Below are 115,343 nucleotides of genomic sequence, written 5' to 3' on the forward strand. Positions count from 1 at the left end.
AGCCGCGACCCGGCGACGGGGGAGGTGCACGCGCTGCGCGGGCCCCGGTTCGCCTCGATGCAGTTCCACGCGGAGTCCGTGCTCACCGTCGACGGCGTCCGCATCACCGCAGACCGGATCGGGGAGGCCCTGGGCCAGTGACGGGGCGCGCCGGCGCGAACGAGGGAGGGGGCCCACCGGCTGAGCGGCGGGCCCCCTCCCGTTCCCGGAGCGGCGCGGCGTCCTACGAACGACCCGCGCCCCGAACCCGCTCCTCCAGCGCCCGATCGACGAGGGCCCCGGCGGCGCCCGTGTAGTGGTCGGGGTCGCACAGGCCCGCCAACTCCTCGGGGGACAGGACGCCGGCCAGCTCCGGGGCCTCGGCGAGCACCGCGGAGAGCGGGCGTCCGGAGGACTCGGCGGCCGCCGCGGCCTCGGTCAGCAGGCGCCGCGCGGCGGCCTTGCCGAGCGTGCCGCCCAGGACGGCGGCGACGCGTTCCGAGACGATCCGGCCCCCGGTGAGGGCGAGGTTGCCGCGCATCCGGTCCGTCCGCACCCCCAGCCCCTCGGCCAGTTCCACCGCGGTGTGCGCCGCCCCGCCGGTCAGCCGCAGGCACTCGCGCAGCAACTGCCACTCCGCGTGCCAGCCTCCGGCCGACCGCTCGTCCTCGACGCTCACACACTGCGTCAGCCCCGCCGCCAGCACCGGCACCTGGAGCGCCGCGCTCCGAATGAGCGTGGCGAGCACCGGGTTGCGCTTGTGCGGCATGGCCGACGACCCGCCGCGCCCCGCCGGCCCCGGCTCGGCCAACTCCCCGATCTCGGTACGCGCGAGGGTCTGCACATCGACCGCGATCTTGCCGAGCGCGGCGGCGGTGAACGACAGCGCCGCGGCCAGGTCGGCGATCGGCGTGCGCAGCGCATGCCACGGCAGCCCCGGCCGCGCGAGCCCGGTCTCCGCGGCGAACGCGTCGACCAGGGCGTCGGCGTACGCCCCCGGGCCAATGGCCGTCCCGGCGGGGCTGACGCCCTCCGTGGTGCTGTGTGGGTCGGGGGACGGGCCCCCGTGCGCGTCACGGTACGGGCCGGGGCCAAGGGCCGCCCCGGCGGAGGTGGCGCCTTCCGCGCCGCCGCCCGCGCTGGCGTGCGCGTCGGGGTATGGGCCGGGGGCCGGCCCGGCGGGGGTGGCGCCTTCCGTGCCGCCGCCCGTGCTGGCGTGCGCTTCAGGACACGAGCCGAACCCGACGCCACTGTCCGTACCGGAGGCCGCGCCGACGGGCGTACCGCCGGGCGCGTAGGGGGCCACGCCGCTGCCCGTACCGCCCTCCTCGCCGTCCCCCGCGCGGGCGCGCGCGTCGGCGTGTACGAGATAGCCGGCGAGGGTGCCGGCGGCTCCGCCGAGGGACACCGGCAGGCCGTCCCGTACCAACCGGTCCACGCGGTCGGCGGCGTCGAGTACCAGGCTCCGCCAGCCCGCGGCCTTCAGGCCGAAGGTGGTGGGGACGGCGTGCAGGGCCAGGGTCCGGCCGGCCATCACGGTGTCCCGGTGCCGGCCGGCGAGGAGGGCGAGCGCGTCGGCCGTCCGCGTGAGGTCCGCCCGGACCAGGCGCAGCGCCCGCCCGGCGACCAGCATGGCGGCGGTGTCGAAGATGTCCTGGCTGGTGGAGCCCTGGTGCACATATCCGGCGGCGGCGGGGTCGGCCGCGGCGACGACGGCGGTCAGCGCCTCCACCAGCCCCACCACCGGGTTGGCCGTCTCCCGCGCCCGTACGGCGAGCCGCCGCAGGTCGATGCGGTCGGCGCGGGCGGCGGCGGTGATCGCGGCGGCCGCCGCACCCGGCACGGTGCCGAGCCGGGCCTGGGCCCGGGCCAGCGCCGCCTCGGCGTCCAGCATGGCCTGCAGCCACGCCCGGTCCCCGACGACCGCCTCGACGGGCGTCCCGGCCCGTACGGGCGAGAGCAGACCGGCATCGGGGTCGGCGTCGGCAGGGGGCGGCGGCAGCGTCATCTCGGGGCTCCTGTCGGGTCGGTGGGACGGTTCGCCGGGCCGGCTGCGGCCAGTTCTGGCACCGCCGAGGTGAGCACAAGTGGCGGCGGCAGCGTCATATCGGCACCCCTGTCAGGTCGGTGGGGTTGCTCATCGCGTCGGTCGTGGCCGGTTCGGGCGCCGCCCGGGTCAGGCGGGGCGGACACAGGTGGTGGCGGCAGCCTCAAATCGGCGCCCCTGCCGGGTCGGTGGAAGGCGGTTCACCGGCTCGGCTGCCGCCGGTTCGGGCGTCGCTGGGGGTGCGGCGGGGCGGGCGCGGGCGATGGCGTCGGCGTCGTATCGGCACCCCTGTTGGGTCGGAGGGGGTGTTCCCGGGCCGACTGCGGCCGGTTCTGGTGCCGCCACCGGCAAGGTGCGGCGGCACAAGTGGGGGCGGCAGCGTCAAATCGGCACCCCCGTCAGGTCGGTGGGGTCGCTGGCCGCGTCCGTCGCGGGCGGTTCGGGGGTTGCCGGGGGGACGGCGAGCATGGCGCGGGCTATGGCGTCGGCGTCGGAGAGGGTCACCGAGTCGACGCCGGGGCGGATGCCGGCGGCGGTGACCCAGTGCACCGCCTCGGTGGGGACGCCGTAGGCGAAGCGGCGCGGGTGGGCGAGTCCGCGCGCGTCGAGCAGCCGGTAGGGGCGCTCGGTGACGGCGAGCCCGCCGGTCTCGTACGTTCCGCCGCGGGCGTCGCGTATGCGGTAGGGGGCGCACTGCTCGGTGCGCAGCAGGTGGAGCAGGAGGGGGTCCGCGGTGCGGCGGAGGTCGGGGGCGGGCAGCCGGGCCTCGATGAGCACGTCGGAGCGGACGGCCGGGCCCGGGGCGAGGGGCGAGTTGGCGACGAAGCACGGGGCGGCGGTGTCGATGCGCACCTGGGTGCCGGGGCCGGTGAGTTCCAGGACGCCGGCCTCGATCAGGGCGATCATCTCCTCGATCCGGGACACCGGCGGGCCGATGGAGAGGAAGGCGTTGAGCGGGGTGTACCAGCCGTCGAGTTCGTCCCGGTACGAGCCGCCCTCCAGCCCGCCGTGGTCCACCGCCAGCCGGATCTCGTTGCGCAGGTCGCGGAGTACGTCCAGGGCGGCCTTCAGAGGGCCGCTGACGTTGCCGGCCTTCGCCTCCCGTACGTCCCGGGCGAGGTAGGCCAGCAGCCAGCTCCGGAACTCGGCGCGCCCGGCGAACTCCCGGCCGGCGCAGGGCCGGGCGATCCGCTCCCAGTCCCACCGGTCCGCCGGGGCGATGCCGTGCGCGTCCAGGAGCCGTTCCCGCGCGGCGGGTCTCGGCAGCGCCACGTACTGCTCCGCGAAGGCGTCCTGCTCGGCCCGCCGTCCTCGGGAGGCCAGCAGGGCGCCGTAGTAGACCGCTTCCACCTCTCGGGCGATCAGTGGCCACAGGTCGGTGCGGAAGCGGACGCAGCCGCCCGCGCGGGTGCGGCGGCGCAGCCCGTGGAGGAATTCGGGGGTCAGCAGCCGGGCCTGGTGCCGGCCGAAGGCGCCCTTCTCGTTCTCTCCGCGGGCGTGGTGGGGGACCCCACGCCGGGAGAAGGCGTACAGCCGGGGCTCGTGCCCGGAGGGGCGGTAGCGCAGCCGGTCGCCGTCGCGGACGAAGGCGCCGCCGCGGCCGAGGGTCAGCAGCGCCATGTAGTCGAAGAAGTTGAGTCCGAGGCCGCGCAGCAGGACCGGGCGGCCCGGCGCGACGGCGCCGAGGTCGGTCTCGGCGGGGTTGCCGGGCGGCAGGTAGCCGAGGTGGTGGATGCGGGCGAGGCTGGCCGTCCGTTCGCCCTGGGGGGAGAGCCGGGCCGGGAGGTGGCCCTGGGCCAGTACGACGGCGTCGAGGTGGTCGAGCCGGGTGCGGTTCTCCAGCCGGACCCCTTGCGCGCCGCCGGGCAGGCCGTGGGTGTCGGCGAGGGCCACGGCGCGGGACCGGTGCACTTGGACGCGTACCCGGTCGGGGGCGAGGGAGACGATCCGCCGGAAGGCGTCCTGGAGGTAGTGCCCGTACAGGGCCCTCGTGGGGTACGAGTCGGGGCCCAGCCGCCGTGCTTCCGCGAGGATGTCCGCGCCGTAGTCGGCCGGCGAGCCCAGCGCGGCCACGCTCCGGGCCCACATGTGGAGGCTGGGGCCGGGTTCGATGGGGCCGGCGGCGCGCACGCTGGCGTCGGTGTAGACGGTGATCTGCGAGGCCACGGTGTTGGCGAGCAGGTGCCGGGACTGCCCGGTCCGCCAGACGGCGCCCGCGCCGGGGGCCGCCGGGTCGACGATGTGCACGGTGACGGCAGGGCCGTCAGGGTCGTGCCGGGCGTTGGCGCACAGCCGTTCCAGGACGGACAGCCCGCGGGGCCCGGCCCCGATGATGCACAGTTCCAGGCGGCGGCCGGTCATCGGGCGGCCTCTTGGTGAGGGCGTCGGCGGGCGGTCGGCGCTTCGGCGGTGAAGTCCCGTGCGCCGTGCATCCACGCGAGGCGGTCGTGCAGGTCGGTCGCGGACATCCCGGCCAGCGCCGCGTTGCGGGCCTCGGCCGCCGCCCCGGCCGGGTGCCACAGCGCGATGCTCTCGCGGGAGATCCGCTGCACCGCGGCGGTGCGCTCGCGCCGCAGCCGGTTGTACTCCGCGAAGCGCGCGGCGAAGTCCGTGCCGCCGCCGTCCAGCAGGTCGCCCAGCACCACCGCGTCCTCCAGCGCCTGGCAGGCCCCTTGGGCGGCGTAGTGGAGCATGGGGTGGGCCGCGTCGCCGAGCAGGGCGACGGGGCCGTCGGTCCAGTCGTCGACCGGCGCCCGGTCGATCAGCACCCAGGACCGCCACCGCGCGCCGAGGGCGAGGAGCCGCCGCGGTTCCGCGTCGAGCACCGCGAACAGGTCGCGGACCACGTCCTCCGCTATGGGCTCGCCGGCGAGCGGCCGGGTGGCGCCGTCGTCGTAACTGGCGGCCAGGTTGAGGTAGTCGCCCCCGGCGATCGCGTAGTGCACGAAGTGGCACTTGGGGCCGGCCCACCACGTCACGGCGTTCCACCGCAGCCGCCGCGGCACCAGGTCCATGGGGATGATCGCGCGGTGGACGGTGATGCCCGAGACGCGCGGTGGACCGTCGCCGACCAGCCGCCTCCGGACGGCGGAGTGGATGCCGTCCGCCCCGATCAGCGCGTCGCCGGTGAGGCGGCGGCCGTCGTCGAGTACGGCCGTCGCGTGCGTACCGTCGTGTTCGTACCCGGCGACCGGGCTGCTCGGGCGCAGTTCGACGCGCGCCGCGTGGCGGCAGGCCGCGAGCAGCAGCCCGTGGAGTTCGCCGCGGTGCACGACCACGTACGGGTTGCCGAAGCGCCGCCGGTAGCCCTCGGTGAGGGGCACGCTGGTGACGTGCTCGCCGGTGACGCCGTCCATGAACCGCAGTTCGTCGACGTGCACCGCGCGGGACCGGACCTCGGCGCCCAGCCCGAGGCGGGCCAGGGCGTGCATCCCGTTGGGCGCCAGTTGGAGCCCGGCGCCGAGTTCGGCGAAGCGTTCGCCGCGTTCGAGGACCACCACGTCGTGGCCGCGGCGTGCGACGCTCAGCGCGGCGGCCAGCCCGCCGATGCCGCCGCCGGCGACGATGACCTTCGCCATCTCTACCGGCCCCGGCTCTCGTCGCCCAGCGCCTTCGCCAGCTCCAGCCGCTTGATCTTGATGGTGGCGGTCTGCGGCAGCTCCTCCAGGCGGCGCTGGACCGGCTCCGCCATCGGGGGCAGGCCGGCCGTGGCGCGGGCCCACGCGGCCGGGTCGAGCGGCTTGTCGTCCCGGGTGCACACCACCGGGACCGCGGTGCCGTCCGGGCCGGGCACGATGATGACCTCGACCAGTTCGTCCAGCGCGGAGAAGAGGGCGTCCTCGGCGGTCAGCGTGGAGCCGAAGCCGGGGATGACATCGACCTCCCGGTCGAGCAGGTGCAGACAGCCCCACCGGGTCCGGTAGCCCACGTCGCCCATCCGCCACCACGCGTCGTGCTCCTGCTCGGCGTACCGCTCGGCCTCGCCCAGATACGTCAGGACCCGGCCGTTGGTGCGGACCTCTATGTAGCCGGGGGAGGCCGCGGACACTGGCCGCCCGTCCCGGCTGACGACCCGGACCGTGGTCATGCCGGGGAACGCGTGGCCGACGCAGCGGCCGTCGGCGTCCTCGCCGCGCCGGCGGGTGAAGACCCGCCCGACCACCGGCCCGGCCTCGCTCTGGCCGTAGAGCTGGGCGAACAGCGGCATCCGCTGCCGGGAGGCCCCCAGCATCCGCCGCACGGTCCGGGGGTGGATGGCGTCGAAGGTGCTGCTGAAGTACTTCACCTGCGCCAGTGGCCGCCGCGGGTCGTCCGCCAGCCCCTCCCACCGCATGAACGTGTTGGGGTGGGCCTCGACCACACCCGGGCGCAGCCGGGCGAACAGGTCGGCCACCCGCCGCGGGTCGTCGTCGGCCAGCATGACCAGCGGGAAACCGCGCAGCACCGCGATGGCCATGGCGGTGAAGAGCCGGGAGTGCACGAACGACACGTGCACCGCCACCGGGCGCCGCTTGCGGACCAGGGCGGTCGCGGTGGCCTGCGGCCGGTACCGGGCCTGGAGCGTCCACCCCGTGTGCACGGCCAGCTTCGGGATGCCGGTGGTGCCGGACGTATGCGTGATCAGCGTCGGATGGTGGGGGGACACGGCGACCGGCGCCACCCGCGGCGCGCCGGCGAGGTCGCCGAGCCGCCGGGCGTCCGGGTGGTCGCCCGCGGCGAGCAGCACCCGGCGGGCGTGGCCGAAGACCGCGGCGGGCAGTTCGCCGTCCAGCTTCGCCTGATCCGTGACGAGGTACGGGCGGTCCACCCGGCGCACCAGCTCGGCGACGGTCGCGCCGTCCAGCTTCGGCGACAGCAGCGCCGGCACCGCGCCGATCCGGGCCGCCGCGCACGCCAGCAGGGTGATGTCGAAGCTGTTCGTCTTGTAGACCACCACCCGGTCCCCGGGGCGGACCCCGGCCGCCCACAGCCGGGACGCGAAGTCGTCGACCAGATCCGCGATTTCCGTGACGGTCAGCCGGCGCCCGAGATCGGGCGCCAGATCCAGATCGTGGTCGAGGACCACGACATTGGCCGGATGCCGGGCGGCCGCCCGGTCGAAGAGCGTGCCCAGCCGGATTCCGCGATTTCCCACCCGTTGCAGCAGCATGTCCCGCTTCTCCTCCCGGTCACGCCTTCTCGGCAATCGCCTTGATACGGCTGAGCGTGGCCTGGAGATCCCCGGCCAGTTTCGCGGTCCAGTCGGCGAGGAATCGCCTCTCGGCGGCCTCGTCCATGTCCGCGGTGATCCCCCGGATGCCCTCGGTCGCGGCGCCCATGCGCAGGCTGTGCGCGAGGACGCAGCCGTCGCCGTCCGGCGAGATCTCGTACGACCAGACGCTGTCCTGCGGCGTGCCGGCGCTGTCCCGCATCGCCCAGCGGAAGACCCGGCCGGGCTCGGCGGCGATCACCTGCGACTCGGTGTGCCAGACGCCGCGGACGACGGGCGCCCACGCGACGACGGACTCGGCGCGCAGGTTCTCGCCGCGGAAGACGGCGCCCACCGTCGCCGGCACGCCGGAGATCCAGGCGCCGCCCGTGCACTCCGGGCTCCATTCGGCGCTCCGCGGCAGATCGCTGACCACCGAGTACACCTCGGCCGGTGGCGCGGCGATCCGCGTCACCGCCCGGACATCGAACAACGGCGTGATCTGGTTATTCGTTGGGGTCATGACGACGAATTTCGCGACGGCCTCTCCGGTAGTCAAAGAAGGGGCACCGGGTGCGTCAAGTCGGCGCTTTTTATATGAGTTGACGAAGCCTCGGGCTGTTTTCGCGCATACGGAGTTCCGGTGCCAGAATCGGCAGGGTGCTTGCTGCCTATGTGGACCGACTCGGGTCGCCGGAAGAAATTCGTTACGGCGAACTCCCCGCACCGCGGCCGGGACCGGACGAGGTGCTGGTCGACGCCCTCGCCACCACGGTCAACCCGGTGGACACGTTCGTACGGTCCGGGCAGTTCCCGACCGCGCTGAGCTTCCCCTTCGTGATCGGCCGGGACCTGGTCGGCGTGGTCGCCGAGACCGGCGCCGAGGTGTCCGGCTTCGCGCCGGGCGACCGGGTGTGGTGCGGCAGCCTGGGCCACGACGGCCGGCAGGGGGCCGCGGCACAGCAGGCGGTGGTGGCGGCGGACCGCCTCTACCACCTGCCGGTGGGCGTGGAGCCGACCGCCGCGGTCGCCGTCGTGCACCCGGCGGCCACCGCCTGGCTCGCGCTGTTCCGGCACGGGGAGACGAGGCGGGGGGAGACCGTGCTCGTCGGCGGCGGCGCGGGCAACGTCGGCAGCGCGCTCGTCGTCCTGGCCGCCGAGGCGGGCGCCCGCGTCATCGCCACCGCCTCCGCCCGCGACCTGCCGTACTGCCGGGGGCTCGGGGCGGCCGAAGTCCTCGACTACGCCGACCCGCGCCTGACCGAACGGCTGGCGGCGCTCAGCCCGCGCGGCATCGACGTGCACGTGGACACCTCGGGCCGCAACGACCTCGCCACCGCGGTCCCCCTGCTCGCGCCGCGCGGCCGGATCGTGCTGCTGGCCGGCGCGCGGACCCGCTCCGTCCTGCCGGCCGGGGAGCTCTACCTGAAGGACGGTTCGGTCCGGGGCTTCGTCATCTCCCGCGCCACGACGGCCGAACTGGCCGAGGCCGCCGACGCGATCAATCGGCTCCTGCCCTCGGGACGGCTGAGGGCGCGGCGGACGGAGACGGTGCCGCTGCGCGATGCCGCGGGGGCGCACCGGCGCATGGAGGCCGGTGAGGTGCGTGGCGGGCGGCTGATTCTGGACATCGCCGGGGCCGCCGCGGCGTAGCCGCTGGGCTCCAGCTACGGCGCCTTGGCCGCTGTGCTCTACCGCAGTTACCGCAGTTACCGCAGTTTCCGCGACGACGAGGAGGCCGGCCCGTGGCACGACGATGGTGGACGCTGCTGGTGGTATGCGCGGCGATGTTCATGCTGCTGATCGACGTCAACGTGGTCGTCGTCGCCCTGCCGGACATCCAGCACGCGCTCGGCGCGAGCTTCGGCAGCCTCCAGTGGATGACGGACGCCTACGCCCTCACACTGGCCGCGCTGCTGCTCACCACCGGCTTCCTCGCCGACAAGTACGGCCGGCGGCGGGTGTTCGCCCTCGGCCTGGCGGTCTTCACCGGCGGCTCCCTGCTCTGCGGCCTCGCCCCGAACGCGTCGACGCTGGTCCTCTTCCGCGCGGTGCAGGGCGTCGGCGGCGCGATGGTGTCCGCCACGTCCCTCGCCCTCCTCGCCGGCTCCTTCCAGGGCCGGCAGCGGGGCGTGGCCTTCGGCGTCTGGGGCGCGGTCGCGGGCGTCGCGACCGGCCTGGGCCCGGTCCTCGGCGGCGTCCTCACCGGCGGCGTCGGCTGGCGGGCGATCTTCCTGGTGAACGTGCCGGTCGGCGTCGCCGCGCTGGTCATCGCCGTGCGCCGGGTGGAGGAGTCCCGCGCCCCGCGCGGCGGGCGGATCGACTGGCCGGGCATGGCGACGCTGACGGCCGGGCTGTTCAGCCTGGTCTACGGACTGATCTCGGCGAGCGGCAGCGGCAGCGGTGGCAGTGGCGGCGGCTTCGGGGAGCGCGGCGTGCTCCTCTGGCTCGGCCTGGCGGCGCTCTGCCTGGTGGCGTTCGCGGTGGTCGAATCGCGGGTGGCGGAGCCGATGTTCAGCCTGTCGCTGCTGCGCATCCCGACGTTCCTCGGCGGCTCGGTCGCGGCCTTCGCGATGAACGCCTCCCTGTACGGGGTCTTCTTCTACCTCGTCCTCTACCTCCAGAACGGCCTCGGCGCCGGCCCGCTGATCACCGGCGTCCGGCTGCTCGTCGGCTCCGCCTTCACCTTCGCCGCCGCCTTCGCCGCGGGCCGGCTGACCAGCCGGGTGCCGGTGCGGTGGCTGATCGGCCCGGGGCTGGGCCTGGTCGGCGTCGGCCTGCTGCTGATGCGGGGCCTGACCGCCGGGTCCGACTGGACCCACCTCATCCCCGGGCTCATCGTCTCCGGTATCGGCGCCGGCCTGGTCAACCCGCCGCTCGCCTCGACGGCGGTGGGCGTGGTGCCGCCACAGCGCTCCGCGATGGCCTCCGGGGTCAACCAGACCTTCCGCCAGGTCGGGGTCGCGGTCGGCGTCGCCTGCTACGGCACCATCTTCGCTTCCTCCCTGCACGCCACCCTCGAACGACGGCTGGCCGCCGACGCCCCAGCACTGCGCGACAAGGCCGGCGAAATCGCCGACGCCGTGCACCGAGGAGCCGCCGACCAGACCACGGCACTCGCCCCGCCCCAAACCCGCGACGCCCTCGCCACCGCCATCCACACCGCCTTCGCCACCTCCCTCAACGCCGTCCTCCTCACCGCCGGCCTCCTCGCCCTGACCGGCGCCGCCCTCGCCACCACCCTGATCCGCCCCCGCGACTTCACCCCCACCCACCCACCGACGCCCCGGCAGGCGACGGAGTCGGCGGGCAGGCCGGGCGCCGAGGCACCGGGCGGTCGCTAGCGGGTACGGCTCGCCGACGCGGGGCCGCAGCCCGGCCGGGCACCGGGCGTGAGGTGATCGCTGGCGGCGGCGTCTCGCCGACCTGCGGCCCAGCCCGGCGGGGCGCTGAGGCGGTCAGGTGATCGCTGGCCGGGCTGACTCGCCGGTATGGGGCTGCGTGCCGGGCCGTGAAGTGGTCGCTGGCACGGGCGGTCCGCCCACCTGCGGCCCAGCCTGCCCGGGTGCCGGGGCGGTGACGTGACCGCTGGCGGGGGCCGCTCGCTGACCCGCGTTCGCGGCGCGGCCCGGCGTCGGGCCTGGTCGCCGGCGGCGGCGCCTCGCCGGCCTGGGGCTCAGCCCGGCCGGCTGCGGAGGCGGTAGCGGGGCCGACGCCGGCCTGCGGCCGCAGCCCGGCCGGAGGCCGGTGCGTCAGGTGAGCGCAGGCGAGAACGGCTCGCTGGCTTGGGGGCCGTGCCCCGGCCGGGAGGCAATGGCGTCTGGTGGGCGCCGGCGAGAACGGCTCGCCGACTTTGGGGCCGTGCCCCCGCCGGGAGGCCCTGGTGTCAGGTGGTTGCCAGGAGGAAGGACTCGCCGACCTGGGGGCGTAGGCCGTCTGGGCGGTTGGCGAAGTAGCGGGTGGTGAGGTCGGCGGTGGAGAGGTGTCGGACGTCGCGGAAGCCGGAGTCGCGGGCCAACTGGAGCATGTCGTCGGGGGTGAAGTAGCTGCGGAAGCGGATCGGGTGGCGCGGCTCGTCGCCGCCGGCGGCGACGGTTTCGGGCGGCAGCAGGAAGGTCATGGCGAGGGTGGAGCCGGGGGCCGTCTTCGCGGCCTTGGCCAGGGTGTCGGCGACGGCGTCCTCGGTGAGGTACATGCTGACGCCGGTGCTGGCCAGCACCGCCGGGCGGTCCGGGTCGAAGCCGGCCTCGACCAGCCGCTCCCACCAGTCCTCGTCCGCCTCGAAGTCCACCGGCACCAGCCGCAGCCAGTCGGGCACGCCGTAGCCGACTTCGTGCAGCCGGCGCCGCTTCCACTCCTGCGGCCCGTACTGGTCGATCTCGAACACCCGCGTCTTCGCGGCGAGTTCCGGGCGCCGCTGGGCGAAGGTGTCCAGGCCGGCGCCGAGGATCACGTACTGCGCCACGCCGTCGGCGATCCGCTCGGTGACCAGGTCCTCGACGTACCGCGCCCGGGCGACGACGCCCGCGCGGAACCCGCTGGTGCCGTTCTTGCCCATGTCGGGCCGGCGGCGCCAGTTCTTGCCCGGCCCGACGAGCTCCAGGCCGACCTCGTCCTCGATGACGTGCGGGGGCTCGTCGACCTGGAGGTGTATGGCCCGCCACAGGGCCACTCGTACGGCTGTGGACTCCGGCGCGACGGTTCGCGGGCTGGGCATGACGTACTCGCTCTGGGGTCGTGTGTCTCGGTCACGGCGGGGGCGGCCGCCGCCTCTGAAGGGCTCATCCACCCTGCCTCGGCGCGGTGTTCCGGCCGCCCGCGCCATCCCGCGCGCTCACCCGATGGGATGTTCCTTGGACGGTGGCCGCGAGGCTCGGGGGTCAGTGCTTCTCGTCGCGGAGCAGGCGCCATACGGCCGTCCCGGCGGTGACGCCGAGGGCGACGGCGCCCAACCCCCAGGCGGGCCCGGTCCGTTCGCGGCCGAGCGCGCGGTCGACGGAGAGCGGTCCGGGGCCGTCCCAGGCCAGGCAGGCCGCGGCAGTGGCCAGGACCAGCGGGTACTCGTAGCCGCCGTTCTCCGCCCACAGGCCCTCGCGCCGGTGCACGGCCGCGGCGTTGACCATCTCCCCGATGAGAGCGGCGGCGGCCAGCGGGGTGGCCGTCCCGGTCACCAGGCCCACGCCCGCGGTGATTTCGGTGGCCCCGGCGAGGGTGGCCATCGCCCGGCCGTCGCGGTATCCGAACGACTCGAAGTTCTCCGCCGTCCGCTCGCGGCCCCCGCCGCCGAACCAGCCGAACAGCTTGCGGCCGCCGAAGCCGATGGTCAGCCCGCCGACGACGCCTCTGATGATCAATCGGCCCGTGCCCGCCATCGCCGTCCTTCCGACTGCCCGGCCGCGCCGGGGTGCTGGGTGCCCCGCCCGCCGACCGCCGGCGACCGGAGGTAATAATCTATGATGCTAGCACTCTAGTCCCCAGCTCCCCATTGATCCCGGTTGGTACGCGCGTGTCGCCGCGCCGCCGTGTCCCCGTGTCGCTGCGGCGCCGTGTCGCCGCCGGCCCGGAGCACCCGGGTGTGCGAGTGGGGAGATTCCCCACTCGCACACCACCGCGCCCGCGACGAGAAGGACGCCCCTACGACGACGGCTGGCTCTTCGCCGGGTACATCCCCGTGAGCGGCTTGGTCGGCGGGGGCGGCGGCGCCATGTCCAGCACCTCGGGCGAGAGCGGGATGTCCATGCTCCGCTCCGACCCGGCCAGCGCCCGTTCGACCGTCCGGTGGATCTCCGTCTTGTCCGCGCCCAGGTAGAGCCCGGCGGTCAGCCGCACCGGGTCGCCGCTGTAGTAGTTCACGTACTGCATGAGCCGCTGACCGAACCCGTCGCCCGCCACGTCCCAGGCGAGCTTGAACAGCCGGACCCGCTCCTCCGCCGAGACGCCCGGCCGGCCCCGTACGAACCGGTCGATGAACGGGCGCAGTTCCGCGTTGGCGAAGTCCCCGCCGGACGGCGCGTAGAAGAAGTTGCCGGCCGCCAGCGTCTGGATGACCTCGACCATCCGGCGGTGCGTCGGCGCGGTCTGCATGAGGAACGCCATCATCCCCGGCATGTACGGCACCCAGGTGCCGTCCGGCAGCGGCGCGGCCATGGCCTCGGCGCCGTAGAACAGCGTCCGCAGGGTGTCCAGCCGGGAGATCAGGTCGCCCAGCTTCTCCTGCACGTGCAGGAAGTTGTCGATCCCGGTCGCGTCGGCGATCTTCGTCGCGATGCCGCACAGCAGCTCCAGCGAGGCCAGGCTCCGGGCGCCGTTGACCACCAGGACGCTCGGGTCGTTGCCGAGCACCCGGTTGACCAGGTCCCGGCTGCCGGGCCGGCCGTCCACCACGACCCGGTCCCACGGCACCAGCACGTCGTCGAAGACGGCGATGCAGTCCATCTCCTCGAACCGGCTGCTGAGCGGGTGGTCGAACTCCGTCCGGCCGGCCGGCGCCACCGGCTCGCGGCAGATGAACTTCAGCCCCGGCGTGTCGATGGGGACCGCGAACACCACCGCGTAGTCGTCGTCGCCCGGGGCGATGCCCCCGAAGGGGACGACCATCAGCTCCTCCGCGAACGGCGCCATGGTGCTGAGCATCTTCGCGCCGCGGACCACGATTCCCTCGTCCGTCTCCCGCACCTTCCCGAGGTGCAGAAAGGGGGACTCCTGCTGGGAGGAGGGCTTCGACCGGTCGATCGCCGGGTTGATCAGCACATGCGTCAGGAACAGGTCGTTGTCGCGTACGTACTCGTAGTACCGGCGCGCGTTCTCGCCGAACCGCTCGTCCAGCTCCCCGAAGACCGGGGCGTTGGCGTGCCAGCCCAGGACGAACGCGTTCATGAAGTCGGGCGAGCGGCCCATCATCCCGAAGGTGTGGTCGGCGCGGAGCTTGAAGTGCCGCCGCTTGGCGACCAGGTCCTCCTTGCTCCGGCACGGCTGGAACGAGCGCGACAGCCGTTCGCCCGTCGTCGGGGACACATAGGTGCAGACGTCGGCGTACCGCGGATCGCACTGGAGGTCGTACTGCTCGGCGATGGTCCGCAGCGGCCCGGCGAAGACCGGCTCCTCGACGACGTGCGCGATGCGGCGGCCGTTGAGGTAGATCTCCGGGTTGAGCGACTTCAGATGGTCCAGGTACTGCTTCCCCGTGCGTGCGGGCACAGCGTCCTCCTTGTAGGGCGGTGGTCGGGGTCGCGGCTCAGTCGAGGAGGGCCCGCTCGCGCACGGTGAGAGCCTGTGTCATATCCCTGGTCGGAACAGCGCACGGCGTCTGGTGCGTGCGATCGCAAGGCGCCGGAAGGTCCTCGTAGCGGAGCTACTAGGGCAGCGCCGGATCGACCCCTACGAGCGTCAACTCCCGCTCCACGACGGTGAGGTCGAGCTCCCACACGTCGCCGAAGATCCGGCGCATCCAGCCGAGGGCGTGGTCCCAGCCGTCCCGCGGCGTCCCCGGCCCGTACGCGCCGCCCCGGGCGGTCAGCAGCACCGCCGGCCTGCCCGCCAGCGGCTTCTGGCCGCCCGGCGCCATCCGCGGATCGGTGAGGACGAGGTCCACCCAGGTCTTCAGGTGCTGGGAGACGCCGAAGTTGTAGAGCGGCGCCGCGAAGATCATGGCGTCCGCGGCGACCAGCTCGTCGGTCAGCGCCGCCGCCAGCGCCACGGCCTCCCGCTGCTCGGGCGTGTGCCGCTCCGGCGGTACGAACCGGGTCCCGACCGCGGCGGCCCAGGCGGTCGCCGGCAGCGGGGCCTCGCCGAGGTGGCGCCGGACCACCGGCGCGCCGGGGGCCGCCGCCCGCCACTCCTGCTCCGCGAGGTCGGCGAGCGCGCTGGTGCTGGACCGGGCGCCGAGGATGCTGATGTCCAGCCGGAAGAGAGACATGACGGGCTCCGGTGACGGGTCGGGTCGGGTGGCTGCGGGCGCGGAATTCAGCGATGCGGCGATGCGGCGATGCAGCGGTGCAGCTATGCGGCGATGCAGCTATGCAGCGATGCGGCGATTCATCGGGGGCGACCCCGCGTCCGAGATTCATCGGGAATCCGTTCCCTGTCAATGACGGCGGGAGGATTTCCCGGGGTCCCGGGTTCCCGCCTCGTTGTCCGACTGGGAATATCCCCAGTCGGACAACGAGGACGGACGCCTCTGAGATCGTTGACGATGAACTCAGGCGGTTGCCACAATCGTCGCGAATCTTGTGCGGGCAGGCCGGCGTTCGCGTGCCCTGATGGAGGTTTGATGGAGGTTGCAACATGAAGTCGAGCCCGGATTTGCGCACCGATCTCGCCACGGGGGTGGTGGACCGGGAAATCTATACCAGTGAGAAGATCTTCGCGCTGGAACAGGAAAGAATATTCACTCGGACTTGGCACTACGCCTGCACGACCCGCGATCTGAAAAAGCCCGGAGATTACTTCACCGTTTCCATCGCCGAACAGCCGGTCCTCGTGATCCGGGGCAATGACGGGGAGATCCGCGCGTTCCACAACGCCTGTACCCACCGCGGCGCGATCCTGACCGGCGAGCGGTGCGGCAACCAGGGCCAGACCCTCAAGTGCATGTACCACGCCTGGGCGTTCAACCTGAAGGGCGACCTCACCGGCGTCCCCCACGAGGAGGGCTACGGGCCCGGCTTCGACCGCCGCGCCTACGGCCTGCGCCCGGTGCACTGCGACACCTTCCATGACCTGGTCTTCGTCGCGATCCGGCCCACCGTGCCGTCGCTCACCGACTTCCTCGGCGAGATGGCCGACCACCTCGCGCCGTACGTCCAGGGCATCGAGCCCATCGGCCGCAACAGTTGGATCTACCAGGGCAACTGGAAGTTCTGGCACGAGAACTTCCGCGACGACTACCACGCCGAGTTCACCCACCGCAGCATCCGCGACCTGCTGGTCGGCACCACCGCGCGCGGCTGGAACTGGGGCGCGGCGCCGGGCCACTCCGTCCTCCAGTGGGCCTTCCCGCCCCTCGACCCGCCGAAGTACGCCCGCGCCCTCCAGCGCTTCAGCGGCGTGGACTTCTCCGACGGCACCATGCCCGTCGGCTGGAGCAGCATGCTCGCCCAGGGCCCGCCCGGCCCGCCCGAGGGCTTCGAGGGAGGCCCCGACGGCGGCTTCGGGGGCGGCTTCGAGGGAGGCGGGCCCCCGGAGATCCGGCAGGAAGTGCTCGCGCTCTTCCCCAACCTCGACATCCAGCCCGGCCCCAAGGACACCCCGCGCGGCATGAAGGCGGGCTTCCTCCAGACGGTCACCCCGCTCGGCGTCGACCGCACCCGCGTCGACATCACCGTCTACTCGGACATCGAGGACGACGCGGCGGCCCGGCAGGAGGCGCTGGAGAACCTCGCCGACACCCAGGGCTCGTGGGGCAAGCTGAGCTGCGACGACACCGAGGCCGCCACCCGCTGCCAGATCGGCGTGCGCGGCGAGGGCGGCCCGTACAGCCTCTTCACCCGCGGCGTCGCGCCCGGCCGGGGCGGCGAGGACGCGGACGTGCGCGACGAGTACTCGCAGCGCGAGTTCTTCCGGGTCTATCAGCAGTACCTCCAGGACGAGTCATGACCGCCCCGACGACGGAAGGAAGGCACGACGCCGGTATGCCGACAGCGGCCATGACCTCCCCCGGCCTGCGCGCCGAGGTCGAGGACCACTACATCTCCTACGCCCTGACCATGGACGACAAGCGGCCCAACGACTGGGTCGCGCTGTTCCTCGGCACCGGGCTCTACGCCGTCGGCACGCACAACAACGTCTCGACGACCGGCATGTGGTGGTACACCGACCGGGGCCCGGGCGCGCTGAAGGAGCGCGCCGCCTATACCAACGGCTACCTGCGCCACAACCCGACCCGGACCCTGCACACCATCACCAACGTGCGCGCGCGGGAGACCGAGGACGGCCGGATCAAGGCCGAGGCGTACGTCGTCCTGTACGTCACCGACCGGGTCGAACTCTCCCGCTTCCACGTCTGCGGCCGCTACGACGACCTCCTCGCGCGCACCGACGACGGGCTCCGCTTCGTCGAGCACCGCGTCGTCCTCGACGCCGAGACCCTGCCCGGCAACATGGGCGTGCTGCTCTGATGCCGTCCGACCGCGAACCCGCCGGGAAGGCCCGGGTCGTGCGCGTCGCCCGCGTCGCCCGCGTCGAGGTCGACCTGACCCGCTGCGCGGGCTACGGCTACTGCGTGGACGCCGCCCCCGAGGTCTTCCGGATGAGCGAGACCGCCGAGGTCGCCGAGGTGCTGCGGCCCGAGCCCGGCCCCGAACTGGCCGACTCCGTACGCGAGGCGGCGCGGGTCTGCCCGGCCAACGCGGTGTTCCTCTTCAAGGACCGGCCGGCGGAACCGAGCCCGGACTCGGAGCCGGACGGGGATGGGGGCGGGTCGGCCGGCTGAGGGAGCGGTTCGCCGCCGCCGTTACGGTCACGTCTTGCCCGATGCGCCCCTGACCGACCGGGGCCATCGGGCGCTCGTACGCCCGTACGCTCGGGGAGCCGGACGGCCGCCCGGCTCCCCGACGACGGCCGCTCGGCTTTCCGATGGCGGCCGTCAGCCGTGGCCGACGACGCGGTTCAGCCAGCACCTGGCCGCCGCCTGGTAGACGCCGGTGTTCGGCACCAGGTTCAGGCCGTGCCCGGCCTTCGGGAGCAGGAGTACGTCGAAGCTGGGCGCGGAGGTCCAGAACGGCGCCTCCTGGGCGCGCAGGGCCGCCGTCGACGTGCAGTCCTCGTAGCCGTCGCCGCACAGCAGCGGGTCGTGGTCGCCGAGGGCGAACATGACGGGGACGTCGATCGACTTGGTGACGGCGGGGTCGGTGATGAGCGGGTCGCCCGCCTCGGCGAAGACGTTGGCGTCCTTGGTGAGTTCGTCGGTGGCGAGCACGCCCGCGTCCATCGGCTGGTCGGCGAAGAAGATGGTCTTGCGGCTGCCCGGCTTGACGGTGGCGTAACCGGCGTCGTACTGGTGCCGCCCGCCGAGCACCGGGTCGGTGTTCGGGTCCTGCCCGTTCTCGATGATCGCCTGCGTACCCGCCGGGTTGTTGAAGTGGCCCAGGTTGGTGACCAGCAACGCGTCGACGTCGTGGTATTTCGATATCTCGATCTCCGACACCGCGGAGCCGAGGGAGTAACCGGCCAGCACCACCTTGCTGAAGCCGGTGCCGCCTATTCGGCCGGCCCGCAGGTCCTGCACGACCTTGTGGATGTGGTCGGCCTCGGTGGTCAGATTCAACTGGGAGCTGGGCGGGACGGTGCTCTTGCCGGTGCCGAGCCGGTCGACGACGAAGGTGGCGTACCCGGCCCGGTTCAGCATCCGGCTGAACGAGTAGGTGTCCGGCTGGTAGGGGAAATCCCAGTAATTGTGGTTGAAGGTCGCGCCGTGCACCATCGTCACCACGGTGCCCGGCGACGCCCCGGCCGGGCGGCACAGCTTGCCCCACATCTTCCCGGTGCCGGAGCCCAGGGGGACGTCGACGGTGGTGGCCCGGCAGTCCGGAGCGGCGGGGCCGGTGGTGTGTCCGGCGGCGGTGCCGGTGCCCGCGACGCCGACCGTAAGGAGCGCCGCCGCGGCGCACGCCGTCGCGACGCGCCGCAATCTGGCGGCGGCCCGCGTCCTTATTACATTCGTCATCCCGTTCGTCCTCACTTCCTCGACTCCTCCGTGACAAACGGCAGACGCCGACCGGCAGGCTGTCGTCGCCGATGCCGTCATCGCTGTTCCGTGTCCGGGGGAGTGGGCGCGCCTCGGAAATCCATTTCCGGCGTCGAGCCGCGGCGGCAGCACGAATTCCCCGCAGTGCTCAGCCGATCCGTTTGCGTACGGAAAGGACAAAGGGCCGCGCGTGCGCGTGAATTCCCCCGGTCCGGCCGCTGTCGGGCCGGTGATACCGCGCGAGCATAGCCCGCTCCGATGCCGCGCCGTCAGCCCCCGAATCCCATACGCCCGCCCCGGGCCTGCCGCGACTTATTGACGACGCTCGTTCCTCTTCCGCTCGGTACGCGGGCGGCGTACGTTGGTGGCCGGGTATGCCCACATCGGCTCGGCCGCTGTGTCGGCGCGGCCAGCCGTCCGGCACCACCGCTACGTGTATTCGTCGGGCCCGCCGCCGTGTTGGTCCTGTAGCCATGCGATCCGGCAGCGGAGGCAGGTGAACCGCCATTGGACTTCACCGGACCCGGGGTGCGGGACCTGGCACAGAATCACCTCGATGCCCCGGCACTTGACGCATTGCACGGGGGAGTTGGCTGTCGGCCCCTGCCGGTACGGATCGCTCCACACGCCGTCGTTCACACGGCCAGTGTGGCGGCGAAGCGCCCGCCCCCGCGGGGCCGACACCCCGGCCCGAGCCCTTCGGGGGCGGCCGCGGCGGGCGCGACGCTGGTACGTACAGGGGTGTAACAAGCCTTCCTGCGACGGTTTTTGGCCCGTTGCGGGCTCACACCGCCGCCCCCGTGGTCGCTACCTTCACCCGTTGACCGAACACACCATCAGGGGGAAAGGGCAACGATGCGCCCCATCAGACCCGTCAGCCGCATGGGCAGAACGCTCATGGCCTGTGCCGCCTCGGCCGCCGTGGCCACCGTAGGACTCGCCGTCTCACCGGCCGCCGCCGCACCCGCCGCTACGGCCGCTGCGGCCGCACACGCCAAGGCCGCCGCCACCGCGCAGGCCGAGTCCGGGGGCGCCTGCACCGCGGCCGACCTCGGCACCCGGCACCCGTACATCAAGTCCTCCGAAGTGACCCCGACGATCACCCACTTCAAGGGCTGGTACGTCACCAGCGGCTCGACCGGCAGCCAGACCGTCACCACCAGCGTCCAGACGACCATCACGGTGTCCGTCGGCCTCACCGGCAAGGTCGAGGGTAACTTCGCCGTAGAGACGCTCGGCAAGGTCGGCGCGAGCCTGGGCCTGGACGTGAAGATGAGCTACACCTCCACCAGCACCGAGTCGACGGCCGTCACCTGGAACTTCCGCGACCCTGGCTATTACGGCCTCTACAAGGGCACCAAGAAGGTCACCGGCACGTACGGCAGCCTCAACTGCAACCGCGTCCAGCAGGGCGACGGCAGTTGGGCGCTGAAGTGGATCGAAGGGTCAGACACCGGCAGCTACACCACCTACACCGCCCTCGAAGAGGGCGCGGTGCGCTGCGAGGACAAGGTCCCCGCCAACAGCATCATGCGCAAGGCGCAGGCCCTCCTCGACTGCGGCTCCGGCACCGCCGCCGCCGAGCACCCGGCCGGCCCGGTCGCCTCCGCGAAGGCCCCCGCCACCCCGGCCCCCGCCACCCCGGCCCCCGCCAAGCGGACCGCCGCCAAGCGGGCCGCCGCCCTGAACTGCCAGCCCGCCGTCTACAAGATCGAGGTGCCCGGCAAGCCCCTGAACTGGAGCGCGCCGCTCCTGGCCAACGACGGCATCCGCCTGCGCGAATCCACCTTCATGAGCGCCCACCTCGACAACTGGCGGCTGTGCGACGTGACGGAGCGCAACGGTGTCATCGAGGCGGCCCTGTGGAACTGGGGCAACGGCGGCTGCGCCACCGTCCCGGCGAACATCGCCAACCAGGAACAGGCCTACCTGACGACGGCCACCTGCGCGCAGGACGACCTCCAGCGGTTCTCCATCTACCGCGACGTACCCGGCAGCTCGAAGATCGGCATACAGAACAAGTACACCGGCTTCATGATGGGCCACGACAGATACGCCGACGGCGAGCTGATCCGCCAGTACTCCAGCGGCCGCCAGGACGGTACGGGCACATACACCCTGACCGCGGTCTGACGGCCCCCCTCCCGGGTGCGGACCCCGGCCCCGTGGGTCCGTCCCTCGTCTCTGCCGCCGAGCGGAGCCTTGAGGCCGGGGCCGAACGTCCCCGGCCTGTTGATGACGGCCGACGAGTTCTCGTCTCGGCTCGTCGCCGCCCCATCGGGCAGGTCCTAGGCGTCGCCTCGACCGCTGTCATCGGACTCGTCCCGGACGGTCAGCCGAACCGCCGTGTCCGGTACCCCCAGCCCGGCACGGTGCTGCGGGCACTGGCACGGAGGGAAGGTTACGGGGCCAGTCGGGGGCCTCGGCCCTTCGTCGGCCACTCCCAGGGACTCTGGGGGAACCGTGAAAATGAGGAGCGCTCCGTTGACTCCTCTCTCCGCGATCATTCGGGCCAGGTGCGCCCGCGCTGCGCTTTTCATGTGACCAGTCGCCTCAATCCGTGCTGTACCCGCTCGGTCAACTCCCGCGTGGGCTCCGCGTATTCGCGGGGCACCCAGTCGGGGGCCAATCGCCAGAATCCGCCGGCGCGAATCAGCGCGTACAGTTCCTCGGCGTCGTCCCTTGGGGCGGGAATATCGGAAGGTTGCTCGATTGCCTTGCGTGCAGTCATGTTCGACCTCACGTGAGTTCCAACTTCTGCCACCAGCATGGGGACTTGTGCGTACGATCCAACAGGGGGTAGCCGGTTATGGCTCACCCCGTAACGCCACGCATAGCGAGGTTCTGGGCATGGGTCTGGATGATGTATCCATGGCAGTCACATATGGCCGACGCCTGCACCGACTCCGCACGGCCGCAGGGCTCACCCAAAAGGCCCTCGGCCTCCTGAGTCACGTTGACCGATCACGTATTGCGCAGCTTGAGGGGGTTACGGGCGCAAAGCCCACGATGGCGATTTCCCGGGCACTGGACCGCGCGCTCGGCTCCGACGACCTTCTCGCCGAACTCCAGCCGTATGTCTACCGCGAGACGTTCCCCGACTGGTCGCAGCGGTTCATGGACCTTGAGGCGCAAGCTCGCAAGCTGGGGCTGTACGTCGCCCAAGTCGTACCGGGGCTGCTCCAAACCGAGGCATATGCGCGCGCGATGCTGACGATGGGTCGAACGCTGACGTCACCTGAACAACTGGAGGAGCGTGTATTGGCTCGACTCGGGCGCCAGGGCATACTCACCCGTGCTGACGGTCCCCAGGTCTGGGTCGTGTTGGATGAGGCTGTGCTCAGGAGGACCGTGGGGGACACCGCTGTCATGCGCGGGCAGTTCGCGCACCTGCTCCGCGCCTTTTCGAACCCTCGTATGAACATCCAGGTTCTGCCGTTCTCCAGTGGGCATCATCAGGCCATGGGTGGCTCGCTCACGATTGTGACGAAACCAGACGGCGCTGAAGCGGCGTACCTCGAAGGCTCTGATTGGGGTCGCCTGGTCGAGGAACCGGAAGACGCCAAGTCGTACGCCGCAACTTACGATGACGTACGGGCGCTGGCACTGCCCCCATCTTTGTCCCGAGACCTGATCCAATCCGTGATGGAGGACAACTACCTTGACGCGCGTGTGCCGACTCGATCTCAGCGCCGTCGTCTGGCGCAAGTCCAGCTACAGCAATCAGGAGGGAGGAGAGTGCGTCGAGGTGGCTGACGGCTTTCCCGTCGTCCCCGTTCGTGACAGCAAGGTGCCCAATGGGCCCGTGCTCATGGTGTCCCCCGACGCGTGGGTGTCGTTCATCGCCTTCGCGTCCCGTAGTGATGTACACCCCGAGGTGTGACCCAACCAGCGTGGAGGTGGATGCCTTGACGCGCGTGTGCCGACTCGATCTCAGCGCCGTCGTCTGGCGCAAGTCCAGCTACAGCAACAAGGAGGGCGGGGCCTGCGTGGAAGTCGCGTTCCGCCGCCCCGGCGTCTGGAGGAAGTCGAGTTACAGCAACCAGGAGGGCGGGGACTGCGTGGAGGTGGCTGACGGCTTTCCCGTCGTTCCCGTTCGTGACAGCAAGGTGCCCGATGGGCCCATACTCACGGTGTCCTCCGACGCGTGGGCGTCGTTCGTTGCCTTCGCGGCCCGTAGCGACATCTGACACTCGCCGGCCCCGCCCGACAGAGCAGCCTCGGGCGGGGCTTCGCCATGGTGTGGCCGTGCGGCCGGGCTGGGGCTGGGCCAAGACGGCGTGGTCGGGGTGGCGTGACGGGCAGCGGTTGAGCAACAGGTGAACAAGCGGGAACGGCGGCGGCTGCGCCGCAGGCGCCTAGCGTTGTGGCGCGTTGAATTCCGTGGTCTTTCGAAGGAGAACCATGCGCACGTGGACCAGACGATCCGCCTTGACCCTGGCCGCCCTCTCCGCCGCCGCGGTGACGCTGACCGGGATGGGTGCCGCCTCCGCGGCGCCGGTGGAGCCCAGCAGCTCCAGCGTTGTGCACGTCACGGACACGCCGCGGCAGGACGTGCCGTTCGGTTCGCTTCAGGAGTGCCAGACCTACGGCAACATCATGGCCCAGATGGGGATGTTGCACAGCTACACCTGCACGCCCTCCGGCGGCCGGTACATTTTCCACTGGAGCTGAGTCTTTTCGGCTGCTGAGATGAAAAGAGCCCCGGAGCGGACCGTTGTCGGCCGTGCCGGGGCTTCTTTCGTCAGGTTTCGGGAGGTTTCCTCAGAGGTCACTGGCCGTACTTGAGCCAGGCCCACAGGGCGAATGCCACCGCGATCGAGATGGAATACTGGATGGTCAGTCTTCTGTTTGCCGGGTCCGACTTGCTGGTCGGTGTGCCCAAGGGGTCCTCGCCCTGCCGTACCGCTATGCGCACGTCTTCTTTGCGCCCTACGGCGCCGAGCGTGAAGGCCAGGACCACGGTGGAGTATATGGAGAGCAGCGTGGTGAGGTCGTGCCCGCGCAGCTTTCCCATCGTCGACAGGAAAAGCACCCCCATGAGGGGGATGAGGGCGACCTGATTCCTGGACTTGGCACTGGGCAGAATGGGCAGCCAGACGGCCAGGAGGGCGGCCGACATGACGATGGCGATGATCCACCAGACATTTTCAGATATGTGAGGGGCGTGCACGACTCTCTCCCTTACCCATGCCAAGACCGGTCGGCGAAGCCGCTCACCCCCCGATCGCGTTGATCGTCACCATTGTCCCAGATCAGCGATGTGGAGCGGCGGCCCCGGAGCGGCACGGCGGCGGTCATGGGCGCCCGCGAGAGCGCGCCGTTCGGAGGGGGCGGCCCGGGCCGCCGGCGAGCCGGACGCCGCGCCTACCGGCTTCGGCGCCGCGCTCCACGCGGCGGCGGCCTCGCGCGACCCGGCGCGCGTTGCCGGGCGGGAGCCGCCCGGTCCCCGGGGGAGGGGCCGCTGACCAGCGGGTGGTGGGAACCTGGCGGGAACTCGGTGGCCGTCGGGCGCGTTTTGCCGTACAGATATCGACGACGGACAAAAAGATCGTCCCCAAGCAGTAGAACTATTTCTTTGCCCACCCATTACCCTTGACCGCGAGGCCGCGCTGGGTGGCCACGGAGGAGTGAGATGAGGAGCAGCAACCCGGTCTTCTCGCGACGGGGGTTCAGCCGCGACAGCGGCGGCTACGCCGGCTTCAACGCGGCACCGCAGGCCGGGGCCCCCACCGCGAACCCGTACGCCGGCGGCAATCCGTACGCCGGTGGGAACCCGTACGCGAACAATCCGTACGCGGCGGGACAGCAGGACCTCCAGCACGGCGCGCCGCCGCAGGCGCCGGCGCAGACCGGCCGGATGACGATGGACGACGTCGTCTCGCGCACGGGCATCACGCTCGGCGTGGTCGTCGTCGCCGCGATCGCCGCCTGGTCCATGAACCTGCCCTGGGGCGCCGGGGTCGCCGCCGGGCTCGTCGCGATGGTCCTGGGCTTCGTCCAGGCGTTCAAGGCGAAGCCGGTGCCCGCGCTGATCATCGGGTACGCGCTCTTCGAGGGTCTGTTCCTCGGCGTGATCAGCAAGGCGTTCAACTACCTCGCCGACGGCGCGCCCGTGCAGGCGGTGCTCGGCACCATGGCCGTCTTCGCCGGTGTGCTCATCGCGTACAAGACCCGGCTCATCCGCGTCGACCGGCGGTTCTACCGCTTCGTGATGGCGGCGGCGATCGGCTTCGTCCTGCTGATGGCCGTGAACCTGCTGTTCAGCGCCTTCGGCGGCGGTGACGGCCTCGGCATCCGCACGGGTGGCCTGGGCATCGTCGTCGGCATCATCGGCGTGCTGCTCGGCGCCGCGTTCCTGGCGCTCGACTTCAAGCAGATCGAGGACGGCATCCGGTACGGCGCTCCGCGCGAGGAGTCCTGGCTGGCGGCCTTCGGGCTGACGCTGTCCCTCGTGTGGATCTACACCGAGATGCTGCGGCTGATCGCGATCCTCAACGACAACTAGCGCGCCGCGCGCGCCGGGGAAGGGCCCGTCAAGGCATCGACTGCCTTGCCGGGCCCTTCGGCGTTGTGGCGGTTGTGGCGGGGGAGGTCGTCGGCGCCGCTAAAGCAGCTTTCGCGCGGCCCGCCGGAGGTCGTACTCGTGGATGATCGCTTTGGCGTGGCCGTACGCGAGGTTGTGCTCGCCGCGCAGCCAGCTCACCTTCTCCTCGAAGCGGAAGAGAGCGGGGCCTTCGTCCACCGTGCGCAGCCAGTCGGCGACTTCACGGCCCGTGCAATGGGGGATGTGGGAGAGCAGGTTCCGGTGAGTCTCGTCGGAGAAGACGTGGGACATCGGCGCCTCCGGACGCGTCGAATGCTGGTCCTTCATGTCACCGTGCCTGAGTGTTCAGGCGTTGGCAACAGTCGGCGGGCGGCACATAGGCTCGCGCCGTGGATGATCTGACGTCTCTGCTGACAGCCGTGGACTCCTTCGCCGACCGGCTGCGCGCCCTGCCGCAGTCCCGGCTGAGCCGGGGGGCCGCCGCCGAGGGGCTGGAGCTCGCGCGCGAACTCGCCGAACGCGCCAGGAGGTTCGAGGAACCCGACTCCCCGGGGCCGCGCGACATGCCGGACGCGGGTCTCTTCGCCGCCGCCGACCAGGTCGCTGTCGCTGGACACGACGCCGTGGAGGCGCTCCGCGGGGCGCCTGCGGCGGAGGTCGAGGACGCCATCGCCTCCGTAGAAGCCGCAGCCAAACGGTGCGGGCTCTGAGCCCGCACCTGCCCTACCGGCCGCTCCCCGCCACCGGGGGTGCGCGCCTCGCGCCGGAGTTCGCACCTGCGGTGGGGCCGCCGCTGCCCCCGCCGCTCAGGGCGCGTCCGCGCCGGAGGCCCTACCTGCGGTGCCCCCGCCGGAGGCGGCCGCGTAGGCCGGGCGCCCGGCTGTACGGGCCGGGGTGCGCGGCAGGGGCTGGGCGGGCCCTGTTGCGCAGCGCGCTGAGCGCGGGTTGTGCGGGGCGGCGTTCAGGAGCTGCCTCCGCCGGGGGCCGCCAGAACAGCGGTGGAGTGCGGCCCGCCAAGGGCCGGGAGGTGGGGCGGAGTGCGGTCCGCCAGGGCCGGCGGGTGCGGCGGGGTGCGGGGCCCGCCAGGGCCTACGAGGCGAGGCGAGGTGCGGGCTGCCAGGGCTGTGGGGCGAGGCGCGGCCCCGCCAGGGGCTGGGAGGGGGCCGGAGTGCGGCCCCGTCAGGGGGCGGCGGTGTGGGGCGAGGTGCGGCCAAGGGCCGGGAGGCGGGGCGGGGTGCGGGGCCCGCCAGGGCCTACGAGGCGAGGTGCGGCCCGTCAAGGCCGGGAGGTGGGTGGCGTGCGGCCCGCCAGGGTTGGCACGGGGCGGCGTGGTGCGGCATGCCGGGGGCTGACCGGTGGGGTGGAGTGCTGCCCGGCAGGGGCCCTGGTCAGAGGGAGGCGATTACGCGGTCGGCCAGGACGTAGACGCTTTCGTCGCCGCAGCCGAAGGTGAGGGCGTAGGCGCCGGAGACGCCGGAGCCGCCGAGGAGGACGGGGGTGTCGCCGGAGCGGAGGGCGTCGGCGAGGCGTTCGGCGGTTTCGCGGTGGCCGGGGGTCATGCAGACGGTGGTGCCGTCGGTGAAGACGTACACGTCCAGGGTGCCCAGCGGGCCGGGGCGGACGTCGGCGAGCGGTACGCGCGCGTCGGCGAGTTCGGCGAGCCGGCCGACGGTGCGGTCGTGGTCGCCGATGGCCGGTACGGGGCTGAAGTCCGGGTGCGAGGGGTGGCGGCGGCGCGCGGCGGCCAGCTCCGGGGAGTCGGCGGCCTCCGCCTCGGCCGCGGCGGCGTCCAGCGCCTCGGCCTCCACCAGCTCGGGGTCGAGCAGTGGTTCCAGGCCGGCGAAGTCGGTCTGCCGCGGCACGTACAGCGTGTTCTCCGGCTGCCCGTCGTCGCCGAGCCCCGCCAGGCCGCCGAGCAGCGACGGCGCGTCGGCGGCGTCGCGGGCCTCCTGGGCGGCCCAGAAGGCGCGCGCCTCGGCCAGTTCGCGTTCGCGCTCCTCGGCGAGCGCCTCCGTCACGGCGGCGCGTATCTCGGCGGTGGGCGCGGGGCGCGCGGCGGGCACCGCGGCGGCGCCCCGCTCGGCGGCGGCCGCCAGCTCGGCGCGCAGGGCGGCGATCTGGCGGCGCAGCCCGCGGGTGGTGTGCAGGGCGGCGGCGCCGGCGGCCGTCGCGGTGGCCGCTGCCAACAGCAGGGCGAGGGACATGGCGCTCACTGACGACTCCCGGTTGCTATAGATCCCCCGAATTCCTACCTCAGCTTCGCGGGGTTCGCCCCTCGTCGTCAGTGCATAACGTCATGAATCGGACAGGCCCTAGGTCCGGGACGTTCGCCTTTCAACCAGGCTGACCTGCGTAGATGGAAATCCCCCAGGAGATTGGTCACATCCTGGGGGAGATTCCCGCGCGCTCCGGGGCTCGCGGCGGGCGCGCGCGGCGGCAGTCGCGCTGCGTGGCGGCCCGGCCCCGCGCGGGCATCGAACCGCCCCCGGTTCGCCCGCCCGGCGCCGGGCGCGCGAACCGGGGGCCCGTGGACCCGCAGCTCAGCCGACGCGCCCCGGCCGCCCCGCGGTCAACTGAGGCGTTCGAGAACCATGGCCATGCCCTGCCCGCCGCCGACGCACATCGTCTCCAGGCCGAACTGCTTGTCGTGGAACTGGAGGGAGTTGATGAGCGTGCCCGTGATCCGCGCGCCCGTCATCCCGAAGGGATGACCCACGGCGATGGCCCCGCCGTTGACGTTCAGGCGGTCGAGGTCGATGCCGAGGTCCCGGTAGGAGGGGATCACCTGGGCGGCGAAGGCCTCGTTGATCTCCACGAGGTCGATGTCGCCGATGCCGAGGCCCGCGCGGCGCAGCGCCTGCTTGCTCGCCTCGACCGGCCCGTACCCCATGATCTCGGGCGAGAGCGCGGAGACGCCGGTGGACACGATCCGGGCCAGCGGGGTGAGGCCGAGCTCGCGGGCCTTGGTGTCGGACATGATGACGACGGCGGCGGCGCCGTCGTTGAGCGGGCAGCAGTTGCCGGCGGTGATCATCCCGTCCGGGCGGAACACGGGCTTGAGGCCCTGCACGCCCTCCATCGTCACGCCCGCCCGCGGCCCGTCGTCCTTGCTGACCACGGTGCCGTCCGGCGTGGTGACGGGGGTGATCTCGCGCTCCCAGAAGCCCTTCTCGACGGCCTCCTCGGCGAGGTTCTGGGAACGGACGCCGAACTCGTCCATGTCCCGGCGGGTGACGCCCTTGAGCCGCGCCAGGTTCTCCGCGGTCTGGCCCATCGCGATGTACGCGTCGGGGACGAGGCCGTCCTCGCGCGGGTCGTGCCAGCCCTCGCCGCCCGCCTCGGCGCGCGCGGCCGTACGGGCCTCCGCGTCGGCGAACAGCGGGTTGTGCGCGGCGGGCCGGTCGGAGGAGCCGTTCTTCTCGAAGCGGGAGACCGTCTCGACGCCCGCCGAGATGAAGACGTCGCCCTCGCCGGCCTTGATGGCGTGCAGCGCCATCCGGGAGGTCTGGAGGGAGGAGGAGCAGTAGCGGGTGATCGTGCAGCCGGGGAGGTGGTCCATGCCCATCTGCACCGCGACGACGCGGCCGAGGTTGTGGCCCTGCTCGCCGCCGGGCAGGCCGCAGCCGAGCATCAGGTCGTCGATGTCGCGCGGGTCGAGCTCGGGGACCTTGGCGAGGGCGGCGCCGATGATGGTGGCGGTGAGGTCGTCGGGGCGCATCTCCTTGAGGGAGCCCTTGGCGGCGCGGCCGATGGGGGAGCGGGCGGTCGAGACGATCACGGCTTCGGGCATCACGGCTCCAGGGCGAGAAGGTATGCCGGCGCGCAGCGCCTCGGGCGGCGCGGGCGGCCGGGCGTCGTGCGGGCCTCTGGGGAAGTTACCCGTACGTACCGTCGAGGTCACGGCCCGCGCACTGTGATGCGGGCCTCTTTTCTAAGCGCTTGCTCAGCCTCCTTCGCCTCGTGCCGCTGCCCCGTGCCGCTACGGAACGGGAAAGCTCACCCCGCCCCCGTACGCGCCGCCGCCTCCGCGTCCGACGGGAGCCGCCGCCGCTTGCGGTGCTTGAGCAGGGCCCACCGGCCGCGGGCGCCGGTGACCTCCGTGCCGCCCTCGGCGGCGGCCTGCGCCGCCGCCCGCGCGACGGGCAGGATGCCCTCGCGGCGCGCCTCGTCGGGGTGCTCCTCTTCGGCCGGCCACAGCCCGAGCGCCGCGCACAGCGTCGGCAGCACCGCCATGGCCGCCGTCGCGTACCCCTCCGCGGAGGGGTGGTAGTTGTCCGGCCCGAAGAGTTCGCGCGGGTTCGCGGCGAACTCGGGGCCCAGCAGATCGCCCAGCGAGACGGTGCGGCCGCCCTGCTCGACGACGCCGATCGTCTGCGCCGCCGCCAACTGACGGCTCAGCCGCCGCGCCACCCAGCGCAGCGGCTGATACACCGGCTCGATCGTGCCCAGGTCCGGGCACGTGCCGACCACCACCTCGCAGCCCGCCTCCCGGAGCCTGCGCACCGTCTCCGACAACAGCCGCACCGACCGGGCGGGCGGCATCCGGTGCGTCACGTCATTGGCGCCGATCATGATCACGCAGACGTCGGGGGCCGGACCCGGGTCCGCGAGCAGCCGCGTGGTCTGCCGCTCCAGGTCGTCGGACTGCGCGCCCGGCACTGCCACATTGCGCAGCGTCACCGGCCGTTCGGCGACCGCCGCGAGCCCCGTGGCGAGCAGCGCGCCCGGCGTCTGGCGCGGCCGGTGCACGCCCTGGCCCGCCGCCGTGGAGTCGCCGAGGAAGCCGAGCCGCAGCGGCGGCTGGTGCAGCCGGTGCACGAAGGAGGCGCCGTACCGGCCGTCGGCGCAGGGCGGTGCGTCGTTCGCGCCGCCGACGACCCGCTTCGCCAGCCGGACCTCGGTGAGCAGCAGACCGACCGCCGCCCCGCCGAGCAGGCCGATCCCGCCGCCTCCGTACGCCGCCGCCGCCGCGATCCGCCGTGCGACCCTCGCCCTGGACATCGACATAGGCCGGGCCTCCTCCCGTTCCGCCTGAGCGCGCTGCCGCGCCGCTCGCTGCCCTGAGTGCGCCGAGTGCGGTGCGCCGCCGCTACCGTGCGCGACCGCGCCGCACATCCCGCTAACAGGTTGTTGCCCGGAGCGGCGGTGCGCGCAACGCGACGTTCCGGTGAACGGATGCGCAATAGGCTGGTACTACGGGCACGCGACGACGGCTGCCCCCGACCGCGGAGACCACCGTGCAGTTTCACCATTCGATGATCGAGCTCGTCGGCAATACCCCGCTCGTCAAGCTCAACAGCGTGACCGAGGGCATTACGGCGACAGTCCTTGCCAAGGTCGAATACTTCAATCCGGGCGGTTCGGTGAAGGACCGGATCGCCGTGCGCATGATCGAGGCCGCCGAGGAGTCGGGCGAACTCCGCCCCGGCGGCACGATTGTCGAGCCGACCTCCGGCAATACCGGGGTGGGGCTCGCGATCGTGGCCCAGCAGAAGGGCTACAAATGCGTTTTCGTCTGCCCCGACAAGGTCTCCACCGACAAGATCAATGTGCTGCGGGCGTACGGGGCCGAGGTGGTGGTCTGCCCGACCGCCGTCGATCCCGAGCACCCGGATTCGTACTACAACGTTTCTGACCGCCTGGTGCGCGAGACGTCCAACGCCTGGAAACCCGACCAGTACAGCAACCCCAATAACCCGCTTTCCCATTACCACTCCACCGGCCCGGAGCTGTGGGAGCAGACCGAGGGCCGCATTACGCACTTCGTCGCGGGCGTCGGCACCGGCGGCACCATCAGCGGCACCGGCCGCTATCTCAAGGACGCCAGCGACGGCCGGGTCAAGGTCATCGGCGCCGACCCGGAGGGCTCCGTCTACAGCGGCGGCTCGGGCCGCCCGTATCTGATCGAGGGCGTCGGCGAGGACTTCTGGCCGACCGCCTACGACCAGTCGGTCGCCGACGAGATCGTCGCCGTCTCCGACAAGGACGCCTTCCAGATGACCCGCCGCCTCGCCAAGGAGGAGGGCCTGCTGGTGGGCGGCTCCTGCGGAATGGCGGTCGTCGGCGCGCTGGAGGTCGCCAAGCGGCTCGGCCCCGACGACGTGGTCGTCGTCCTGCTGCCGGACAGCGGCCGCGGCTACCTCTCGAAGATCTTCAACGACGAGTGGATGGCCGACTACGGCTTCCTGGAGGAGGGCGGCCCGACGGCCCGCGTCGCCGACGTGCTGCGGGACAAGGAGGGCGCGATGCCCTCGCTGGTCCACATGCACCCCGAGGAGACCGTCGGCGAGGCCATCGACGTGCTGCGCGAGTACGGCGTCTCCCAGATGCCGATCGTCAAGCCCGGCGCCGGCCACCCCGATGTGATGGCCGCCGAGGTCATCGGCTCCGTCGTCGAACGGGAACTCCTCGACGCGCTCTTTGCGCAGCGCGCCTCCCTCGGCGACCCGCTGGAGAAGCACATGAGCGGCCCGCTGCCGCAGGTCGGCTCCGGCGAGCCGGTCGCGGACCTGATGGCCGTGCTCGGCACCGCGGACGCCGCGATCGTGCTGGTGGAGGGGAAGCCGAAGGGCGTCGTGAGCCGGCAGGACCTGCTCGCCTTCCTGGCGAAGACCGCCAAGTAGGCGCGTGAGGGGCGGCGGGCCGGGCGGGCGCGGGCCGGGGCGGGCGCGGGCCGGGGCGGGCACGGGGCGCCGGGTTCGTGTGGCGGGTCGCCGGGACCGTCGCCGGGATCGCGCGGCATGTCGCCGGGATCGTCGCCGGGTTCGCGGCGCGGGCCGTGGGGCGCGCGGCGCGGTGCGCCAAGTACGCGTTAAAGAACGGCGCTTCGCGTAAACGGTACGTATGCGTCACGCGCCCGCAGCACGTATTTAACACGGGTCCGGCACATTGAGGGGTGTCGGCGAGGACGTCCGTTCGAACCGACACCCGTGTGGCACCAAGGACCTCCGGAGCGGCTCCCGGACCTCCATGGTCGCCCGGGCGCGAGCGCCGGTCCTCACCCGGCCCCGTGTCCCTCGCGGGGACCGCCGCCGTCCCGCCCCCGGCCCCGGCCGGGGTGCGGCGGTCCCCGCGCCACTCCCCGGCCGGCCGCCGTCAGCCGTGCCCACGCTCATCCCCCCGGTTCTCGGCCTCCCGGCTCTCAGCCGCAGCCCTCAGCCCCCCGGCCGGTTCACGACCAGTCGTCGTCGGGCTTGCGGAAGCGCTGCCGGAACCACGGCAGGTACCCCGCCGCGTTGACGACATTGACGCCGACGACGCCGGCCCACGCCACGAGCAGCCCGGCCAGGCCCGCGTTGACCGCGCCGATGGCGGACAGCGGGATGGCGAGCACGAGCGAGACGGTCGCGAAGCCGAACCGCTCGCCGAAGCTGTCCATGCCGGGGCCGTCGCCGGGCCGCTGCTGCGGGCCTCGGGCCGTCGACATCTGCTGTTCGGCCAGCCGGCGGCGCACCCGCTTGTCGACCGCTCCGTCGAGTTTCTGCTCGACCTTCTCCAAGAACGAGTCGACCAGCTCCGACTCGTACTCGTCGCCCAGTTCCTTGCGGGTCTGCAAGGTGGCGTCGAGTTCCTTCTTCAGCTCTGGGTCGCGGGCCGTCATACCGGTAACGATACGGTCGGCGAAGCCCCGTGAAAGTGGGGCTAACCCCCGTATTCACGGTGGGGCCGCCCAGGCCCCGTGGAAGGAGCAGCCGTGCACGACTCCGCCCCTTTGCTCGCCTCGCTGACGGACCTCGACGCCCCCGACCGCCCCGACGCGCTGACCGTCGCGGACCGCGCCTGCTCCCGCGCGGACCTGCTGGGCGCGGGCGGCGCGGTGGCCGCGCGGATCGCGGGCGCGAAGTCCGTGGCCGTACGGGCCGACGCCACGCTGGAGACGGTGGCCGCCGTGGTCGGCGGCCTGCTGGCCGGGGTGCCCGTGGTGCCGCTGCCGCCGGACTCGGGCCCCGCCGAGCGGGACCACATGCTGCGCGACTCGGGCGCGGAACTGGTGCTCGGGGCGGGCGAGGAGCTGACCGTGGACCTGGGCGAGCGGGGCGACTACCGCGGCGCCGGGCCGTCCGAGGGGACGGCCGCGTTCATCCTCTACACCTCGGGCACCACCGGCGCACCCAAGGGCGCGCTCATCGGGCACCGCGCCGTCGCCGCCGGGCTCGACGGGCTCGCCGACGCCTGGCGGTGGAGCGCCGAGGACACGCTCGTACACGGCCTCCCGCTCTTCCATGTGCACGGGCTGATCCTCGGTGTGCTCGGGGCGCTGCGCACCGGCTGCCGCCTCGTCCACACGGGCCGCCCGACCCCGCAGGCGTACGCGGCGGCGGGCGGCAGCCTGTACTTCGGGGTGCCCACGGTCTGGGGCCGGGTCGCCCGCGACCACGCCGCCGCGCGGGCGCTCGCCGGGGCCCGGCTGCTGGTGTCGGGGAGCGCGGCGCTGCCCGCCCCCGTCTTCCGCGACCTCGAAGCGCTCACCGGGCAGCGGCCCGTGGAGCGGTACGGCATGACGGAGACGCTGATCACCGTGGCCGCCCGCGCCGACGGCGAGCGTCGGCCGGGCTACGTGGGCACGCCGATCACGGGCGTACGGACCCGGATCGCCGCCGAGCCGGGCGCGGAGATCGGTGAACTGGAGATCAGCGGCCCGACCCTCTTCGACGGCTACCTCGGCCGCCCCGAGGCCACGGCCGCCGCCTTCACGGCCGACGGCTGGTTCCGTACGGGCGACATCGCGGCCATCGAGGCCGACGGCGCGCACCGCATCGTCGGCCGCGCCTCCACCGACCTGATCAAGTCGGGCGGCTACCGGATCGGCGCGGGCGAGGTGGAGAACGCCCTGCTCGACCACCCGGCGGTGCGCGAGGCGGCCGTCGTCGGCGTCCCGCACGAGGACCTCGGGCAGGAGATCGTCGCCTACGTGGTCGCCGACGGCATCGGCGACCACGAACTGATCGACTTCGTCGCCGCCCGCCTCTCGGCCCACAAGCGCCCGCGCCGCGTCCGCTTCATCGACGAACTGCCGAGGAACGCGATGGGGAAGCCGCAGAAGAAACTGCTGCCTCCGGCGTAGCGGTTTCCGTCGGCGGCGCGGTTTCGTCGTCGCGCCGGCCGCCGCGCGCCAGCAGCCAGTACAGGGCGGCCGGGACGATCAGGCCCACGATCCAGGAGATGTCCGCGCCGCCGAGCGGGCCGACCAGCGGGCCCGTGTAGAAGGACGTGGCGAGGAAGGGGAACTGGGCCAGGACCCCGACCGCGTACGCGATGAGGGCGGGCGCGCGCCAGGCGCCGTACCGGCCGGCGGGGTCGCTGAGTGCCGGGATGTCGTAGCGCTCCTTGGAGATCAGGTAGAAGTCGACCAGGTTGACGGCGCTCCAGGGCGTGAAGAAGGTCAGCAGGAAGAGCAGGAAGTCCTTGAAGGAGGACAGGAAGCTGTCCTTGCCGAGCAGCGCGACCGCCGTGCCCGCGACCATGATCCCGGCGATGTACGCGGCGCGGGCGCGCGGCGTGATCGTGCGCTGCTCGCGGAAGCCGCCGATGCTGGTGACCATCGACATGAAGCCGCCGTAGGTGTTGAGCACGTTGATGGTGAGCTTGCCGAAGGCGATGACGAAGTACAGGGCCGAGGTGACGAGCGCCGCGTCGCCGCCCAGGTCGACGATGTAGCCGACCTCGTGCCCGACGAACGCGCCGCCCGCGGCGGCCGCCGCCAGCGCCCCGAAGGTCATCGACCACTGCGCGCCGAGCACGGAGCCGCCGAGCGTCCACCAGAAGGTGGCCCGGCCGGAGGTGGAGCGCGGCAGGTAGCGGGAGTAGTCGGCGACGTACGGGCCGAACGCGAGCTGCCAGGACGCGGCGAGGGAGATCGCGAGCAGGAAGACGGGCAGGCCGAAGGAGTGGTCGTGCAGCAGGGTGCCGAGGTCGGACCGCTGGAGGAGGCGTGCGCCGAGGTAGAGGAAGGCGACGGCGCAGACGAGGGAGGCGACGCGGCCGAGCGCGTGGATGAGGCGGTAGCCGACGGCCGCCGTGACGCCCGTGACGAGTGCGAAGATCACGATGCCCGCGGTGTCGCCGAGGTGCGTCAGCTCGCCGACCGCCTGGCCGGCGAGGACCGTGCCGCTGGCGAAGAAGCCGATGTACATCAGGATGACCAGGAGCAGCGGCACGACGGCGCCGCGCACCCCGAACTGGGCACGGGAGGAGATCATTTGGGGCAGCCCGAGCTTGGGGCCCTGCGCGGAGTGCAGCGCCATGACGGCGCCGCCGAGCAGATTGCCGAGCAGCAGTCCGACCAGCGCCCAGAGCGCGGTCGCGCCGAAGACGACGGCGAGGGCGCCGGTGACGACGGCGGTGATCTGGAGGTTGGCGCCGAGCCAGAGGGTGAACTGGCTGAAGGCGGTGCCATGGCGTTCGTCGTCCGGGACGACGTCGATGGAGCGGCGTTCGATGGCCAATATCCCGTGCCTCCCTATGGCGGTGCGTTCGGGCGGGGCCCGGGGCTGCATATAGTCATGCACAGTCATAGGTGAGTGAATAGAAGTCAATAGTCCGGCGGGAAACGCCAGGAGGACAGCATGCAGGGCAATGGCCGGGGCACAGCGGAAACCAGCAGCTCGGAAGGGGTTTCCGGGGCGGCCGCGCGGCTCCAGAAGCTCTTCGAGGGGCACCGGCTGACCCCCACCCAGCGCCGCATCGCGCACTGCATGGTGCGGCAGGCGGGCGACGCGCCGTTCTACTCCAGCGTCGAACTCGCCGAGCTGGCCGGCGTCAGCCAGCCCTCCGTCACCCGCTTCGCCGTCGCCCTCGGCTTCGACGGCTACCCGGCGCTGCGCCGGCACCTGCGCGAGGTCGCGCCCACCGAGCAGGGCGCGGACGACGGCTCGTACAACGAATACCAGCAGGCCGTCCACGCCGAGATCGACAACCTGCGCCACCTCGCGGCGCTCCTCGCCGACCCGGCCCCCGTCGCCGAGGCCGGCCGGCTCCTCGCCCGCTCCCGCCCGCTGCCGGTGCTCGGCCTGCGCGCCGCGTCCGCGCAGGCCGCCGGCTTCACGTACTTCGCCCGGAAGGTCCACCCGGACGTACGCCTCCTCGACGAGGGCGGCACCATGCTCGCGGACCGCGTCGACGCGGCCGTACGGGCCGGCGGCACCGCCCTGCTCTGCTTCGCGCTGCCGCGCCACCCGCGCGAGGTCGTCGAAGCCCTGGAGTACGCGCGCGGCGCCGGGCTGCGGGTCGTCACCGTCGCCGACAGCGCCTTCGCGCCCGTCGCCCACCACAGCGACCTCCTCCTCCCGGCCGCCGTCGGCACCGGCCTCGCCTTCGACACGGCGTGCGCGCCGATGCTGCTGGGGCGGGTGCTGCTGGAGGCGATGTGCGACGAACTCCCCGACGCGCAGGCCAGGCTGGAGGAGTTCGACGCGAGGGCGACGGAGCGGGGCCTGTTCGCGGAATAGCGGTTCGGGCTATTCGGCGCGGACCATCTCGGGGAAGCGCTTCGAGGCTCCGTCGAGGAGGTGGTCGTCCCGCCCGCGCAGCCAGCGGTCGAAGAAGGAGACGGTGTACGCGCGGACGGCCGCGACCGACCGCTCGGGCCGTACGGTCCCGATGTTCTTCGTGAGGACGTCCGCCGGGACCGCGCCCTGGCGGGCGAGCTGGGGGAGCAGCGCGGCGGCGTCCGTGTACGAGCCGTGCTGCCCGCCCGTCATCGTGAGGTTCGCGTGCCAGCCGCGGGAGTTCTTCCAGAACGCGTTCCAGGAGGGCTGCCGGTGGTAGTCCCCGGAGCCCTCCGCGTCCGTACCCATCAGCAGGAACGGCCGGTCCAGCCCGTCCCGCGCCACCGAACTCAGCTCGCTGCCCCGCCCCTTGGCGTCCGGGAAGTCCATCTGGCCGTCCATGTTGATCCCGGCCTTGATGCGCCGGTCGTCATGCATGGCCTGGGCGGCCGTGAAGCCGCCGGCGGACTGCCCTGCCATGCCGACGCGGCGCAGATCGAGGGAGCCGGCGAGGCCGCGGGGGAGCGAGCGCTCGTGGTGCAGGGCGCCGAGCCGGTCGAGGACGAAGCGGGTGTCGGCGACGCGGGTCTTCATGGACGTGCGCAGCAGGGCGCCGATGTCGAGGTCGGGCTGCTGGAGAAGGCCGGGGAAGACGGAGGCGGCGAGCTTCCCGCCGGGGAACTCGACCTCCGACGCCTCGTAGGTGTGGTCGACCGTCACGACGACGTAGCCGCGGGAGGCCAGCTCCTCCACGAGGCCGGTGTTCCAGGTCCGCGGGTCGCCGAGCCCCGCCGAGTACAGGACGACGGGCCGCTTGCCGCCGCGCGCCACGGGCGCGCCCTCGACGGCGTGCGTACCGGTGGCGCCCCAGTCCGTCGCGCCGACGGGCAGCCCGTGATTGAAGGACGCGGCCCCCTCCGCGGACCCGAAGTGCGCCGCCGCCTTCGGCTCCATGTACGGGACGGTCCCGTGCCGCGGCCGCCCGTGGCCGGCGGCGGCCGGATACCAGAAGCTGACCATCAACTCCCGCCGCTCCCCGGCCTTCCACGGGTCGGCCCGGCCGTGATCCGCCATCCGCAGCGAACTGGTCCCGACCCCGTACGGCCCGGTGGGCGCCAGCAGATCGGCATGCGCCGCCACCCGCTGAACCCGCGCGGCCGGGGCGCTCTCGCCCTGCGCGTGAACCGGCCCCGCCGCCCCCAACACCCCCACCGCCACCAGCCCGGCGACCCCCGCCACGACGCTGCGGCGCCCCGGCCGCCGAATGTCCCGCCCGCTGTCGTACGCCGACATAACGCTCTCCTCCCGTACCCACCCCGCCGCGAAACCGGCGGATCAGTGACCCCGACGCTATGGCGGGCCGGGGCCCCGGGGCGTCATACGACGGGGTCGAGGGGGAGGTGATACCGGGGTATGACATGGGGCCGCGTGGCGCGTATGGGTGAGCCCGGCGCAGCGGCCGGGGGCCGCGCCGCCCGGCCGCGTACGCTCGAAGCCATGACGGCCGCGGAGGACTACGAGCGCTTGCGCCACCTGCTGGACCGGCTCCCCGCCGACCGCGCCGCCCGCGCGCTCGCCCTGCTCAGATCCGACCCCGACCTCGCCCCGTACGTGGACGAGGCCGACGCCCTGCCCCCGGCCATCGACCGGCCCGGCTTCGCCGCCTTCATCGGCGTCGGCCGCTCCGGCCACTCCGACACGGCCCGCAGGCACCGAGAACTGATCCAGGAGTGGAGCGACGAGGACCGGTGAGGGAGCACCTGCTGGACACCGGCGTCCTCTAGGCGATCGCGGACGAAAGCGACGACGATCACCACAGGTGCGTCCGCTACGTGAGCGCGCTGCGCGGGCGCCTGCTCGTGCCGGCGCCGGTGGTGGCGGAGACCGGTTGGCTCATCGAGCGCCGGCTGGGCCCCGACGACGAGGCGGTCTTCATCGACCTCTTCGCCGTCGGCACCCTCGAAGTCGTCGACCTGGTCGGCGCCGACTACGTCCGCATCGCCGAACTCCTGCGGAAGTACGCGGACTTCCCGCTGGGAACGGTCGACGCCGCCGTCGTCGCCGTCGCAGAACGGCTGAAGCTGACCGAGGTGGCCACCCTCGACCGCCGCCATTTCTCCGCCGTGCGTCCCCATCACGTCACGGCGTTCACGCTCCTGCCGCAGTAGGGCCCGTCACCTCAGTTCGCTGAGGTCCGTCGCGTAGTCTCCGCCGCTTTCCGTGACGAGGTCGGGGAGGGACTGGGGGGCGCGTACGGGGGTGAAGCGGACGGTGTCGGGGGTGGTGGCGAAGCCGTAGATGCCGGGGCGGGGGAGGCTGTTGTAGGCGTAGTGGGTGGAGAAGTAGTAGGCGCCGGTGTCGAGGAGGGCGGCGTGGTCGCCGGCGTCCAGGCGGGGGAGGGTGCGGTTCTCGGCGATGAGGTCGCCGGCGAAGCAGCAGGGGCCGGCCACGTCCTGGGGGACGGGTTCGCCGGTCTTGGGGAGGCCCTTCTCGTCGAAGGCCGCCACCCGCAGGGGCCAGGACTGCGGGGCGTACACCGTGCGCATCGCGACCTGGGCGCCCGCGTGCGTGACGGCGATGGCCCGGCCCCCGGCCGACTTGGCGTACTCGACGCGGGCCAGGATCGTGCCGTGCTTCGCCAGCAGCGACCGGCCGAACTCCGTGACCAGCCCGTACCGCCCGTCGAACAGCCCCGGCACGGTCTCCGCCAGCAGCCGGGCGTACGCGCGGTACGTCGGATCGGCCACGTCGGAAGCGAAGTTCACCGGCAGCCCGCCGCCGATGTCGACCGTGTCGACCTGCTGCCGCCCCACCGCGCGGTTGATCTCCTCGGCCAGTTCGTACGTCTCGCGCACGCCGCGCGCCATCAGCTCCAGCGGCATGCCCTGCGACCCCACGTGCGCGTGCAGCCGCGTCAGCCAGGGGCGGTCGGCGAAGGCCCGTACGACCCACTCCCGCGCCCCCTCGTCGCGCAGCGCCACCCCGAACTTCGAGGTCTTCGTCGCCGTGCTCAGCGCCCCGATCGAACCCCCGCCGACCTGTGGATTCACCCGCAGACCCAGCGGCGACGCGGTCGGCGCGGAACGGGTCAGCCCGTCCAGGCGCGACAGCTCCTCCGGGTTGTCGGCGTTGACGGCGATGCCCAGCGCCAGCGCCTCGCGCAGTTCGGCCGGGGTCTTGGCGGGCGAGTCCAGGACCGTACGGGACGGCGGCACCCCGGCCGCGCGGGCCAGCGCCAGTTCGCCGGGGCTCGCCACCTCGCAGCCCAGCCCCTCCTCGGACAGCAGCCGCAACACCGGCACCAGCGACGCCGCCTTCGCCGCGAAGGCGTGCAGCACCGGCGTGCCGTCCGCGGCGACCTCCTCGAACGCCTCGCGCAGCGCCCTGGCGGAGGCCCGGATGCCCGCCACGTCCAACAGCCCGACGACCGGTTCGCCCGGCCCGATCAGCCCCTGCTCCACGGCGGCCCGCACCGCGGCGTCGCGGCGCGCGGCCGACCGTTCGGCTTCTGAGTTTCCTTGGCTCATCAACCCACTTCATCATCGAGCGGGCGCCGGGGCCACCGTTCTGTGGCCTGTTCCATACCCGGCTTTCACCCCCAGGCGGTGTTGACCTTCCACCGGAGCCGCAATAGCGTCACGGCGCCCCCTCGGCGGAACGGCGGTACGCCCGTGCGCGCTCTCCGGCTCCCCTTTTCCTCCCTCCGGGATGCTCCCTGGGGTGCCTCCCGGGTGTCCCCCTGGGCTGCCCCGCGGGACCGGGCTGCCCCGCGGGGGTCCCTCCGCGATGCCGCCGCCCTCCGCGATGCCGCCTTCTCCTGCGATGTCGCCGTCGTCGGCGCCGGCGTCATCGGCGCGGCCTGCGCCGAGGCGCTCACCCGGCGCGGCGCGCGCGTCACCGTCCTCGACCACGCGCCGATCGCCTCCGGCACCACCGCGCGCGGCGAGGGCAACCTCCTCGTCTCCGACAAGCCGCCCGGCCCCGAACTCGACCTGGCCCGTGCCTCCCTGGCCCGCTGGCCCCAGCTCCTCGCGGAACTCCGCGACGAACTGGGGCCGGAGCGCGCCGCGTGCGAGTACGAGCCCAAGGGCGGGCTCGTCGTCGCCACCGAGGAGGCCGGCGCGCGGGCGCTCGGCCCCTTCGCGGCGGCGCAGCGCGCGGCGGGCGTGCGTGCCGTGGGCCTCGCGGCCGGCGACGTCCCCGCGTACGAGCCGCTGGTGACGCGCGCGGTGCGCGCCGCCGTGTTCTACCCCGAGGACGCCCAGCTCCAGCCGGTACTGGCCGCCACCGCGCTGCTCGCCGCCGTACGGGCACGGGGCGGGGCCGTCCGTACGGGCGTCCGCGCCCTCGGCGTCGATTGCCGCGCCGACGGCTCGGTGTGCGCGCTGCGGACCTCCGCCGGGCCGCTGCCGTGCGGCGCGGTCGTCAACGCGTGCGGCCCGTGGGCGGGCGCGTTCGCGGCGGCCGCGGGCGCGCCGCTGCCGGTGCTGCCGCGGCGCGGTCTGATCCTGGTCACGGCGCCGCTGCCGCCGGGGACCGTGCGGCACAAGGTGTACGACGCCGATTACGTCGGCGCCGTCGGCAGCGGCGACGCCGCGCTCCAGACCTCCACGGTCGTCGAGGCGACCCGCGCCGGGACCGTCCTCATCGGCTCCAGCCGGCAGCGCGTCGGCTTCGACGAGACGGTGCCGACCGCCGTGCTCGGCGCCCTCGCGCGCAAGGCCGCCCGGCTCTTCCCGGCGCTGCGGGACGTGCCGGTGATGCGCGCGTACGGCGGCTTCCGCCCGTACACCCCCGACCATCTGCCCGTCATCGGCGAGGACCCCCGCCGCCGGGGCCTGTGGCACGCCGCCGGCCACGAGGGCGCCGGCATCGGCCTCGCCGCCGCCACGGGCGAACTCCTCGCCGAGCTGTACGCGGGCGAGAAACCCCACCTCGACCCGGAGCCGTTCCGGGTCGCCCGACCGGGCTTGGAGGCCGTCGCCGTATGACCGCGCAGCCGGCGAGGCGGATCGTGCGCCTGACCGTGGACGGCAGCCCCCAACTGGCCCTGCCGGGCCGGACCGTGGCCGCGGTGCTGCTGGCCATGGGCCGCGTCTCCTGGCGCACGACGCGGACCGCGACCCGCCCCCGCGGCCTCTTCTGCGGCATCGGCGTCTGCCACGACTGCCTGGTCGTCGTCAACGGCCTCCCCGACGTACGAGCCTGCCGCCGCGAGGTCGCCGACGGCGACCGAATCGAGACACAACGGGGGGCGGAACTCCCGGGCGGGGGCCGCCTGCCGGCGGAGGCGCCGGGGGCGGCGGGTGCGGGTGCTTTGAGCATGGAGCCGACGGCTCCGGAAAGGACCGGGGCCGAGTCGGCGGCTTCTGGCGGGGCCCGCCCGGATGCGCTGAGCGGCTTGTCCCCTGCGGGGGCCCGAGCGGGTGCCCAAGCGGGAGGCGGGGAACATCGCCCGGCGGAGGCTCCGGGGGCGGCCGGCCTTGACGTCCGGGCCGGGCGCAGCGGGCCGCCCGGCGTGGACGCCCGGTCCAGGAGCGCGCGGCCTCCCTCGGCGGCGGCTTCGGGGGCGGTCGGTCCCGAGGTGGAGGCTTCGGGCGCGACTCGCTCGAAGGCCGTGGGCGGGCTGCCCCGCCCTGGCGCCCAGGCCCGGTGCGGCGGGTCGTCCCGCGCGGACGCCCGGGACGGAAGCATGGGGCCGCCCTCGGCGGCGGCTTCGGGGGCGGCCGGTCCCGGGGACGCGGCTTCTGGCGCGGCTCGCTTGAAAGCCGTGGGTGGGCCGTCCCGCGTGGACGCTCGGTCTGGAAGCGCGGGGCCGCCCTCGGCGGAGGTGCCGGGTGCGGCTGGCCTCGAGGCGTCAGGCGGGCCGGCTCGTCCCGTCGGGTCCGCGGGGCACTTCCCGTCCGGCCCCCTGGTCGTAGTCGTCGGGGCCGGGCCCGCCGGGATGGCCGCGGCGTTGGCGGCGGCTGAGGGCGGGGTGCGGGTGGTGCTCGTCGATGGGGGCGGGCGGGTCGGGGGGCAGTTTCATCGGCGGGCGCCCGTCGGATTCGCCTCGGGGGCGCGGGACCACCCGCTGGAGCGGGCGATCGCCGCGCACGCCCGTATCGAGTGCCTGGCCCGCGCCGACGTCTGGGCCGTTGAGCCGGGCCCCGGCCGCCGCCACCACCTCGTCCACGTCCAGCAGGGCCCCGCCGACGGGACCGGACGCCGGGCCCGTACGCTCGCCGCCGACGCGCTCATCCTGTGCACGGGCGCGTACGACCGGGCGCTGCCGTTTCCCGGCTGGGAACTGCCCGGCGTGGTGACGGCGGGCGCGGCCCAGGCGCTCGCGAAGGGGCAGCGGGCCGCGATCGGCCGGCGGGTGGTGGTGGCGGGGACGGGGCCGTTCCTGCTGCCCGTGGCCACGTCCCTGCTCACCGTCGGCGCGCGCGTCCTCGGCGTGTACGAGGCGGGCTCCCCGGCCCGCTGGTTACGGCACCCGGTCGCCGCCGCCCGCGCCGGCGGCCGCGCCAAGGCGGCGGAGCTCTCCGCCTACGCCGCCGAACTCGCCCGCCACCGCGTCCCCTACCGCCCGCGCGCGGCCGTCGTCGCCGCCCACGGCCATGGCCGCGTCGAGGCCGTCACCGTCGCCCGCCTCGACGCCGGGTGGCGGATCAGGCCCGGCAGCGAGCGCCGCCTCGAAGGCGTCGACGCCGTGTGCGTCGGCTACGGCTTCACCCCCCAACTCGAACTCGCCCTCTCCGCCGGCTGCGCCCTCCGCGACGGCCACGTCGCCGTCGACGCCCACCAGGCCACCTCCGTGCCGGGCGTCTACGCCGCCGGAGAACTCACCGGCATCGGCGGAGCCGAAGCGGCCGCCGCCGAGGGCGAACTGGCGGGCGCGGCCGCCGCGTTGACCCTGACGGTCGGCGGACCGGCTACGGCCGCCCCCGCACCTGCGGCCGCCGCCGGGCCCGAGCCGCCCGCCCTTGGCGCGACGCCTGCCGCTGCCGGCCCCGGGCTGCGGCCCGAGGCCGCGTCGCCGCCGGCCGTTCGGTCGGCGGTGCCGGGGCGGGCTGATGCCACTGCCGTGGCCCCGGCCGTCCCCGGCCGTACGGTGTCGCAGCAGCCCGACGGCGCTGTCGATACCTCGTATCCCGCGGGTTCCGCGGTGCCGGAGCGGTCCGACCCTGCTGCCGTGACGCCGCCCGTCACGCCGGAGCGGCCTGGCGTCGCCGGCATGCCCCTGTCCGCCACAGGACCCGTGGTTCCGGGGTGGCGTGAAGGTGCTGCCGCCACGGGGCCCGCGACGCCGGAGCGGCCTGACGCCGCTGCCGTGCCCCGGCGCGCGACGGGGCCTACGCCCCCCGAGCGGTCCGATCCCGCTGCCGCGGCCCCGACCGCCACGGCCTGGCGGGCCGGCGCCCCGCACGTGACGACGGAGGACGGCGCCTCGTCGGCCGCAGGTGCTGCGACGGCTAAGCCGCCCCACGACGGCTCTTTGACCTCCGCGTCACCCACCGGCACCCCCGCCTCCATCACGGCCTCGGCCGCCCTGGCGGCCCTCGTCGCTCGCGTCCGTGCCACCAGGCGCTTCGCCGCGCTGCTCGCCGACGCCCACCCCGTCCGTGACGGCTGGCGGTCGTGGCTGGCGGAGGACACCGTGGTGTGCCGCTGTGAGGAAGTGACGTACGGGCAGGTGCGGGAGGCCGTGGTCGGCAGGGGGGCGGAGGGGATGCGGGCGCTCAAGTTGACCTGTCGGGTCGGGCTCGGGGCCTGTCAGGGGCGGGTGTGCGGGCGCAATGTGGCCGAGCTCGCGGGCGCGCTCCTGGGCGGGCCCGGCGCGCCGCCCGGGCTCGCCGATCCCCACGCCGCCGACCGCCGCCCCATCGCTCAGCCCGTCCGCCTGGGCGACCTGGCGGCGTTCCATGAGGAGACCGACCCAACCGCCCCGCCCCGCCGCCGAAAGGGAAGCGTCATGCCGAGATCCACCGCACCCAGCGCACCCACCGCACCACCCACCAACCTCACCGGCCTCATCGTCGCCACCGCCCTCCCGTACGCCGACGACCCCACCGCCCCCGCCGGGCTGCGGCCCGATCTCGACCGGTACGCCGAGCACTGTCGCTGGCTCGTCGCCAACGGAGTGCACGGCGTCGGCCCGAACGGCTCCCTCGGCGAGTACTCCTCCCTCACCGACGCCGAGCGGCGCGCTGTCGCCCGTACGGCCGTCGAAGCCGTCGGCGGCGACGCGCTCGTCGTCGTCGGCGTGCACGGGCCCGGGGCCCACCAGGCGCGCGCCTGGGCGGAGGCGGCGGCCGAGGACGGGGCGGACGGGGTGCTCTGCCTGCCGCCGACGCTCTACCGGGCCAACACGGCCGAGATCGTGCACCACTTCACCGAGGTCGCCCGGGCCGGCCTGCCCGTCATGGTCTACAACAACCCCCTCGACACCAAGGTCGACCTGACCCCCGAGATCCTTCGCGAACTGGCGGCGATCGACGGCGTCGTCGCCGTGAAGGAGTTCTCCGGCGACGTCCGCCGCATCCTGCACATCAAGGAGCAGGCCCCCGGCCTCGCGCCCGTCGCCGGGGCCGACGACCTCGTGCTCGAAGCGCTCCTGATGGGGGCCACCGGCTGGTTCGCCGGGTTCCCGAACGTCTTTCCCGCCGCCTCCGTCCGCCTCTACGAACTCGCCCTCGCCGGCCGTCTCGCCGAGGCGAGAGCCCTGTACGAGCCGCTGGTCGCGGCCTTTCGGTGGGACTCGCGGACCGAGTTCGTCCAGGCGATCAAGCACGGCATGGACCTCGTCGGCCGCCCCGGCGGCCCCTGCCGCCCGCCGCGCGGGCCCCTCCCGCCCGACCGGCTGGCCCAGCTCGACGCCGACATGAAGCGGGCCCTCCAAGCCATCGAGGCCCTTCAAGTCGGCGAGGCTGCCCCAGCCGGCGAGGCCGTCCAAGCCACCGTGGCCGTTCAAGCCGTTCAAACCATCGAAGGCGTCCAAGCCGCCCAAGCCACCGAGGCCGCCGAAGGTCGCCCCGGCTCCCGGGGCGGTCGCTGATGCGCGCCGCCCGCTACTTCAGCGCCGTCGACTCGCACACCGAGGGCATGCCCACCCGCGTCATCACCGGCGGCGTCGGCACCGTACCCGGCGCCACCATGGCCGACCGCCGCGCCCACTTCGTCGAACACCTCGACCACATCCGCCGTCTGCTGGTCAACGAGCCCCGCGGCCACTCCGCCATGAGCGGCGCCATCCTCCAGCCGCCCACCCGGCCCGACGCCGACTGGGGCGTGATCTACATCGAGGTGTCCGGCTGCCTGCCGATGTGCGGCCACGGCACGATCGGGGTGGCGACGGTCCTCGTCGAGACCGGGATGGTGGAGGTCACCGAGCCCACCACCACCGTCCGCCTCGACACCCCCGCCGGGCTCGTGGAGGCCCGCGTCGCCGTCCGCGACGGCCGCGCCGAGCACGTCACCATCCACAACGTGCCCTCCTTCGCCGTCGCCCTCGACGCCCGCGTGGACGTGCCGGGCCTCGGGGAGGTCCGCTACGACCTCGCGTACGGCGGCAACTTCTACGCCATCACCCCGCTCGACGCCCTCGGCCTGCCCTTCTCGTCGGCGCGCGGCGGCGACATCCTGGCCGCCGGGCTCGCCGTCATGGAGGCGATCAACAAGCACGACCGGCCCGTGCACCCCACCGATCCGGCGATCTCCGGCTGCCGGCACGTCCAGTTCACCGTCCCCGGCCGGGACGGCTCCCACTCGCGCAACGCGATGGCCATCCACCCCGGCTGGTTCGACCGTTCGCCGTGCGGTACGGGCACCAGCGCCCGGATGGCCCAACTCCACGCGCGCGGCGAACTGCCCCTGCACCAGGACTTCGTCAACGAATCGCTCATCGGCACCCGGTTCACCGGCCGCCTCACCGGGACCACGCGGGTCGGCGACCGTACGGCCGTACTCCCGACCGTCACCGGCCGCGCCTGGATCACCGGCATGGGCCAGTACCTGCTGGACCCGACCGACCCGTTCCCCAGCGGGTTCACTCTCTGAGCGTCCGTAGCGGCCCTGGCCGCGTTGTCCCGGGCCGTGCCTCGTCGTGCCTCGCCGTCCCCACCTGTTGACTAGCGTTATTCAGTCTGGAAAAGATGTGAATAGCTCGATCCATGCGACGTCAGGGAGGCACGGCCCATGTCAGGACCACGACCCGTACGGGCACCGCGCGGCACGGAGATCAGCGCCCTGGGCTGGCAGCAGGAAGCCGCCCTGCGGATGCTCCAGAACAACCTCGACCCGGAGGTCGCCGAGCACCCCGACCAGCTCGTGGTCTATGGCGGCACCGGCAAGGCCGCCCGCGACTGGCGCTCCTTCGACGCCATGGTGCGCACGCTGAAGACCCTCAAGCAGGACGAGACGATGCTCGTCCAGTCCGGCCGCCCCGTCGGCGTCATGCAGACGCACGAATGGGCGCCGCGCGTACTCCTGGCCAACTCCAACCTGGTGGGCGACTGGGCCAACTGGGAGGAGTTCCGGCGGCTGGAGGCCCTCGGCCTCACCATGTACGGGCAGATGACCGCCGGGTCCTGGATCTACATCGGCACCCAGGGCATCCTCCAGGGCACGTACGAGACCTTCGCGGCCGTCGCCGCCAGGAAGTTCGGCGGCAGCCTCGCCGGCACGATCACCCTGACCGCCGGGCTCGGCGGCATGGGCGGCGCCCAGCCGCTCGCCGTCACCATGAACGACGGCGTCGCGATCTGTATCGACTGCGACCCGCGCGCCATCGAGCGCCGCATCGACCACCGCTACCTCGACGTACGCGCCGACTCCCTGGAGCACGCGCTCCAACTCGCCACCGAGGCCCGCGACGCCCGCCGCCCGCTCTCCATCGGGCTGCTCGGCAACGCCGCCGAGCTGCTGCCGCGGATGCTCGCCGAGGGCGCGCCGATCGACATCGTCACCGACCAGACCAGCGCCCACGACCCGCTCGCCTACCTCCCGCTCGGCATCGACTTCGACGAGATGGCGACCTACGCGGCCGAGAAGCCCGCCGACTTCACCCAGCGGGCCCGCGAGTCGATGGCCCGGCACGTCGAGGCCATGGTCGGCTTCATGGACGCGGGCGCCGAGGTCTTCGACTACGGCAACTCGATCCGCGGCGAGGCGCAGCTCGCCGGGTACGGGCGCGCGTTCGCGTTCCCCGGCTTCGTACCCGCCTACATCCGGCCGCTTTTCGCCGAGGGCAAGGGCCCGTTCCGCTGGGCCGCGCTGTCCGGCGAGGCGTCCGACATCCACAAGACGGACCAGGCGATCCTCGACCTCTTCCCGGAGAACGAGTCCCTCGCCCGCTGGATCAGGCTCGCGGGGGAGCGCGTCCACTTCCAGGGCCTCCCCGCCCGCATCTGCTGGCTCGGCTACGGCGAGCGCGACAAGGCCGGCGAGCGCTTCAACGACATGGTGGCCTCCGGGGAGCTCCAGGCCCCCCTCGCCATCGGCCGCGACCACCTCGACTGCGGCTCGGTCGCCTCCCCGTACCGCGAGACCGAGGCCATGCTCGACGGCTCGGACGCGATCGCGGACTGGCCGCTGCTCAACGCCATGGTCAACGTCGCCTCGGGCGCCTCCTGGGTCTCCCTCCACCACGGCGGCGGCGTCGGCATGGGCCGCTCCATCCACGCCGGCCAGGTCTCGGTCGCCGACGGCACGAAACTCGCCGGCGAGAAGATCCGCCGGGTACTGACCAACGATCCCGGCATGGGCGTCATCCGGCACGTGGACGCCGGGTACGACATCGCGGAGTCGGTGGCGGCCGAGAAGGGCGTACGCATCCCGATGCGCGAGGGTGACGGCGCGTGACTTCTTCCCCTCACCCGCCCCTTCCCGAGACCGGGGCTGCGCCCCTGGACCCCCATCGGCCTGCGGCCTCGTCCTCAAACGCCGGACGGGCTGAACACGGGGCACAGCCCTCCTTCCAGGAGATGTGGCGCGACCTGGCCCCCCTCGGCCGCCACGCGGCCACCGGCGGGTATCGCCGCCACGCCTGGACCCCGGCCGACGCCGACTGCCGCGCCTGGTTCGCGGCGCAGGCGGAGTCCCGCGGCCTGGCGTACGAGCTGGACCGCAACGGCAACCAGTGGGCGTGGCTCGGCGACCCGGCGGCGGGCGACGCCGTCGTCACCGGCTCGCACCTGGACTCCGTCCCGGACGGCGGCGCCTTCGACGGGCCGCTCGGCGTCGTCTCCTCGTTCGCCGCGCTCGACGAACTCCGCCGGAGGGGAGCGGAGTTCGGCAAGCCGCTGGCCGTCGTCAACTTCGGCGACGAGGAGGGCGCCCGGTTCGGGCTCGCCTGCGTCGGCTCCCGGCTGAGCGCCGGACAGCTCACCGCCGAGCAGGCACGCGAGCTGCGCGACGCGGACGGCGTCTCGCTGCCGGAGGCGATGGAGCGCGCCGGGTACGACCCCGGGGCCATCGGCCCCGATCCCGAGCGGCTGGGGCGGATCGGCGCGTTCGTGGAGCTCCACGTCGAGCAGGGCCGGGCGCTGGACCTCTCCGGCGACGCGGTGGGCATCGCCTCCGCGATCTGGCCGCACGGCCGCTGGCGGTTCGACTTCCGGGGCGAGGCCAACCACGCGGGCACCACCCGCCTCGAAGACCGCCGCGACCCGATGCTGACCTACGCCAACACGGTGCTCGCCGCCCGTAAGAAGGCCCGGCTCGCCGGGGCGCTCGCCACCTTCGGCAAGGTCGCCGTCGAGCCCAACGGCGTCAACGCCATCCCCTCCCTCGTCCGCGGCTGGCTCGACTCGCGCGCCGCCGACCAGGAGACCCTGGACCGCGTCGTCGCCGAGATCGAGCAGGCCGCCGCCGAGCGCGGCGCGCGCGACGGCGTGGACGTCTCGGTGGTCCGGGAGTCCTTCACCCCGGTCATCGAGTTCGGCCACGCCCTCCGCGACGAGCTGTCCGCGCTTCTCGGCGGCAAGGCCCCCGTCCTCGCCACGGGCGCCGGACACGACGCGGGCATTTTGTCCGGTACGGTCCCCACCGCCATGCTGTTCGTACGGAACCCCACCGGCGTCTCGCACTCACCGGACGAAACCGCCGCCGAGGACGACTGCCTGGCCGGGGTGGCCGCACTCGCCGACGTACTGGAGGGCCTCGCGTGCAGGTGACGTACTGGGCGGAACACGCCTGGCTGGAGACCCACGTCGAACCGGGCGTGACCATTGAGACCGCGGACGGCCGCGTCACGGCCGTGCGGAAGGGGGCCGACACCCCGCCGCCGGGCGCGGTCGTGCTGCGCGGCCTCACCCTCCCCGGCCTGGCCAACGCCCACAGCCACGCCTTCCACCGCGCCCTGCGCGCCACGGTCCAGGTGGGCTCCGGCACGTTCTGGACCTGGCGCGAGACCATGTACCAGACGGCCGCCCGGCTCACCCCGGACACGTACTTCGACCTCGCGCGCGCCGTCTACGCCGAGATGGCGCTCGCCGGGATCAGTTGCGTCGGCGAGTTCCACTACCTGCACCACGCGCCCGGCGGCGCCCGCTACGACGAGCCCAACGCGATGGGCGAAGCGCTGATCGCCGCCGCCGCCGAGGCCGGCATCCGCATCACCCTCCTCGACACCGCCTACCTCTCGTCCGGCTTCGGCGAACCGCCCAACCGCCACCAACTGCGCTTCAGCGACGGCACCGCCGACGCCTGGGCCGAGCGCGCCGCCGCCCTCAAGGCCCCCGCCCACGCCCGGATCGGCGCGGCCATCCACTCCGTACGAGCCGTGCCCGCCGCCGAGCTGCGCACCGTCGCCGACTGGGCGGCCGAGCGCTCCGCGCCGCTGCACGTCCACCTCTCCGAGCAGACCGCCGAGAACGACGCGTGCGCGCGGGCCCACGGCACCACCCCCGCCCGGCTCCTCGCGGACCACGGCGCGCTCGGCCCCCGTACCACCGCCGTGCACGCCACCCACCTGACCGACGAGGACATCGCCCTCCTCGGCTCCACCCGCACCGGCACCTGCATGTGCCCCACGACCGAACGCGATCTCGCCGACGGCATCGGCCCCGCCACCCGCCTCCAGCGGGCCGGCTCGGCACTGTCGCTGGGCAGCGACAGCCACGCCGTGATCGACATGTTCGAAGAGGCCCGCGCCATGGAGCTGGACGAGCGGCTGCGCACCCGCGCCCGCGGCCACTGGACGGCCGCCGCGCTGCTCCGCGCCGCCACCGCGGACGGGCACGCGGCCCTCGGCTGGCCCGACGCGGGCGAGATCGCGGTCGGATCGCTCGCCGACCTCGTGACCGTCGCCCTGGACACCGTCCGCACGGCGGGCCCGCTGCCCCGGCTCGGCGCGGAGACCGCGGTGTTCGCCGCGACCGCCGCCGACGTCCGCCATACGGTCGTGGGCGGGCGGCATGTCGTACGGGACGGGCAGCACACCAGCGTCCCGGACGTCCCCGCGGCCCTCGCGGAGGCCGTGGCGGCGCTGCGCTGAGACCCCCATGGGGCCCGGGAGCCGAGGAGCCGGGGAGTCGAGGAGCCGAGGAGCCAGGCGGTCCCGAAGGCCTGAAGTCCCGAAGCCCCGAAGCCGAGCGGCCGCGAAGCCCGAAGCCCCGAAGCCGAGCGGCCGCGAAGCCCCAAGCCCCGAAGCCGAGCGGCCGCGAAGCCCCCAAGCCCCAAGCCCCGAAGTCCAGGCGCCACGGAGAGGAACCATGACAACCCCCGCGTCCACCCTCATCACCGGCATCGCCGCGCTGGTCACCAACGACCCCGCCCTCGGCCGGGGGCCGCTCGGGCTGATCGAGGAGGCCGCCGTCGTCATCGCGGACGGCCGCTTCGCCTGGGTCGGCCGCGCCGCCGACGCGCCCGCCGCCGACGCCGTCCACGACGCGGGCGGCCGCGCCGCGCTGCCCGGCTTCGTGGACTCGCACTCCCACCTGGTCTTCGCCGGGGACCGGACGGCCGAGTTCAACGCCCGGATGTCGGGCCGGAGTTACAGCGCCGGCGGCATCCGCACCACCGTCGCCGCCACCCGCGCCGCCACCGACGAGGAGCTGGCGGCGGGGCTGGCGCGCTATCTGCGCGAGGCGCTGCGGCAGGGCACCACGACGATGGAGACCAAGTCCGGCTACGGCCTGAACACCGAGGACGAGGCCCGCGCGGTGCGCATCGCCGCCGCCCACACCGACGAGGTCACCTTCCTGGGCGCGCACATCGTCTCCCCGGACTACGCGGACGACCCGGCCGGGTACGTGGACCTGGTCACCGGGCCGATGCTGGACGCCTGCGCCCCGTACGCCCGCTGGATCGACGTCTTCTGCGAGCAGGGCGCCTTCGACGCCGACCAGTCCCGCGCGATCCTCACCGCGGGCCGGGACAAGGGGCTGGGCGTACGCGTCCACGCCAACCAGCTCCACCACGGGCCGGGCGTCCAGCTCGCCGTCGAGCTCGGCGCGGCCTCCGCCGACCACTGCACCCACCTCGACGCGGCCGACCTCGACGCGCTCGCGAACAGCGACACCGTCGCGACGCTGCTGCCGGGCGCGGAGTTCTCCACCCGCGCCGAGTGGCCCGACGCCCGCCGCATCCTCGACGCGGGCGCGACCGTGGCGCTGTCCACCGACTGCAACCCCGGCTCGTCGTTCACCAGCTCCATGCCGTTCTGCGTCGCGCTGGCCGTACGCGACATGGGCATGACCCCCGACGAGGCAGTCTGGTCGGCCACCGCGGGCGGGGCCCGCGCCCTGCGCCGCAGCGACGTGGGCGCCGTCACCCCCGGCGCGGTCGCCGACCTCGCCCTCCTCGACGCCCCGAGCCATGTCCACCTCGCCTACCGGCCGGGGGTCCCGCTGGTCTCCGCGGTGTGGCACAAGGGAGAGCAGGCAGGGTAGAGCACGAGGGAACGGGCGAGGCCCCGGCTCGACAGCGGTGGAGTCCGCTGGAGCCGGGGCCTCGAAGCCGTTTTCCAGGGGGATGCCGACCCCCTGCTCGCTCCTACTCGCTGCTACTCATCGATCATCAGACCCTTGCGGAGCTTGACGAGCGTGCGGGAGAGCAGCCGGGAGACGTGCATCTGGGAGATGTTCAGCTCCTCGCCGATCTCGGACTGCGTCATATTGGCGACGAACCGCAGGGAGAGGATCTTCCGGTCGCGCGGCGGCAGTTCGGCGATGAGGGGCTTGAGCGACTCGACGTACTCGATGCCTTCGAGCCCGTGGTCCTCGTAGCCGATCCGGTCGGCGAGCGCGCCCTCGGTGTCGTCCTCCTCGGGCTGGGCGTCCAGCGAGCTCGCGGTGTACGCGTTGCTCGCGGCCATGCCCTCGACGACCTCCTCGTTGGTGAGGGAGAGCCGCTCGGCCAGCTCGCCCACGGTGGGCGCGCGGTCGAGCTTCTGGGCCAGCTCGTCGCCGGCCTTGGCGAGGTCGAGCCGGAGCTCCTGGAGCCGCCGGGGCACCCGCACCGACCAACTGGTGTCGCGGAAGAACCGCTTGATCTCGCCGACGATCGTCGGCATCGCGAAGGTGGGGAACTCGACGCCGCGGCTGAGCTCGAACCGGTCGATGGCCTTGATCAGACCGATGGTGCCGACCTGGACGATGTCCTCCATCGGCTCGCTGCGGGAGCGGAACCGGGAGGCGGCGAACTTCACGAGCGCGAGGTTCAGCTCGACCAGGGTGTTGCGTACGTAAGCGTGCTCGTGGGTGCCCTCCTCCAGCGATTCGAGGCGTTCGAAGAGGGTCTTGGACAGGGCCCGCGCGTCCACCGGTCCGACCTCGTCGTACGGGGGGATCTCGGGGAGCTCGTCGAGCGGTACGTCGCTGAGGGCGTCGGCTGTGTCAGCGGTGCCCGCGGTGTCGGGGGCGGCCGTATCAGCGGTGCGGGCCGCGTCGGCGGGGCCGGCGGCCGGGGCGGCCGGCGCGGCGCGGAGCTCGGGCGGGGGTGTCGACGAGGCGGTCTCCCGAGGAAAATCGGTGCGCAGTTCGTCGAGCCGGGGTGACATGGTGTCCTCCATCATTCTCGGCATATGGCTGCCGAAGCCATGACCAGTTGCTGCGGTGTGCGGCGCCTCCAAAGCCGGCCGTGTTTGTCGTTCTTATTAGCCCTACCGGTCTTTACCTACCCATGGCAAGTGCGAGTTGTCCGTATTCGCCCGCAAATGACGGATCTTTGGCTACCGGACGCGGTTTTGAAGGCGTAGGCTTCCCCAAGCGCCAGGCAAGCAACCGAGAAGGGGTGCGCATGGACCGCGGGATGGTCGGCAGTGCAAGCAGGGGCCGGCTGCATGTCGGGGTTCGTCGGCATGGGGCCAGCGCGGTGCTGACCCCGGTGGGTGAGCTGGATCACCACACGGCCGAGCTGCTGCGCGAACCGCTGGAGAGCTGCGTGGACGAGGGGTGCTCGCGCCTTGTGGTCGACTGCTCGCGGCTGGAGTTCTGCGACTCCACCGGACTCAACGTGCTCCTCGGCGCCCGGCTCAAGGCCGAGGCGGCGGGCGGCGGGGTCCACCTCGCCGGGATGCTGCCGGTGGTCGCCAGGGTCTTCGAGATCACCGGCGCCGAGGCGGTCTTCACCGTCCACGAGACGCTCGAAGCCGCGCTCGCGGACTGAGCGCCACCACTTCCGTCTCTCTGTGCAACCTGGGCGTTACCCGTGTCACACGACCCGTATCGAAGAAGTGGGTGTTCTCACCGAGCGGACGGGCAGGAGAGACCTGAATCCGTTGAATGTGCCAGGTATCCGTCAGTCCTGTAATCGGTGAATCGGTGAGGTGAAGCGCTGATGAGCACCACCCGGCCGTCCCCGCCGGGCGACCGTGGTCCGGAGCCGGGCGGCGCCGCTTCGGCCGCGGCCCCGTCCCCGGCCGGGCAGGTCCGCCGACTCCACCTCATCGGAGCCAGCGGGGCGGTTCCGCGCGCCCGCGACTTCACGCGCGAGGCGCTGCACGACTGGGGCTGGCTGCCCGCCGCCACCGCCGACCAGCGGGCCGCCGCCGAAGACGTCCTGCTGGTCGTCTCCGAGCTGGTCACCAACGCCTGCCTGCACGCGGAGGGCCCCGAGGAACTCAGGGTGGCCTGCAGCGGCAAGGTGCTCCGCCTGGAAGTCGTCGACCTGGGCTCCGGCACCCCCGCCCCCCGCACCCCCCACCGCGCCGGCCGCCCCGGCGGCCACGGCATGTTCATCGTCCAGCGCCTCTGCCTCGACTGGGGCGTGGTCCGCAACCCCGACACCGCCGGCAAAACCGTCTGGGCGGAGCTCGCGGCCCCGTCCTGAACCCCGGCGCGGGCCCGAAGCGCTGTCCCGCGGGCCCGAGTGGCGTCGCGCGCCCGAGGCCCGGTGCCCGTTTCGCGTACGGCGCCGAGCCCTGGTTCCGCGTTCGCGCCCCGCTCCATGTCGTACCCGGTCAGCGGCCGTCCCGTGCCGCCTCTCCCCTACGTCCTCTCCCGCGCCCCCGTGGGCCCGTCGGGATCCGGCGTGTTCTTTGTCTTCCCTCTCCATGGTCCCCGGCGTACTGTCGGCGCCCGATCTGATGTGTCGTCAGTAACATTTTCCGGCGGCGCACGACGGGCGTTTGAGGAGTATTTGACGAGAGGGGAACCCGACGTGTCCCACACGAAACGCCACTCCGTCGGCCGGAGCGGTGCGCTCGCGGTCGCGGCGGCGCTGGCCGGCGGGACAGTTCTGCTGGCCGCCCCCGCGGCGCACGCCGACACGGTCGACGTCGACTACCAGTGCAAGACACCGATCGGAAACAAGGGCGCGGTGTCGCCGATCGACATCAAGAGCGTGGCGAGCGGCGGCTCGTACAAGCTCACCATGTCCTTCCAGAAGGGCGTCTCCTCCAGCCCCATCGAACTCGGCAAGGGCGCGATGAAGCCAAGTGCGCTGATCAAGCTCGGCGGGGCGGAGACCGGCACCGTGGCCGTCACGGGTCCGCCCAACGACGCGGCGATACCGGCCAACACCGCCATCAAGATCAGTGACCTGTCGGGCACGTACACGCCGAAGAAGAGCGGCAAGGTCACCTTCACCGCCTCCACCCTCACCATCAAGGCGATGGGCACGACCACCACCTGCACGCCGAACAACAACCCCAAGCCGTCGCTCACCCTCGACGTCAAGGGCGCGGGCGGCTCCACCGGCGGCTCGTCCGGCTCCGGCGCCACGGGCGGTTCCGGGGACACGGGCGGGTCGGGGGGTACGGGCTCCAGTTCCACAAGCGGGGCCGGCTCGACCGGCGGCGGCCAACTGCCGCAGACCGGGCCCTCCGACAACGCGGTCGCCTTCGGCACGCTCGGCGGCACCGTGCTGCTCGCCGGGGTCGCCGGCACGCTATGGCTGACGCGACGTCAGAAGGCGGTTCGATAACGGTCCTTCGCCGACCGGCTGGTCGCTGAACAGGTCGGCCGGCGGAGTCACGGAACGCCCGGACCCCCACCACCACCGGGACCACCGCGACACAACGAACATCGGTCACCCCCACCATCCGATACGACCCCGGCCGCATCCCCGGCTGCGGGCGGGACGGTGCGGGAAGCGGGGCGCGCAAGCCGCCCCAGCGCAGACGTCCCCCCCGTGCGCGCCATCGCGTACGAGCCGCAGGGAGCTCGCCCATGCCGTCCCGTACTCGCAGCGCCCTCGTCGCGGCCGCCACCGCCGTGGCGCTGCTGGGCGCGCCCGCCGCGGCGACGGCCGCCGCGCCCGACGCCTGGACCGCCGCGCCCACGCCCGGCGGCGGAAGCGGAGCGGGCGCGTCCGGCCGGCCGTACTTCTATCTGGAGGGCGCGCCCGGCACCGTACTCACCGACAAGATCTCCATCACCAACCCCGGCGCCCGACCCCGCACCGTGCGGCTGCGCGGCACGGACGCCGACGGGGCCGAGAGCAGGGGCGGGGCAGGCGACGCCGGGGCGTGGCTCTCGCTCGCCTCGAAGACCGTCGAGGTCCCGCCGCACACCCGCGCCGACGTGCCGTTCACCGTGACCGTCCCGGCCGACGCGGTGCCCGGCGACCACCCCGGCGCGATCGTCGTGAGCGGCGACGGGCGGCGGGCCGGGGTGCGGCTCGCGCTGCGCGTCAGCGGGCCGACGCTCGCCGCGCTCTCCGTGGAGGACGTGCGCGTCACCGGCCGGGGCGCCGCCGCGCGCATCCGCTACGCGCTCGTCAACCACGGCAATGTCACCCTCACGCCGCGCCTCGCGGTCAGCGCCGACGGGATGTTCGGCGAGGTCCTGCGCCGCCCCGCCCGCACGCTCCCCGTCGAACTGCGGCCGGGGCAGCGGGTGCGGCTCTCGGAGAAGTGGGCGGACGCGCCCGCCTTCGACTCCGTGCGGGTGAAGCTCACCGCCACCGCGGGCGGCGGCGCGCACGCCACGGCCACCGCCGCCTACCGCGCCCTGCCCTGGGGCGGGGCGGCCGCCCTCGCCGCCGGCCTGTGCCTGGCGGGAGCGGTCTGGTTCGCGCGCCGCCGGCGCAGACGCGCACCGCCACCGGCCGGGGGACCGGCCGCCGAAGAGACGGGGGAGCGAGAGGAATTGGCCGGTACGGGGTCAGGAGCGAGAACGTGATCGGCAGTACGCAGCGACGGGCGACGGGGCCGCGGCCCCCCGCCCCGCACCACCACCCCCCATCCCCCCACTCACCGTCCGGCCTCCGGGGCCGCCTCAAGGCCCTGGCCGTCCTCCTGACGGCGCTCGCGCTCGCCCTGCCGTCGGCGGCGGGGACCGCGAGCGGAGCGCCGGCCGCCGACGGGCCCGTCATCACCCTCGACCAGCGGGAGGCCGGCACGGGCGGCGCCATCACCGTCAGCGGCACCGGCTGGCGGCCGCACACCCTGCTGACCCTGCTCATCTGCGGACAGAAGATGATCGGCGGCACCAACGCCTGCGCCAACGCCGACGGCCGCGCCGTCACCACCGGCGCCGACGGCGCGTTCAAGGAGAAACTGGCGGTCAGCGAGCCGCCCAAGCCCTGCCCCTGCGTGGTGCACGCCGCGACCGTGACCGGCGAACCCGCCGCCGCGGACGCCGACTTCGGCGTCGCGGGCCACCCCGTCGCGCCGCTGCCCGCCCAGACCGGCGGCGAGCGGCTGAGCGTGCTCGGCGCACGGCTGCGGGGCTCCAGCGGGATACTCACCTGGTTCGGCGCGCCCCCGCAGCGCCAACTGGTCGTCACCGTCGCCAACTTGGGCTCGACCCCCGCCAAGGACCCCGTCTTCCAGGTCGGCACCTCGCACGGCGTCCTCGCGCCCTCCTGGGAGGAGCAGCAGTGGCGCGGCACGGTGGCGCCCGGCAAGAAGGAACGGGTCGAACTGCCGGTGGAGCTGTCGGCCGGCGCGTACGGCGACTACCTCGTCTCGCTCAAATACGGCGGCAAGACGCTGGTCGAGCAGCCCTGGGCGGTGGGGCGGCCGTGGGGCGTCACGCTCTTCTGGATCCTGCTGTGCCTGGTGATCCCGGCGGCGGTCTTCCGGATCGGCATGGCGATCGTCGACCGGCTGCGGCCGCGGCCCCCCACCGTCGGCACGCGCTCCGCCCGCCGCCGCGTCCCCGGCCTGCCCGCCCTGCCGCGCCCCGCCTTCGCCGCCGCACACCCGCGCCGCCCGGCCGCCGGACGGAGGAAGAACCGCGAGCGGGCGGGCGGGGCCGTACGGGACGAGCCCGGCTCGCTGCCCTGGTTCACCCCGGACACCCTGCCGGGCGCGCCGCCCCAGGCTTCCGCACCGCCTCAGACTTCCGCACCGCCCCGGACTTCCGCACCGCGTGATGAACGGCCGCGTGACGAACGGCCACGTGATGAACGGCCGAGAGACGCACGACCCAATAGCGAACGACCCAATAGCGAACGACCGAGTGACGAACATCCGACGACGAAGATGAAGGGGACTACGTGAGAACGCATCGGAGAGCGGGCGCGGCGGCTGTCGCGCTGCTGCTCGGCGGCGCGGGCGTGGGCTTGGGCTCGGGCACCGCGCAGGCCGCCGAGGTGTCGTACAAGACGGAGTGCCTGCCGCCGCCGATCTCCGGCCTGCCGCCGGTCCAGGGCACCACCAAGGTGGACATCAAGGCCCCGGCCACGGCGAAGGTCGGCGACGAGGTCGAGGTGGTCTGGAAGACGGTGGAGGCCGCCTCCAAGAACCCGAACATCCTCGATCTGAGCAAGGACACGGTCAAGCCGACCGGCAAGCTCACGCTCGGCGGCGCGCAGAGCGGCGAGGTCTCGATGGAGGGGCCGCGGCAGAACCCGCCGATCCCCAAGAACAGCCCGATGGTGCTGTCCGACATGAAGGGCAAGGTGAAGCTGACGAAGGCCGGTGATGTGACGCTGACGCCCGGCGCGTACAGCATCAACGTCAACAAGCCGATCTCCACCGACACCAAGTGCTCGGCGAAGGAGACGGTCAAACCCGGCGCGACCATCAAGGTCACCGACGGCAGTGGCACGAGCGGCGGTTCGAGCGGCAGCGGCGGTACGAGCACGAGCGGCGGCAGCGCGGCCGGCGGCACGACCTCCGGCGGCGGCACGGCCGGCACGAGCGGCGGCTCGTCCTCCTCCGGCGGCTCGTCCTCCTCCGGAGGCTCGTCGTCCTCGGGCGGCTCCTCCGGCGGTACGAGCAGCACGGGCGGCAGCTCCAGTGGCGGCTCCAGCGGCGGCGACTCCGGCGGCTCCTCGTTCACCGGCAAGGAAGTCAGCGTCGACTACCAGTGCAAGACGCCCATCGGCGACAAGAACGCCACCTCGCCGGTGCGGATCGACGCGAAGAAGAACGGCGGGAGCTACGACCTCACGGTCAAGTTCGGCAAGTCCGTCATGGACAGCCCGGCCGACATCCCCGCCGGCTCCGTGAAGCCCTCGATGGCCGTCAAGGTCGGCGGCGCGGACAAGGGGACCGTCAAGACCGAGGGCGCGGTGAACAAGGACCCGATCAAGACCGGTCAGCCCATCGCGATCCCCGACCTGAAGGGCGCGTACAAGCCCGGGGCGAGCGGGAAGGCCACGCTGACGCCGGGCGTGCTGACCGTCAACGCGCTGGGCACCACGACGACCTGCACCCCGGCGAAGGACCCGGGCGCCTCCCTCCAGCTCGACACCACCGCGCAGCAGGGCGGCGTCTCCGGCGGGAGCGGCAGCGGCGGCTCCAGCGGCGGTACGGGCGGTCACCCCGCCTCCGCGGGCGGCGCGGGCGCGGCGGCCTCCGGCGGCTCGGCCACGTCCGGCGGTCTCGCCGCGACCGGCGCGAGCGATCACGGCAGCCTGAAGGCCCTCGGCCTGATCGCCGGCTGCGCCGTGCTCCTCGGCGGCGCGGTCTTCACCTTCACCCCCTGGCGGCGGCTGCGGCGCCGCTGACCCCGAGCCCGGGCCCGTACGCGCGAGGGCGTCGTACGAGCAGAAGGGCCGTACGAGCAGCGGTCCCCGTTCGCGAGGACGAGCCCGTACGAACAGAGCGAGCCCGTACGAACAGGGCGTCCCGTACGCGAAAGGGCCCCGGACGCGGTAGGAGAACCGCGGCCGGGGCCCTGTCGTCAGGCGGGCGCCCATGGCGCCCATGGCGTCAGCGGACGTCGCCCAGGAGCGCGCTGACCTTCTTGCGGTTGAGGTAGATGGCCACACCGGCGAGGGCCGCCAGCGCCGCCTCCACCGCGATGACCGCGACCCCGGTGAGGTCCGCGCCCGCGGTGACGGCGAGGGTCACCACGCAGTCGCCCGCGGTGACCGCGAGGAACCACACGCCCAGCATCTGGCTGGCGTACTTCTGCGGCGCCAGCTTGGTGGTCACCGAGAGGCCGACGGGGGAGAGGCACATCTCGCCCATCGTCTGCACCATGTAGACGGTCAGCAGCCACATCGGGCTGGCCTTCGAGCCGTCCTGGGTCATCAGCATCGGGACGATGAAGATGACGTACGAGGCGCCGATCAGCACCATGGCCATGGCGAACTTGACCGTGGTGGTCGGCTCCTTGCCGCGGCGGTTCAGCGCCATCCACATCCAGGCGAAGAACGGCGCGAGCACCATCACCCAGGCCGAGTTCACCGACTGGAACCAGGAGGACGGGAAGCCGAGGCCGAGGACCTTGGAGGCGGTGTTCTTGTCGGCGAAGACGTTCAGCGTCGAGCCGGCCTGGTCGAAGATCATGAAGAACACGGCGGCGGCGACGAAGAACCAGATGTAACCGCTCATCTTGGTCTGTTCGAGCGCGGTCAGCTCCTTGTCCCGCTTGATGCGGAACAGCACGGCGATCGGGGTGAACAGGCCGATCAGCGCGATCGGGATCAGCGCCCAGTTGATCGTGAAGAGCCCGGCGGTGGCGACCACGGTGTAGAAGACGGCCGCGACGGCCACCCAGATCAGGCCCTTGCGGAGCCAGGCGTTGCGCTCCTCGCGCTCCAGCGGCGTCGGGACCTGGCTGCTGATCGGGTTCAGGTGGCGGGTGCCGATCAGGAACTGGATCAGGCCCAGCGCCATGCCGAGCGCGGCGACCGCGAAGCCCAGGTGCCAGTTGACGGTCTGGCCGACGGTGCCGACGGCGATCGGGGCGGCGACGCCGCCCACGTTGATGCCGATGTAGAAGATGGAGAAGCCGCTGTCACGGCGCGGGTCCTGCGGGCCGTCGTAGAGCTGGCCGACCATCGTGGAGATGTTGGCCTTCAGCAGGCCGGAGCCGACCGCGACGAGCACCATGCCGAGGAAGAACGTCGGCGCGCCGGGGATGGCGAGCACCAGGTGGCCGCAGACGATGACGCTGGCCGCGATCGCGACGGTCTTGCGCGGGCCCCAGACCCGGTCGCCGATCCAGCCGCCGGGCATCGCCAGCAGGTAGACCGTCGCCATGTAGACGGAGTAGATCGCGGACGCCGTGGCGAGCGACATCGCCAGGCCGCCGCCCTGACCGCCGGTCTTGGCATCCGGTCCACCGGAGATCAGGTAAAGGACGAGCAGTGCCCTCATGCCGTAGAAGCTGAAGCGCTCCCACATCTCGGTCATGAAGAGAGTGGCCAGGCCGCGGGGGTGGCCGAAGAAGGTCTTGCCGCCGGAAGCAGGGGTTCCCTGCTCGGCGGTGCCCTTCGTCAGGCTGGACGCCATGGTCGATCCTTGTGTGGTCGGGACGCGTGGCGGAGAACTCACACGCCCGGGTGGGGGTGGGCCGGTACCGGCGGCCGCACCGCCCATAACCCACGTCCGGGGGGACCGACACCCCGGGATCGAAGCATCGGCTGGGACAGCCGCACACCGGCATCCACGTCCGCCCGCGCGCGGGCGCGCGGGCGGACCATGGCCGACAGGTCATTCACTGTGAATCGGGGCTGGGGGTGCCAGCTCCGTGCACAACAGAGACCCCCGGCGTGTGTTAAGTGCCGAAGGTCCCCCCGTGGTGCTGCAGACGTCCCGTCACCATACGTCACACCCCGCCCGGATAAGAAAGGAGTTGAGACATGGATCACAGGAGATTCGGGAACTACCCGCCTATATTCGAAGGTTAAAGGCCAGTTGGGTGAGTGAACTCGCAGGGCGAGGCGCGGGCACCTCTGACGTGCGGCCGAGCGGACTACCATCACCCCATGACCCGAGTACTGCTCGCCGAGGATGACGCGTCCATCTCGGAGCCGCTCGCACGCGCGCTGCGCCGCGAGGGGTACGAGGTCGAGGTGCGCGAGGACGGTCCCACGGCGCTCGACGCCGGCCTCCAGGGAGGCGTGGACCTGCTCGTACTCGACCTCGGTCTCCCAGGCATGGACGGCCTGGAGGTCTGCCGACGATTGCGCACGGAGGGCCACGGCTTCCCCGTGCTGGTGCTCACCGCCCGCGCCGACGAGGTGGACACCGTGGTCGGCCTGGACGCCGGGGCCGACGACTACGTCACCAAGCCGTTCCGCCTCGCCGAACTGCTCGCCCGGGTACGGGCCCTGCTGCGGCGCGGCGCCGTCGAGTCCGCCCAGCAGCCGCCGGCCACGCACGGCGTGCGGATCGATGTCGAGTCGCACCGCGCCTGGATGGCCGACGAGGAACTCCAGCTCACCGCCAAGGAGTTCGACCTGCTGCGGGTGCTGGTCCGCGACGCCGGCCGGGTCGTCACCCGCGACCAGCTCATGCGCGAGGTCTGGGACACCACCTGGTGGTCGTCGACCAAGACGCTCGACATGCACATCTCCTGGCTCCGCAAGAAGCTCGGCGACGACGCCGCCAACCCGCGCTACATCGCCACGGTGCGCGGCGTCGGCTTCCGCTTCGAGAAGAGCTGACGCCGTGACCGGCGGCAGCCACCCGGAAGGGCGCAGACCGCCGGCCTCATGACCCCGGCGGGCGGGGGCCGGCGGCCGTACGGTCCGCGGCCCGCGGCACGGGTCGAGCGCGCCGCCGCGGCGCGTCCCGCGCGGGCGCCCCGCCCGGGGGCCCAGACTCGTACCACCCCGCCCCGGAGGGCACAGTGCGCCGCCGTCTGATCAATTCCACGCTCGCCGTGGTGCTCGTCGTGATCGCCGTCTTCGGCATCTCGCTCGTCATCGTGGAGACCCGCACGATCGAGAGCAGCGCGCAGGAAAGCGTGCAGTCCGAGGCCGTACGGCTGGTCAGCATCGTCGACAGCCGGCTCCTGGGCGGCGAACGGGTGGCCTCCGGCGTGCTGCGCGAGCAGATCACCCCGAACCGCTACGCCAAGATCGAGATCCCCGGCCGCGCCGCCATCGAGGTGGGCGAGCACCCGGCGGGCGAGGTCATCACCGCCACCCAGAAGGGCGAGCGCGGCGAGACCATCACGGTCGTGGAGTCCCGCACCACCGTCAGCCAGGAGATCGGCCGCACCCTGATGGTCATCCTCGGGGTGGCGCTGCTCGCCGTCGTCGCCGCCGTCTTCCTGGCCGTACGGCAGGCGAACCGGCTCGCGACCCCGCTCACCGACCTCGCCGAGACCGCCGAGCGGCTCGGCTCCGGCGACCCCCGGCCCCGCCACCGCCGCTACGGCGTCGCCGAGCTGGACCGGGTCGCCGACGTCCTCGACGCCAGCGCCGAACGGATCGCCCGGATGCTCACCGCCGAGCGCCGGCTCGCCGCCGACGCCTCGCACCAGCTCCGCACCCCCCTGACCGCGCTCTCCATGCGGCTGGAGGAGATCACGCTCACCGACGACCCCGAGACGGTCAAGGAGGAGGCGACGATCGCGCTGACGCAGGTGGAGCGGCTCACCGACGTCGTGCAGCGGCTGCTGACCAACTCGCGGGACCCGCAGTCCGGTTCGGCCGTCACCTTCGACCTCGACGAGGTCGTCAAGCAGCAGATCGAGGAGTGGCGGCCCGCCTCCCGCAGCGAGGGCCGCGCCATCGTCCGCTCCGGCAAGCAGGGGCTGCGGGCCGTCGGCACGCCGGGCGCGGTCTCGCAGGTGCTGGCCACCCTCATCGAGAACTCGCTCATGCACGGGGACGGCACGGTCGCGCTGCGCACCCGCGTCACCGGCAACCAGGCCGTCGTGGAGGTCTCCGACGAGGGCCGCGGGGTCCCGGCGGACCTCGGCTCGCGGGTCTTCGAGCGTACGGTCAGCGGCCGGAACTCGACGGGGCTCGGGCTCGCCGTCGCCCGCGACCTCGCCGAGGCGGACGGCGGACGGCTGGAACTGCTCCAGGGGTACCCGCCGGTCTTCGCGCTGTTCCTGAGCCGGGACGCGGACCAGGCGCGGGAGTCGCGGGAGCCCTGAGCCCCCCGGGAGGTGGGGCCGGCTACTTGTTGATGACCCGGACGTGGGTGCGCGGGTCCGTCAGGAACGATTCAGCGGTCTCCACCGCCTCGCGCGCGGGCAGCGCCTTGAACACCCAGGTCCGGTAGGACCAGAAGCGGAAGAGGGTGGCGATGCCGATGCCGAGGAACTTGAAGACGTTGCTCTGCAGCGGGCTGTCCCAGTGGAAGCCGTACGTCGCCGTGTAGAGCGTGCCGTTCTCGATCACCAGGCCGATGGCGCTGAACAGCAGGAACAGCGAGAGTTCCTTCGTGCGCCCCTGCTTGTCCCGGTCGCGGTAGGTGAAGTAGCGGAACCCCACGTAGTTGAAGATGATCGAGACGGCCGTCGCCACGATGCTGGCGCGCACCACGGGCAGCTCGCTGACGTGCCGTACGAGGTTGAAGACCGCGAGATTGACGAGCACGCCCGCGCCCCCGACCGCCCCGAACTTGGCGACCTCGCGGATCAGCCGATCCGCCCGGGAACGCAGTGTGCTCGGTTCACCCATAGTGATCTTCAAGCTCCAGAGTCCGGCGAAAGTCGGGTGTCGGTCAGCGTAGGCCAGTGCCGGTCGGCCGTTGGTCAGTGCTGGTCCGGCTTCTTCATGCTAACCAGCGACCCCGAAGCGTGCTCCCGTGGCTGGGCAATGGGGTGGCCGCGGGGGGCGCTCCGGCTGGTCACAGCGGTGCGGATGGCGGCTGATACAGCGGAGCGCCCGGCACGGCAACCGGCGCCGACGGCCGAACGCGTCGGGTACGCGTCAAACTGCGTCGATCATAGGGGTGCTTGGAGGAACGTCCAAGGCCGGGGCGGCGGTATCCGGCCGGGCGGATACCCTGGACCGCGTGACGTTCCCGGTAGTCGGCATGGTCGGCGGCGGTCAGCTCGCCCGTATGACCCACGAGGCAGGCATCCCCCTCGGCATCAGGTTCAAGCTGCTCAGCGATACCCCGCAGGAGTCCGCGGCGCAGGTCGTCGGCGATGTCGTCATCGGCGACTACCGCGACCTGGCGACTCTTCGTGCCTTCGCACAGGGCTGCGATGTGATCACCTTCGACCACGAGCATGTGCCCACGGAGCACCTGCGCGCCCTGGAGGCGGACGGCGTGCCCGTACGCCCCGGCCCCGACGCGCTGGTGCACGCGCAGGACAAGGGCGTGATGCGGGCGAGGCTCACGGAGATCGGGGCGCCCTGCCCCCGGCACCGCATCGTGGCGGACCCCGCCGACGTGGCGCGCTTCGCGGCCGAGGGCGACGGCTTCCCGGTCGTGCTCAAGACGGTGCGCGGCGGCTACGACGGCAAGGGCGTCTGGATCGTACGGAGCGAGGCGGACGCCGCCGAGCCGTTCCGGGCCGGGGTGCCGGTGCTCGCCGAGGAGAAGGTCGGCTTCGCCCGCGAGCTGGCCGCCAACGTCGTACGGTCCCCGCACGGCCAGGCCGTCGCCTACCCCGTGGTCGAGTCGATCCAGGTCGACGGCGTCTGCGACACCGTGATCGCGCCCGCGCCGGACCTCGCCCCCGAGCTGTCCGCCACCGCGCAGGAGCTGGCCCTGAAGATCGCGAAGGAGCTGGGCGTCGTCGGCCACCTGGCCGTCGAGCTGTTCGAGACGCCCGACGGGCGCGTCCTCGTCAACGAGTTGGCGATGCGCCCGCACAACTCCGGCCACTGGACCCAGGACGGCGCGGTCACCTCGCAGTTCGCCAACCACGTACGGGCCGTGCTGGACCTGCCGCTGGGCGACCCCCGGCCGCGCGCCCCGTGGACCGTGATGGCCAACGTGCTCGGCGGCGACTATCCGGACATGTACGCCGCCTACCTCCATTGCATGGCGCGCGACCCGGGCCTCAAGATCCATATGTACGGAAAGGACGTGAAGCCGGGCCGTAAGGTCGGGCACGTCAACACCTACGGCGACGACCTGGCCGACGTGCGGGAGCGCGCGAGCCACGCCGCCGGATACCTGCGAGGAACGATCACCGAATGAGCGCGCCCACGCCGCCCGGCACCACCCCCGCGAACGGCTCCGACGCGGGCGCCGCCCCGAAGATCGGCATCGTCATGGGCTCGGACTCCGACTGGCCCGTCATGGAGGCCGCCGCCCAGGCCCTCGACGAGTTCGAGGTCCCGTACGAGGTCGACGTCGTCTCCGCGCACCGGATGCCGCGCGAGATGATCGACTACGGCGAGCGCGCCGCGGACCGCGGCCTCAAGGCGGTCATCGCGGGCGCCGGCGGCGCGGCCCACCTGCCCGGCATGCTGGCCTCCGTGACGCCGCTGCCGGTGATCGGCGTGCCCGTGCCGCTCAAGTACCTCGACGGCATGGACTCGCTGCTGTCCATCGTGCAGATGCCGGCCGGCGTCCCGGTCGCCACGGTCTCGGTGGGCGGCGCCCGCAACGCGGGGCTGCTCGCGGTCCGGATGCTCGCCGCGCACGACGGCGAGCTGCTGGGCCGTATGCGCCATTTCCAGGACGAGCTGAACGAGCAGGCCACGGAGAAGGGCAAGCGGCTGCGGGCCAAGGTGGACGGCCGCCGGTCGGGCGGGTTCGGCTTCGGCGGCAAGTGAGGGTGCCGGCGGCGAGCTGCGGTTTCGGCAGCACGTCACTTCGGCGGCGAGTAACCGCGTAACTTCGGCGGCGAGCGACTATGACGGAGGAGTCAGAGGTGTCCGAGACGAACGAGACGGCGGGTGCCGCGGGGACCGCTGGGACTCCCGGCGCCGCCGGGGCCTCCGCCGCGGGCGGCACGGCCGAGACGGACGATTTCCTGGCCAGGGCCCACGCACTGCTCGCCGACCACCCCGTGGTCGACGGCCACAACGACCTCCCCTGGGCGCTGCGCGAACAGGTCCGCTACGACCTCGACCGGCGCGACATCGCCGCCGACCAGAGCGACGACCTGCACACCGACCTGCCGCGGCTGCGGGCCGGCGGCGTCGGCGCCCAGTTCTGGTCCGTGTACGTACGCAGCGACCTCCCCGGCGGCCACGCGGTCAGCGCGACCCTCGAACAGATCGACTGCGTACGGCAACTGGCCGACCGCTACCCGCAGGACCTGCGGCTCGCGTTCACCGCGGACGACATGGAGCAGGCGCGGGCCGAGGGCCGCATCGCCTCCCTCATGGGCGCCGAGGGCGGCCACAGCATCGACGACTCCCTCGCCACCCTGCGCGCGCTGTACGCGCTCGGCGTGCGCTACCTGACCCTCACCCACAACGACAACGTCGCGTGGGCCGACTCGGCGACGGACGAGCCGCGCGCGGACGGCCTCACCCGCTTCGGCGAGGAGGTCGTCCGGGAGATGAACCGGATCGGCATGCTCGTCGACCTCTCGCACGTCGCGCCCGCCACGATGCGCGACGCGCTGCGCGTCAGCGAGGCCCCGGTGCTCTTCTCGCACTCCTCCGCGCGCGCCGTCTGCGACCACCCGCGCAACATCCCGGACGACGTGCTGGAGTCCCTCGCGGCCAACGGCGGCACGGCGATGGCGACGTTCGTGCCCAAGTTCATCCTCCCGGAGGCGGTCGCCTGGACCCTGGCCGCCGACGAGAACATGCGCGCCCACGGCCTGCACCACCTCGACACCACCGCCGAGGGGAAGCGGGTCCAGCGCGCGTACGAGGCCGCCCACCCCCGGCCCATGGCCACCGCCGCCACCGTCGCCGACCACCTCGACCACATGCGCGAGGTCGCGGGCGTCGACCACATCGGCATCGGCGGCGACTTCGACGGCACCGCCTTCACCCCGGCCGGCCTCGAAGACGTCTCCGGCTACCCCAACCTCATCGCCGAACTGCTGCGCCGCCGATGGTCCACCGCCGACCTGTCCAAGCTCACCTGGCGGAACGCGGTACGCACGCTCCGCGCGGCCGAGGACGTCGCGCGCGACCTCCAGAGCCGGCGGGGCCCGTCCAACGCGACCATCGAGGAACTGGACGGGGCGGCGCCGCAGGACTGACGGTGGCGGGGGCGGCCCGCCTCGGCCCGGACCGCCCCCGGCCCGTGACGGGGCCGCTCGGCCGCCCCCGGCGGAGCATGGGGCCGCTCGGCCCAGTCGGTGCTAACCCATACGCGCCGCAGAGCGCGGCGCGGCGGGGCCCACGTGTCACCGTGGCGGTACCTGCGCCGCAACGAGCACGGAGCCCCTTATATGGCCGACACAGCCCCCGTCCTCCAGGGGAGCCCCCGAGCGTTCACCCCTGCCCCCGCCCCCGAGCCCGCGCCGGACCCGGCGCCCGCGGCCGGGCCCGACCCCGTGACCAAGAACGACGCCGCGCCCAAGAACGACTCCGCGGCCCGTACCGGCCCCGCGACGCGCACCGGTCCCGAGACCCGGGCCGGCTCCGCGCCGCCCACCGGTCCCATGGCCCGGACCGCGTCCGAGCCGCGCACCGGGTCCGAGACCGCGTCCGTTCCGGCCCCCGCCGCCGATCCGGCCTCCGTGACCCGGGCGCGTCAGCTCCTGGCCGTACGACCCGTGGCCGACGGCCACAACGGTCTGCCATGGACGCTCCGGCTGCGGTCGGGCCACGACCTGACGCCGGGCCACTACTACGACCTCGACCTCGCCGACGCCACGCTGCACACCAGCTTCCCGGCGCTGCGGGCGGGCGGCGTCGGGGCGCAGTTCTGGTCCGTACACGTGCCGCCGGGCGCGGTCGGGGACCGGGCGGTCAGCGCGACCCTCGACCAGATCGACTTCGTGCACACGCTGGTCCGCTCCTACCCGGAGTCGCTGCGGCTCGCGCTCACCGCCGACGCGATCGGCGACGCCCGCAACCGCGGCCGGATCGCCTCGCTGCTCGGGGCCGCGAGCGGGCACGCCATCGACAGTTCGCTGGGCACCCTGCGCGGGCTGCACGGCCTCGGCGTACGCACCATGGCGCTCACCCACGACCGCAACACCCCCTGGGCGGACTCAGCGCTGGACGAGCCGCGGGCGGGCGGCCTGACCCTCTTCGGCGAGGAGGTCATCCGCGAGATGAACCGCCTCGGCATGCTCATCGACCTCTCGATGAGCTCCATCGACGTCATGCGGCACACCCTGGCCCTCTCCAAGGCCCCGGTCCTCTTCTCGCACTCCGCGGCGGCCGCGCTGACCGGCCGGCCGGGCGACGTCCCCGACGACATCCTGGAACGGCTGCCGGTCAACGGCGGGCTGTGCATGGTCACGTTCGAGCCGGCGCGCATGGCGCGGGGCACCGGACCCGCGACGCTCGCGGACGTCGCCGACCACCTCGACCACGTACGGGAGGTGGCGGGCGCGAGCCACGTCGGGCTCAGCGGCTGCTACGACGGCGGCCCGGAGACGGAGCCCGCGACCGCGACGGACGGTACGTACGAGCCGCTGCCCCGCCCGCGGGGCCTGGAGGACGCCTCCCGCTACCCGTACCTGATCGCGGAACTCCTCGACCGCGGCTGGTCCGAGACCGACATCGCCAAGCTGACGTGGGAGAACACGCTGCGCGTGCTGCGCGGCGCGGAGTTCACGGCGCGGGCCGGCGGGCCGCGCCGCGCCCCGTCGATGGCGACGATCGCCCGCCTCGACGGGGCGCGGCGCTGAGCGGACCGGATAAAGGGCCGGGGCCGACGTTCGGCCCCGGCCTCTTTTGCTATGGCCTGTTACGCCCTGCTCAAGCAGAGGACCTGCTCAAGCAGAGGACTTGCTCAAGCAGAGGACTTGCTCAAGCAGAGGACTTGCTCAAGCAGAGGACTTGCTCAAGCAGAGGACTTGCTCAAGCAGAGGACCTGCTCAAGCAGACGGCCTGATCAGGCAGAACGGGTGCCCGACGGGGTCCGCGAAGACCCGGAAATCCCGTTTGCCCCCGTCGTCGTCGAGGTCGAGCGCGGTCGCCCCCAGCGCCATCACCTGCTCCTGGCGCGCCTCCATGTCGTCGACGTCGAAGTCGAGATGGATCTGCTGGGAGTTGTCGTCCGCGCGCGGCCACTTCGGCGGGGTGAAGCCGGGCGCGCGCTGGAAGGCGAGCCGCTGCCCGTCGGGCGTGTACAGGTCGACCCAGTCCGCGTCGGCGTCGCCCTCGATCCGCCCGCCGAGGACGTGGGCGTAGAACTCGGCGAGCCGCAGCGGTTCGGGACAGTCCACGACGGTGACGCGGATCTTCGCGATGGGCATGAGGTCTCCTCCTCGGTTGTCGGCCGGCCCCTGGACAGCGCGGTCACCGACCGCACAGACAGAACGGGTGCCCCGCGGGATCGGCATAAATGCGCCACGAACGCGGTTTTCCGCCATTGTCGTCGAGCAGCCGCGCCCCGAGCGCCAGGACGCGCTCGTGCACCTCGTCGATCACCGGTACGCGCAGGTCGAGGTGGAACTGCTGCGGCGCGCCGGGCTCCGGCCAGCGGGGCGGCACATGGTCGGGGGCCTCCTGGAAGGCCAGCACGGGCCCCTCCGCACCGACCAGCTCCACCCATCCGTCGCCCTCGTCGACCACCTTCCCGCCCAGCAGCTCGGCGTAGAAGCCGGCGAGTGCGAGGGGGTCGGGGCAGTCCAGCACGACGGCGCCGAGCGTGGCGATGGCCATGGTTCCTCCTGAAGTCACGGCAAGGGACAGCAACGGACGTCGTCAGACGTCGGGTTGCGTTACTGGTAAAGGCTGTCTGTTGGTAACCGTTACTGCATACTCCCGCAATGGGGGTAACGTCGCAACCATGAGTGCGGGAAGGTCGTGGGCGTGAGCGCGGAAAGAGCGGCGCCCGGCGGCCTCGCCCTCGTCCAGGACCTGGTCAACACCCTCGACGTGGAGACCGGGCAGGACGCCCTGGCGGCCGCCGGTGGACTGGCCCGCTTCGGGCTCGCCGAGCGCGAACGGGCCGGGGCCCAGGAGCTGCGCGAGGCGCTGCGGACCGTCTGCCTGGCCCATACGGGCGCGGATCTCGCACCCTCCGGCGTCGCGGACCTGGACCGGCTGTTCGCGGCCGGCCCGCTGGTGCTCGCGGTGGACGGGCGGGGCGGCGCGGCCCTGCGCCCCGCGAGCGGCCTCACGGGGCTCGCCGCGCTCACGGCCCGTATCGCCGCGGCCGTCGCGACGGCGGCCGCGGACGGGACCTGGCCCCGGCTCAAGGCGTGCGAGGCCCATGACTGCCAGTGGGTCTTCTACGACCGCAGCCCGGCGGGGCGCGGCCGGTGGTGCTCGATGGCGGTGTGCGGGAGCCGCGCCAAGATGCGCGCGTACCGGGCGAACAAGGCGAACACGGCGACCCAGGCGAACAAAGCGGCCAGGGCGGCCGAGGCGAACGGCCGGCGGGCGCGGGGCGCGGGCCCGGCGGGCGCGGGGGCCCGCGACATGCCGGAGCGGCCCGGAACGGCAAGCGGTACCGAAACGGCGTAAGGGCCGTTCGGAATTGCGAGAAGCGGCCGGGGCACCGCGATGCCGCGAAAGCCGGGGCGGTGCTGCGAAAGGGTGAAAGGTCCGGATAAAGGTGCGGGCGGTGTTGCTCGTAATGGGGTCGGAAACCCCTCACTACCGTGTCATCGCTCACTCCGCCCTGGGATCTGGAATGTTTTTCTGATCTGATGTCATGCGGCGCCCGAATCCGTCCCGCCGCGGTGGTCCCCGTCCACTTCGGCGCGCCCGTACGGGAATTGAGCGCCCTCACCCCCACTCCTTTGGGTGCGTGCCGGGCGAGTCGATGACCCTCCTGACGAGGGAGCCCGCGCATCGCGCACCGTCGCATTGAAGGGAACCTCTTTGCACAAGCGGAAAAAGCGTTGGCTGCCGACGGCTGCCGTCGGCGGCGCGCTGGCCGTAGGCGCTTTCGCTTTCCTGCCCTCCATCGCCCAGGCGATGACCGAGGCCGATCCGAAGTCGCCGACCACCCAGGCCGATTTCGCCGCGGCCGCGGATGAGTTCAACGTGCCGCTGCCCGTCCTGCTCGGCGTGGCGCACCAGGAATCCGGCTGGCAGCACCACACCGGTTACAGCAACACCGGCGGCTGGGGCCTGATGAACCTCACCGACGTGACGTCGAAGATGGTCTCCGGCGGCGCCGCGGGCGCGGCCGGCCGCTCCGACCTCACGTCGTTCACCGACCACCCCGAGCTGCACACCCTGCGGGCCGCCGCGAAGCTGACCGGCGTCCCCGCCGAGAAGCTCCAGCACGACCAGAAGGAGAACATCCGCGGCGGCGCGGCCCTCCTCGCCGCGTACCAGAAGCAGCTCACCGGAGGCACCGCGCAGGACCCGGCGCAGTGGACCGCCGCGGTCGCCAAGTACAGCCGGCTGACCGACCGCAAGGCCGCGGCGGCGTACGTCGACGGCGTGTTCGCCACCATCAAGAACGGCGCGAAGCGCGAGGCGGCGGACGGCGGCTCGGTGACGATGAAGGCCCAGCCGGCCGCGAAGCCGCTGGCCGCCCAGTACGGCAAGCTGAAGCTGAAGGACGGCGGCTCGCCCAAGGCGGAGTGCCCGCCGTCGATGAACTGCAAGTTCGTCCCGGCGGCGGCCTCCAACGGCCAGGTCTCCAACCGCCCGGCCAACGGCATCAAGATCACGCAGATCGTGCTGCACACGACCGAGGGCTCGTACGAGAACGCGATCAAGACCTTCCAGACGGCGGGCGGATCGTCGGCGCAGTACGTGATGCGCTCCTCGGACGGCGAGGTCACGCAGATGGTGCCGAACAAGGACGTGGCGTTCGGCGACGGCAATTACGACAGCAATCTGCACGCCGTCCAGATCGAGCACGAGGGCTTCTCCGCCCACGGCGCCCAGTGGTACACCACGGCGGCCTACGAGCAGACCGCCAAGCTCGTGAAGTACCTGGCCGAGCGGTACGACGTGCCGCTCGACCGGCAGCACATCCTCGGCCACGACAACGTCCCCGGCCCCTCGAACGGCACCCTCGCCGGCATGCACTGGGACCCGGGCAACGGCTGGGACTGGACCCGCTTCATGCGCATGATCGGCGCCCCCGTCGACGCGGGCAGGCGCGGCGTCGGCCCCGTCGGCACCGCCGTGACGATCACCCCGGGCTTCGAGAAGAACCAGCAGACGTACAACATCTGCCCCAACGACGACCCGTCCGGCGTCATCAAGAAGTGCGGCCCGGTGACCGGCCCGTCCAGCGCCCTGTTCGTCCGCACGGAGCCCCGCGCGGACGCCCCGCTCCTCCTCGACCCCGTCGTGCACGGCGGCAAGGACGACAAGGGCAGCGACGACGTGTCGGACTGGACCACCACCGTCCAGGCCGGCCAGAAGTTCGTCGTCGCCGAGAAGCAGGGCGACTGGACCGCCATCTGGTACGGCGGCCAGAAGGGCTGGATCCACAACCCGGGCGGCAAGAACACGACCCCCGCCAAGGGCGTACGGATCATCACCGCCCCCGGCAAGGACGCCGCCAAGGTGTACGGGACCGCGTACCCGGACGCCGCCGAGTACCCCAAGGGCGTCTCCCCGTCCAAGCAGGAGGCCCTGACGGCGAAGAACTACGCGATCCCGGCCGGCCAGGCGTACGTCGCCGACCAGCCGCCGGTCGGCGCCGTCGACTTCTCGCCGTCCCAGCAGTTGGTGGTCAAGGGCGCGAAGAAGTACTACACCGTGCAGTTCAACCACCGGTATGTGCTGGTGAGCGCCGATGAGGTGAGCGTGAAGAAGACCGCGCGCCACTGACGCGTACGGACGACGCGCAAGACGCCCGGGACCGCAGCGCAGCGGTCCCGGGCGTCTTCGCGCGGTGTTGGGGCGCGGGGCGGGGGCGCCGCCCGAGCCGGGCGCTCAGGTTCAGGTCTGGCCGAGTGCGTGGCTCAGGGGCCGGGGGCGTCGCCCAACCTCGGCGCTCAGGCGCGGGGGCGGCCCAGTGCCCGGTACGTCCAGCCCGCCGCGCGCCACAGCTCGGGGTCGAGGGCGTTGCGCCCGTCGAGGATGAAGGGCTCGGAGACTGCCTTGCCCAGCTCGGCGGGGTCCAGCTCGCGGAACTCGCGCCACTCGGTCAGGTGCAGCACGGCGTGGGCGCCCTGCGCGGCGTCGACGGCGGTCGGCGCGTACCCGAGGGTGGGGAAGAGCGCGCGGGCGTTGTCCATGCCCTTGGGGTCGTAGACGGTGACCTGGCCGCCCTGGAGATGGATCTGCCCGGCGACATTGAGGGCGGGGGAGTCCCGTACGTCGTCGGAGTCCGGCTTGAAGGTGGCGCCGAGGACCGCGATGCGCTTGCCGAGGAACGAGCCGCCGACCGCCTCGCGGGCGAACTCGACCATGTGGCCGCGGCGCCGCATGTTGATGGAGTCGACCTCGCGGAGGAACGTCAGCGCCTGGTCGGCGCCCAGCTCGCCCGCGCGGGCCATGAAGGCGCGGATGTCCTTGGGGAGGCAGCCGCCGCCGAAGCCGATGCCGGCGCGCAGGAACTTCCGCCCGATCCGCTCGTCGTGCCCGATCGCCTCGGCGAGCTTGGCGACGTCGCCGTCGGCGGCCTCGCAGACCTCGGCCATGGCGTTGATGAAGGAGATCTTGGTGGCGAGGAACGAGTTGGCGGCGGTCTTGACCAGTTCGGCGGTGGGGAAGTCGGTGACGACGAAGGGCGAGCCCTCGGCGATCGGCTGGGCGTAGACCTCCCGCAGCCGCCGCTCGGCGCTGTCGCTCGCGACGCCGACGACGATGCGGTCCGGGTGCAGGGTGTCCTGGACGGCGAACCCCTCGCGCAGGAACTCCGGGTTCCAGGCCAGCTCGGCCTCGGCGCCGGCGGGGGCCAGCTCGGCGAGGCGGGCGGCGAGCCGCTCGGCGCTGCCGACGGGGACGGTGGACTTGCCGACGACGAGGGCGGGGCGGTGCAGGTGGGGGGCGAGCGATTCGAAGGCGCTGTCCACGTACGACATGTCGCAGGCGTACTCGCCGTGCTTCTGCGGGGTGTTCACGCAGACGAAGTGGATGTCGCCGAACTCGCCGGCCTCTTCCCAGGAGGTGGTGAACCGCAGCCGACCGCTGGCCCCCTCGAACCCGGCGACGTGCCGCCGCAGCAGTTCCTCCAGCCCCGGTTCGTACAGCGGGACCCGGCCCTGCGCGAGCATCTCGATCTTCTCGGGAACGATGTCCAGCCCCAGCACGTCGAAGCCGAGCTCGGCCATGGCGGCCGCGTGCGTGGCCCCGAGGTAGCCGGTGCCGATCACGGTGATCTTGGGGGCCATCAGCGCTCCAACGTGCGTACGGGTTGATCCGTCCCGAGCATAGCTGTCGGCAACCTCACGTAGGCCGGGCCGGGGCGGCGGCCCTAGACTGCCCCCTTAGGAATGCGGTTACTAAACGGTAGTTAACTCTCAGGGGAGTGAGAACACCTTGGCGGGAACAAAGGACTTCGACCTGTACCGGCCGTCCGAGGAGCACGACATGCTCCGTGACTCGGTGCGCGCGCTCGCCGAGGCGAAGATCGCCCCGTACGCCGCCGAGGTGGACGAGGAGGGCCGCTTCCCCGAGGAGGCCCGCGCCGCGCTGACCGCGGCCGATCTGCACGCCATCCACGTGCCCGAGGCGTTCGGCGGGGCCGGCGCGGACGCGCTCGCCACCGTCATCGTGATCGAGGAGGTCGCCCGCGTCTGCGCCTCGTCCTCCCTGATCCCGGCCGTCAACAAGCTCGGCTCCCTGCCGGTCGTGCTCGCCGGCTCCGAGGCGCTGAAGAAGAAGTACCTCGGCCCGCTCGCCCAGGGCGACGCGATGTTCTCCTACGCCCTCTCCGAGCCCGACGCCGGCTCCGACGCCGGCGGCATGAAGACGAAGGCCGTCCGCGACGGCGACCACTACGTCCTCAACGGCGTGAAGCGCTGGATCACCAACGCGGGCGTCAGCGAGTACTACACCGTCATGGCCGTGACCGACCCCGACAAGCGCACCAAGGGCATTTCCGCCTTCGTCGTCGAAAAGGCCGACGAGGGCGTCTCCTTCGGCGCCCCGGAGAAGAAGCTCGGCATCAAGGGTTCCCCCACCCGCGAGGTCTACCTCGACAACGTCCGCATCCCCGCCGACCGCCTCATCGGCGAAGAGGGCACCGGCTTCGCCACCGCCATGAAGACCCTCGACCACACCCGCATCACCATCGCCGCCCAGGCCCTCGGCATCGCCCAGGGCGCCCTCGACTACGCCAAGGGCTACGTCCAGGAACGCAAGCAGTTCGGCAAGCCCATCGGCGACTTCCAAGGCGTCCAGTTCATGCTCGCCGACATGGCCATGAAACTCGAAGCCGCCCGCCAGCTCACCTACGCCGCCGCCGCCAAGTCCGAGCGTGTTGCCACCGGAGGCGACAAGGAAGATCTGACTTTCTTCGGCGCCGCCGCCAAGTGCTACGCCTCCGACGCCGCCATGGAAATCACCACGGACGCGGTCCAGTTGCTCGGCGGCTACGGCTACACGAGGGACTACCCGGTGGAGCGCATGATGCGCGACGCCAAGATCACCCAGATCTATGAGGGTACGAACCAGGTGCAGCGGATCGTCATGGCCCGGAACCTGCCGTAGCGAGACCCGCGCAGCTCCCAAGGGCGGGTGGCCGAACCCGACGGCGTACGGCCGCCCGCCACGCTCGTCGCGCCGCGAGGGCGGCCCTATCCCAACGGGCAGGCCGATTCCGGCTTGGCCCGGTTCGGCGAGCAGCACACCAAGGCCAGGGACAGATACGCCGGCCGCTCAAGGTAGAAGCCGTGGGCCACGTCCCCGCCCCAGCCGAGCCGTTCGGCGGCGGAGCGTGCCAGTGCCGTCGGCCGCGCGGGGTCGCGGTCGTACGCGGAGGCGAACCGGGGCGCGTACGCGGTGAGCTGGTCCCCGAGCCACTGAGCGGCTTCTTTCGCGTCCTCCCAGGTGCCGCGTACCAGCCCGGCCGGCTTGGCGAGCCAATAGGCGGTCTCCAGCGGCGGCAGATCCACCACCGGGAACTCCGTCTTCACCTCCTCGTACCGAGCGACCAACTCCGCCTTGTCGGCCGGAGGCGGCTCAGGATGCGGCGGCCGCCTCAGCGCCTCGTCGTCGAACCGCTGCTTGGGTCCAGTCCACAAGTAGCCGTGATGGTGCACCAGTCGTCCCATTCCGTGCGGGGCGCCCCACCGGCCCCGCCTCCGGGGGAACGGGCTGGGGCCGGAGGACACCACCAACGCCCGTCAGGCAGACAGACCGAAGCGCACCGGGTCGATACCGGGGGCCTCCAACTCCCCGGTGCTGAAACGCAACGGCTCCGCCCCGGGCCGCTTGCTGTCCCCCAACGCCCACGCGTCGGGTCCGATCTGCGCCAGCGTGGCGCAGGACTCACCATCGGGGTGGGTATTGCCCCCACACGCCTTGAGGAACTTCGCGCCGTCGATGGGAAGGCTGTACAGGTCGATTCCGGTTTCGGACATGAGTGTGCCTTTCTGTGTGGCCAGGAGGCTCTGAATCGGGTCCACTCGCCGACCCCGTGCGCTGCTTTGCTTGTGGTTCTTCGATTCGGTCGGCATGAGTACATCGTCGACCTGTCGCCTAGGGGACTCTAGCCTCTTTCCCGTTGTCTCAAGAAGTCATCGCGAAGTCCTGCAACGAAGGCCCGCATTCCCTCGCCCACGAGGGCTGCATTCTCGAAACCATCGAACTTTCTCGCGTACAGCTCGATGTCTCGGGCTTCGGTAGTGGTGATCTCGGCGTGAGGGATTTCGACAATGACCAGGTTGCTGTCGAAAAGAACGAACGAGGAGCCGGGCAAGTCGGCCATAGGTGTCGACAAGGGAAGTACCCTGATTTCCACATTCGGCATCCTCGACATGGCGATGAGCTTGTCCAACTGTGCTGCCAGCATCGAGGGGCGAACGATTCTCCACCTGAGCACGGACTCAGTGATGACGAACCGAAAAGTTCGGTCGGTGTCGTGCAGGGCCTCTTGCCGGAGCAGACGCGCACCCATCATCTTCTCCAGGGCCCCTTGCGTGTAGCCGTGCCTCCTGAGGACGGCGCGGGTGTATTCGGGGGTCTGGAGCAGGCCGGGAATGCACGAAGGTTGAAAGAGCCGCATTCCGGCCGTCTGAGCTTCTATCGCTCGGATCTCGTCCTGGTGTTTGTGGAGCCCGGTGCGCCGTAGGATGCGCCACGCCGTCGCCTCCGTGGCCGCCTTGCGGGCAGCCTCGGTGAGCCGGGCCTTGGTCTCCTCCGAGACTTCCAGGGCCGTGAGGACGCGCTCCACGTCCATCAGGCTCGGCGTGAGCGCTTCGTTCTCAATCTTGCTGAGCTTGCTCGGAGACATGAGAGCGCTACGGGCGACCGCCTTGGCCTGCTTTCCGCTGGCTTTCCGCAGTTCCCGTAGCGCCCGGCCGATATTGATGTTGTTCACGCCGGCTTGTGCTGCTGCCACCAGTCAGGGAAGGGGGTCGCGGCACGCATGGCCGAGTTTCGGCGCTCCAGCCATTCCTGAGCTTGCGCCTCGGGAATCTTCTCGGCCCCCAGGAATTCTCCGGCGTCGCTGTACTGCATGGTCACGACGGTGCGCTCATCGAACGCCCAGAAGTCCGGTACCCCCGCCAGCGGGTTCGGTTGCTCGGTGGTGTCGAGGATGAAGAACTCCTCCCCGGCTTCCTGATTGCGGACGTAACCCCACCCGAGTTCAAATCGAAGGTAGTCACTCAGCGGGCGGGAGAGGATGTGGACCCGGTACATACGCTTGCCCGCCCGCGTCGCGTCGCGCACGGTCCTCACCCAGTCGGCCGACTTGTACTCCTCCGGTTGCGGCTTGCCGGCCAGAAAAGCGTGATAGGCCGCAACGCCTCCTGACTTGCTGTAGTCGTCCAGGGTCTCCAGACGGAACGCTTCTTGCTGAAACTCCTCGAAGAGGTTTCCGAAGTCTTCAGGCGAGATGTTCACGAGCCACCCTCAAAAGGAGAGACAGGGGGATGCGCACGGCGGTTTCGTTGTCCGGTAGCCGCATGGTGGCGAGGGCTTCCTCATCATCCACCGTGAAGCCCTGCACTAAGACGTTCCCCGTTCCCTCCACCGCCCAGACGGTTGGGCACGGGCCTTCGTCGCACTCGCTGGCGAGTTGGTTGAGCTTCACTGGCCGACCCCCGGCGTAGGTTGGTGACCGCTTTGATCCCCATTGATCCTCGCGAGGCCGTGACAGCCGGGTCAAGGTGGCTCAGTTGAGAGAACGGGAAACTCGGCGCGGCAGCCCAGACCGTAAAGCGCCCGGTGTTACGCGCCGGAGTGGCGGGGGCGGCGGTTCTGGAGGGCTTCGGATAGGGCGACGGAGGACGGGGCCAGGGTGGGGGCGCCGTCTTCGATGTTCCATAGTTCGTTTTGGAGGAGGCGGGCGAGGGTCCAGGCGGTGGCGCGGGGGCGGTCCAGGGCGAGGGCTTCGGTGAGGTGGTCGAAGCGGCGGCGGAGGATGCGGGGGGTGTCGCCGGAGGCGACTACGTCGCCCCAGCGGCTGTCCAGCGCGGGCCAGAGGTCGAAGCCGGGGTCGCCGGCGAGGGGCTCGGGGTCGATGGCGAGCCAGGGTTCGCGGGTGGCGGCCAGGACGTTGTCGTAGTGCAGGTCCCAGTGGAGGAGGCGGTCGCCGGGCTCGTCGGCCACTTCGGCCACGGCCGCGGCCCAGCCGAGGAGCAGCCGCCGGTCGGAGGGGTCGGTCAGGGCCGCTGCCGCGTCCGGGGCCCGCGTGAGCATCTCCGCGGTGATCTCTCCCAGGCCCCGCAGGCCCTCCGGCGCGGGGACGCTCACCAGGCGGGCCAGCAGGTCCGCGAGGATCGCCGTCGCCTCGTCGTCGTCCTCCAGCGCGGCCAGGGTGCGGGCGCCGTTCAGCCGTTCCAGGAGCATGGTGCTGCTGAGCGGGTCGTGGTCGAGCAGCCGTACCGTGCCGGCGCCGTTCCAGGTGCGCAGGCCGATGAGCGCGGCCGTCGTCTCCTGCCGGGGCATCTGGAGCTTGAGGACGGCTCGCGTGCCGTCCTCGCGTCGTACCGGCAGGACCAGCGACGCCTCGCCGGCCCCGGCGGCCCCGTCCCGTACCAGCCCCCACCGCTCCAGGTGGGTCTCGACGAGCGCCGGCAGCGCCGCGATCCAGGCCCTGCCCTCCTCGCCGAAGGTTCTGGCGTACGACGCCGCCAGGTGGTCCGGGATCAGGTGGCCCGGAAGCCGGCGTTCCGGGGCTGGCCCCGCCTGCCGGGGCGTGTTCCTCGTCGTCATCGGCCCTCCCGCCGTCACTTGTCCGAGACCGTGACTTTCTCGTCCTTCTTGAGCTGGTCGAAAAGCTGCTTCGACTTGGCCTTGTCCCACTTCACCGCGACCCCGTCGCTCGGCGTCGGCACGTTGGCCGAGGCGATCGGGACCGTCATCTGCTTGCCGTCGCCGCCCGTCACGCCCTTCATGTCCCAGAACATCGAGGTGAGGTTCCACAGCTCCATGTCCTTGTCGACGATGAGCGTGTCGAGGCCGGAGCCGATGACGGGGTAGAGCCGGAACGGGTTGAGGATCGTGGACGGCGACGCGGCCTGCTTGGCGAGGGTGTTGAGGAACTTCTGCTGGTTGCGCATGCGGCCCAGGTCCTGGTCCGCCTCCTGGTGGCGCTGGCGGACGAAGGCGAGCGACTGCTTGCCGTCGAGGGTCTGGCAGCCCTTCTTGAAGTCGGCGCCCGAGTCCCGGTCCTTGACCGCCTTGTCGAGGCACATGTCCACGCCGCCGAGCGCGTCGACGAGGCTGCGGAAGCCGCCGAAGCCGATCTCCGCGTAGTGGTCGATGCGCAGGCCGGTGTTGTACTCGATGGTCCGGGTCAGCAGCTCCGGGCCGCCGTCGGAGTATGCCTGGTTCAGCTTGTGCGTGGAGGCGGGGTAGCGCTTGCCGGACTTCTTGCCCGTGAAGGCCGGGATGGTGACGTATGAGTCGCGGGGCAGGCTCAGCATCGTGGAGCCGTTGTCGCCGGTGTGCAGGATCATCATCGAGTCCGTGCGCTTGCCCTCGGCCGAACCCGTGTGGAGGTCCTTTTTGTCCTGGTCCGAGAGGCCCTCGCGGCTGTCCGAGCCCACGATCAGATAGTTGGTGCCCTCGCCGGAGCCCGGGCGGTCCTCGACCTTGCTCAGGTCGACCTCGCGGCGCAGCTTCGAGTCGGCCCAGAAGTACGTGCCGATGGAGACGGCGAGCACCACGACGACGAGGGTCAGCACGCCTATCTTGATGCGCTTGCGCCAGTTCGGCGGGTTGGTGCGGGGCGTACGGCCGTACGGGCCGCCGCCGGGTCCTGCGGGGCCGCCGGGCCGGCCCGGTCCGCCGCTGGGCTGGCCGCCCCGGCCGTAGACCTGGCCCGTGTTGTAACCGTCGTCGTAGCCGCCGGCCTGATGCCGCGCGTACCCGTTGTCGTAGCCGCCGTCGTAGCCCCCGGCCCGCTGGTTCGCGTACCCGTCGGCGTACCCCTGCTGCTGCGGCGGCAGGTAGGGCTGGTGCGTGTCGCGGCGTACGTGCGGCATGGCTCGGGCGCCGTCCGGCTCGGCGCCGGCGCTGCCACGTCCATACCGGTCTCTGCCGTCACCGGTCCGTCCCTCGGGCCAATCGTTCATGAGGTGAAGTGTGCCTGCCAGGGCACGGCGGCTCACAGGGCGGGGACAGGATCGGGGCCCCGCTGTTGCAGAGCTGATGCAATTCGAGGCCGCATATGGTTGAGGTCATGACCATTCAGGCTCAAGACCCGGCCGCAGAGATACCGGGCAAGCCGACCTCGGCTTCCCGCACCACGCTCTCGCACATCATGACCGGCAGCGACACCAATCTGATGGGGACGGTCCACGGGGGCGTGATCATGAAACTGGTGGACGACGCCGCGGGCGCGGTGGCCGGCCGCCACTCCGGCGGGCCCGCGGTCACGGCCTCCATGGACGAGATGGCGTTCCTCTCCCCGGTCCGCGTGGGCGACCTGGTCCACGTCCACGCCCAGTGCAACTGGACGGGGCGTACGTCCATGGAGATCGGCGTGCGCGTGATGGCGGAGCGCTGGAACGAGTCCACCCCCGCCACCCAGGTCGGCAGCGCCTACCTCGTCTTCGCCGCCGTCGACTCCGACGGAAAGCCGCGGACCGTACCGGCCGTGATCCCCGACTCCGAGCGCAACGAGCGCCGCTTCAAAGAAGCCCAGATCCGCCGCACCCACCGCCTCGCCCGCCTCCGCGCGATCAAGGAACTCCGCGAACAGCAACCGGACGAGGCCTGACGCGGCCGCCCCCCGCGACCTCTCGCGCCCCCGAGGCCCCGCCCCCAACCTCCTACGGGCACACCACCTCGTCCCCCTTGATCGGTCGGGTCTCGGCGCCTGTTTGCTGGGGGTCCTGGGGGCGGACCTTGTGGACGCCCTTGGTGGGGTTGGTGAAGGTGGTGCCGAGGGTGACGGTGAGGACGGGGCCCTGGTTGGGGACCTGGCGGAGTTCGGAGCCGGGGAGGGCGGTGGCGAGGGACTTGGCGGAGCGGTCCCAGCGGGGGTCGTAGCCGACGATCGTCTGGGGCACGAGGGGGCCCTGGGCGGTGGTGGGGGCGGCGTCCGTGCGGAAGCCGGTGTCGGCGAGGGCGCGGTCGGCGGCGCGGCCGAGGCCGGGGCGGCCGCTGCCGTTGAGGACGCGGACCCGGATCTGCTGCGGCGCCACGTCCACGGGCGTCGCCTCGTCCGCGCCACCGCTGTGCCGGGCCGCGATCGGGCGGTCCTCGCGGATCGCCCGGAAGAGCTGTTCCGCCTTGGTCTCGTCCCACTTCACGGTGGAGCCGAGGTTGCGCACCCGGTAGTTCACGTCGGAGATCGGCACCGACGCGAACTCCGACGACGCGGGCGTGAAGTCCTTCATGGCCTGGCCCAGGGCGAGGATGTCCGTGGTGCCGAAGCCCCGGTCCGCGCGGACGGAGCCGAGCATCGCCGAGGCGAGGTCCCGGACCTTCATCGGGTTCAGCAGCATGCCGCTGCTCGTGGCCTGGCGGATGAGCGACGCCAGGAACTTCTGCTGGCGCTGCATCCGGCCCAGGTCGGAGGCCCCGTCGAGATGGCGGGAGCGTACGTACTGCAGGGCCTCGCCGCCGTTCAGGTTCGACGTGCCCGCCGGCAGGTCGAGCCCCGAGTAGTCGTCCTTCAGCGGGCGGGCCGTGCAGACCTGCACCCCGCCGAGCACGTCCACCGTCTTCATGAAGCTGGTGAAGTCGACCTCCAGGTAGTGGTCGAGGTGCACGCCGGTCATGTGTTCGACGGTCCGTACGGTCAGGCCGGGCCCGCCCTCCGCGTACGCCGCGTTGAGCTTCTGCGGGTGGGCGGGGCGGCGCCGGCCGGTGGCGGGGTCGGTGTGCTCGGGGACCTCGGTGTACGAGTCGCGGGGCAGGCTGACCACGCTGGCGCGGCTCCGGTCGGCGGAGAGGTGCACCATCATCACCGTGTCGGTGCAGTGGCAGGGCTCGCCGCCGAGGTGGTAGCGGTCCCGCTCGGCGGGGGTGATCTTGTCGCGGCCGTCGGTGCCGACGAGCAGGATGTTCATCCCCTCGGTGGTGCCCGGCCGGCTCGACAGCCCGCCGAACGGGTCCACGCGGTCGATGCCGTCGTCGATGCCGGTGACCACCGCGTGCCCGATGCCGCTGGTGGCCAGGACCAGGATGGCGGTGCTGATGGCGAGGCGGCGGCTCCAGCGGGCGCGGCGGCTGCGCGCCGGCGGCCGGGACGGGGGCTGGGGGCTGGGGGAGCGGGCCGGTGGGGTCACTGCGAAGACCTCCGCGACGGGCTGGGCGGCTGGGCAGGGGCGCGGCCACGGTAGGCCCATACGATGAGCTGCCGAAGCCCCCACGCCGCCGCGCGCCCCGCTGCCACCCGGGCGGCGTGCGCCCCGCTCATCCGTTCGCGGTAACGTGACGCTCGATCCTTCACCCCCGACGCGGCGCCGCCCCGTGGCCGCCGCTCCGGGCCGTACCCGCGAGGAACGATGTCTGAGCCGCAGCCCCCCGCCGTTTCCGTGATCATGCCGGTGCTCGATGAGGAACGGCACCTGCGCAGCTCCGTCCAACACATCCTGGAGCAGGAGTACGCGGGCGAGATGGAGGTGGTGATCGCCCTGGGTCCCTCCACGGACCGTACCGACGAGATCGCCGCCGAGCTGGTACGGGAGGACCCCCGGGTCCACACCGTACCCAACCCGACCGGCCGCACCCCCGCCGCGCTCAACGCCGCGATCAAGGCGTCCCGGCACCCGATCGTGGTCCGCGTGGACGGCCACGGCATGCTCTCGCCGAACTACATCGCGACCGCCGTGCGGCTGCTTGAGGAGACCGGCGCGCAGAACGTCGGCGGCATCATGCACGCCGAGGGCGAGAACGACTGGGAGCACGCCGTCGCCGCCGCCATGACCTCCAAGATCGGCGTGGGCAACGCGGCCTTCCACACCGGCGGCGAGGCGGGCCCCGCCGAAACCGTGTATCTGGGTGTCTTCCGCCGCGAGGCGCTGGAGCAACAGGGCGGCTACAACGAGGAGTTCATCCGCGCCCAGGACTGGGAGCTGAACTTCCGCATCCGCGAGTCGGGCGGCCTGGTCTGGTTCTCGCCGGAGCTGCGGGTGCGGTACCGGCCGCGCCCGAGCGTCCGCGCCCTCGCCAAGCAGTACCGGAACTACGGGCGTTGGCGGCACGTCGTCGCCCGCTACCACTCCGGCTCCATCAACCTGCGCTACCTCGCGCCGCCGACCGCCGTCGTCGCCATCGCCGCCGGCCTCGTCGTGGGCGCGGCCGTCACCCCCTGGGGCTTCGTGGTCCCGGCCGGCTACCTGGCCGCCATCACCGCCGGGTCGCTGCCCGCCGGCAAGGGGCTCCCGCTGAAGGCCCGCGCGCAGATCCCTCTCGCCCTCGCGACGATGCACCTGACCTGGGGCTACGGCTTCCTCACCAGCCCGCGCTCGCTCGCCAGGAAGGTCATCGCCAGCCGCCGCCCGGCGGCGACGGCGCCCCAGCGCGAGGAGCAGCCGTCCTAGCGGTACGCGCATGAGTCGTACGTGCGCGAGTCGTACGTACGTCAGCGGTGCGTACGCACGTCAGAGGGCCGCCCCGGTTTCGGGTGCGGCCCTCTTCTCGTCGGCGAACGCCCGTAATGTCAGCGGTCGATGACCAGGTATCAGCCCTGACAGGCCATCAGAAGCTGTAGATCGGGTTCACGTCCATGCACGCCGACGAGTCGTCCCCGTTGAGCGCCGCCGAGCTGTCCGGCGCCTTGTCGTCCTTGTCGCCCTTGTCCTGCGAGCCCCCCGCGTCCTTCGGGTACGTCGCGCCCGTACGCCAGTCCGCGCCGACCACGAGCGTGATCTGCTGCACGGTCGAGGACGTCCGCACCGCGCTGTCCGGCAGGCCGAGCGCCTTGGCGACGGCCTGGGCGTCGCCGCGCTGTCCGGCCTTGGGGTAGCTGATGACGGTGTTCGCCTGCGTCTTGGGCGTGGTGTCCGCGGCGGCCTTGGCGAAGCCTTCCTTGACGAGCTGCGAGGCCACCGTCCCGGCGCGGCCGGGGGCCGGGGCCTGGGTGGCGGAGCCGGTGCCGTTCTGCACGGTCACGGCGATCTCGCCCTTGGGCGCGGCCGGGTCGGTGGTCTGCTTCTCTGCCTGCTTGTCCTTCTTGTCCTTCTTCTCGTCCTTGCCGTCGAGCGCGGTGTCGTCGCGTACGAGCGAGAAGAGCTTGTCCGCGTCGCCGGGCTTGGGCACGACGTGTGCCTTGGGGTTCAGCGGGTCCTGGATCCACGGCATGGTGGTCATGGTGATCCGCTTGGTGGACACCTGCTTGAGTTCGTCGCCGAGGTCGTAGAGCTTCTTGGGCGTGCCGAGGCCCTTGTCGACGGTGAGCGCCTTGGTGGCGGCCTCGGCGAGGTCGGTGAGCTGGCCGGGGTCGGTGAGTTTGGTGCCCGACTTGAGCTGGCGGACCATCGCGTTCATATACATGTGCTGGGCGTGGGTGCGGCCGATGTCGCTGCCGTCCTCGAACCCGTGGCGGGTGCGCAGCCATTGGAGGGCCTGCTCGCCCTTGACCTTGTGGTCGCCCTTCTCCAGCCGCAGCCCCGACTTCTTGTCGTAGACGTTGCCCTTGACGCAGACGGGGACGCCGCCGACGGCGTCGGCCATGTTCACCACGCCGGCGAAGTCGATCATCATGAAGTGGTCGATGGGTATGCCGGTCAGCTCTTCCCAGGTGGCGACGGTGCAGCCCGGACCGCCGTTCATGAGGCTGGCGTTGATGATCTCCCGGTCGGTCTTCGGGTAGACCTTGCCGTCCTCGGGGTCCTTGCACTCGGGGATCGTCACGCGGGTGTCGCGGGGGATGCTGATGACCGACATATTGCTGCGGTCGGCCGATACGTGGAGCAGCATCTGCACATCGGCGAGGGGCTTGCGGCCCACGTCGCGGTGGGAGCCGCCGAGCGCGACGTTCTCGGCGCTGTTGCGGCTGTCGGAGCCCAGCAGCAGGATGTTCATGGGGCGTTGGCCCTTGGCGTTGGCGGCGCTGCGGTCCAGCCGGTTCTTGCCGAGGTTGAGGTCGTCCTTCTTGATGTTGCCGCTGAGGTGCTCGTAGTAGAAGTACCCGGCGCCGGCCGTGCCGAGGATGAGGACCGCGGCGGAGAACGCGGTCCAGCGCAGTATTCGCGCGCCGCGGCCGCGCTTCTTGCGGGGCCCGCCGCGGCGGTGGCGCTCGCCGCGGCCGGTGCCGCCGCCCTTGCCCGGGGGCGCGGCCGCGTCGGGGTCGGCGCCTTCCTCGTACATGCTGTCGTCCCAGCCCAGTTCGCGGGCGCCGGGGGCGGACCGGCGCCCCCGTTCCCCGCGCACACTGCTCTGCCGCATCGTGCCTCCCCGTTCTAGGTGGTGCGTCCGGCCCGCTGGGCAGGCGTGTGGTGGGTGGTGGTCCCGTACGGCGGGGCGTCGTGCGCGACGCGGTGGTTCTCGCGCCTCACAGGGCGCGGGTTCTCGTGCCTCACAGGGCTCATAGGTCTCACTTGGCGCAGATGTTCTCGTCGTCGGCTTCGACCTTCTGGATGCCCGAGGGGGCCTTCGACGGGGCGCCGATGGGCACGCCCGCCCCCTTGAAGTCCGCGCCGAGCACCAGCTTCATCTCGGCCATCGGCGCCGCGTCCTGCGTGCCCTGCTTGAGGGCGGAGGCGGGCAGCCCCATGGCCGCCGCGAGCCGGCGGGCCTGGTCGGCCTGGTTGGGGGCGAACTCCAGGGTGGTCGTCGCCTGCTTCTTGCCGCCGGGCGCGTTGCCGCCGTTGCTGGTACGGAGCATGCCCTGGGAGTTCTGCAGCCAGGAGAGCGTGGTCTGGGCGGCGCCGATCTTCTCGCTGCCGTTGAAGACCCGGGCCCGTACGTCGGCGGGGGCGGCCTTGGGGCCCTTGAGGAGCGCGGCCTGCTTGTCCTTGGCCGCCTTCTCCTTCTGCTTCTCCTTCTCCTTCACCTCGGTCAGCGAGGTGTCCTGCTTGACCATGGCGAAGAGCGGCTCGGCCTTCGCCTTGTCGAGGATGACCGTCTTCTTGACCTTGCCGTCCTCGGGGTTGTCGAGGACGGGGACGGTGACGAAGCTGACGTGCTTCAGGTCGACCTTGCTGAGGTCCTTGGCCACCGAGGTCAGCTTGGAGACGCTGCCGATGCCGGTGTCCACGGTGAGCGACTTGGTGGCCGCGTCCGCGAGGTCGTACAGCTTGGCGGGGTTAGTGAGCGTCCCCCCGGACTTCATCTTGCGCATCATCGAGCTCAGGAACTGCTGCTGGAGCTGGATGCGGCTGAGGTCGCCGCCGAAGCCGACGGAGTGCCGGGTACGGACGAAGGCCAGCGCCTCCTCGCCCTCCACGGTGTGCCGGCCCTTGCTGAGCTTGAGGTGCGAGTCGGGGTCGTCGATGTCCTTGCCGAGGCAGACCTCGACGCCGTCGACGGCGGAGGACAGCTTCTTGACGGCGTTGAAGTCGGCCATCATGAAGTGATTGATCTTCAGGCCGGTGATCTGCTCGACGGTGCGCCAGGTGCAGCCGGGGTCGCGGCCCTCCTGCCCGAGGCTCTGGTTGAAGCGCACCTTGTGCGAGCCGGGGATCGTCTTCTTCACCTTGTCCTTGGTGACGACCTCGCACTCGGGGATGTCGGTGATCATGTCGCGCGGGATGGAGAGCGCGGTGGCGTTCGTACGGTCCTCGGAGACGTGGAAGAGGAGCGTGGTGTCCGCGTGGCCGACGCTCCCGGCGTCGCCGTAGCCCTCGTTGCCCTTGCCGTCGCGCTTGTCCGTGCCGATGACCAGGATGTTGACGGGGCCGTCGACGACGGCCGCGTTGTGCACGCCCACGTCGACCTTGTCGATGTTGTTGTTGAAGTGCTGGTAGACGAGGTACGCGGTCGTCGACCCGCCCACGAGCAGGAAGGCCAGCACGCCGCCGGTCCAGATCAGGGCCTTCTTCTTGCCCGACTTCTTCGGCTTCGCCTTGCGCCGGCTGGTGCCCCTGGCGTCCCGGCCGCCTTTGCCGGCGGCCCGCCGGCCGCGCTGGTCGGGGACGCCGCGGCGGCCCGGCGGCGCGTCCGAGCGGTCTCTGGGGGCGGCGGGGGAGGGCACGGCGGCTCTCGCGGTGTCGGCGGGAGCGGTGGTGGCGGCTCTCCGCGCGCCGGCCGGGGAGGACTGCCCGGGCGCCGAATCCGCGGCAGGGTTGATCCGCAGCTCATAGCTGCCGGTACTGGGGTTGAACACCCACTGGTCGGCGGGGTCCATATCGCCCGCTTGCCCACGGCCTTGCGCGTCCACGGTCGCCTGCGTCCTCCGTCGGTGCCACGCGGCGCCTTCCCCCGCGAGGCGCTCCGGTCAAGTCGTCTGAAGCAGTGCGCGGTCGACCCGGCCGTGCGCACCGGATCGCTCACACTATCCGCCCAGTTCAGCGTCAAGCGACGCCGGTGACAAATTCCACTTCCCTACAACTGGGCAATCTGCCCAATCCATTCGAGCCACCGAGCGCGCCTTCTGCTCCTTCTACTTGCATACGTCCTGTTCTGCGGTAGTTCCTTCGTACGTCGGCCCGGCGCCCGGCTGTGACGCGCGGGGCGACGGCGTGCGGGGAGTGCCCGGACCTGACGACGGGCCGGGGCTCTTTCCGCCGCCCCTCGGCCCGCCGTCCTGTGTCCTGATCTGTTTGACGACCGAAACGGTCCTGTCGTTGCGCAGGGCGTCGAAAAGCCTTCGCGCGTCCGGCTCGACGAGCTCGTCGCGGTCCGAGTTGTACGCGTACGGGCGGCGCGGCACCGTCATGAACTGGACACCTCCGGCCGGAATCCCACGAACCTCGCGGACCAGGTCGTACAGCTTGCGGAGGGTGTCGAGACCCGCGTCGGTGGTCAGCGAGGAGGTCGCCGCGTCCAGCACCGGGTAGAGCCGCACCGGATTGAGCAGCACCCCGTCGCTCTGCATCTTCTTCACGAGCGAACCCAGGAACTCCTGTTGACGCCCCATCCGGTCGGTGTCGCTGCCGTCGCCCATGCTGTACCGGGCCCGCACGAACCCGAGCGCCTGCTCGCCGCGGAGCGTCTGCGTCCCGGCGGGCAGCCGCAGATGGGCCTTGCGGTCGTCGATGGGGGAGCGCAGGCACACCTCGACGCCGTCCACCGCGTCGACCAGCTTCTTGAAGCCGGTGAAGTCCACGATCACGTGGTGGTCCACGCGGATGCCGGTGAGCGTCTCGACCGTACGGATCGTGCACGCCGTGCCCGCGGCCTCGTACGCCCGGTTGAAGGGGGCGAACTGCGCCTCCAACTGCGTGCCGTCCGGCTTGCGGCAGCGCGGGATCTCCGTCATCAGGTCGCGCGGCAGCGATACGGCCGTGGCGCCGTGCCGGTCGGCGGCGAGGTGCAGCAGGATCGCGGTGTCGGAGCGCTGGGTGCCGTTGTCCTCGCCGTACTCGCCGTTGCCGCCGCCGCGCGAGTCCGAGCCGATCAGCAGGATGTTCCGGGCGCCCGCGACCGCCGCCACCGGGCGCTCCGACTCGTACCGGGCCAGCTCGCGCGCCGTGTCCGTGTCGGTCCTGATGTTCCCGTCGAGCTGGTGGTAGAGCCACCACCCGGTGCCGCCGGCCGCCAGCACGAGCGCCGCCACGCCCAGCGCCGCCCAGCGCAGCCAGCGGCGCCGCCGCCGCGCCGGGGCCATGGCGTCGGGGTCCGCGTTGTCGGGGTCCGCGTTGTCGGGGTCCGCGTCGTCCGGGTCGGCGGCGGGCGGGGGGCCGGGGCGGTCGGTCACGAAGCGTCCATCCCTCACGGAGTCGGCGCCGGGCCGTGGCCCGCCGCCGGTGGGCGAGGGAGGCGCGACACGGCCGTACGTACGTACCGCCGATCATCGCGCGCCGCGCGCGCCGCGGCCCGGGGGCTCGGCGCGCCGTGCGGCCGGACGGGTGGCGCGGGGGTGTGGCGCGGGGGTGTGCCCGCTCCCGACGACCTTTCAGCCGCTGGCGCCGTGACCGCCACAGCTCGCCAGGAAGGGCGTCAGCGCGGCACCGGCACGGTGAGGGTGACCCGTTCGTCCGTCACGCGCCGGGCCAGGCCCTCCTCCGGCAACTGGTCGAGATGGCGGCACAGGACGACCGAGCCGCCGGCCGCCAAGGGGGCGAGCAGCCCGGCGGAAAGGCCCTCCCAGGTGTCGTACGGCAGGCCGGACAGCAGCCGCGAGCCCGGCGTCAGGCCGTACGACCCGGCGTCCGTACGGGCCCGGTCGACGCTCTGGGCGCCGGTCAGCTCCAGGCCGCCGACCACGAGCGCCGGCGCGTCCGGGTCCACCGGCGCGTACGGCGTGAAGCGGTCGCCCTGGCTCGGCACCTCCACCGCGTAGTCCGCGAACCCCTGCGGCGGCCGCGGGAACCGGCCGCCCATCGGGCGCAGCGCCAGCGCGACGCGCTCGCCGGAGCAGGCGCGCGCCGCGTCCAGCGAGTCCGGGCCGCTGACGACGAGATCGGCCGCGGCCGGGTCGCCGCCGATGTCGGCCACGACGCCGACGGAGGAGGCGGCCAGCAGCCAGACGGCGCTCTGCCAGTGCGCGGGCAGCAGCAGGGCGAGCCGGTCGCCGGGCTCGGCGGACAGGTCGTCCTGGAGCAGATTGGCGGTCTTCGCCACCCAATTGGCGAAGGTGGCCACGGAGAGTTCGACGCGCTCGCCCGTGGCGTCGTCGTAGAAGGTCACGAGCGGGCGGGCCGGGTCCGCCGCGAGGGCGGATCGCAGCAGGTCGGCGGGGGTGCGATCGGTGGCGTTCATCGCCGCCAGGGTACGCGCCGGGCGCGCCGCGCATCAGCCGTACGGGTGTCCCGGGCCGGGCGCCGGGCCACCGGTTCGGCCGATGGCCCGTCAGCTCACGAATAGACAGATATGCGCCCTTTGCCCACGATTTTTCCATGCGTCCACTCCTCGCCTCATCGACGGCCGTGGTCTGCGCGACCGTCCTGGCACTCCCGCTCTCCGCCCCCTCCGGCGCCGCCGCCGCACGGTCCGGCGTCGCGACCGCGAACGCCGCCGGCGTCTCGGCCCCGGCCCCCGCCGCCGGGGTGCCCGGCACCACCCGGTCGCTGCCGCTCGTCCCCCTCGGCACCGCCGCCGACCGCGCCCAGGGCACCGTCGAACAAGGCCTGACCGCCCGCCGCGTACGGCCCTTCGCGCTCCTCGGCGTCGTCTGGAAGGACGCCTCCGCCGAGCTCCACGGCCGGGTCCAGGTCCGTACCCGCGCGGTGCGCACCCACGCCTGGTCCCGCTGGCAGGACGTGCAGAACCACGACGACGACCGGCCGGACGCGGGCTCGCCCGAGGCGCGCGGCCGCCGGGTGCAGGGCGCCACCGCGCCGCTGTGGGTCGGCGACTCCGACGGCGTCCAGGTCCGGGTGCGCGGCGCCAAGACCACCGGGCGGCACGGCGCCCCGGCCCACGGCAAGGGCCGGCGCGGCGGCGCGTCCCACGCCGCCCTGCCGCCCGGGCTCCGCGTCGAACTCGTCGACCCCGGCGCCGACCCGTCCCCCGCGCAGCGCGCCGCACATCCGGTGCCGACCGGCGAGTACGCCGCGAGCTCCACCGTGAACACGCAGTTCGCGCCCCTGGGAGCGACCGAGATCGGGGCCCTCGGCAAGGCCGAGTCCGAGGCCGACGCGGCGGCGGTCGAGGGCATCGGCGGCCAGGTCTTCGGCGAGGGGCCCTTCGACGACGGGCCCTTCGACGAGGGGGACTTCGGGGACGACGGCACCGGAGACAGGCCCGGCCACTTCGACGGCCACTCCGACGGCCGCGCCCCGGACGACCGGGCCCCCGGCGACGGCACCCGCCACGACGGCCCGGGCCCGGACGGTACGCATCACGAGAGCCCGAGCCCGGACGGTACGCACAAGGACGGCCCGAACCCGGACGGGACGAGCCAGGACGGCACGCACCAGGAAACCGCGAACCCGGACGGCACGAAGCCGGACGGTACGAAGCCGGACGGTACGAAGCCGGACGGGCCGCGCCAGGACGGTACGAAGCCGGACGGCACCCGGCCCGAGGCCACCGCGACACCGGAGGAGGACGGGCCGCGCGCCGCCGAGAAGCGCCGCCGCATCGGGCCCCGCCCCCGCATCGTCACCCGGTCCGGCTGGGGCGCCAACGAGCGGCTGCGCGAGCGGCGGTTCCGCTACACCAGGACCGTGAAGGCCGCGTTCGTCCACCACAGCGCGACCGGCAACAACTACCGCTGCTCCCAGGCGCCCAGGGTCATCCGCGGTATCTACCGCTACCACGTCAAGAGCAGCGGCTGGCGGGACATCGGCTACAACTTCCTCATCGACAAGTGCGGCACCATCTACGAGGGCCGGGCGGGCGGTGTGGCGAAACCCGTCATGGGCGCCCATACTCTCGGGTTCAACAGCAACAGCATGGGCATCGCCGTCCTCGGCTCGTTCGCACATGCCAATCCGCCCGCCGCCGCGGTCAAGGCCGTGGCCCGTCTCACCGCCTGGAAGCTCGGCCTGTACGGCGCGAACCCGCGCGGCACCACCCGTCTCGTGTCGGGCGGCGGAAACCGCTTCAAGAAGGGAGCCCGGGTCAAGCTCCATGTCATCTCCGGCCACCGCGACGGCTTCGCCACCGAGTGCCCCGGTACCAAGCTGTACCGGAAGCTCGGCAAGGCCCGCGCCGTCTCGGCCCGCCTCCAGGGACGCTGAGCCCTCTCGCGCACCCCTGACCGGGCGGAGGCCACGCCTTCACTGTCTGCATACACTGGCCGCCGACCACGGCCGGCCCCAGCAGGAAGCAGAGATACACGTTGACTGAATCGCCAGAAGCGATCCTCCTGGTCGGCGGCAAGGGAACCCGGCTACGCCCGCTCACGGTGCACACGCCCAAACCGATGGTCCCGGCGGCGGGCGTCCCCTTCCTCACCCACCAGCTCGCCCGGGCCCGCGCGGCCGGCGTCGAGCACATCGTGCTCGCCACCTCCTATCTCGCGGAGGTCTTCGAGCCGTACTTCGGCGACGGCTCCGCGCTCGGCCTGCACCTGGAGTACGTCACCGAGGAGGAACCGCTCGGCACCGGCGGCGCCATCCGCAACGTCGCCTCCCGGCTCCGGTCGGGCCCCGACGACCCCGTGCTCATCTTCAACGGCGACATCCTCACCGGCCTCGACATCGAGGCCCTCGTCGCCACCCACCGCTCGGCGGGCGCCGACGTCTCCCTGCACCTGACGCGCGTGGACGACCCGCGCGCCTTCGGCCTCGTGCCGACCGACGCCTCCGGGCGGGTCACGGCCTTCCTGGAGAAGCCGCAGACCCCGGAGGAGATCGTCACCGACCAGATCAACGCGGGCGCGTACGTCTTCAACCGCTCCGTGATCGACTCGATCCCCGACGACCGCCCCGTCTCCGTCGAACGCGAGACCTTCCCGGACCTCCTCGCCGCCGGCGCGCACCTCCAGGGCATGGTCGACTCCACGTACTGGCTCGACCTCGGCACCCCGCAGGCGTTCGTCCGCGGCTCCGCCGACCTGGTGCTGGGCCGCGCCCCGTCGCCGGCCGTCCCCGGCCGCTGCGGCGACCGGCTGGTCATCGACGGCGCGCTGGTCGCGATGGACGCGAAGCTGACGGACGGCACGGTGATCGGCAAGGGCGCCCGGATCGAGTCGGGCGCGCGCGTCGAGGGCAGCACGGTGCTGGACGGCGCCGTCGTCGAGGCCGGGGCGCACATCGCGGACTCGCTCATCGGGGCGGGCGCCAGGGTGGGCGCGCGGACGGTCGTGGAGGGCGCGGTCATCGGGGACGGCGCGATGGTCGGCCCGGACAACGAGCTGCGCGACGGGGTCCGGATCTGGTGCGGGGCGGACCTGGGACCGGGTGCGGTGCGCTTCTCCTCCGACCAGTAGCAGCGCGTGGGGCGTGACGCCTCCCCGTAGGCCCGTACGCCCCACCCGTACCCTGGTCGGATGTCCGACACCCGCACCTGGGGGCTCTCCGGCCCGTACGACCGCCATGACCTCAGGCGCAACCTGGGCGTCCTGGGGCGCGGGCCGGGCGACCCCGCCTACCGGGTCGCGGCGGACGGCTCCGTCTGGCGGGCCTCGCGGACCCCGGACGGCCCCGGCACCCTGCGGATCGCGGTGGCCGGCGGCGAGGCCCGGGCGCAGGCCTGGGGGCCGGGCGCGGACTGGCTGCTCGCGCGGGTGCCCGCGATGCTCGGCGAGCACGACGACGCGGCGGACTTCACCCCCCGCCACCGCCTCGTCCACGAGGCCCACCGCCGCCACCCCGGCCTGCGCCTGATCCGTACGGGCCTGGTCCTGGAGTCGCTGATCCCCTCGGTCCTGGAGCAGAAGGTCACCAGCGACGAGGCGTACCGCGCCTGGCGCATCCTCCTGACCCGCCACGGCGAGCCCGCCCCCGGCCCCGCCGACGGAATGCGCGTCATGCCCGACCCTCGCGCCTGGACGCTGATCCCGTCCTGGGAGTGGCACAAGGCGGGCGTCGACGCCAAGCGTTCGTCGACGATCCTGCGCGCCGCCCGCGTCGCGCGCCGCCTGGAAGAGGCCGCGGGGATGGACGACACCCGCGCCACCGCCCGGCTGCGGGCCGTCCCCGGCATCGGTCCGTGGACGGCCGCCGAGACCCTGCAGCGCAGCAACGGCTCACCGGACGCCGTGACAGTCGGCGACCTCCACCTGCCGAAGATCATCGGCTACGCGCTGACGGGCGAGCGCGGCACGGACGACGCGGCCATGCTCGACCTCCTGGCCCCCTACGCCGGCCACCGCCACCGCGCCTGCCGCCTCATCCTCCTCACCGGCCGCACCCCGCCCCGCCGCGCCCCGCGCTTCTCCGTGAACGACATCCGCGCGCTGTGATCCTGATCCGACGCCCCCGGCCCGAGCGCGGGGGCCCGGTCACGCGGTCGTCACGGTGGTCGTGACCTCCACGGGCACGGAGAGGCTGTTGGCGATGAAGCACTCGCGATGGGCCCGCGCCGCCAGCTCCTGGACCGTTTTCTCGTCGGTGCCCGCGGCGACCTTGACGCTTGCCCGCAGGTGGATCGTGGTCAGCCGGGCGGGGGCGGCGTTCAGGTCGAGGCTGCTGGTCGCCTCGTCGTCGTAGGCGAGGACGTCCACTCCGGCGCGGGCGGCGACGGCGAGGAAGGAGAGCAACTGGCAGGACGAGGCGGCCATGACCACCAGTTGCTCGGGGTTGAGGCGGGCGGGGTCGCCGCGGAAGGCCGGGTCCGCGCTGAGGACGGTCTCGGGGGCGGGGGCCGCGACGGCCGTGTGTTCACGGGAGTAGCCGTGGATCCCCTCGGCGGTGGAGCCTTCCCAGTGCAACCGCGCGTGATAGCTGTGTGAGCTCATGCCCGGATCGTAGGCCGGGAATGGTTCGACGAGGAGCGAAATGTCTGCGTCCGCCATCGCCGACCGGTGACCACTGATGACTACTGACCGCCGCCCCTCACCGCACCGTCACGAACGCGTCGGCGTCCCGCGCCGGGCGGGGCCGGGCCGGCGCCGCCGGGTGCCCCACGGCCACCGCGCCCATCGGGTCCCAGTCGGCCGGCAGCTCCAGCACCCGCCGCACCACGTCCCGGCAGAACATCGTCGATGACACCCAGGCCGACCCCAGCCGCTCGCCGGCCAGCGCGACCAGGAAGTTCTGCACCCCGGCCCCGGCCGTCACGACGAACATCTCCCGCTCGGCCGCCGCGCGCCGCTCGTCCGGGTACGGGTGCGCGCCGTCCATCACCAGGCACGGCACCGCCAGGTACGGCGCGTTCCGCAGGACGTCGCCCCGGCGCAGCCGCTTGGCGACGCTCTCCTCCGTGCGGCCGTCGGCGCGCAGGTCGGCCGCCCACGCGTCGCGCATCGCGTCGAGCAGTTCGGTACGCGCCCGCCCGGACTCCAGCAGGACGAACCGCCACGGCGTGGTGTGGTGCGGGGCGGGCGCGGTCACGGCGGCGGCGACCGCGCGCCGCACGGCGGCCCCGTCGACCGGCTCGGCGGTGAACTCGCGGACCGTACGGCGCAGCGTCACCGCTTCCCGTACGGCCTCCGAGGTGCCCAGCCGGAACATGTCGTCGGCGGCGCCCCGCACCAGCGCCCGCGCGCCGGCCCCGTCCGCGTCCGCCGGGCCGTCCGCTCCGCCGTCCGCCGCGGTGTCCGCCGCGCTGTCGGCGGCGCCCGGCACCAGGTGCGGGAGGCCGCGCACCACGGCCACCGGCAGCCCCTCGGCCTTGCCCTTCACCAGGTCTCCGGCGGCGGCCAGTTCGTCGGCGGCCGCGACGACCGTGACGTTCAGCGCGTTGCCGTGGGTGTCCTCGCCGCCGCGCAGGTCGTCCAGGACCCGCACCCCGGCGGCGCCGATGGCGACATCGGTGAGGCCGGTGCGCCAGGGGCGGCCGAAGGTGTCGGTGATGACGACGCCGACCTCGACGCCGAGCGCCGCCCGCAGCCCGTCCCGGATGCGCCGGGCCGAAGCGTCGGGGTCCTCGGGCAGCAGCAGTACGGTCCCGGCCGGGGTGTTGGAGGCGTCGACGCCCGCGGCGGCCATGACCAGGCCGAGCCGATTCTCGACGATCCGCAGCGGGCCGCGCCGGGCGACGACCCGTACGGTCTCGGCGTCGATCGCGGCCTCGCGGTCGTCGGCCCGGACGACGCGGCCCTCGGCCTTGGACACGATCTTGGAGGTGACCAGCAGCACGTCCCCGTCGACGAGCCCCGACACGCCCTCCTCGCCCGCCTCCGCGGCCCCCGCCGCGATGAGCTTGGCGAGGTCGTCGCCCGGCCGCACCTCGGGCAGGCCGGGCAGCGCCCACACCCGGAAGGCCGGCGCCGGCCGGCTCACGCCCGTACCTCCTCGGCGAGGTCGAGCGCCTCGCGGGCCATCCGCGCCGTGGCGTCGAGGTCCGTCATCATCAGCGGCACGGCGCGGCAGCGGATGCCCGCCGCCTCCACCGGCCCGACGGCGGCGGCGTCCACGGTGTCGACGAGCCAGCCGTCGAGCATCCCCGAGCCGTAGTGCTGGGCCACGGCGGCCGCGCTGGTCTCGACGCCGACGGCGGCGAGCACCTTGTCCGCCATGCCGCGCACCGGCGCGTCGCCGACGATGGGGGAGAGACCGACGACCGGCACCCCGGCGTCCGCGATGGCCTCGCGCATGCCCGGCACCGCGAGGATCGTGCCGACGCTGACGACCGGGTTGGACGGCGGGAAGAGCACGACGTCCGCCGCGGCGATGGCCTCCAGGACGCCCGGCGCGGGCTTGGACTGCTCGGCGCCGACGGGGATGACGGCGTGCGCGTCCACGGACGCGCGCAGCCGCACCCAGTACTCCTGGAAGTGCACGGCCTTGCGGCCCTCGTCGGTGTCCACCAGTACGTGCGTCTCGACGCGGTCGTCCGTCATCGGCAGCAGCCGGACGCCGGGGTTCCAGCGTTGGCACAGCGCCTCGGTCACCGCGCTGAGCGGGTATCCGGCGCCGAGCATCTGGGTGCGGACGATGTGCGTCGCGAAGTCGCGGTCGCCGAGGCCGAACCACTCGGGTCCGACGCCGTACGCCGCCAGTTCCTCCTTGACCGCGAAGGTCTCGTCGGCCCGGCCCCAGCCCTGCTCCTCGTGGATGCCGCCGCCGAGGGTATACATCACGGTGTCGAGGTCGGGACAGACTTTCAGGCCGAAGAGATGGATGTCGTCGCCGGTGTTCCCGATGACGGTGATCTCCGCGTCGGGGACTGCTGACTTGAGGCCGCGTAGGAAGCGGGCACCGCCGATGCCGCCGGCCAGAACCACAATGCGCTGCATGGGGCCAGTCTGTCAGCCGCGGGCGGGCGCGCTGAAGTCCGGTGGCGGGCGCCGGCCCGCCGCCTGTCGGTACGTCAGCCCGTATGCCGGTCTGTCCGCCGGTTCGTACGCGGCCCCGTAAGCCGGTCCGCATGCCGTCCCGCACACGGACCCGTACGCCGCCTCATACGTCCTGATACGTCAGCGGGCGAGCGCCGCCGCGCAGCGCGGGCCGTGCTGCGGCATGTCGGTGAGGCCGGGGAAGTAGACGTGCAGGCTGACCGCCGGTTCGAGGGAGTCGTTGACGACCTCGTGGACGTAGCCGGGCGCGAAGACGCGCACCGCGCCCGCACCGAGGCGCAGCCGCGCGGCGGGCCCCGCGGCGCCCTGGGAGTGTTCGGTCAGTTCGCCGTCCAGCATGGTGAGGACGCCGGACGAGGGGCCGTGGTCGTGGCGGCCGGTGCCCTGGCCGGGGACCCAGCTCAGCAGCCAGACCTCGTAGCCGGGGCCGGTGCGCAGCCGGTGGTACCAGCGGCTGGTCGCGTCGTAGCGGACGAGGTGGGCCCAGCTCGCGCGGTCGGCCGCGATGGCGGCGGCGAGGCCGGCGAACCCGGCGACGGTCGAGGGGTGGGCGGCGACGGGCGGCAGGAGGTGGGGGATGGCGAGCGGGTCGCCGGCGATCTGGACATCGCTGTTCATGTGCGGAAGTTCCTCGGCAAGAGTCTCGGTAGGAGTTCTGCAAGAGTTCGGCTCGCGTCCCCGCCGCGGTCCGCCCCATGGCCCCCCGGGGAGGCGGGGGTCATGAGCCGGGGGTCACGGGGCATGCGTGCGGCATGGGCCCGAGGACGCGTGGTGACGCTGAAAAGGCGGGAGCGGCGCGGTCCCGGCCGTGCCTGCCGGCGGTCGCGGAGGTACGGGGACGGGAGGCGCTGGGAGGGCGGGCCGCGGTGAGCGTGCCCGTCCTAGCTGGAGCTCGGTGGCATCAACAGCTCGAACAGCGGCAGCGGGCCCGCACAGCGCAAAGGGACCCGTACGAGCGGGTCAGGCAGAGCGTGGAGGTCGCTGGCATGCAACCAAGAAGAGCGGCAGGTGGCTCCCCTTGTCAACCAGATGTCCGCTTTGGGGTCAATGTTTCACCTCATCCGGTTAAAGTGCTCGACGAAAGGTTTATGCATGGATGTGTACGGAGAGGTGTGGCGCACCACGCGTACCCGTGAGCGCCCTCGGTCGCATGAGGTGCAACTGGGTTGTCGTGTGTGACGTCCTCTCCCTCGGGGAGGCGGTGCGCGGCGGGCGAGTGGGTGTGTCCCGTCTTATGGCGATTTGAACACTTTCCGCATAGCCTTGGTTCCGCAGAGTGAATAAGGGGCCCAATAGCAGATCTCGGCTTGACTGGCCCGGATCGGCACACTTGTAATTTCACTCGTGTCGTTCAGCCGTATTCGGTAACGGCAACATCACGGGGACGCAAAGACAGACTAGGGGCGCACATGACCGAGCTGTTTCAGGAACTGCTGGTCGAGGAGGCGGACGAGGAGCTCGGCTGGCAGGAGCGCGCACTCTGCGCCCAGACCGATCCCGAATCGTTCTTCCCGGAAAAGGGCGGATCCACCCGCGAGGCGAAGAAGGTCTGCCTCGCCTGCGAAGTCCGCTCCGAGTGCCTCGAATACGCCCTCGCCAACGACGAACGCTTCGGCATCTGGGGCGGCTTGTCCGAGCGCGAGCGCCGCCGCCTGAAGAAGGCTGCGGTCTGACGGGCCGACGGGCCGACGACCCGACGGTCCGACGGTCTGACGGGCCGAGCGCCTGACAGGCCGACCGTCTGGTCCGGACCGCACGCGGCCGCCGCCGCACCCGGCGCGGCTCACAGACCATCACCAGCGCGCGCCGAGCGCGCCGCCCGGCGGCCCCGGACCCGACCGCCCGGCCCGCCGCCGACCGCGTTCGACACGGCGAGACGCCACAAGACGCGGCGAGAGGCCCGACCACGCAGCCGGCGCACCCCTTCCGCGCCGCCGCCGGCGCACCCCTTCCGCGCCGCCGCCGGCCACTCCGCGCGCGCCGCCGCCGGCCACTCCGCGCGCGCCGCCGCCGGCCACTCCGCGCGCGCCGCGAAAACACCCATACCGCACGGCCCGCCTCCGGCACCACGCCCGCCGGAAGCGGGCCGCCGCGCGTTCCGGGCCCCCGCGCCCGTACGGACCCGGTCGGCGGACACCCGCGAACCATTAGTGTGGGGGGCCGTCCGTGACGCACCAACGACCCCACGGGGCGCGGGCGTCCACCGCAGTCCAAGCAGGCAGTCTTCCGGGGGGCGCCCCCGGGACCCCGGCCGGAGGGCCCGTACCTCGATGTCCGTGCATAGTCACTCGGCGGCTCAACACCCGGCCGCCACCCCCGAGTTCCCACGGCACGTCGTCACCGCCGTGCTCGTCTCCCACGACGGCGACCGATGGCTGCCCCAGGCCCTGAGCGGCCTCCTCGGCCAGGAACGGCCCGTACAGAACGCCGTCGGCGCCGACACCGGCAGCACCGACGAATCCGCCCAGCTCCTCACCGAGGCCCTCGGCGACGACCACGTCCTGCACCTCGCGCGGCGCAGCGGCTTCGGCACCGCCGTCGACGAGGCGGTCCGCTCCGCGGCCGTGCTCACCCCCGACGACCTGCCCTACCTCAAGCGGCCCAGCGGCTGGGACCCCGCCACCCGCACCTGGCGCGACGACGCCTACGACATGCCGGAGCTGCCGCACGGCGAACCCGTCCAGTGGCTGTGGCTGCTGCACGACGACTGCGCGCCCGAACCCGACGCCCTCGCCGAACTGCTGCGCGTCGCCGACAGCGACCCGCACGCCGCGATCGTCGGCCCCAAGCTGCGGAGCTGGTACGACCGCCGGCAACTCCTCGAAGTCGGCGTCTCCATCGCCCGCAGCGGCCGCCGCTGGACCGGCCTCGAACGCCGCGAACAGGACCAGGGCCAGCACGACCAGGTACGTACCGTGCTCTCCGTCTCCACCGCCGGCATGCTCATCCGCCGCGACGTCTGGGACGAACTCGGCGGCATCGACCCCCGGCTGCCGCTCATGCGCGACGACGTCGACCTGTGCTGGCGCGCCCAGGCCGCCGGGCACCGCGTGCTCGTCGCCCCCGAGGCCGTACTGCGCCACGCGGAGGCCGCCGCGCGCGAACGCCGCCCCGTCGACTGCGTGGGCCGCTCCGTCGCCAACCCGCACCGCGTCGACAAGGCCGGCGCCGTCTACACCCTCCTCGCCAACAGCCGCGGCGCCGCCCTCCCGTACGTCATGGCGCGGCTCGTCATCGGCACCCTGCTGCGCACCCTCGCCTACCTCGTCGGCAAGGTCCCCGGCCAGGCCCTCGACGAACTCGCCGGACTCTTCGGCACCCTGCTGCGCCCCGGCCGGATCCTCGCCGCCCGCAAGCAGCGCGGCAAACCCGCCGTGGAGGCGAGCGAGCTGCGGCCGCTCTTCCCGCCCCCCGGCGCGACCGTACGGGCCACCGTCGAGCAGGTGGCGGGCAACCTCAGCGGCCGCTCCGAACCCGAGCTGTCCTCCGCCGGCCGGCACGGCGGCGTCGAGTCCGGGCCCGGCGGCGACGACGCCGACTACCTGGAGATCGAGCAGTTCGCCCGGCTCAAGCGCATCGCCCGGCGCCCCGCGCCGGTGCTCTTCGCCGCGCTGCTGCTCATCTCCCTGATCGCCTGCCGCGCGCTGATCGGCGGCGGCTCGCTGTCCGGCGGCGCGCTGCTGCCCGCGCCCGACGTCTCCGCCCTCTGGTCGAGCCACCTGGACGGCTGGCACCCGGTCGGCACCGGCAACACCGGCACCGCGCCCCCCTACCTGGCCATCCTCGCGACCCTGTCGACGATCTTCCTCGGCTCCACCGGCTTCACGCTCACCCTGCTGCTGGTCTGCTCGGTGCCGCTGGCCGGCCTCACCGCCTACTTCGCCTCCCGGCCGCTCGTCGGCTCCCGGCAGCTACGGGCCTGGGCCGCCGTCGCGTACGCCTTCCTGCCCGCCGCCACCGGCGCGCTCGCGGGCGGCCGGCTGGGCACCGCCGTGCTCGCCATCCTGCTGCCGCCGATGGCCCGCGCCGCCGTCGCGGCCAGCGGCGTCCGCGCCCCCAAGGCCCGCCCGAGCTGGCGCGCGGTGTGGACGTACGCGCTGCTGCTGACCTTCACGGCGGCTTTCACCCCCATCGTCTGGCCGATCGCCCTCGTCCTCGGCGTCGCCACCCTGCTCGTCCGCGTCGTCGTCGGCCGGGGCGAGGCGCTCCTCGCGCACGTCCTGCGGTTCCTCGCGGTCGTCGGCACCCCGCTGATCGCCCTCGCCCCCTGGTCCCTGACGCTCCTCACCCACCCGTCCCGCTTCCTCACCGAGGCCGGACTCGACTACGGACACGGCACGGCCACCGCGCTGAAGCTGCTGTCCATCGACCCGGGCGGCCCCAAGACCTTCGGCGGACTGCTGCTGCTCGGCATCGTCCTCGCGGCCCTCGCCGCGCTGCTGCGCGGCGACCGGCAGCCCGCGGTCCGCTGCGCGTGGGCCGCCGCGCTGACCGGGCTGCTCTTCGCCGCCCTCGCCAACGGCTCCGGCTGGGCCGGCCCCGCCTCCCTCGTCTACGGCATCGCCCTGATCGGCGCGGCCGTCGTCGGCGCGGAGGGCGCCCGGCAGCGCGTCACGGAGCTGAGCTTCGGCTGGCGGCAGCCCGTCGCCGCCCTCATCGCCGTCGCCGCGGCCGCCGCCCCCGCGGTCGCCGCCGTCAGTTGGATGATCGCCGGCGCGGACGGCCCGGTCGAGCGCCGGGACCCGGTGCAGGTCCCCGCGTTCGTCGCGGAGGAGGCCGGCACCCGGGACCAGGCCCGCACCCTCGTGCTCGGCGGCGAGCCCACGCACGTCGCCTACACGCTCGTACGGGGCTCCGGCGCGCGGCTGGGCGACGCCGAGATGGCCGCGGCCGACGGCGCCGACAAGAAGCTCGACGCCGTCGTCGCCAACCTCGTCGCGGGCTCCGGCGCCGACCAGACCAGCCGGCTCGGCGAGTACGCCGTCGGCTACGTCCTGCTCCGCGACAGCGCCAAGCCGCTCGGCCGGGTCCTGGACGCGACGCCCGGCCTGACCCGGCTCAGCCAGGAGGACCGCAGCTCGCTGTGGCGCGTGGACCAGCAGGTCGCGCGCGTCGCCGTGATCAGCGGCGCGGCGCAGGACGGCGCGCGGCCGGGCGCGGCGACGCCGCCGGTGCCGGTCGCGGCCGGCCCCGTGGAGGCGCACAGCACGATCCCGGACGGCCCCGCGGGGCGCGTGCTGCGCGTCGCCGACCGGGCCGCGCCCGGCTGGCGGGCGACCCTCGACGGGAAGCCGCTCAAGGCCACCACCGTGGGCGGCTGGGCGCAGGGCTTCGAGCTCCCGGCGGGCGGCGGCAAGCTGGACCTCACGTACGACACCCCGCTGGCGCACACCGCGTGGGTATGGGCGCAGGGGCTGCTCGCCGTCGTGCTGCTGGTGCTCGCGCTGCCGGGCCGCCGCCGCGAGGTCGACGACGACCTCCCGGAGGCCGCCGCGGCGGCCGTGCCGGCGCAGGCCGCATCCGGCGAGGGCCGCCGGGCGCGCAGGCTGCGGGCCGCGGCGGAGTCCGGCCGCGCCGACGCCGAGCCGGCCGCGGACGGACCGCCGGACCCGTACGGCGGGGAGGGCGCGTTCGGCGACGGCGACGCGTTCGGCGGCGAGGGCGCGGACTTCGGCCACGGCGGGCCGCCGGAAGGCGCGGACCACTTCGCCGACCCGTACGCGGTGGTGCCGCAACAGGGCCAGTACGGCGAGTGGGACGGCCAGAGCTACGCGGACTACGGGCGGCAGCAGGGCGGCGACCACTACCAGGAGGGGCAGCAGCCCGCCGGGGCGCACCAGAGCGACCCGTACCAGGAGGGCCACTTCCAGGGCGGCTCCTATCAGGACGGCTACCAGGGGGACGGCGCGTACCAGGCGGGGCAGCAGGCCGCCGCGCCGCACCCGGACGGCTCGTACCCCGAGGGCCAGTACCAGGACGGTCCGTACCAGGACGGCCAGTACCCGGCGCAGCCCTATGACGGCAGCCAGTACGACCCGTACGCCTACGGCGGGCAGCAGCACTACGACACGGCGTACGGCAACGGAACCCAGCCGCACCGCGACGGGAGCGAGCACCAGTGAACCGCACCACCCTGACCTTCTTCGGCGCCGTCGCCGCGCTCGCCGCCGTCACCGGCGTCGCCGCGGTCACCGTGCCCGCCGAACCGGCCAAGAGCACCGCGAAGGCGGCCGAGCGGCTGCCCGTACAGCGCTCGACCCTCGTCTGCCCGCCGCCTCCGCCCTCGGAGGTGGGGGAGACGACCTACACCGCGTTCACCCCGCAGGGCAAGGGCGGCGCGAACGGGACCCAGAAGTCCTCCGGGGCCCCGACGGCCGACATGCTGCCCGCCGCGGGCTCCTCGTCGGGCGACTCCGGAGGAAAGAAAGACGACAAGGGCAAGAAGGGCGACAAAGGCCCCAAGGGCGGCAAGGACGCGACCAAGCCCGTCATCTCGGTGAAGGAACCCGGCAAGCCGGTGACCGCCACCACCGACAGCTCCGGCGCCCCCGCCCTCATCGGCTCCGCCGACGGCGCGCTCGCCCCCGGCTGGAGCGTGCAGCAGACCACCACGATCAGCGCGGGCACCGGGCGCGGCGTCCAGGGCCTGAGCTGCGCGGCCCCCGACACCTCGTTCTGGTTCCCCGGCGCGAGCACCGCCAAGTCGCGCCAGGACTACGTCCACCTCACCAACCCCGACAACAACCCCGCCGTCGTGGACCTGGAGCTGTACGGCAAGGACGGCCGTATCAAGGCCCCCGCCGGCGAGGGCATCAACATCCCGCCCCGCTCCGCCGTGCCCGTCCTCCTGTCGACCCTCACCAGCCAGCCGGCCGACGACCTCGTCCTCCATGTGGCGGCCCGCTCGGGGCGCGTGGGGGCCGCCGTCCAGGCGTCCGACGAGAAGACCGGCGGCGACTGGCTGCCCGCCGCCGCGGAGCCGGCGTCCGGCGCGGTCCTCCCCGGCCTGCCGTCGGACGCCACGTCGGCGCGGCTCGTCCTCTTCGCGCCCGGCGGCAGCGACGCCGACCTCAAGGTGCGGCTCGCCGGGAAGAACAACGCCATCACCCCGACCGGCCACGAGACGCTGCACGTCAAGAGCGGCATGATGACCACCGCCGACCTCGGCGACATCACCCGCGGCGAACCGGGCTCGCTGCTGCTCACCCCGGAGAGCGGCAGCGGCAAGGTGGTCGCGGCGCTGCGCGTGACGCGCGGCAAGGGCGACAAGCAGGAGACGGCGTTCATCCCGGCGACCACGCCCATCGAGGAGCGCGGCACGGTCGCCGACAACCGCGCCAAGGGCTCGACGCTCTCCCTCGTCGCGCCCGAGAAGGACGCCGAGGTGCGGGTCGTCTCCTCGGTGGGCAGCGAGGGCGGCACCCCGGTCAGCAAGAACTACACCGTCAAGGCCGGTACGACGCTGGCCGTCGACCCGCCCCAGCCCGGCGGCGGCAAGGGCGCGTTCGGCGTGACGGTCGAGAAGGTCTCCGGCGGCCCGCTGTACGCCTCGCGGATGCTGGCGCTGCCGGCGGACGGCGTCCCGATGTTCACCATCCAGACGCTCCCGGACGACCGGGGGACGGTCGAGGTCCCGGAGGCGGAGCAGCGGATCTCGCTGATGAACGACTGAGGCGGCGGCGGTCGGGGGCCGATGCCGGCATGGCGGGCGTGGCTGGCATGACAGGCGTCTCGGGCGTGACAGACGGGTCAGGCGTGACAGACGGGTCAGGCGTGGCCGGCATGACAGGTGCCGCAGGCATGACGGGAACGGCAGGAACGGCGGGCAGGCCAGGCCGGGCCCCGATCACCGCTGTTCGCCACTGTTCGCCGCTGTCCGGTTGCGATCGGTCTGTATCCGGCTGACGCGACCCGTACAGGCCATTCCGCTTTCGGCCGGTAAGTCCGGTTGCTTGCGGTCGATTTCGGAATGGCATGGCGGTTTGTCCGTTTGGGTCGCCTCTTCCGCTCAGTCCTGCCCGTACCGCGGATCCACCGACTCCGGGGCCAGCCCCATCAGTTCGGCGACCTGCTCCACGACGACCTCGTGCACGAGCAGCGCGCGCTCGTCGCGGCCCTTGGTGCGGATCTCGATCGGGCGGCGGTAGACGACGATCCGGTCCGGCGCGTCGCCGTGCGCCGCGATGTACCGGCCGAGCGGCACGACATCGCCGTGCACGGGGGCGAGCGCGTCCAACGCGCCGAGCGGCGGGGCCTCGTCGTCCGGGCCGGGCTCCGCGCCGGGCACGTCGCGCACCGCGAACTCGACCTTGGAGAGCTGGGGCCAGCGCCGCTCCAGCCGTTCCACCGAGTCGTGCACGAGGTCGACGAAGGCGTCGCCGCGGCTGACCGACAGCGGCACTTGGGGCGGTGCGATCGGCCCGCGCATGCCGCGCCCGTGGCGGTCGCGGCGGCGCGGCCGCGGTTCGCGGCTGCGGGGTGGATCGGAGCTGTCCATCACGTATGAGAGTAGCCCTCGCCGGGCGGCGGTCCGGCGGTCGACGCCCAGCGCGCGGCATGTCGCCGGATGAGCGTTTCAGTCACGCCTACGATCAATTACAGCCACCTCCGAGACCGGCGAACTCGTACTGGATGACATGAATTGAGCCGGGCTGTGACAGGAATCATTACTTTCCTCCCCGCAGACGCGTCGGCCCCTCGCAGGTCAGCGAGGCCGTTCCAGCCATGCCCACACCGGACGTACCGGGACGACACGGAGGGGTGAGCCCGGGCAGATTCTTCGCGGCCCGCTCAAGAGTGCGGTACCGTCCAACCTCGTGAGCCCTGTACGTCGCTGTTCGCGCACCGCGTGCGGTCGCCCCGCCGTCGCGACGCTGACGTACGTCTATGCGGATTCGACCGCTGTTCTCGGACCGCTCGCCACCTACGCCGAGCCCCACTGCTACGACCTGTGCGCCGAGCACTCCGAGCGGCTGACCGCGCCGCGCGGCTGGGACGTCGTGCGCCTCGCCGTCGACACCGGCCCCGCCCGCCACAGCAGCGACGACCTCGAAGCGCTCGCCAACGCCGTGCGCGAGGCCGCGCGCCCGCAGGACCGCCCAACCCGCGGCCAGGGGGGCCAGGGGGGCCAGGGTGGCCCGGGTGGCCAGAGCTCCGGGCCCGTCGGCCCCAACGGCCGGGAGGCCGACCCCATGGAGGTCGCCCGCCGCGGCCACCTCCGGGTCCTGCGGTCGCCCGACTCCTGACGCACCCCCTCCCCCCTCCTGACGCACCCCCTCCCCGTCGCCCCACGCCCGTACGCCGCCCGCGGCGCCCGTAGGACACCGCCGTGACCGGCCGTACGGCGATGGGCCGGATCAAGGACGCCGCCAGGTAGGTTTGTCACCCCGTACCGGACTCCAGGAGGGGTTGGCTGTGGCTGATCTGTCGCAGATCGTGAAGGCGTACGACGTGCGCGGCGTGGTGCCCGACCAGTGGGACGAGAGGCTCGCCGAGTACTTCGGCGCCGCCTTCGCGCAGGTGACCGGCGCCGGCGCGATGGTCGTGGGCCACGACATGCGGCCGTCCTCGCCGGGCCTGTCCCGGGCGTTCGGGCGCGGGGCCGCGGCGCGCGGCGTCGACGTCACCGAGATCGGCCTGTGCTCCACGGACGAGCTGTACTTCGCCAGCGGGCAACTCTCCCTCCCCGGTGCCATGTTCACCGCCTCCCACAACCCCGCCCAGTACAACGGCATCAAGATGTGCCGGGCCGGCGCGACCCCCGTCGGCCAGGACACCGGCCTCGCCGAGATCCGCACCCTCGTGGAGGGCTGGCTGGACGGCGGCCCGGGCCCCGAGGCGGCCGGCACCCCCGGCGAGATCACCCAGCGCGACGTCCTGGGCGACTACGCCGCCCACCTGCGCGGCCTCGTCGACCTCAGCGCCATCCGGCCCCTGAAGGTCGTCGTCGACGCGGGCAACGGCATGGGCGGGCACACGGTGCCGACCGTCTTCGAGGGGCTGCCCCTGGAACTGGTCCCGATGTACTTCGAACTCGACGGCACCTTCCCGAACCACGAGGCCAACCCGCTCGACCCGAAGAACATCATCGACCTCCAGGCCCGCGTCCGCGCCGAGGGCGCCGACATCGGCCTGGCCTTCGACGGCGACGCCGACCGCTGCTTCGTCGTCGACGAGAACGGCGACCCCGTCGCCCCCTCCGCGATCACCGCCCTCGTCGCGGCCCGCGAGCTGGCCAAGCACCCCGGCGGCACCGTCATCCACAACCTGATCACCTCCTGGTCCGTGCCCGAGGTCGTCAAGGAGCACGGCGGCGAGCCCGTACGCACCCGGGTGGGCCACTCCTTCATCAAGGGCGAGATGGCCCGTACCGGCGCGATCTTCGGCGGCGAGCACTCCGCGCACTACTACTTCCGCGACTTCTGGAACGCCGACACCGGCATGCTCGCCGCGATGCACGTCCTCGCCGCGCTCGGCGAGCAGAGCGGCCCGCTGTCCGAGCTGGTCGCCCAGTACGACCGCTACGCCGCCTCCGGCGAGATCAACAGCACCGTCATCGACCAGGCCGACCGGATGGCCGCGGTCAAGGCCGCGTACGAGGGGCGCGAGGGCACCTCCCTCGACGAACTCGACGGGCTGACCGTCACCACCGCCGACTGGTGGTTCAACCTGCGCCCCTCCAACACTGAGCCGCTGCTGCGCCTCAATGTGGAGGCGCGCGACGCGGCGACCGTGGAGCGCGTACGGGACGAGGTCCTGGGCATCGTGCGGGCGTAGCGCGGAAGCGGAAGCCGTGCGGGCGTAGCGCGCGGGCCGCCGGGAGCGGGGGCACGGCGGAGCCGCCGGCGGCAGGGTCACAGGCGCAGCCGCCCGCGCCCCGCCAAGGCGGCCCGGCACCACCCGGCGGTAGGCTGGCGGCAACGCGTCTGCCCGCCCCGAAGGGAACCCCCATGCAGCTCGAAGCCGGTCTCCTGGAGATCCTCGCCTGCCCGGCGTGCCACGCGCCCCTCCGCGAGGAGACCACCGAGGACGGCGGCCTTGAGCTGGTGTGCGGCGGCGAGAGCTGCGCCCTCGCCTACCCCGTACGCGACGGCATCCCCGTCCTCCTCGTCGACGAGGCCCGCCGACCGGCCTGAACCCGGCCGGCGCAGCCGCGAACCACGCGGGCCGGGACGGGCCCCGCCGGGGCCGGGCAGCCGGTGACACAACGGACACAGACCGCACACGGCAGCACACGGCGGCACCACCGCCACCACGGCACCACAGGCAGGCGCACCGCCGCGGCGATCGGAGGCCGAAGCCCCATGCTCGACGAGTCGTTCCTCGATGATCCGGCCGCGCTGGCCCGGGCCGACGCCCACGGACTGCTCCGCTCCACCGCCGAGTCCGGCGCCCGCGTCCGTACCGCCGCCCGCGACGCCGCCGAGGCGGGCATCGCGGACCTCAAGCCCGACGGCCGCCCCCGCGCCGTGCTCGTCGCGGGCCCCGGCCCCGTCGCCGCCTGCACCGCGGACCTCTTCGCCGCCCTCGGCGGCGGCAACTGCCCCGTCACCCTCATCCGGCCGACCGGCGTGGCCTCCGCCGCGGGCGCGCTGATCTGGACGCTGCCGGGCTGGACCGGCCCGCTCGACCTGCTCCTCGTCGCCAGCCCGGACGGCACCGAACCCGGCCTCCCGCTCCTCCTGGAGCAGGCGTACCGCCGCGGCTGCTCGGTCGTCTGCGTCGCGCCCGCCGGCTCCCCGGTCACCGAGGCCACCGCCCAGGTCCGCGGCCTCGCCGTCCCGCTCGCCAAGGCGCTGTACGAGCCCCCGCGCCCGTACGGCCAGGGGGACGACCCGTACGGCCAAGGGGACCCGAGCGGCCGGCAGGGCCCCGGCGGTCCCGAGAGCCCCGCCGGACCCCTCTTCCGCCAGGCCGCCGGCCGCGACGAGGAACCGCCCGCCGCGCCCGGCGCCCTCTGGTCCCTGCTGACCCCGCTGATCGCCCTGGCCGACCGCATAGGTCTGCTCACCGCGCCCACGCCCGCCCTCCAGTCGCTGGCCGACCGGCTCGACGAGGTCGCCGAGCGCTGCGGGCCCGCTATCGCCACGTACAGCAACCCCGCCAAGACTCTCGCCACCGAGCTGGCCGACACCCTCCCGCTGATCTGGACCGAAGGCCCCGTCGCGGGCGCCGCCGGCCGCCACTTCGCCACCGCCCTCGCCGCCCTCGCCGGCCGCCCCGCGCTCGCCGCCGAACTGCCCGAGGCGCTGACCGGCCACGCCGCCCTGCTGACCGGCGCGTTCGCCGCCGGAGCCGACGCGGACGACTTCTTCCGCGACCGCGTCGAGGACCCCGAGGCGCTGCACGCCCGCGTCGTCCTGCTCCGCGAGCGCGAGCCCGGCGCCACCTCACCGACCCCCACCGCCCGCGACCTCGCGCTCCACCACGACGTCCCCGTCAGCGAGCTCGAACCGACCGAGGGCGCCCCGCTGGAAGCCGCCGCCGAACTGCTCGCGATCACGGAATTTGCCGCCGTCTACCTGGCGCTGGCCTCCCTGCCGCGACCATGACCGGGCCGCGGCACCACGCCCGCACCCCCCGCACTCCGCACCATCCGCACAGTCAGGAACCACTCCCCATGGACCGCCTCGCCAACACCGTGCGCCCCTACGCCTGGGGCTCCACCACCGCCATCCCGGAACTGCTCGGCACCGCCCCCACCGGCGAGCCGCAGGCCGAGGTGTGGATGGGCGCACACCCCGGCGCCCCCTCCCGCGTGGACCGCGGCAGCGGCCCCGCGGCGCTCAGCGACGTGATCGCCGCCGACCCGGAGGGCGAACTCGGCCGCGCCGCCACCGAACGCTTCGGCCCCCGCCTCCCCTTCCTCCTCAAGATCCTCGCCGCCGGCTCCCCGCTCTCCCTCCAGGTCCACCCCGACCTCGCCCAGGCCAAGGAGGGCTTCGCCGACGAAGAGGCGCGCGGCGTCCCCATAGACGCCCCGCACCGCAACTACAAGGACGCCAACCACAAGCCCGAACTCATCTGCGCGCTCACCCCCTTCGACGGGCTCTGCGGCTTCCGGCGCCCCGCCGAGGCCGCCGACCTGCTCGCCGGACTCGGCGTCGATTCCCTCAAGCCGTACGTCGACATCCTGCGCGCCGCCCCCGAGTCCGACGCGCTGCGCGAAGTACTCACCGCCGTCCTGACCGCCGACCCCGCCGCCATGGCCGAGACCGTCGCCCAGGCCGCCACCGCCGCCGAGCGGCTCGGCGCGCAGGACGGCCCGCACCAGGACTCGTACGCCGCCTACGCCTCCATCGCCCGGCACTACCCCGGCGACCCCGGCGTCATCGCCGCCATGCTCCTCAACTACGTACGGCTCCAGCCCGGCGAAGCCCTCCACCTCGGCGCGGGCGTCCCGCACGCCTACCTCGACGGCCTCGGCGTCGAGATCATGGCCAACTCCGACAACGTGCTGCGCTGCGGCCTCACCCCCAAACACGTCGACGTCCCCGAACTGCTGCGCATCGTCCGCTTCGAGGCCACCGCCCCCGGCGTCCTCCGCCCCGAGGCCGACCCCGGCGGCGAGGAGGTCTACGAGACCCCCACCGACGAGTTCCGACTCTCCCGCTACGACCTCGGCCGGGCCGCCGCCCCCAGCCGCCCGGACGCCCGCGGGCCCCAGATCCTGCTCTGCACCGCCGGTACGGCCGTACTGCGCGACGCCACCGGCGCCGAGCTGACCCTCGCCCGCGGCCAGTCGGCGTACGTACCGGCCGGCGAACAGGTCGAGCTGACCGGCGACGGCACCGTCTTCCGGGCCACCGTGGCGGCCTGACCGGCCGACCGCCCCCGGTGCTGCAACAATGACCCGCCGTAAAGACCGAGCAAAGCCGCGGGCCTCGATCGCGGCATCAGGGGCGGAAGGGACAACCGAAAACACATGAGTGCATCAGGCGGAACCAAGGCGATCGTCGCCGCGCTGGGCGCGAACCTCGCGATCGCCGTGGCGAAGTTCGTCGCGTTCGCGTTCAGCGGGTCTTCGTCGATGCTCGCCGAGGGCGTGCACTCGATCGCCGACTCCGGCAACCAGGCGCTGCTGCTCCTCGGCGGCAAGAAGGCCCAGAAGAAGGCGAGCGAGGAACACCCCTTCGGCTACGGCCGGGAGCGCTACATCTACGGCTTCCTCGTCTCCATCGTCCTGTTCACCATCGGCGGCGTCTTCGCCCTCTACGAGGGCTACGAGAAGATCAAGGAACCGCACGCCGTCGAGCACTGGTACTGGCCGGTCGGCGTGCTGGTCTTCGCGATCATCGCCGAGGGCTTCTCCTTCCGCACCGCCGTCAAGGAATCGAACGAGCTGCGGGGCAAGCAGAGCTGGGTCGAGTTCATCCGCCGCGCCAAGGCCCCCGAACTGCCCGTCGTGCTGCTGGAGGACTTCGGCGCCCTCATCGGACTCGTCCTCGCCCTCGCCGGCGTGGGCCTCGCCCTCGCCACCGGAAACGGCGTCTGGGACGGCGTCGGCACCCTGTGCATCGGCGTCCTCCTCGTCGCCATCGCCCTGATCCTGGCCGCCGAGACCAAGTCGCTGCTCCTCGGCGAGGCCGCCGGACCCGACGCCGTCGCCAAGATCCGCGCCGCCGCCGTCGACGGCGACACCGTCACCCGCGTCATCCACATGCGCACCCTCCACCTCGGCCCCGAAGAACTCCTCGTCGCCGCGAAGATCGCCGTCCAGCACGACGACAGCGCCGCCGAGGTCGCCGACGCGATCAACGCCGCCGAGGCCCGTATCCGCGAAGCCGTCCCCATCGCGCGCGTCATCTACCTCGAACCGGACATCTACCGCGCCCAGCCCCGGGCCGCGGACGCGCGCCCCGGGAGCTGACCGCACGCTCGGCCACCACGGGCCCCTCCGCCCCAGCCCGCGTCGACCACGGGGGCTGGGGTTCGCTGGGCCGATCGGTGTAGCTTTGACCGAGAGCCAGACGTCGCTGCTGATGGCGGTCGGGCGGCCCGCATGGCGGGGCGGCCGAGGGAGAGAGGGCCTCCGACGGACTGAGCTGCGCGGCAAGGGGAGAAGTCTGTCCCCGCCTGCCCTGCAGCCCTGCCGCACCGAGACCGCGCACGCCCTTTCCGCTTTCCAGGAGGAGCAGCCCGTATGACCACGACCTCCACCAGCCAGGACTTCAAGGTCGCCGACCTGTCGCTGGCCGCCTTCGGCCGCAAGGAGATCACCCTCGCCGAGCACGAGATGCCCGGCCTGATGGCGATCCGCAAGGAGTACGCCGAGGCCCAGCCGCTGGCCGGCGCCCGCGTGACCGGCTCCCTGCACATGACCGTGCAGACCGCCGTGCTCATCGAGACCCTGGTGGCCCTCGGCGCCGAGGTGCGCTGGGCCTCCTGCAACATCTTCTCCACCCAGGACCACGCCGCCGCGGCCGTCGCCGTCGGCCCGAAGGGCACCCCCGAGAACCCCCAGGGCGTCCCGGTCTTCGCCTGGAAGGGCGAGACGCTCGAAGAGTACTGGTGGTGCACCGAGCAGGCGCTGACCTGGCCGAACACCGCCACGGGCGGCCCGACCGCGATCCTGGACGACGGCGGCGACGCCACCCTCCTTGTCCACAAGGGCGTCGAGTTCGAGAAGGCCGGCGCGGTCCCCGACCCGTCGACCGCCGACAACGACGAGTACGCCCAGATCCTCACCCTGCTGGGCCGCACCCTCGGTGAGAACCCGCAGAAGTGGACCCAGTTGGCGTCCGAGATCCGCGGCGTCACCGAGGAGACCACCACCGGCGTCCACCGCCTCTACGAGATGCAGCAGGCCGGCTCGCTGCTCTTCCCGGCGATCAACGTGAACGACGCCGTCACCAAGTCGAAGTTCGACAACAAGTACGGCTGCCGCCACTCCCTGATCGACGGCATCAACCGCGCCACCGACGTCCTGATCGGCGGCAAGACCGCCGTGGTCTGCGGCTACGGCGATGTCGGCAAGGGCTGTTCCGAGTCGCTGCGCGGCCAGGGCGCCCGAGTGATCATCACGGAGATCGACCCGATCTGCGCCCTCCAGGCCGCCATGGACGGCTACCAGGTCGCCCGCCTCGAAGACGTCGTCGACATCGCCGACATCTTCGTGACGACGACCGGCAACAAGGACATCATCATGGCCTCGGACATGGCCAAGATGAAGCACCAGGCGATCGTCGCCAACATCGGCCACTTCGACAACGAGATCGACATGGCCGGCCTCGCGAAGGTCCCCGGCATCGTCAAGGACGAGGTCAAGCCCCAGGTCCACACCTGGACGTACCCCGACGGCAAGGTCCTCATCGTGCTGTCCGAGGGCCGTCTGGTGAACCTCGGCAACGCGACCGGCCACCCGTCGTTCGTGATGTCCAACTCGTTCGCCGACCAGACCCTGGCCCAGATCGAGATCCACACCAAGCCGGAGTCCTACCCGACCGACGTCTACGTGCTCCCC

At 72.9% G+C, this 115,343-nt stretch carries 95 protein-coding genes and 3 pseudogenes (2 of these 98 cut by a window edge); 56 read left to right on the plus strand and 42 right to left on the minus strand.

Going from position 1 to position 115,343, the window contains the following annotated elements; all coding sequences use genetic code 11:
• On the plus strand, positions 1–141 hold the final stretch of the coding sequence (locus tag IF55_RS28540) for an anthranilate synthase family protein (protein WP_030891958.1). Its footprint begins 1,806 nt before the window's first position; the window shows 141 of its 1,947 coding nt (coding positions 1,807–1,947); the start codon falls outside the window, past its left edge; its stop codon occupies positions 139–141.
• Positions 142–223: 82 nt separating this feature from the next.
• Here the strand turns inward: IF55_RS28540 and IF55_RS37730 are convergent, their stop codons facing one another.
• From IF55_RS37730 to IF55_RS28565, 5 genes are all read right to left on the minus strand, one after another.
• Positions 224–1,987, minus strand: a complete 1,764-nt coding sequence (locus tag IF55_RS37730; protein WP_030891956.1) for a lyase family protein — start codon at positions 1,985–1,987, stop codon at positions 224–226.
• Between the two features lie 420 nt (positions 1,988–2,407).
• A complete protein-coding gene (locus IF55_RS28550) occupies positions 2,408–4,387 on the minus strand; it encodes an FAD/NAD(P)-binding protein (protein ID WP_030891953.1) in 1,980 nt (659 codons plus the stop codon).
• Entirely contained in the window at positions 4,384–5,604 is a 1,221-nt protein-coding gene (locus IF55_RS28555; protein ID WP_030891950.1) for an FAD-dependent monooxygenase, read from the minus strand. The genes IF55_RS28550 and IF55_RS28555 overlap by 4 nt, the downstream gene beginning before the upstream one ends.
• Positions 5,605–5,606: 2 nt before the next feature.
• A complete protein-coding gene (locus IF55_RS28560; protein WP_030891947.1) occupies positions 5,607–7,175 on the minus strand; it encodes a class I adenylate-forming enzyme family protein in 1,569 nt (522 codons plus the stop codon).
• A gap of 19 nt (positions 7,176–7,194) precedes the next feature.
• On the minus strand, positions 7,195–7,737 hold the full coding sequence (locus IF55_RS28565; protein WP_030891944.1) for an SRPBCC family protein: 543 nt from the start codon (positions 7,735–7,737) through the stop codon (positions 7,195–7,197).
• 137 nt (positions 7,738–7,874) lie between these two features.
• Here IF55_RS28565 and IF55_RS28570 point away from each other — a divergent pair, with 137 nt between their 5' ends.
• On the plus strand, positions 7,875–8,867 hold the full coding sequence (locus tag IF55_RS28570) for an NADPH:quinone reductase (protein WP_030891942.1): 993 nt from the start codon (positions 7,875–7,877) through the stop codon (positions 8,865–8,867).
• Positions 8,868–8,959: 92 nt separating this feature from the next.
• A complete protein-coding gene (locus tag IF55_RS28575; RefSeq protein ID WP_030891940.1) occupies positions 8,960–10,558 on the plus strand; it encodes an MFS transporter in 1,599 nt (532 codons plus the stop codon).
• A gap of 542 nt (positions 10,559–11,100) precedes the next feature.
• Here the strand turns inward: IF55_RS28575 and IF55_RS28580 are convergent.
• The 4 genes from IF55_RS28580 to IF55_RS28595 form a co-directional block, all read right to left on the minus strand.
• The gene (locus IF55_RS28580) at positions 11,101–11,931 is read right to left on the minus strand and encodes a class I SAM-dependent methyltransferase (RefSeq protein ID WP_030891937.1); all 831 of its coding nucleotides are present in this window, start codon (positions 11,929–11,931) and stop codon (positions 11,101–11,103) included.
• A gap of 163 nt (positions 11,932–12,094) precedes the next feature.
• Positions 12,095–12,586: a DoxX family protein gene (locus IF55_RS28585; RefSeq protein WP_037967190.1), complete on the minus strand. Its 492-nt coding sequence runs from the start codon at positions 12,584–12,586 to the stop codon at positions 12,095–12,097.
• 262 nt (positions 12,587–12,848) lie between these two features.
• Entirely contained in the window at positions 12,849–14,411 is a 1,563-nt protein-coding gene (locus tag IF55_RS28590) for a 4-hydroxyphenylacetate 3-hydroxylase family protein (RefSeq protein WP_048832652.1), read from the minus strand.
• A gap of 157 nt (positions 14,412–14,568) precedes the next feature.
• Entirely contained in the window at positions 14,569–15,129 is a 561-nt protein-coding gene (locus tag IF55_RS28595; RefSeq protein ID WP_078645386.1) for an FMN-dependent NADH-azoreductase, read from the minus strand.
• Positions 15,130–15,497: 368 nt separating this feature from the next.
• Between IF55_RS28595 and IF55_RS28600 the strand changes: the two genes are divergently transcribed.
• Genes IF55_RS28600 through IF55_RS28610 form a run of 3 tightly spaced genes read left to right on the plus strand, consistent with a single transcriptional unit; the run spans position 15,498 to position 17,643 of the window.
• On the plus strand, positions 15,498–16,808 hold the full coding sequence (locus IF55_RS28600; RefSeq protein ID WP_030891926.1) for an aromatic ring-hydroxylating oxygenase subunit alpha: 1,311 nt from the start codon (positions 15,498–15,500) through the stop codon (positions 16,806–16,808).
• Positions 16,805–17,329: an aromatic-ring-hydroxylating dioxygenase subunit beta gene (locus IF55_RS28605; protein ID WP_078645389.1), complete on the plus strand. Its 525-nt coding sequence runs from the start codon at positions 16,805–16,807 to the stop codon at positions 17,327–17,329. Before IF55_RS28600 ends, IF55_RS28605 begins: the two co-directional genes overlap by 4 nt.
• On the plus strand, positions 17,329–17,643 hold the full coding sequence (locus IF55_RS28610) for a ferredoxin (protein WP_048832653.1): 315 nt from the start codon (positions 17,329–17,331) through the stop codon (positions 17,641–17,643). Before IF55_RS28605 ends, IF55_RS28610 begins: the two co-directional genes overlap by 1 nt.
• Before the next feature lie 153 nt (positions 17,644–17,796).
• On the opposite strand, the gene IF55_RS28615 is transcribed toward IF55_RS28610, so the two are convergent.
• Positions 17,797–18,876: an alpha/beta fold hydrolase gene (locus tag IF55_RS28615; RefSeq protein WP_157854589.1), complete on the minus strand. Its 1,080-nt coding sequence runs from the start codon at positions 18,874–18,876 to the stop codon at positions 17,797–17,799.
• A gap of 903 nt (positions 18,877–19,779) precedes the next feature.
• Between IF55_RS28615 and IF55_RS28620 the strand changes: the two genes are divergently transcribed.
• The 5 genes from IF55_RS28620 to IF55_RS28640 all read left to right on the plus strand — a co-directional run bounded on the left by IF55_RS28620 (position 19,780) and on the right by IF55_RS28640 (position 23,571).
• Complete coding sequence (locus IF55_RS28620) at positions 19,780–21,030, plus strand: hypothetical protein (protein ID WP_106980494.1); 1,251 nt, start codon at positions 19,780–19,782, stop codon at positions 21,028–21,030.
• A gap of 738 nt (positions 21,031–21,768) precedes the next feature.
• The gene (locus IF55_RS28625) at positions 21,769–22,653 is read left to right on the plus strand and encodes a helix-turn-helix domain-containing protein (RefSeq protein WP_037966955.1); all 885 of its coding nucleotides are present in this window, start codon (positions 21,769–21,771) and stop codon (positions 22,651–22,653) included.
• Complete coding sequence (locus IF55_RS41525; RefSeq protein ID WP_425428530.1) at positions 22,646–22,780, plus strand: DUF397 domain-containing protein; 135 nt, start codon at positions 22,646–22,648, stop codon at positions 22,778–22,780. Before IF55_RS28625 ends, IF55_RS41525 begins: the two co-directional genes overlap by 8 nt.
• 10 nt (positions 22,781–22,790) lie before the next feature.
• Complete coding sequence (locus tag IF55_RS28635; protein WP_245661477.1) at positions 22,791–23,087, plus strand: DUF397 domain-containing protein; 297 nt, start codon at positions 22,791–22,793, stop codon at positions 23,085–23,087.
• Between the two features lie 214 nt (positions 23,088–23,301).
• Positions 23,302–23,571 (plus strand): hypothetical protein, encoded by a 270-nt coding sequence (locus IF55_RS28640; protein WP_030890821.1) that lies wholly within the window; start codon positions 23,302–23,304, stop codon positions 23,569–23,571.
• Positions 23,572–23,668: 97 nt separating this feature from the next.
• On the opposite strand, the gene IF55_RS28645 is transcribed toward IF55_RS28640, so the two are convergent.
• Positions 23,669–24,070, minus strand: a complete 402-nt coding sequence (locus IF55_RS28645) for a hypothetical protein (RefSeq protein ID WP_030890824.1) — start codon at positions 24,068–24,070, stop codon at positions 23,669–23,671.
• Positions 24,071–24,532: 462 nt separating this feature from the next.
• On the opposite strand from IF55_RS28645, the gene IF55_RS28650 reads away from it, so the two are divergent.
• Entirely contained in the window at positions 24,533–25,405 is an 873-nt protein-coding gene (locus IF55_RS28650) for a Bax inhibitor-1/YccA family protein (RefSeq protein WP_030890830.1), read from the plus strand.
• A 99-nt stretch (positions 25,406–25,504) separates the two neighbouring features.
• Here IF55_RS28650 and IF55_RS28655 read toward each other — a convergent pair whose 3' ends face one another.
• Positions 25,505–25,735 (minus strand): DUF4287 domain-containing protein, encoded by a 231-nt coding sequence (locus IF55_RS28655; protein WP_030890833.1) that lies wholly within the window; start codon positions 25,733–25,735, stop codon positions 25,505–25,507.
• 98 nt (positions 25,736–25,833) lie between these two features.
• Here IF55_RS28655 and IF55_RS28660 point away from each other — a divergent pair, with 98 nt between their 5' ends.
• Positions 25,834–26,154 (plus strand): hypothetical protein, encoded by a 321-nt coding sequence (locus IF55_RS28660; protein ID WP_078645398.1) that lies wholly within the window; start codon positions 25,834–25,836, stop codon positions 26,152–26,154.
• A 678-nt stretch (positions 26,155–26,832) separates the two neighbouring features.
• On the opposite strand, the gene IF55_RS28665 is transcribed toward IF55_RS28660, so the two are convergent.
• The 3 genes from IF55_RS28665 to IF55_RS28675 all read right to left on the minus strand — a co-directional run bounded on the left by IF55_RS28665 (position 26,833) and on the right by IF55_RS28675 (position 30,451).
• A complete protein-coding gene (locus tag IF55_RS28665; protein WP_030890837.1) occupies positions 26,833–27,657 on the minus strand; it encodes a hypothetical protein in 825 nt (274 codons plus the stop codon).
• Positions 27,658–28,013: 356 nt separating this feature from the next.
• The gene (locus tag IF55_RS28670; RefSeq protein ID WP_030890839.1) at positions 28,014–29,234 is read right to left on the minus strand and encodes an acetyl-CoA C-acetyltransferase; all 1,221 of its coding nucleotides are present in this window, start codon (positions 29,232–29,234) and stop codon (positions 28,014–28,016) included.
• A gap of 206 nt (positions 29,235–29,440) precedes the next feature.
• Positions 29,441–30,451 (minus strand): SGNH/GDSL hydrolase family protein, encoded by a 1,011-nt coding sequence (locus IF55_RS28675; RefSeq protein WP_030890842.1) that lies wholly within the window; start codon positions 30,449–30,451, stop codon positions 29,441–29,443.
• Between the two features lie 230 nt (positions 30,452–30,681).
• On the opposite strand from IF55_RS28675, the gene IF55_RS28680 reads away from it, so the two are divergent.
• Positions 30,682–32,067, plus strand: coding sequence for a cystathionine beta-synthase (locus tag IF55_RS28680; protein ID WP_030890844.1), 1,386 nt, complete (start codon positions 30,682–30,684; stop codon positions 32,065–32,067).
• Positions 32,068–32,615: 548 nt separating this feature from the next.
• On the opposite strand, the gene IF55_RS28685 is transcribed toward IF55_RS28680, so the two are convergent.
• Entirely contained in the window at positions 32,616–33,044 is a 429-nt protein-coding gene (locus tag IF55_RS28685; protein WP_030890848.1) for a hypothetical protein, read from the minus strand.
• A 93-nt stretch (positions 33,045–33,137) separates the two neighbouring features.
• Here IF55_RS28685 and IF55_RS28690 point away from each other — a divergent pair, with 93 nt between their 5' ends.
• Complete coding sequence (locus IF55_RS28690) at positions 33,138–34,508, plus strand: acyl-CoA synthetase (RefSeq protein WP_211270048.1); 1,371 nt, start codon at positions 33,138–33,140, stop codon at positions 34,506–34,508.
• Here IF55_RS28690 and IF55_RS28695 read toward each other — a convergent pair.
• Positions 34,444–35,940, minus strand: coding sequence for a purine-cytosine permease family protein (locus IF55_RS28695; RefSeq protein WP_211270049.1), 1,497 nt, complete (start codon positions 35,938–35,940; stop codon positions 34,444–34,446). The two genes, IF55_RS28690 and IF55_RS28695, sit on opposite strands and share 65 nt — an antisense overlap.
• Before the next feature lie 69 nt (positions 35,941–36,009).
• Here IF55_RS28695 and IF55_RS28700 point away from each other — a divergent pair, with 69 nt between their 5' ends.
• Positions 36,010–36,891 carry a MurR/RpiR family transcriptional regulator gene (locus tag IF55_RS28700; RefSeq protein WP_030890857.1) on the plus strand — a complete coding sequence of 294 codons (882 nt, stop codon included), beginning with the start codon at positions 36,010–36,012 and terminating at the stop codon, positions 36,889–36,891.
• A gap of 9 nt (positions 36,892–36,900) precedes the next feature.
• Here the strand turns inward: IF55_RS28700 and IF55_RS28705 are convergent, their stop codons facing one another.
• Positions 36,901–38,223, minus strand: a complete 1,323-nt coding sequence (locus tag IF55_RS28705; protein ID WP_048832658.1) for an alpha/beta hydrolase family protein — start codon at positions 38,221–38,223, stop codon at positions 36,901–36,903.
• Between the two features lie 204 nt (positions 38,224–38,427).
• Between IF55_RS28705 and IF55_RS28710 the strand changes: the two genes are divergently transcribed.
• Positions 38,428–38,682 carry a hypothetical protein gene (locus tag IF55_RS28710; RefSeq protein WP_157854567.1) on the plus strand — a complete coding sequence of 85 codons (255 nt, stop codon included), beginning with the start codon at positions 38,428–38,430 and terminating at the stop codon, positions 38,680–38,682.
• Between the two features lie 35 nt (positions 38,683–38,717).
• Positions 38,718–39,098 (plus strand): type II toxin-antitoxin system VapC family toxin, encoded by a 381-nt coding sequence (locus IF55_RS28715; protein ID WP_048832660.1) that lies wholly within the window; start codon positions 38,718–38,720, stop codon positions 39,096–39,098.
• Positions 39,099–39,104: 6 nt separating this feature from the next.
• Here IF55_RS28715 and IF55_RS28720 read toward each other — a convergent pair whose 3' ends face one another.
• On the minus strand, positions 39,105–40,457 hold the full coding sequence (locus IF55_RS28720; RefSeq protein ID WP_030890866.1) for a type III PLP-dependent enzyme domain-containing protein: 1,353 nt from the start codon (positions 40,455–40,457) through the stop codon (positions 39,105–39,107).
• 204 nt (positions 40,458–40,661) lie between these two features.
• Here IF55_RS28720 and IF55_RS28725 point away from each other — a divergent pair, with 204 nt between their 5' ends.
• The 8 genes and pseudogenes from IF55_RS28725 (at position 40,662) to hutI (ending at position 52,805) form a co-directional block, all read left to right on the plus strand.
• Positions 40,662–41,921 (plus strand): NAD(P)/FAD-dependent oxidoreductase, encoded by a 1,260-nt coding sequence (locus tag IF55_RS28725; RefSeq protein WP_078645400.1) that lies wholly within the window; start codon positions 40,662–40,664, stop codon positions 41,919–41,921.
• A pseudogene (locus IF55_RS40895) lies at positions 41,918–44,713 on the plus strand (FAD-dependent oxidoreductase); the annotation flags it as partial. The gene IF55_RS28725 and the pseudogene IF55_RS40895, both read left to right, overlap by 4 nt.
• Positions 44,714–44,887: 174 nt before the next feature.
• A pseudogene (locus tag IF55_RS28730) lies at positions 44,888–45,817 on the plus strand (dihydrodipicolinate synthase family protein); the annotation flags it as partial.
• A gap of 152 nt (positions 45,818–45,969) precedes the next feature.
• A complete protein-coding gene (locus IF55_RS28735) occupies positions 45,970–46,971 on the plus strand; it encodes a proline racemase family protein (RefSeq protein ID WP_030890874.1) in 1,002 nt (333 codons plus the stop codon).
• Between the two features lie 138 nt (positions 46,972–47,109).
• Positions 47,110–48,774 (plus strand): urocanate hydratase, encoded by a 1,665-nt coding sequence (gene hutU, locus IF55_RS28740; protein ID WP_030890877.1) that lies wholly within the window; start codon positions 47,110–47,112, stop codon positions 48,772–48,774.
• A gap of 122 nt (positions 48,775–48,896) precedes the next feature.
• Complete coding sequence (locus IF55_RS28745; protein WP_030890879.1) at positions 48,897–50,087, plus strand: allantoate amidohydrolase; 1,191 nt, start codon at positions 48,897–48,899, stop codon at positions 50,085–50,087.
• Positions 50,078–51,409 (plus strand): formimidoylglutamate deiminase, encoded by a 1,332-nt coding sequence (locus IF55_RS28750; protein ID WP_030890882.1) that lies wholly within the window; start codon positions 50,078–50,080, stop codon positions 51,407–51,409. Before IF55_RS28745 ends, IF55_RS28750 begins: the two co-directional genes overlap by 10 nt.
• A 217-nt stretch (positions 51,410–51,626) precedes the next feature.
• Positions 51,627–52,805 carry an imidazolonepropionase gene (gene hutI / locus IF55_RS28755; RefSeq protein WP_030890886.1) on the plus strand — a complete coding sequence of 393 codons (1,179 nt, stop codon included), beginning with the start codon at positions 51,627–51,629 and terminating at the stop codon, positions 52,803–52,805.
• Between the two features lie 113 nt (positions 52,806–52,918).
• On the opposite strand, the gene IF55_RS28760 is transcribed toward hutI, so the two are convergent.
• The gene (locus IF55_RS28760; protein ID WP_030890890.1) at positions 52,919–53,914 is read right to left on the minus strand and encodes an RNA polymerase sigma factor SigF; all 996 of its coding nucleotides are present in this window, start codon (positions 53,912–53,914) and stop codon (positions 52,919–52,921) included.
• Between the two features lie 239 nt (positions 53,915–54,153).
• Between IF55_RS28760 and IF55_RS28765 the strand changes: the two genes are divergently transcribed.
• From IF55_RS28765 to IF55_RS28790, 6 genes are all read left to right on the plus strand, one after another.
• Positions 54,154–54,522, plus strand: coding sequence for an STAS domain-containing protein (locus tag IF55_RS28765; protein WP_030890892.1), 369 nt, complete (start codon positions 54,154–54,156; stop codon positions 54,520–54,522).
• A gap of 171 nt (positions 54,523–54,693) precedes the next feature.
• Positions 54,694–55,185: an ATP-binding protein gene (locus IF55_RS28770; RefSeq protein ID WP_030890895.1), complete on the plus strand. Its 492-nt coding sequence runs from the start codon at positions 54,694–54,696 to the stop codon at positions 55,183–55,185.
• 330 nt (positions 55,186–55,515) lie between these two features.
• On the plus strand, positions 55,516–56,280 hold the full coding sequence (locus IF55_RS28775; protein ID WP_030890898.1) for an LPXTG cell wall anchor domain-containing protein: 765 nt from the start codon (positions 55,516–55,518) through the stop codon (positions 56,278–56,280).
• Positions 56,281–56,525: 245 nt separating this feature from the next.
• Positions 56,526–57,479: a COG1470 family protein gene (locus IF55_RS28780; protein WP_037966961.1), complete on the plus strand. Its 954-nt coding sequence runs from the start codon at positions 56,526–56,528 to the stop codon at positions 57,477–57,479.
• Positions 57,476–58,804, plus strand: a complete 1,329-nt coding sequence (locus IF55_RS28785; RefSeq protein WP_398245066.1) for a neocarzinostatin apoprotein domain-containing protein — start codon at positions 57,476–57,478, stop codon at positions 58,802–58,804. The genes IF55_RS28780 and IF55_RS28785 overlap by 4 nt, the downstream gene beginning before the upstream one ends.
• Complete coding sequence (locus IF55_RS28790) at positions 58,801–60,258, plus strand: hypothetical protein (RefSeq protein ID WP_030890906.1); 1,458 nt, start codon at positions 58,801–58,803, stop codon at positions 60,256–60,258. The genes IF55_RS28785 and IF55_RS28790 overlap by 4 nt, the downstream gene beginning before the upstream one ends.
• A gap of 205 nt (positions 60,259–60,463) precedes the next feature.
• On the opposite strand, the gene IF55_RS28795 is transcribed toward IF55_RS28790, so the two are convergent.
• The gene (locus IF55_RS28795; protein ID WP_030890908.1) at positions 60,464–61,993 is read right to left on the minus strand and encodes a peptide MFS transporter; all 1,530 of its coding nucleotides are present in this window, start codon (positions 61,991–61,993) and stop codon (positions 60,464–60,466) included.
• 476 nt (positions 61,994–62,469) lie between these two features.
• Between IF55_RS28795 and IF55_RS28800 the strand changes: the two genes are divergently transcribed.
• Both IF55_RS28800 and IF55_RS28805 read left to right on the plus strand, forming a co-directional pair.
• Positions 62,470–63,150 (plus strand): response regulator transcription factor, encoded by a 681-nt coding sequence (locus tag IF55_RS28800; protein WP_030890910.1) that lies wholly within the window; start codon positions 62,470–62,472, stop codon positions 63,148–63,150.
• Between the two features lie 185 nt (positions 63,151–63,335).
• A complete protein-coding gene (locus IF55_RS28805; protein WP_030890913.1) occupies positions 63,336–64,595 on the plus strand; it encodes an ATP-binding protein in 1,260 nt (419 codons plus the stop codon).
• Between the two features lie 22 nt (positions 64,596–64,617).
• Here IF55_RS28805 and IF55_RS28810 read toward each other — a convergent pair whose 3' ends face one another.
• A complete protein-coding gene (locus IF55_RS28810; RefSeq protein ID WP_030890915.1) occupies positions 64,618–65,124 on the minus strand; it encodes a GtrA family protein in 507 nt (168 codons plus the stop codon).
• A gap of 337 nt (positions 65,125–65,461) precedes the next feature.
• On the opposite strand from IF55_RS28810, the gene IF55_RS28815 reads away from it, so the two are divergent.
• From IF55_RS28815 to IF55_RS28830, 4 genes are all read left to right on the plus strand, one after another.
• A complete protein-coding gene (locus tag IF55_RS28815; RefSeq protein WP_030890919.1) occupies positions 65,462–66,601 on the plus strand; it encodes a 5-(carboxyamino)imidazole ribonucleotide synthase in 1,140 nt (379 codons plus the stop codon).
• Positions 66,598–67,182, plus strand: coding sequence for a 5-(carboxyamino)imidazole ribonucleotide mutase (purE, locus tag IF55_RS28820; protein WP_030890921.1), 585 nt, complete (start codon positions 66,598–66,600; stop codon positions 67,180–67,182). Before IF55_RS28815 ends, purE begins: the two co-directional genes overlap by 4 nt.
• A 200-nt stretch (positions 67,183–67,382) precedes the next feature.
• Positions 67,383–68,573, plus strand: coding sequence for a dipeptidase (locus IF55_RS28825; protein WP_030890924.1), 1,191 nt, complete (start codon positions 67,383–67,385; stop codon positions 68,571–68,573).
• A gap of 192 nt (positions 68,574–68,765) precedes the next feature.
• Entirely contained in the window at positions 68,766–70,178 is a 1,413-nt protein-coding gene (locus tag IF55_RS28830; protein ID WP_245661479.1) for a dipeptidase, read from the plus strand.
• A gap of 189 nt (positions 70,179–70,367) precedes the next feature.
• On the opposite strand, the gene IF55_RS28835 is transcribed toward IF55_RS28830, so the two are convergent.
• Together IF55_RS28835 and IF55_RS28840 are read right to left on the minus strand one after the other, a co-directional pair.
• Positions 70,368–70,748 carry a VOC family protein gene (locus tag IF55_RS28835; RefSeq protein WP_048832664.1) on the minus strand — a complete coding sequence of 127 codons (381 nt, stop codon included), beginning with the start codon at positions 70,746–70,748 and terminating at the stop codon, positions 70,368–70,370.
• A gap of 43 nt (positions 70,749–70,791) precedes the next feature.
• Positions 70,792–71,157 (minus strand): VOC family protein, encoded by a 366-nt coding sequence (locus IF55_RS28840; protein WP_030890932.1) that lies wholly within the window; start codon positions 71,155–71,157, stop codon positions 70,792–70,794.
• A 150-nt stretch (positions 71,158–71,307) separates the two neighbouring features.
• Here IF55_RS28840 and IF55_RS28845 point away from each other — a divergent pair.
• Both IF55_RS28845 and IF55_RS28850 read left to right on the plus strand, forming a co-directional pair.
• A pseudogene (locus IF55_RS28845) lies at positions 71,308–71,823 on the plus strand (CGNR zinc finger domain-containing protein); the annotation flags it as partial.
• 501 nt (positions 71,824–72,324) lie between these two features.
• Positions 72,325–74,244 (plus strand): peptidoglycan recognition protein family protein, encoded by a 1,920-nt coding sequence (locus IF55_RS28850; RefSeq protein ID WP_030890937.1) that lies wholly within the window; start codon positions 72,325–72,327, stop codon positions 74,242–74,244.
• Positions 74,245–74,411: 167 nt separating this feature from the next.
• Here the strand turns inward: IF55_RS28850 and IF55_RS28855 are convergent, their stop codons facing one another.
• The gene (locus tag IF55_RS28855; protein ID WP_030890940.1) at positions 74,412–75,752 is read right to left on the minus strand and encodes a UDP-glucose dehydrogenase family protein; all 1,341 of its coding nucleotides are present in this window, start codon (positions 75,750–75,752) and stop codon (positions 74,412–74,414) included.
• 148 nt (positions 75,753–75,900) lie between these two features.
• Between IF55_RS28855 and IF55_RS28860 the strand changes: the two genes are divergently transcribed.
• Entirely contained in the window at positions 75,901–77,073 is a 1,173-nt protein-coding gene (locus IF55_RS28860) for an acyl-CoA dehydrogenase family protein (protein ID WP_030890942.1), read from the plus strand.
• 86 nt (positions 77,074–77,159) lie between these two features.
• Here IF55_RS28860 and IF55_RS28865 read toward each other — a convergent pair whose 3' ends face one another.
• The 7 genes from IF55_RS28865 to IF55_RS28890 form a co-directional block, all read right to left on the minus strand.
• Positions 77,160–77,624: a hypothetical protein gene (locus tag IF55_RS28865; protein ID WP_030890943.1), complete on the minus strand. Its 465-nt coding sequence runs from the start codon at positions 77,622–77,624 to the stop codon at positions 77,160–77,162.
• A gap of 84 nt (positions 77,625–77,708) precedes the next feature.
• On the minus strand, positions 77,709–77,945 hold the full coding sequence (locus IF55_RS28870) for a hypothetical protein (protein ID WP_030890945.1): 237 nt from the start codon (positions 77,943–77,945) through the stop codon (positions 77,709–77,711).
• 128 nt (positions 77,946–78,073) lie between these two features.
• Positions 78,074–78,904 (minus strand): helix-turn-helix domain-containing protein, encoded by an 831-nt coding sequence (locus IF55_RS28875; protein WP_037966965.1) that lies wholly within the window; start codon positions 78,902–78,904, stop codon positions 78,074–78,076.
• Positions 78,901–79,431, minus strand: coding sequence for a DUF6879 family protein (locus tag IF55_RS28880; protein ID WP_030890948.1), 531 nt, complete (start codon positions 79,429–79,431; stop codon positions 78,901–78,903). The genes IF55_RS28875 and IF55_RS28880 overlap by 4 nt, the downstream gene beginning before the upstream one ends.
• Positions 79,415–79,621, minus strand: a complete 207-nt coding sequence (locus IF55_RS39860; protein ID WP_078645408.1) for a hypothetical protein — start codon at positions 79,619–79,621, stop codon at positions 79,415–79,417. The genes IF55_RS28880 and IF55_RS39860 overlap by 17 nt, the downstream gene beginning before the upstream one ends.
• Before the next feature lie 137 nt (positions 79,622–79,758).
• A complete protein-coding gene (locus IF55_RS28885) occupies positions 79,759–80,745 on the minus strand; it encodes an aminoglycoside phosphotransferase family protein (protein WP_106980496.1) in 987 nt (328 codons plus the stop codon).
• Between the two features lie 14 nt (positions 80,746–80,759).
• A complete protein-coding gene (locus tag IF55_RS28890) occupies positions 80,760–82,109 on the minus strand; it encodes an LCP family protein (protein WP_078645410.1) in 1,350 nt (449 codons plus the stop codon).
• 107 nt (positions 82,110–82,216) lie between these two features.
• On the opposite strand from IF55_RS28890, the gene IF55_RS28895 reads away from it, so the two are divergent.
• Positions 82,217–82,756, plus strand: a complete 540-nt coding sequence (locus IF55_RS28895; protein ID WP_030890955.1) for an acyl-CoA thioesterase — start codon at positions 82,217–82,219, stop codon at positions 82,754–82,756.
• 52 nt (positions 82,757–82,808) lie between these two features.
• Here the strand turns inward: IF55_RS28895 and IF55_RS28900 are convergent, their stop codons facing one another.
• On the minus strand, positions 82,809–84,332 hold the full coding sequence (locus IF55_RS28900) for an LCP family protein (RefSeq protein ID WP_106980497.1): 1,524 nt from the start codon (positions 84,330–84,332) through the stop codon (positions 82,809–82,811).
• A 159-nt stretch (positions 84,333–84,491) separates the two neighbouring features.
• On the opposite strand from IF55_RS28900, the gene IF55_RS28905 reads away from it, so the two are divergent.
• Entirely contained in the window at positions 84,492–85,529 is a 1,038-nt protein-coding gene (locus tag IF55_RS28905; protein ID WP_030890958.1) for a glycosyltransferase family 2 protein, read from the plus strand.
• A gap of 157 nt (positions 85,530–85,686) precedes the next feature.
• Here the strand turns inward: IF55_RS28905 and IF55_RS28910 are convergent, their stop codons facing one another.
• The 4 genes from IF55_RS28910 to IF55_RS28925 all read right to left on the minus strand — a co-directional run bounded on the left by IF55_RS28910 (position 85,687) and on the right by IF55_RS28925 (position 91,791).
• On the minus strand, positions 85,687–87,375 hold the full coding sequence (locus IF55_RS28910) for an LCP family protein (protein WP_030890960.1): 1,689 nt from the start codon (positions 87,373–87,375) through the stop codon (positions 85,687–85,689).
• Positions 87,376–87,523: 148 nt separating this feature from the next.
• A complete protein-coding gene (locus tag IF55_RS28915; protein ID WP_030890962.1) occupies positions 87,524–89,308 on the minus strand; it encodes an LCP family protein in 1,785 nt (594 codons plus the stop codon).
• A gap of 222 nt (positions 89,309–89,530) precedes the next feature.
• A complete protein-coding gene (locus IF55_RS28920; RefSeq protein WP_398245055.1) occupies positions 89,531–90,787 on the minus strand; it encodes an LCP family protein in 1,257 nt (418 codons plus the stop codon).
• A 242-nt stretch (positions 90,788–91,029) separates the two neighbouring features.
• Positions 91,030–91,791 (minus strand): TIGR03089 family protein, encoded by a 762-nt coding sequence (locus IF55_RS28925; RefSeq protein WP_030890966.1) that lies wholly within the window; start codon positions 91,789–91,791, stop codon positions 91,030–91,032.
• Between the two features lie 137 nt (positions 91,792–91,928).
• On the opposite strand from IF55_RS28925, the gene IF55_RS36485 reads away from it, so the two are divergent.
• The 3 genes from IF55_RS36485 to IF55_RS28940 all read left to right on the plus strand — a co-directional run bounded on the left by IF55_RS36485 (position 91,929) and on the right by IF55_RS28940 (position 95,884).
• Entirely contained in the window at positions 91,929–93,716 is a 1,788-nt protein-coding gene (locus tag IF55_RS36485; protein ID WP_030890969.1) for an N-acetylmuramoyl-L-alanine amidase, read from the plus strand.
• Positions 93,717–93,817: 101 nt separating this feature from the next.
• Positions 93,818–94,909: a mannose-1-phosphate guanylyltransferase gene (gene manB, locus IF55_RS28935; RefSeq protein WP_030890971.1), complete on the plus strand. Its 1,092-nt coding sequence runs from the start codon at positions 93,818–93,820 to the stop codon at positions 94,907–94,909.
• 60 nt (positions 94,910–94,969) lie between these two features.
• On the plus strand, positions 94,970–95,884 hold the full coding sequence (locus tag IF55_RS28940) for a DNA-3-methyladenine glycosylase family protein (RefSeq protein ID WP_030890974.1): 915 nt from the start codon (positions 94,970–94,972) through the stop codon (positions 95,882–95,884).
• 39 nt (positions 95,885–95,923) lie between these two features.
• Here IF55_RS28940 and IF55_RS28945 read toward each other — a convergent pair whose 3' ends face one another.
• The 4 genes from IF55_RS28945 to IF55_RS28960 form a co-directional block, all read right to left on the minus strand.
• Positions 95,924–96,379 carry an OsmC family protein gene (locus IF55_RS28945; protein WP_030890976.1) on the minus strand — a complete coding sequence of 152 codons (456 nt, stop codon included), beginning with the start codon at positions 96,377–96,379 and terminating at the stop codon, positions 95,924–95,926.
• 97 nt (positions 96,380–96,476) lie between these two features.
• Positions 96,477–97,865: a coenzyme F420-0:L-glutamate ligase gene (locus tag IF55_RS28950; protein WP_030890978.1), complete on the minus strand. Its 1,389-nt coding sequence runs from the start codon at positions 97,863–97,865 to the stop codon at positions 96,477–96,479.
• Positions 97,862–98,821, minus strand: coding sequence for a 2-phospho-L-lactate transferase (gene cofD / locus IF55_RS28955; RefSeq protein ID WP_030890980.1), 960 nt, complete (start codon positions 98,819–98,821; stop codon positions 97,862–97,864). Before cofD ends, IF55_RS28950 begins: the two co-directional genes overlap by 4 nt.
• Before the next feature lie 180 nt (positions 98,822–99,001).
• Entirely contained in the window at positions 99,002–99,499 is a 498-nt protein-coding gene (locus IF55_RS28960) for a cysteine dioxygenase (RefSeq protein ID WP_030890983.1), read from the minus strand.
• A 791-nt stretch (positions 99,500–100,290) separates the two neighbouring features.
• Here IF55_RS28960 and IF55_RS28965 point away from each other — a divergent pair.
• From IF55_RS28965 to IF55_RS28975, 3 genes are all read left to right on the plus strand, one after another.
• Entirely contained in the window at positions 100,291–100,554 is a 264-nt protein-coding gene (locus IF55_RS28965; RefSeq protein ID WP_003983763.1) for a WhiB family transcriptional regulator, read from the plus strand.
• Positions 100,555–101,151: 597 nt separating this feature from the next.
• Complete coding sequence (locus IF55_RS28970) at positions 101,152–105,003, plus strand: glycosyltransferase family 2 protein (RefSeq protein WP_030890988.1); 3,852 nt, start codon at positions 101,152–101,154, stop codon at positions 105,001–105,003.
• Positions 105,000–106,553, plus strand: a complete 1,554-nt coding sequence (locus IF55_RS28975) for a DUF5719 family protein (RefSeq protein WP_030890991.1) — start codon at positions 105,000–105,002, stop codon at positions 106,551–106,553. The genes IF55_RS28970 and IF55_RS28975 overlap by 4 nt, the downstream gene beginning before the upstream one ends.
• A gap of 336 nt (positions 106,554–106,889) precedes the next feature.
• On the opposite strand, the gene IF55_RS28980 is transcribed toward IF55_RS28975, so the two are convergent.
• Positions 106,890–107,378, minus strand: coding sequence for a metallopeptidase family protein (locus IF55_RS28980; protein ID WP_030890994.1), 489 nt, complete (start codon positions 107,376–107,378; stop codon positions 106,890–106,892).
• Positions 107,379–107,655: 277 nt separating this feature from the next.
• Between IF55_RS28980 and IF55_RS28985 the strand changes: the two genes are divergently transcribed.
• The 7 genes from IF55_RS28985 to ahcY form a co-directional block, all read left to right on the plus strand.
• Positions 107,656–108,126: a DUF3499 domain-containing protein gene (locus IF55_RS28985; RefSeq protein WP_078645413.1), complete on the plus strand. Its 471-nt coding sequence runs from the start codon at positions 107,656–107,658 to the stop codon at positions 108,124–108,126.
• A gap of 169 nt (positions 108,127–108,295) precedes the next feature.
• A complete protein-coding gene (locus IF55_RS28990) occupies positions 108,296–109,657 on the plus strand; it encodes a phosphomannomutase/phosphoglucomutase (protein WP_030891000.1) in 1,362 nt (453 codons plus the stop codon).
• Positions 109,658–109,830: 173 nt separating this feature from the next.
• A complete protein-coding gene (locus IF55_RS28995; protein WP_030891002.1) occupies positions 109,831–110,016 on the plus strand; it encodes a Trm112 family protein in 186 nt (61 codons plus the stop codon).
• A 168-nt stretch (positions 110,017–110,184) separates the two neighbouring features.
• Positions 110,185–111,432, plus strand: a complete 1,248-nt coding sequence (locus IF55_RS29000; protein WP_030891005.1) for an SIS domain-containing protein — start codon at positions 110,185–110,187, stop codon at positions 111,430–111,432.
• A gap of 68 nt (positions 111,433–111,500) precedes the next feature.
• Positions 111,501–112,700, plus strand: a complete 1,200-nt coding sequence (gene manA / locus IF55_RS29005) for a mannose-6-phosphate isomerase, class I (RefSeq protein ID WP_030891010.1) — start codon at positions 111,501–111,503, stop codon at positions 112,698–112,700.
• A 105-nt stretch (positions 112,701–112,805) separates the two neighbouring features.
• Positions 112,806–113,750 carry a cation diffusion facilitator family transporter gene (locus tag IF55_RS29010; RefSeq protein WP_030891026.1) on the plus strand — a complete coding sequence of 315 codons (945 nt, stop codon included), beginning with the start codon at positions 112,806–112,808 and terminating at the stop codon, positions 113,748–113,750.
• 273 nt (positions 113,751–114,023) lie between these two features.
• Positions 114,024–115,343 carry the 5' portion of an adenosylhomocysteinase gene (gene ahcY / locus IF55_RS29015; RefSeq protein WP_030891029.1) on the plus strand. It continues 138 nt past the right edge of the window, so 1,320 of the gene's 1,458 nt are visible here — the first part of the coding sequence; the start codon lies at positions 114,024–114,026; the stop codon falls past the right edge of the window.

The sequence above is a fragment of the Streptomyces varsoviensis genome, assembly GCF_000718635.1.
In the GTDB taxonomy this organism is placed as follows: Bacteria; Actinomycetota; Actinomycetes; order Streptomycetales; family Streptomycetaceae; genus Streptomyces; species Streptomyces varsoviensis.

Excerpts from the sequence above, each read along its gene's own strand:
- IF55_RS37730 (WP_030891956.1), bottom strand. The coding sequence starts at position 1,987 with ATGACGCTGCCGCCGCCCCCTGCCGACGCCGACCCCGATGCCGGTCTG.
- IF55_RS28550 (WP_030891953.1), bottom strand. The coding sequence starts at position 4,387 with ATGACCGGCCGCCGCCTGGAACTGTGCATCATCGGGGCCGGGCCCCGC.
- IF55_RS28555 (WP_030891950.1), bottom strand. The coding sequence starts at position 5,604 with ATGGCGAAGGTCATCGTCGCCGGCGGCGGCATCGGCGGGCTGGCCGCC.
- IF55_RS28560 (WP_030891947.1), bottom strand. The coding sequence starts at position 7,175 with ATGCTGCTGCAACGGGTGGGAAATCGCGGAATCCGGCTGGGCACGCTC.
- IF55_RS28565 (WP_030891944.1), bottom strand. The coding sequence starts at position 7,737 with ATGACCCCAACGAATAACCAGATCACGCCGTTGTTCGATGTCCGGGCG.
- IF55_RS28580 (WP_030891937.1), bottom strand. The coding sequence starts at position 11,931 with ATGCCCAGCCCGCGAACCGTCGCGCCGGAGTCCACAGCCGTACGAGTG.
- IF55_RS28585 (WP_037967190.1), bottom strand. The coding sequence starts at position 12,586 with ATGGCGGGCACGGGCCGATTGATCATCAGAGGCGTCGTCGGCGGGCTG.
- IF55_RS28595 (WP_078645386.1), bottom strand. The coding sequence starts at position 15,129 with ATGTCTCTCTTCCGGCTGGACATCAGCATCCTCGGCGCCCGGTCCAGC.
- IF55_RS28600 (WP_030891926.1), top strand. The coding sequence starts at position 15,498 with ATGAAGTCGAGCCCGGATTTGCGCACCGATCTCGCCACGGGGGTGGTG.
- IF55_RS28605 (WP_078645389.1), top strand. The coding sequence starts at position 16,805 with ATGACCGCCCCGACGACGGAAGGAAGGCACGACGCCGGTATGCCGACA.
- IF55_RS28610 (WP_048832653.1), top strand. The coding sequence starts at position 17,329 with ATGCCGTCCGACCGCGAACCCGCCGGGAAGGCCCGGGTCGTGCGCGTC.
- IF55_RS28615 (WP_157854589.1), bottom strand. The coding sequence starts at position 18,876 with ATGACGAATGTAATAAGGACGCGGGCCGCCGCCAGATTGCGGCGCGTC.
- IF55_RS28620 (WP_106980494.1), top strand. The coding sequence starts at position 19,780 with ATGGGCAGAACGCTCATGGCCTGTGCCGCCTCGGCCGCCGTGGCCACC.
- IF55_RS28625 (WP_037966955.1), top strand. The coding sequence starts at position 21,769 with ATGGCAGTCACATATGGCCGACGCCTGCACCGACTCCGCACGGCCGCA.
- IF55_RS28640 (WP_030890821.1), top strand. The coding sequence starts at position 23,302 with ATGCGCACGTGGACCAGACGATCCGCCTTGACCCTGGCCGCCCTCTCC.
- IF55_RS28650 (WP_030890830.1), top strand. The coding sequence starts at position 24,533 with ATGAGGAGCAGCAACCCGGTCTTCTCGCGACGGGGGTTCAGCCGCGAC.
- IF55_RS28655 (WP_030890833.1), bottom strand. The coding sequence starts at position 25,735 with ATGTCCCACGTCTTCTCCGACGAGACTCACCGGAACCTGCTCTCCCAC.
- IF55_RS28670 (WP_030890839.1), bottom strand. The coding sequence starts at position 29,234 with ATGCCCGAAGCCGTGATCGTCTCGACCGCCCGCTCCCCCATCGGCCGC.
- IF55_RS28675 (WP_030890842.1), bottom strand. The coding sequence starts at position 30,451 with ATGTCGATGTCCAGGGCGAGGGTCGCACGGCGGATCGCGGCGGCGGCG.
- IF55_RS28685 (WP_030890848.1), bottom strand. The coding sequence starts at position 33,044 with ATGACGGCCCGCGACCCAGAGCTGAAGAAGGAACTCGACGCCACCTTG.
- IF55_RS28695 (WP_211270049.1), bottom strand. The coding sequence starts at position 35,940 with ATGCAGCCCCGGGCCCCGCCCGAACGCACCGCCATAGGGAGGCACGGG.
- IF55_RS28700 (WP_030890857.1), top strand. The coding sequence starts at position 36,010 with ATGCAGGGCAATGGCCGGGGCACAGCGGAAACCAGCAGCTCGGAAGGG.
- IF55_RS28705 (WP_048832658.1), bottom strand. The coding sequence starts at position 38,223 with ATGTCGGCGTACGACAGCGGGCGGGACATTCGGCGGCCGGGGCGCCGC.
- IF55_RS28710 (WP_157854567.1), top strand. The coding sequence starts at position 38,428 with ATGACGGCCGCGGAGGACTACGAGCGCTTGCGCCACCTGCTGGACCGG.
- IF55_RS28720 (WP_030890866.1), bottom strand. The coding sequence starts at position 40,457 with ATGAGCCAAGGAAACTCAGAAGCCGAACGGTCGGCCGCGCGCCGCGAC.
- IF55_RS28735 (WP_030890874.1), top strand. The coding sequence starts at position 45,970 with ATGCGCGCCGCCCGCTACTTCAGCGCCGTCGACTCGCACACCGAGGGC.
- hutU (WP_030890877.1), top strand. The coding sequence starts at position 47,110 with ATGTCAGGACCACGACCCGTACGGGCACCGCGCGGCACGGAGATCAGC.
- IF55_RS28745 (WP_030890879.1), top strand. The coding sequence starts at position 48,897 with ATGTGGCGCGACCTGGCCCCCCTCGGCCGCCACGCGGCCACCGGCGGG.
- hutI (WP_030890886.1), top strand. The coding sequence starts at position 51,627 with ATGACAACCCCCGCGTCCACCCTCATCACCGGCATCGCCGCGCTGGTC.
- IF55_RS28760 (WP_030890890.1), bottom strand. The coding sequence starts at position 53,914 with ATGTCACCCCGGCTCGACGAACTGCGCACCGATTTTCCTCGGGAGACC.
- IF55_RS28765 (WP_030890892.1), top strand. The coding sequence starts at position 54,154 with ATGGACCGCGGGATGGTCGGCAGTGCAAGCAGGGGCCGGCTGCATGTC.
- IF55_RS28770 (WP_030890895.1), top strand. The coding sequence starts at position 54,694 with ATGAGCACCACCCGGCCGTCCCCGCCGGGCGACCGTGGTCCGGAGCCG.
- IF55_RS28780 (WP_037966961.1), top strand. The coding sequence starts at position 56,526 with ATGCCGTCCCGTACTCGCAGCGCCCTCGTCGCGGCCGCCACCGCCGTG.
- IF55_RS28795 (WP_030890908.1), bottom strand. The coding sequence starts at position 61,993 with ATGGCGTCCAGCCTGACGAAGGGCACCGCCGAGCAGGGAACCCCTGCT.
- IF55_RS28800 (WP_030890910.1), top strand. The coding sequence starts at position 62,470 with ATGACCCGAGTACTGCTCGCCGAGGATGACGCGTCCATCTCGGAGCCG.
- IF55_RS28810 (WP_030890915.1), bottom strand. The coding sequence starts at position 65,124 with ATGGGTGAACCGAGCACACTGCGTTCCCGGGCGGATCGGCTGATCCGC.
- purE (WP_030890921.1), top strand. The coding sequence starts at position 66,598 with ATGAGCGCGCCCACGCCGCCCGGCACCACCCCCGCGAACGGCTCCGAC.
- IF55_RS28830 (WP_245661479.1), top strand. The coding sequence starts at position 68,766 with ATGGCCGACACAGCCCCCGTCCTCCAGGGGAGCCCCCGAGCGTTCACC.
- IF55_RS28835 (WP_048832664.1), bottom strand. The coding sequence starts at position 70,748 with ATGCCCATCGCGAAGATCCGCGTCACCGTCGTGGACTGTCCCGAACCG.
- IF55_RS28840 (WP_030890932.1), bottom strand. The coding sequence starts at position 71,157 with ATGGCCATCGCCACGCTCGGCGCCGTCGTGCTGGACTGCCCCGACCCC.
- IF55_RS28855 (WP_030890940.1), bottom strand. The coding sequence starts at position 75,752 with ATGGCCCCCAAGATCACCGTGATCGGCACCGGCTACCTCGGGGCCACG.
- IF55_RS28870 (WP_030890945.1), bottom strand. The coding sequence starts at position 77,945 with ATGTCCGAAACCGGAATCGACCTGTACAGCCTTCCCATCGACGGCGCG.
- IF55_RS28885 (WP_106980496.1), bottom strand. The coding sequence starts at position 80,745 with ATGACGACGAGGAACACGCCCCGGCAGGCGGGGCCAGCCCCGGAACGC.
- IF55_RS28890 (WP_078645410.1), bottom strand. The coding sequence starts at position 82,109 with ATGAACGATTGGCCCGAGGGACGGACCGGTGACGGCAGAGACCGGTAT.
- IF55_RS28895 (WP_030890955.1), top strand. The coding sequence starts at position 82,217 with ATGACCATTCAGGCTCAAGACCCGGCCGCAGAGATACCGGGCAAGCCG.
- IF55_RS28900 (WP_106980497.1), bottom strand. The coding sequence starts at position 84,332 with ATGGGCCTACCGTGGCCGCGCCCCTGCCCAGCCGCCCAGCCCGTCGCG.
- IF55_RS28905 (WP_030890958.1), top strand. The coding sequence starts at position 84,492 with ATGTCTGAGCCGCAGCCCCCCGCCGTTTCCGTGATCATGCCGGTGCTC.
- IF55_RS28910 (WP_030890960.1), bottom strand. The coding sequence starts at position 87,375 with ATGCGGCAGAGCAGTGTGCGCGGGGAACGGGGGCGCCGGTCCGCCCCC.
- IF55_RS28925 (WP_030890966.1), bottom strand. The coding sequence starts at position 91,791 with ATGAACGCCACCGATCGCACCCCCGCCGACCTGCTGCGATCCGCCCTC.
- IF55_RS36485 (WP_030890969.1), top strand. The coding sequence starts at position 91,929 with ATGCGTCCACTCCTCGCCTCATCGACGGCCGTGGTCTGCGCGACCGTC.
- IF55_RS28940 (WP_030890974.1), top strand. The coding sequence starts at position 94,970 with ATGTCCGACACCCGCACCTGGGGGCTCTCCGGCCCGTACGACCGCCAT.
- IF55_RS28945 (WP_030890976.1), bottom strand. The coding sequence starts at position 96,379 with ATGAGCTCACACAGCTATCACGCGCGGTTGCACTGGGAAGGCTCCACC.
- cofD (WP_030890980.1), bottom strand. The coding sequence starts at position 98,821 with ATGCAGCGCATTGTGGTTCTGGCCGGCGGCATCGGCGGTGCCCGCTTC.
- IF55_RS28960 (WP_030890983.1), bottom strand. The coding sequence starts at position 99,499 with ATGAACAGCGATGTCCAGATCGCCGGCGACCCGCTCGCCATCCCCCAC.
- IF55_RS28965 (WP_003983763.1), top strand. The coding sequence starts at position 100,291 with ATGACCGAGCTGTTTCAGGAACTGCTGGTCGAGGAGGCGGACGAGGAG.
- IF55_RS28970 (WP_030890988.1), top strand. The coding sequence starts at position 101,152 with ATGTCCGTGCATAGTCACTCGGCGGCTCAACACCCGGCCGCCACCCCC.
- IF55_RS28980 (WP_030890994.1), bottom strand. The coding sequence starts at position 107,378 with ATGGACAGCTCCGATCCACCCCGCAGCCGCGAACCGCGGCCGCGCCGC.
- IF55_RS28995 (WP_030891002.1), top strand. The coding sequence starts at position 109,831 with ATGCAGCTCGAAGCCGGTCTCCTGGAGATCCTCGCCTGCCCGGCGTGC.
- IF55_RS29000 (WP_030891005.1), top strand. The coding sequence starts at position 110,185 with ATGCTCGACGAGTCGTTCCTCGATGATCCGGCCGCGCTGGCCCGGGCC.
- manA (WP_030891010.1), top strand. The coding sequence starts at position 111,501 with ATGGACCGCCTCGCCAACACCGTGCGCCCCTACGCCTGGGGCTCCACC.
- IF55_RS29010 (WP_030891026.1), top strand. The coding sequence starts at position 112,806 with ATGAGTGCATCAGGCGGAACCAAGGCGATCGTCGCCGCGCTGGGCGCG.